Genomic DNA, 115,343 nt, shown 5'->3' with positions numbered 1-115,343 from the left:
AATAAAAATAAAAAAAGCGAACCTTGCAGGAACATTTTCCTGAAAGAATCGCTTTTTTAAGTTAGCTTGATATTTTGTAAGGAATCGAATCATACTTGAGCTGTAAAAATAGACTATATCCCGTCATCAGTGCGGCGTTCAATTGCTTCAGACATCGTTTTATCCGTGAGGTGCGCGTAAATTTCGGTTGTTTCTGTAGAAGCGTGTCCAAGCTGTTCCTTCGTTTTATAGATATCATTTTGCAAATAATAGTCAGTCGCAAAAGAATGGCGCAATTTATGCACAGTTAGATACGGCTTGCCGAATTGTTTGGCATACTTCATGATCATGGCCTGTATGGCCCGTTTGGTCATCCGACTTCCTTCGGAATCTCCATTGCGCAGAGCGATAAACAAGCCTTTTTCCCGTTTGGGTGTGCGGTAACGTGACTGGCGCAGATTGATATAGGTTGCGAGTTCATCCTTGGCTTGTTCTCTAAAATACACGGGCGTCTTAAACGTCTCATCATTATTACCTTTGCGATATACATATAGAAGTTTATTGTTCAGATCCAGATCATCCACGTTAAGGTTCACCACTTCTGATACACGCAAACCCGAATTCAGAATGAGGCTGGCGATGCAGGCATCCCGTTCTTTGTTTAGCTCATGTGAGTAGATTGCCTGTTTGTTCTTTTCCATATCCACGGCATATCCTTCAAGGATGTATCCGATAAACTCCAGCAACTCTTCTTCTTCCAGAAGTTTACCCTTTAGTTTGGCTGCTGTATCTTTGGGTTTATGGGTACGTTTGATCTCAATCTTCGCCATAATGTTTCGTTTCAGCAGTGGATAGAAATCTTCGTCTTCCGCAATCTGACTTAAATAATGAAAGAGCGAACGCAGAGAAGAAAGTTTGCGGGAAACCGTGATTCTGGAGTTGGCTCCTTCACGCTTGGTGGCCAAAAATAATCGATATGATGTCACTGATTCCATTCGAAGGACTTCCAGTTCAAGCAATGTAACTTCCTTATTAGAGCTTGCTTCGGACAATCCTTCTGCGCGTAACCAGCCAAAGAAGGCTTCATAATCCCTTAAATATTCAAGCAAAGTAGAAGGAGATAAATCAGGTAATTTATAGTCAATGAATTGCTGAACGAACCAAGGCATGGAAGGCAGTTTGTCATCCAGCTTGCGTCGGTCAATCTCTTTTTGCACATTGGTCAAGTTCGGCACCCCCATGTTAAAATAATTTCTAAAATATGCTATATCCTAGTTTACCATATTTAGATCGTCACAGCCTGTTCACAGAACCGGAATAACACAGATCTATGCTTCCTTGCCCTTGGCGGTGTAAAGCTTTAAAGTATGAGTTATAAGTAGATCAGAGGAGGTGAACCGGATGAATATAAAAATAGAGCTGGTTCCCCGGGAACGCAGTCAGGTGATTAGGCACTTAATGCAATTTTATCTGTATGATTTTACTAAATATTTGAATATTGATGTGGATAGTAACGGTATTTTCCCGGAGTATCCCGGATTGGACGCTTTTTGGTCAGAGGAAGACCATAAGTTTCCTTTTTTGATTACGAGTGATGAGGCACCAGCAGGGTTTGCATTAGTAGAGCGTTGTGAACCAGGCAGCAAAGATAATGACTACTATTTGACCGAGTTTTTTGTAATGCAGAAATACCGGCGTAGTGGAGTGGGTACTCGGGCAGCTTATGAGCTGTTTGAACGTTTTCCGGGAAGGTGGAAAGTAACCCAGGTGCGCAACAATGTCATTGCTCAGGCGTTCTGGCGAAAAATCATAGGGGAATACACGGGAGGCCGCTTTCGTGAGAAATTTCATCCTGAACTGGGGAACCCGAGTCAGTTCTTCGTAACCTGATTCAACGGATGTATCCGTGTTGGAGGAAATAAAGTAAGATGAACAAGTGGGTGTAATACCCAACATAAGGGTAATACACACCGAAGACTACTTTGTACTATATGAACTTTCATTATCTGTAACCAAATTCACGAAGCTTGGAGGAAATGTCCATGGAACTGCGTAATTACGGAAACACTGGCATGAAAGTAAGTACACTTGGGTTTGGTGGAGCGGAGATCGGCAAAAACGTATCCAAAGCAGATGTAGAAACATTGCTTAACAGTGCGTTGGATGCAGGGTTAAACGTCATTGACACGGCTGAATGTTATGGGGATAGTGAAGAGTTAATTGGAGATGTGCTATCACATCGCAGAGACGATTATTATTTGTTTACCAAATGTGGACATGCCGCTGGGATAGATGGCCCAGATTGGGACGCCAAAGTATTAGAGCAAACGATTGACCGTAGTCTTAGAAGACTAAAAACGGAATACGTTGATGTAATCCATCTTCATAGTTGCTCTGAAGAAGTACTTCGGCAAGGAGCGGTCATTGAAGTGCTGCAACGAGCCAAGGAAGCTGGGAAAACAAGATTTATTGGATATAGTGGCGATACGACAGATGCACTTTATGCGATTCAGACAGGTGTGTTCGACAGCTTGGAAACCTCGCTGAACATTGCCGATCAGGAAGCCATCGATCTGACGTTGCCAGAAGCGAGAAAGAGGAATATGGGGGTTATTGCCAAACGTCCCATTGCCAATGCGGCATGGACGTATGACTCGCTTCCGGAAGAAGCATATCCCTTTGTATACTGGAAGCGCTTGAATGAACTTGGTTATGGATTTCTGGGCGAAGATGCACAAGCAGCCGTTGAAACGGCATTACGTTTTACGCTCAGTACAGAAGGGGTAGACACGGCGATTGTGGGTACAGCCAAACCTAACCGTTGGCAGCAAAATGCCGATCTTGTCGCCAAAGGAGCTCTGAGTAAGGAACTATATGACGAGATTAGAGAACGTTGGAAAGAAATAGCGGGAGCTGACTGGACTGGACGAACTTGATTCTTTCAGCTATAAAAATAGCATGATAATCACAAAGTCGCCTTAAAGGCGGCTTTTTTATTGGCAACAACCTTATATTTTCACTATATGAAAAATTCACAACAACAAAAGCGTACTGGCTATGTCCATAGGAATGGGGTTGCTTTCGCCAGATTTCCATCCAAGAATTAAGTGAGAATTTAAACGTGTAGCTTCAAATGTTAACTCACCTGCATCTTTCTTCACACACTATATTATTATTTCAACATATGAAAAATTCATAATAGTAAGATCAATTTACGCTCCCCAGTTCATATCTGCATCACCACTACATCATCTCACCAGCTTGTTATAACGAACTGCTTTATCCTAAGCTCAATGTCAACACTGATTTGTAATTAATATTGCAAGATTTAGAGGTTAAATGGGATGGCTGAAATAAATGCAAAACAAATCTACGGATAAGCAGAAAGAAATCCTACGCGGGGCTGTGCGCCCTGCGTAGGGATTTGGTAGGCTAATATGCTTAGAGCGATTTATAGTCATGAATAATGACATCTATGACACGCTTTCCCCAATTCGAGGCTTCCGAGCCTTGTTCATTCCAATCGTAGGAGATGAGTGCTTTCCACAAAGCCCAGCCACGAGCACGATCAACCGTATCTTGGTCAACTTTCATGCAGCTGAGGAATATCTCACGACTTACATCATCAAAAAAATTCCATGCCATCACAAGATCACTTGAAGGATCGCCCACGCCCATAGTTCCAAAATCAATGACCCCGCACAGTCGTCCATCTTGCACGAGCAGATTGCCTACTGCAACATCACCATGCAGCCATAACGGTGCCGCTTGATATTTCGATGCAAGGGCAAGCTCCCATATTTCAGTCATGAGTTTTGGATCGTATTGGCCGGATACCTTTTCAATGACGGTCCTTGTTTCTGTATCGTAAACCGCTAAGTTCCCGCCGCGATGAAAATTTTGAATGCCTGCGGGTATGCCGTGACTAGCATCAATGGCTTCTAGTTCTCTCAGAAATTTAGCGAGGTCTTCGGCAAAAACACTTAGATCGAGTACATTGGCAGGCGAGACGGTCTCACCTTTAATCCATCGGTTGATCGACCAGGGAAGGGGATATTCTTCCGAAGGTTCACCTTTTGCAATGGGAGCTGGAACGGGCAATGATAGCAGAGGTTTGAAAACAGGAAGCCACTTCAGTTCTTTTTCTACAGCAGAGGCGTAACGTTCGTGACTCGGTAAACGAATTGTCATTTCGTCTCCCAATCGATAGGTGCGGTTATCGTGCCCGCTTTTTTCTACGGGTGTTATCGTTAAGCCTTTCCACTTCGGAAATTGACTATCGATTAATTGACGAACCAGTTCAATCGTAATTTCAATCATATCCTCGCCTCATTTTCTATAAAATGGATGGATTCTAACGTTAGTACATAAATTTTAACAATTTGTCTTGATCTTATCAAAGGGAGAAAATCGTCTAAAACGAGATGAGGAGGGCCGACCCTGGGGAGCCGCCAAAATAGCGGTTTTTTAGTGGCTAGAAGCCTTGTTGTGAGTAGAATATCATAGGTTTTTATCCCTTGACATAAAATGTCATTATAAAGATAATAATTGTAACTTTGGAAGAGGGAGGAGAAAAACAAAACCCAAACGAGGTTTGTTTTGAATGGCATATGTAAGCGCAATAATTTCGGTTGTACCTCACACAATTATCACTTTAAAGGAGTGTAGTCATGTACGATAAAATCGTAGATATTTTGTGCGCTATTAAAGAAGACCAACCGGAACTACGCCAATCCCTTTCCCCAGCAACGGAACTGAATAACGATATTGGTCTCGATTCTCTGCAAATGATCCAGTTTATGCTCAAAGTCGAGGATCAGTTAAACGTAATCATTGACTATGACGAATTCGATTATGAACATCTCCAGTCGATCGACACATTTATAACATTTCTGAAAAGCTGCCAGTCTCAAGAGCAATCATTGTACGAAGATGTCCAGAAGTGAGGCCGGGGTAATTCCAACGATCGTTATGGGGACGTTTGATCCTGAAACGCGATGGAGGGATCCGGACTTATCCAAGCTACCTGCTATGCCTGATAAGGACAGAGAATCCATTGTCCTATGTATGGACGAGCTGTTATTTCCATTTTGCGGGCCAGACGATATCCTCTACACCCGCTGCAAAATCGATCCAAAGCTGTACGAGTATCTGAACGGGTTAGGTTTTTCCTTTCGTAGCCGTTACCACTTTGATTTGAACGATGTGGAGAGTTCCTTACCCGAACCGGACGTTTTCAAGCAGTGCATGTTCAGTCTTGCTTCAGACGATCAACAGCGTGAAGCGATGTTGACCCACAACGTAAAACATCTCTCTCCTTATGCCATTACGGCTGATACGGAGGAGTACCTGCATGCCGAAGGATCGTTGGGTTCTTTGCCCGACCTTGAGACGGTTAAGCATGTAAATTCCAAATTTTACTCCAACCGACTCCTGACCAGGATCGGAGAGAAGTGTAATGGTACGGAAGTGAACAGTGTAGTAGAAGTGCAGGCTGTCGGAAATACGCTGCTGAAGCGAGGGGCGTATTTACTGAAAGATCCATTCGGTGTTTCCGGCAAGGGCAATATGCTCATTGAAAATGAAGCCATGCAACGAAGAATAGCAGAGCACCTGGACAAGCAGGAGAGAAGAGGATTGCGCTCGCAATTCCTGCTGGAACCACTGCTGAGAAAAGAGATCGATTTCAGCTCACATTGGTTCATTCATAAGAGCGGTGAGAGGGATTTCCTATCGGTTCAGCGTATGCTGAATCAGCAGCAGAATTACGGCGGGTCTATTAGAGCAGATGAGGCTTTGCTCCTTCTGCTGGAGAACGCGGGTTATTTTGATACGATAGAAAGGGCACTTCGGGTATTATTCGAGGACGGATACCATGGCTTCGTGTGCTTCGACTCCATGATTCTGAAGGACGGAGATGTCGTACCCATTGTAGAAATTAACGCGCGCAAGTCCATGGGTCTCATTAATGCATATCTTGATAAAGGCTGGGAAACGTACGGCTATAGTGGACTGCTTACCTTTCTGTCTCTCGGTCTACCTGAAGGCTTTACGTTTGAAAGTTTGCTGGACGCTTTGCATGGATCCGGTCTTCTATTCAGAGGGCAAGGTGAGTACGGAATTATGCCTATTTCATCTAACACCGTAATGGTGAACGAAATTCTGACCTTTCGGCGTATATCCGAGGGAATCCAGAGTCATCGTGGTATGCCGAAGGGACGGTTGTATATATCGGTGGTGGGCCGTGACGACGAACATCGCAGTGAACTGATCGTGAGTCTGAGGCAGGTACTCGCTGACTTGTCCATTAAAGTGTACAACTAAATTCTGGAATGCGGAGGCTGCGCATGAATTCATCTTCGGTTACCCTGCTTGCGTCAGGCAATTCGCTTGGGGCATACATTCCGGCTATGCATCTGAACACGTACCTGCAAGATAGAGGTGTTAGAACGGACGTTCACGTTCTGGAGAACCTGTATCAAGAAGAAATCAGGTGCAAGATTAATTCCACCAAAAAAGCATTTCATGCCGATTTCTCCGTTGCCCTTATGGGGCATAAACTGGCCAAGCCTGTAGACTCTTCCCTGAATGAAGAGGAAGTCCAGTTCCTTTTGGACTCATGGATACGTGATGGGGTGTCTCATTTTGCTGTGTTTACCGGTTTTTGGCTCCCGATCCTGGAGCGCTACAAAGCCATTGCGCACAAGCCTCTGGATATTCAAATAATCCGCTTGGATGCATGCGATACGCCATCGTTTAAAGTACACAAGTCCTTGTATCCGGACTACGATAATGTCTGGCTTTACGAGCCTTCAAGGTTGTCTCCAGACTGCTATATTGCCTCAGATGAAAAGGAACTCCTGCCTTATGCACAGCGTGACGGACGCATTCTGATTCATGGCGGCGGCTGGGGGATAGGAACGTACGCGTCCACGATTGCAGAGCTTCGTCAACTTGGTTACCTGCTGGATGTGATCGTCTACGATCCTTCCGAGGTGGAGGAGGACGATGGGAGCACACGCTACTTCGGAACAGAGGCTTCATGGAATCCATGGAGTCGGGATGCCCAGGGGCGGCATTCATTTCCGCCAATGAACCAATATGTGCGTGAAGAGGGCATTCTTCGGGCAACTCCGCTCCGTGATTACTCTGCTTATACGGACCTGATGCGCAATTGTGCTGCCATTATCAGCAAGCCGGGAGGAGCGACACTGAACGATTCGTTGTCCTATGGAATACCTTTTGTCATGTTAGAGCCGTTTGGTGACCATGAGCTTCAGAATTCAAACTATTGGAAGTCCTGTGGTTTCGGTATACGATTCGCGGAATGGAAAGCCCTAGATTACTCTGAACAACATCTCAAAGAAATGTACAGACGTTTGCTGAAGCAGCGATCAAAAATCAATCATTTGGGGAGGAAAACGCATGCAGCCGAAAACAGCAGTTACGTTTGATAAGCTTACATTCCAAAATATGAAAAGAACCCTCGTTCCGCTCGCGGAAACGGGAAGGAAACGCCGGGAGGACCCGACGTATGCCGCACCCGTGCCTTATGAGATCGGAATCAAGCTTAATAACGGCTGTAACCTGCGCTGCAAGCATTGCTTTGAATGGAATCCAGATGGCTTCCATCACGGCTTTGCCAGTGAAGTGAAGAGAGACGAAATCGAGATTCCTGTCGTGGAGAAACTGTTGGCCGAAACGAGAGAACGCAAATCACGTGTGTTCCTGTGGGGCGGAGAACCGCTATTTTACTCCAAGTTCGATGAACTGGCAGAACTGCTGGCTAAGGAAGATCGGCATACGACCATTTGTACAAACGCGATTCTCATTGAACAAAAGCTGGATTCTATTTTGAAAATGTCTAAGAATTTAGTCATGCTGGTCAGCCTGGAAGGATTCGAGAAGGAGAACGACGCGATCCGGGGCAAAGGCACGTTCAAAAAAGTGATTCACGCCATACAGTTGTTGTTGGATCTGCAAAAGCAGGGCTTGTACAAAGGAAAAGTGTCCGTAGCTCTGACAGTAAATGACCAGATGGTCGATCAGCTTTATAGCTTGATGGAATTCTTTGAAGGGTTGGGCGTTGATTCCGTGTACTTCTGCTTCCCATGGTACATCCCTTCCGATACGGCGGAAAAAATGGACACCTACTTTGATGCGCACTTTCCGCACCTTGCCTCCCGCTTTGCGAGCGACCACAAGAATAGCTGGCACTCTTTCACGTTTCACATCTCACCGGATCGTTTCGACACATTAATCGAGGAATTTAAACGAGTCAATTCACGAGTGTGGAATGTACGTATCCGCTATCAGCCTGCGCTGGAGCCCGAAGAGGTAGAAGGTTTTATTCGGGGTAGCGAAAAGCCGGCCATGAATCGGACCAAGTGTTTCTCGATCTCGAACCGGATGGACGTGATGCCAGACGGTAAGGTCAATCCATGCAAATTTTTTCCGGAATTCAGTGTCGGTAATTTATACGAAGAAAGTGTGGCCGATATTTTCCACGGTGAGGATCTGCGAAAACAACGCGAGATTCTGGCCTGCGGTCTGACACCGATTTGCTCCAAATGCGTGCTTCTGTATAACAACGGAGTTTAATCGCTTTAACTTTAAGCCGCCAATAAGGGAAAACATGCAATTATTCAGGAGGAGCGGGGATGGACTTTATCCGTGTACGGGAACTGCACAAATCGTTCGTATATTACCGGAAAGAAGCAGGACTCAAACATTCACTGAAAAACTTATTTGCTCGCAAATCACTTGTGAAGGAAGCGGTTAAATCCGTTTCCTTTGATATCGGCCCCGGAGAGTGCGTTGGATTTCTGGGTCCGAACGGAGCAGGTAAAACCACAACGCTCAAAATGTTGTCAGGCATTCTATATCCCACAAGCGGAGAAGCCGACGTACTTGGCTATGTGCCTTGGGAACGAAAGAACGAATTCAAACGGCTGTTCTCCATTGTAATGGGTCAGAAAAATCAACTTTGGTGGGACCTTCCCGCCAGCGATTCGATTTATTTGAACAAATGTATATATGACGTCGAGGATGATCTCTATCGTCGAAGTCTTGCCGAACTATCGGAAATGCTTGATGTACAAGATCTCCTGGATGTACAGGTCCGAAGGTTGTCCTTGGGTGAACGTATGAAAATGGAGCTGATCGCCGCTCTGATCCACCGACCAAAGCTGCTGTATCTCGATGAGCCGACGATTGGCCTGGATTTCCCCTCTCAGAAGAGGGTGCGGGAATTTCTGAAATACTATAATGAGCAGTTTGGCGCCACGATCCTGCTGACGAGCCACTACATGAAGGACGTGGAGGACCTGTGCAAGCGAACGATCATCATTAACGAAGGAAGTCTTCTGTATGACGGAGATCTTCATAAGATTAACGATCTTTTTGGCGAGCACAAAATTGTAAAGTTGCAGTTCTCGGAGCCGGTTGCCGAGCAGCGGCTGGCCAAATTCGGAAAAATGATCAGTGCAGACGACTACAGCGTTGTTCTGGAGCTGCCCAAACACCGGCTAAAAGAAGTGTCGCGTGCTATGCTCGATTCGTTTCCGATTGTTGACTGGACGATTGAGGACGTGCCGATCGAGGAGAGTATCTCAATGCTCTACCAAAAGGAATCCGTCGGATGAACGGACGCAAATTGTACACGGCTGTTTTTTCGATGGGTGTGCAGCAATCGATGGAATACCGATTTCACTTCTTTCTCGGTCTTCTCGGAGCCGCGTTTCCGATTCTTGTCCAGTATTTTATATGGACAGCGGTGTACCAACATTCCGGCGAATCGGCGCTATTCTCGTATTCATATAATCAAATTATTTTGTATACGATCTTGGCGGGTTTGGTATCCAAACTAATCGCTACCCAGTTCGAGCACCAGATCGTCGACGATATCAAGAACGGCGGCCTCAACAAGTATTTGATCAAACCGGTTAGTTACTTCGGATATCGGCTAGTATCTTTTTTCGGACAGAAAGCGATCTATTACGGCGTTACAGCTGTGCTGCTTGTCGGGATTATCTGGATCTCATCTGCCGGTGGTGTGCTTGAGTTCCAGGTCATACGGATGATCTTGTTCGTCGTCACGCTGTCGGGGGCGCTATTGCTCAATTTCTTGATCTCTTACTGCATCTGTGCAAGTGCTTTTTATCTGAATGAAATCTCTTATTTTTTCGTCATTACGAGTCTGCTCGTGAATATTCTGAGCGGAGGTATGTTTCCGTTGGAGATTTTCGGGGATTCGATAGTGGAGGCACTTCAGTACACACCGTTTCCGTATACCATTTATTTTCCGGTCAATGTGCTCAGCGGCAAAACGGAAGTGGCGGCGATGTATCAAGGATTGCTCATCCAGTTGGGGTGGATACTCCTGTTCTTATGGCTATCCCGTCTAACGTGGCGCATATCCATGAAGAAATATTCAGCGGTTGGGGGGTAGTGGAGATTCCATATGTTTAGAGTCCTGAGAAAATACGCACATTTGTATGGCATGTTCATCAAAAATTGTCTCATTGCCCAGATGGAGTTTCGGGGCAATTTCTTGATGAGCCTGCTCGTGGAATCCGTCTACCTGCTCGCCAAGCTGTTATATGTACTCGTTGTGTTCCGCACCGATCTTCACGTCGACGGCATACCGCCCGAAGGGCTGCTTCTATTTATAGGCATGCACACCGTGGTGACAGGAATATATGTCGGGCTGTTTTTTACAAATTTCACGAAAATTCCGGAATATATTAAGGACGGCTCGCTTGATCTAATGCTAACGAAGCCGGTTTCTCTTCAATTTATGGCTTCCTTGCGTTATGTCGATCTGGCGCTGCCAATCCCTGATATTTTAGTTGGTTTTGTCATGATTGGTATTGGCTGGCATGCCATGGACATACCCCTGACGTTTCTCCAGCTAGCCGGGTTTATGCTGCTGTTATTCGTGTCCGTTATCTTCACATACTGTCTAATGATTATCCCTGCATTGCTGTCATTTCGGTTCGTTCAGACGGGTTCTGCATCGGAGATCGCCCATTCCGCCTGGGATGCCAACAATTTTCCAATGGCAATATACCCAACTTGGGTCCGGCGCATCGGTACCTTTGTCATTCCGTTGTTCCTGATTACCAATTTCGGGCCGATGTTCCTGCTAGGACAGCTCAGCTGGCTCTATACAGGTCTGGCGCTGGTCGCTTCGCTTATACTCTTCACAGTTATACGATTGCTCTGGAAACAGGCTGTGAAGGGATATAGTAGTGCAAGTAGTTAAGGGGGAGAAAGAATGAATGCTGTTCAGTTGCCCGTGTTAAATCCGCCGCTTAAAGGATTTCTGCGGTGGGCTTACACGCTTTCGATTACCAGTGCACATGAGGAAACGATTCCTTGGTATTACAGCAATTTCATTCAGTTGTCCTGCAAGAAAACCTTTCTGGAGGATGGAAGACAGTTTTATATCGATTTTTTTCGGGGCAAACCCAACGAACTGAATTTCAATAATCCATTTCTACTCACTTGCTCTGTGAATTATACGATTCTGGAACATTTGGCACTGGACGCCTGGCCCCAATTTTTTGCGGATCAGATTCGCAACGGCTATTATTGTGTCGTGTTTTTGGACGAAGCTAAGCTACCGCCAGCGGCGGCCTATCAGAAAGAACCGTTTCCGCATCATCTTTTTCTATACGGTTTCCATTGGGAGAGACGTGTTTTTGATGCTTCCATGTTCGACCATACGGGAGTTTACCGCAATGTACAGATTCCGTTCAGGGAGTTCCTGGATGCTATCCATTCCATGAGACATCTGCTCAGAGAGGGACTCACCGCGGATCATCACACTTATTTTTACAAATACGAGCCGCATTCTCCTTATCCTTTCGATAGAATCGTAGCACTCGACCAACTGTATGATTACCTGAACGGAGAGACCCATCTGAACCGCATTAATTACAATCCTGACGATGAACAGGCTTTCGGAATTAATGTCTACGACTATCTGCAAATGTACTATGATGCCGTAGAGAGCAACGATCCTCGCCTTGGTGACCGCAACGATGTGAGGCATCTTCATGTGCTCTGGGAGCACAAAAAAATGATGAGTGAACGGATTGCCTACTTGATAGATGAGAGGACGATCCCATACGACGAAGAACTCGTGAATGGTTATCAGGATATAACCACCAGGGCAATGAAGCTAAGGGATCAATACATCCGTCATGAAATTCGTGAAGACAAGGCAGTGTTTGCGAAGGTAAGGCTCCGGTTGGAGCAATTCCGAAAGGAAGAGCCTGCTCTGCTGCAAAGACTGATTTCATTGCTCGAAAAGTAAATAAAGAAGGCTATTCCTCTAGGAGGAACAGCCTTCTTTATTTATATTCATAGGCTACACGTTAGCCTTATTATGACTCTTAATAACTTACTCAAACTTGAAATCATCATCAGTCAGGGGTTCTACATTCAGAGTACGAATATACCCATTGCCTTTTTTAGAGAAAAAGTCATGCTGTTTGGTATGTGTACTGATTCCATTTAACACAATCGGGTTGACTTCCTCGTCATCAAATAATGGCTCAAAACCGAGGTTCATCATAGCTTTGTTAGCGTTATAACGAAGGAAGGCTTCTACTTCTTCGGTCAAATGAATAGGGGTATATAATTCCTCCGTATATTTCAACTCATTTTCATGAAGAAGCTGTACTAGATCAACCAAACCTTGATACACATCGTTCCGCTGCGTTTCATCAAAGCTCGCGTATATTTCCTGGGCCAACACGCCCACATATACACCGTGAATACTTTCATCCCGCAGAATCAGATCAATGATCTCACCACTGCATGTGAGTTTGCCTTGTCCGGCTAAATAGAGTGGATAGAAAAATCCGCTGTAAAACAAATAACTTTCCAAAAGAACGGAGGCAGCCATCGCCATATACAGATCTTTTGAAGTTTCAATGTTCATGTAATACTGACGTATAACCGTCGCTTTGGTTTGCAGATATGGATTTTCTTCCACCCATTTAAATACACTGTCAATTTCTTCGGTTGATGCCAACGTGGTAAAAATACTACTGTATGATTTCGCATGAATTTGTTCCATCATTGCCATAAAACTAAGTACGGCCTTGCGTTGCAGTCCATCCACATGTTCCATAATCTGTGGCATACCTACACCGCCCTGGATCGTATCCAGAAGGGTTAAGCCTCCCAAAACTTTCATATAAGCGTCTTTTTCTATCTCACTGAGCATGCCCCAGGTCATTTTATCATCGGATAAAGGAATCTCGTCATCGGTCCAAAATTGCATAATATTCTGATTCCAGAACATCAGTGTGAAATCATCATCCGCCCGATTCCAGTTCACAGCTTGAATTGCCGGCATGGTATATCAAACTCCAATCGTAATACCCTAAAGGGAAATTATTTATATTGAACAAGCAATGCATTCTTCCATCGTCAGCTTGTTGGTTCTTGTATAATACAGAGATTTCAACCCTTTATGAGCAGCATACAGGTAGCAGCGAGCCAACTCCCGCGTGGATACATCACTGTTTACATGAAGAATGGTTGAGATGCCTTGGTCCACATGCGGCTGAATCTCCGAAATCAAATCAATCACCTTGAATTGATCCATTTGATACGCTGATTTGTAATAGAAGACGTTATCCTTTTGCAAATAGGGCATCGGATAATACGTGGTTGAATTGGCATAGGTCCGTGTCTCAATTTGTTCCACGATGGGCATTACACTGGATGTTGCGTTTTGGATATAAGAGATGCTGGCCGTTGGAGCAATAGCCATGCGATAGGCATGATAGAGACCATTTGTCATCACTTTAGACTTAAGTAGGTTCCAATCTTCGGGAGACGGAACAGCAATTCCGTTGAACAATTCTTGTACTTTCGATGTGGTGGGACGGTAATCCGTAGTCACATAACGATCAAAATATACCCCAGACGCATAATCCGATTGCTCAAATCCATAGAACCGTTGACCCGTTTGCTCTGCAAACTCCATACTTTTCTCAAGAGAATGATAATTCATGGTCATAAAAAAGGTACGTACAAAATCCTTGGCTTCCGAGCTTTCATAAGCAATCCTGTTTTTGGCTAAGTAACCGTGCAGATTCATGGCACCCAAGCCAACGGAATGCATTTCGGAATTGGCTTTTGCCACACCGGGAGCATTGGCAACATGCGTCATGTCGCTGACGGAGGTTAGTGCGATCATGCCCTCATGAACGGATTCCTTGATCTTGCCACTCTCCATAACATTAACAATATTGAGGGAGGCCAGGTTGCAGCTGATATCTTTGCGGATAATATCCGGTTGACCATAGTCTGTAATTTCAGAAGTTTCTTGGAGCTGGAAGATCTCTGTGCAGAGGTTCGACATTTTGACTTGTCCTACGTTTTTCAAGGCATGTGCTTGATTGGCATTGGTTTTATTAATGATGTAAGGATAGCCGGATTCAAGTTGAGTCATCGCTATCTTGGTCAGCATATCCCGTGCGCTGAGCGATTTTTTCTTCTTCACACGATCGTCAGCTAGCAAGGTATCATACATTACGTCCAGATCCATATCATCCAAATGTGTTCCATACGCCTTATAAACACTATAAGGTGCGAAGAGGTACAGGGGCTCATTATCTTGAGCCAGCTTATAAAAACGATTGGGAACAATAAGTCCGATAGAGAGAGTTTTCAACCGGATTTTCTCATCCGCATTAATCTTTTTGCTATCCAGCAGTTCCATAACGTCCCAACCGAAAATATTATAGTATGCTGCGCCAGAACCTTTACGTTGACCCATCTGATCGGCGTAGGAGAAGCCGTCTTCCATCAGCTTAAGAACAGGCGTGATGCCTTTAGCAGCACCTTCAACCCCTTTAATGACTTCACCACGAGCACGTAACTTCGAAAGGTTGACAGCCACTCCACCACCGATTTTGGATAACTGCATACAAGTGTTTAGTACATAGTTTATGGAGTTCAGTGAATCATCCATTTCAAGCAGGAAGCAGGAAACCAATTCACCGCGCCGACTTTTTCCCGCATTCAGGAAAGTGGGGGTTGCGGGTTGAAGACGCTGCTCCATCATCGAACGAGACAGCAAACAAGCCGTATCAAAGTGTCCTTGACCCAAGTGAAGAGCTACGGCTGCTACCCGATCTGCATATTGCTCGAGGTATGTTTTGCGGTCATATGTTCTCAATGCATAATCAGTATAGAATTTAGACGCTGCCATATAGGAAGGAAAGTTATACTGATAGCCACGCGTAATTTCAAATACTGTTCTAACTTCATCGGTTGTATAGGAAGCATAGAAATCCTCGTAATAATCATGATCAATCATGAATTTGACTTGATCATCAATGTTGGCAAAAGCCATACTTTTATCTTTGATTTCTTTCATAAACTCCTCTACAGCCTCTTTATCCTTATGTAACTGGAAAAAGCCATCAGAGTCGCGCTTTAACAACATGTTATTTAATTCAATATGACGCAATGCGGCTCACCTCCTGTTCAAAATACTCCACATCTCTTTTGGAACCCGATAATTCAAATTTACTAATAACAGGGACATTATAAGATGCAGATATCAAATCAGCACTTTTGGCAAAACGCTCACCCCAGTTTCGGTTACCGCTGGCGGCCACGCCAATCAGGTATTCAGAGTTTTTTTGCAAAAAAGAAGACACCTTATCAGGTATCTGTCCAAAACCTGTTGTATATGTCACAAGTACGTACGGTTCATCAATCGTCATTTGATTCTGAATCTGAACTGTCGGCAGTTGAAGCTTGGAAATAAACCTCTTAACATTCCCGGTTATAGAATCATACACAATTAGCACTATCATATCCTCCTTGACAAATGAAAGGTGATCAAAAACAAACACTATATATAGACCTATTTCTTAATTTTATATCAATATATAGCTTTGTCAAATGCTTATCGGTATCAATTTTGTGAAAAACCGGATGAATGGGCTCTATTACTAGGTTTAAAAAATTTGTGGCTTAGTAGATATCCATATTCGAAGACACGATATTTGGTGCATGAGAGAATTATGATTGACATTGAGAATTGTTATCATTTAGGATTTTGAAGAAGATTCGAAAAGAGGGATGCGCTATGATGACACAATTACAACAAAATCACCCGCAGGGTGAAGGACAGACAGTAGCAGATCTCGCATGGTATGGATTAAAGAACGTATTCAAGGATTCGGTCGACAAGGCCTACCGTTTGATATACGAAGAAACACCAGATCATGTCATTCTTGTTGCTGCAAATCGTCACGGCAAAATCGTCATTGATGGCATACCTCATCCGTTCGTTCCAAATAGTGCCCATTTAGTATTACCAGGCCAACGGGTCGAGACCGTTTATTTAACGGATGGAGAGCAGATCGTATACCGGATTCATATCGGCATCATTCCATATGATGGACAGAAGGTGTCCTCTGAGTGTTTGTTAACGGAGCTTGGTGGGTCAATCACGGTTCCAGATGCACAGGTGCAGCAACTTTGCGAAAAAATCGTCGGTTACTGGCATACGGGGGATTCAACAGATCGTTTCGCAAGTCAAGCAGGTTTCCAGGACCTGCTGCATCTGTTGTTCAAGAAGCAGAACCAACACGAGAACGCACTTGAGAGAGCACGGGAATACATGCTGCATCACTATCAGGATACAATCACAGTCGAGGACCTGGCCGATGAGGCGGGCATGAGCCGCTATTATTTCATGAGATCATTCAAAGAGAAATTCGGTCAGAGTTCGATGGACTATCTGGCAGAGATTCGTACTAACGAAGCCAAACGTCTGATGGAAGCAGGACAACCACTGAAAGACATTGCTCTATTGGCGGGTTTCAAGGACCAACACTATTTCAGCAGCCAGTTTAAAAAGCAGGTCGGATTACCGCCTCGTACATATATGGCAAACAGGAAATGCAAAACAGCTGCGTACAGCTGGCCCAATATTGGGCATTTGCTGACCCTGCAAATCATCCCTTTCGCAGCGCCCATTGATCAGTTTTGGACAGATGATTACCGTCGGAAATATCGTTATGATGTCAAGGTAGCACTCAGCCACGACTATGATTTCAACCTCAAAGCATTGATGCGGGCCAGGCCAGACCGGATTGTTGCATTGGACGAGATGATCCCCGAAGAGGAGAAAGAGAAGCTGCGGCACATCGCACCGGTGTTGTTTCTAAGTTGGCACGGAGAGGATTGGCGGCAACATCTGCGGCGAACGGCCCGTTTTTTGGATCGGGAGAATGAAAGTGAAAGATGGCTTCTTCGATATGAGGAAAAGGTGGAAACGGTTCTTCATCATATTCCTGATTCGTTTCAACAAGGTAAGCTAATCGCATTAAGTGTGTCTCCCCGGGGCATTCAGATCTGGGGCAGAAGAGCAGGAACTGTATTTTATGACGATTTGAAGATTGCCGCGGCTTCAGGTGTGGATCAGATCGAATTTACCAGATACGTGGAAGCCGAACAGCTTGCTGCATTCGATGCGGACGTCATCATCGTTAGTGTTATGAAGGACCATCATTCCCAGATGGTGTGGGAGAGACTTCAACATGCGGAAAGCTGGAAGCAGCTGCATGCCGTACGAAACCGGCACGTCTATCTGACACAGGGAGGCCATTGGTTAAGCGAACCGATCCTGGAACATACAGCCAATCGGCATGAACTTCTGCTTCAGGAAGTAAACTTGCTATTTAGTGCCCGGTAATGGGCGAAAGTAGACATCTTCTTCTATTTTCTTCGCTGAGGAACATCTGTATAATCATCATGTGATAATCATTCTCAATACAGAAATGCGGAGGGGAACTCATGTCTCACACAGAAAATAATGATCTCTTTAGACGAGGTCGTTCAAAAAAGGCTACACTTGGAAGGAAACGCGGATTTGCAGGATTGATGCTCCTGCTGTTGGTTCTTTCACTTATGGTCGTAGCCTGCGGAAATAGAACAAATACAGCAGGGGAGCAAGCCACAACAGAAACGACCAAGACAAACGCAAGCGCAGCGACTCAAACTGCCGAAGAGCCTCAGACGCAGGTCATCGAACATGCCATGGGCAAAACGGAAGTTCCGCTGCATCCAAAACGTGTTGCCGTATTTGGTCTTGAGGATCTTACATTGTCCCTGGGCGTACCGATGGTCTATGCATACGACTTTGATGGCTACTACTTGGATGACCAACTCAAAGCACTGAACATTCCGCTCTCTGGAAATGCAGATTTCAATCCGAATCTGGAAGCCATCCTGGCAACCCAGCCGGATCTTATCGTGGTTCAGCGAAACGCCATTGACGACAAAGCTTATGAGGAACTGAGCAAGATTGCGCCAACCATTGCTTATTCACCGGATGATTGGGAGACAACCATTGTGGAACTTGGCAAGGCAACGGGTCTGGAAGATAAAGCACAAGAGGTGCTTCAGGCGAACACTGACAAACTGAAACAGGCCAAGGAAGATATCATTTCGGCTGTGGGCCCGGACAAAACAGTTGTCTTCATGCGTCCATCGGACAAGGATCTGCAGGTGTTCTTCCCGAGCTTTGCACCACTCATCTACACTGAATTGGGGTTGAATCCAGACGAAAGCGTTACAGCATTCCAGAAGGATACTACGGACGATTGGGGAGTCACGACATCTCTAGAGAAGCTGCCCTCCATTGGAGCTGATTATGTGTTTGCCATCTACGGAGGATCGATTAGCACGGAAGAAGAGTTCAATGAGAACAGTGTCGTTGCAACGGAAGTCGAGAAACTTCATGTATGGAAAACGATGCCTGCTGTGAAGGACAACCATGTGTTCAAAGTGTCAGCCAGACATTGGATGATGTCCGGCCCAATTGCAGACGGCAAGGTGGCCGACGATGTCGTAGCAGCCGTCACCGGCAAGAAATAAGCATGGACATAATCGTTCATACATTGTCTACAATTCAGAGATAGATTATTAAAGGCATGGCTCTATGGAGTCATGCCTTTTGTGTACGTTGAAGGTATGCTGATTACATCAAGCTCACTCACTGGCTTGAGGATTTACAATGAGAAACTAAGAAAATGACCCGAATATTGCAAAGATTTGGAGGTATGACATGAACGGGACCCTGCAGCAAAATAGAATATTGATTGTAGATGATGATGAACGGGTCCGAAGACTTCTTCGCATGTATTTGGAGAAAGAACAATTTATCGTTGAGGAGGCTTCGCTAGGCTGGCAAGCCCTTGGGCAGCTTCATCACGGTTCTTATGCCTTGATCATTCTCGATTGGATTCTCCCTGATATTAAGGGGATTGAAATATGCCATTATCTTAGGACCAACTTAAGCATACCCATCATGTTTCTGACAGCCAAGTCAGAAGAGACTGATCGGCTTGAAGCTTTCAAAGCAGGGGCGGATGACTTTGTGATGAAACCATTCAGTCCGAGGGAAGTTGTGCTCCGCATTAAAACTATGATGGCTCGTTATAACGGATTAATCGAACCTGCGCCAAAAGATCATTCAGCGAGCGAGGTGTTGATTTCCTCCATTCTAATCAATCCAACTTCCCGAAGAGTTACAGTAGAACAAGAGGAGATTCATATGACCCCCAAAGAATTTGATTTGCTTTATCATCTGGCGACACACTCGGAAATAGCATTCTCCAGGCAGGATTTGCTGAGAATTGTTTGGAAAGTGGAGCATGAGGAAGATCTGGATTATCGGACTGTAGATACCCATGTGAAACGGTTGCGTGACAAACTATCCGAGTATGTGCCAAATCGGGAGGATCTGATTCAAACCCTGTGGGGGTTCGGTTATATTCTTCGTTTGCCTCACTGATTCTTATCTTGCAGTTCAGGAGGAGAATATGTCTTACAAACAAATCAAGTGGATGATCTTGCTCATTCCCACCTTGACCGTTGGACTGTGGGAGTATGTACGACATCAGTTTCTGCTCCCCTATATATCGATGGATTTGGGCAACTGGCTTACGCCTGTCATTGTATATGTAGTGAGTATAACGTTGTTAACTCGCCTGTTTCTCATGTTGGAACGTATTCAGGAAGAGCTGGAGCAATGTACGTCAGGCCATTGCAGATTTGCGTTATGATCCTAACGCTAATTATGCCTTGGCTATGAACGAATCGGCCACACTACTTGGTCAAGTTCGAAGAATTGCCAAAGATATCCCTGTCCGAATCGAATTGGATTGGAGCATCCCGGAAGATGCTTTTACTGACAAAGAGAAAGTAGAACTGCTCGCTTGTATTCGGGAAGCTCTTTTTAATATTCAAAAGCACGCATCTGCTTCCCAAGGATGGATTCAGGGAAATGGGCACAAGAAGTGCTGGAATATCACGATTCGAGATAATGGAATAGGGTTCGAGATGAATCCTTTTGAACGGAAGGATCGATATGGACTAAAAATCATGAGAGAGCGGATGAATGAACTGAACTTTAACATGCAATTCCGAAGGGAACAGCAGCTTACTGTTGTCGAATTTTCAAAGGATGGTGAGATGTTATGAGCCATACTCGCGTACTTGTTGTAGACGATCACGCTCATGCGAGAGAAGCCATATGTGAAATTTTATCCATGGATCCCGGCTTCGAAGTGATTGGCGTCGTATCGGACGGTCAACAGGCGATTGATTATACAGAACAGTGGCTTCCCGACCTAATCCTCATGGACATTCAGATGCCGATTATGAACGGTCTTGAAGCAACACAGCGGATCAAATTGGCCTTTCCATATGTGAAAATTGTCATGATTACCGTCTCTGATGATGTGCTCCACCTTCTGGAAGCGTTAAAGCGGGGAGCTCAGGGGTACCTGCTCAAAAACCTTGAACCGTCCATGTGGCTGGAATATCTTCATTCCATCGTTACAGAAGAAGCTCCATTGAGCCGCGAGGTGGCTTACCAAATCCTGAAGGATGTCTCACTCACGGAGAAAAAAGAACCTGACGTTCCACTAACCACAAGAGAAAAGGATATTCTGTATGGCGTGGCTGCAGGATGGACGAACAAAGAAATAGCTGTAAATTATACGATTTCAGAGTATACCGTCAAGAATCATTTGAAAAACATTTTGCAAAAACTACAGGTTCAAAATCGTGTTCAACTGACACGTTACGCATTGGAGCAAGGGCTTATTACAGACCATAATCGTCTGTAATAAGCTTTTTCACTATATCCGAGTGTTCTTTCTGTTTTTCTGTTTAGGGGATGTCATTTTTTCTACTTTTACCACAATGACCTCACAAATTGGACACAAAACTTCCAACTCTATAGCCAGATTGAGCTATATGGTAAAAATTTGTTTTTATGTACACTATGAGCAGTGTGCTTCATGAAGGAGGTTATGATGTTAAGCGAACGGATTGTCCTAGGCATGTTGCTGCTTGTGGGTATACTGGCGATCCCGCTATCTTACTCACTTGACTCTGCAAACGCTGCTCTTGAAACCAAAGATGCTATTCCGCTCCAGCCAATCATTGATGGTTCTAGACCTGGAGAGGTGCTTGTGCTTGAGCCGGGTATATATTCTGGTCCCGTAAGTATAGACAAGAATATATCCATTCGAGGGGACTCATCCGTAATGGTATTGAATACGGAAGCTGAATCCACGATTACCATTCGTTCAGATGGAGTGACATTGCAGGGTTTCACGGTACGACACTTAACAAACGAACCCACTGCAGCGATTCAGGTTGAAGGAGATCGAGTAGAGATCACGGGCCTGGATATTCAGAGTCAAAGTTTTGGAATCGTGCTGCGGGGTTCCGTCGACGGGCTCATACATAACAATACCATTTCATGGGTTGGACCGGAGTCTGCTTCCAGTGGTCAAAAGGGGAACGGCATTGATCTGTACAATTCCCATCGTACCCACATCGAAGACAACAAAATTACGGGTATGCGGGACGGTATCTACCTGGAGAATAGTCGCAATCTTACGGTTAAGGCTAACACGCTCTTACATACCAGGTATGGCATTCATTGTATGTATATCGATGGTTCTTCTGTTGTGGACAATGTGGGGGAGAACAACAGTACCGGAGCCATGGTCATGGGCGTCAAGAATACAGCTGTATCGGGAAATTCCTTTCGCAAACAGAGCGAAAATGTGCATTCACAAGGGATTTTGTTGTATGACGTACAGCAATCCTCGATTCATAACAATGTCGTGGAAGGTAATCGTGTGGGCATGAACATTGCTGAATCCTCAGGAAATGAAATTCGCGGCAATGCGGTGCTCCGGAATTTCATCGGGATTCAGCTCGTTCTTGCAGAGGATAATCAGTTTACTAGAAACCAATTTGTTTCGAATGTGATTGAAGCTTCAGCGATGGACAGCCCTAACAATGAGATGAAGGAAAATTATTGGGATTCCTTTCAGGGTCTTGACCTGAACGATGATGGAGTTAGTGAACTCTCCTATGGGATTAACCCTTTTTATGAGCAAGTGGTCAACCGAAATTCGGCCTATCAGCTTTTCTTTCAATCTCCAGGCATGATCTTTATGAGCAACTTGTTTACGGAAGGCAAGGCAGAGTGGACAAGCGACAGATCGCCATTAATGAGTATGAAAGCGGAATCACTGACGACGAAGACAGGTACACAAGCGGTCAAAGAGACAACTGGGGTTTGGATCATCGGATGCATTCTGCTGGGCATGGCCACTTTTATTATGATCAATATGGGGGTATTACGAAAATGAGAATGAAAACACATTGGAAAACAGTCATGGTGCTTCTCTTTGGGGTGCTGTTATTAACAGCTTGCGGAAAAAAATACGAGGCATTGCCCATCAATGAAGAAGTGGATATCTGTGCCATTTGCAAAATGCAGGTGAAAGATGATGCCTATGCCACGCAGCTTACCACGAAAGACGGTAAAAATTATAAATTTGATGACATTGGTTGTATGCACCAGTGGAAAGAAGAGAACGGAACAGATAACATCGGGATGGATTTTGTTCGTGATTATAATGACAAGGAATGGATTGAGTACAGCAAAGCCACTTATGTATATGATGCTTCACTGCGTACACCGATGGCTTATGGCATCCTCAATTTCAAGGATAAACCATCTGCCGAAGCATTTGTTGCCGAGCAGGGTGTGGGAACGATCATGACCGCTGAAGACCTCGCATCCCACGATTGGAAACAAAACACAGAGACGATGGATATGATGGGTGAGCATGGGCATTCCGAAGAGGGTATGGGTGAAGGCATGCATGAAGAAACACATGGGGAAAGCGAATCAACGGAAGAATCAGGCCACAAGTAATGACCAATGAAGATGGTGATGCATGATGGGAGATATGGTACAAGTCGTTCGACGAGAAATGAAAATGGGATTTCGCAACCCATGGTCATATTCATTTTTGATTCTTTTCTGCGTGTTTAGTCTGAGTTTGTTAATCATCAATTCTCAGAATTTTGTAGCAGGATACTCTGGCACTACAGGTTCCATGTTAAATCTTATTCTTTATCTGTTGCCGCTGATGACCCTCTTTCTGGGCTCGTTCTCGTTGACTTCTGAAAAGGAAGAGGGCAGCTGGCAGCTGTTGTCCACTTACCCCATCGGCACGATGTCTTTTATTGTTGGCAAATATCTGGGGCTGTCGGTTGTATTAATGACGATAGTTACATTCGGATATGGCCTGATGGGACTTCTTAGCGGATGGGTGGGTAGCCCTTTAGATGTTAAGACATACCTTTTGTTTCTGATATTCTCCTGCGGACTGGTGTTGCTATTTCTGACTATTGCACTGTTCATCGGTTCGTTATCCAAAAATCGGTGGCAAGCGTTAACGATATCGGTATCCGTTTGGTTTTTTGCTGTGATCGGGTGGCCCACGCTTCTAATTTCCGTGCTGGGACTCATGCCGTATCAGTGGGTAAAACCCTTACTCACCGTTCTAACCTTCATCAATCCGGCTGAGTTGGTACGTTTGTTTGTGGTGATCAAACTTGGCGGGGGCTCGATACTGGGACCTGAATATTATCAGTGGGTAGATTGGGTACATCCATCGAGCGGGAGCTGGATCTTTATGGGGATATGTCTGCTGTGGATTACATGTTCTATCGTGGCAGTATACGGGATATGGGAAAGGGGACGTTCCCATGGATAACGTGGAAACAGAGATTGTTGGACTGTGTAAATCCATAAAAAAACAACAGATTGTTGAAGATATATCCTTTCGCGTTTCTTCCGGTCATGTGCTTGCCTTATGCGGCGGAAATGGTGCCGGAAAAAGCACCGTTCTGCGTATGCTTGCAGGTATTCTTCAACCTACCTCGGGTGAAATCATTGTAAACAAGATGCGCTGGTCCAAAGAACGAAAGCGATATTCGGAACAGATCGGATATATGCCGGATGATTATCATTTCAACCAGGGTTTGACGGCAGAGGAAGTGCTCCAGTTCTGGGCAGCACTTAGGAAAGTGCCCAAAGAGCGAGTAACGGAAGTGCTGACTATGGTAGGCTTGGACGATCAAAAAAAGAAACGGGTCACGACCTTTTCCAAAGGTATGCGGCAGCGTGTTTTATTTGCCCAGGCTCTGCTGTCCAAGCCTCCGCTGCTGATCATGGATGAGCCAACGAATGGACTGGACCCCTTTTGGATGCAGGAGTTTGCAAATCTGATAAAACAGATCAAGGAAGAGGGGCATATGGTCGTGTTCTCCACCCACCAGCTTGAGATCGCAGATGATGTTGCCGATCAGATTGTTTTTATGAACCAAGGACGTAATGTGGGAAATGGCTCTACTGAAGACTTTCGTCAACAGTTCGGGTCGCTTCATGCTGCTTTTCATCATAGTCTTGGCTTAAAATGAAGGTGAATCGATTGGAAATAAAGAGTAAAAAAATGAGTACGAAAATGAGACGTTTGATTACTTTCCTGATTGGAATGGCTGCTTTACTGGCCGCTGCGTGGGCAATTTACCAGGGGACTTCATCATCCGAGCCCAAAAGAACCGGTGCCATTGAAGCCGGTGCAACTGCTCCTGAATTCACTGCGATTAATTCAGCAGGAGAACAGGTGAAGCTGTCCGATTATCGGGGCAAAGTCGTCATGATTAACTTCTGGGCTTCATGGTGCACGCCCTGTGTGAGGGAAATGCCAATGATTAATCAGATCGCTCAGACATATCAAAACGATGTAGAGACCTTGTTTGTCAACGTGGGGGAAGCGAAGGGCACCATTCGTGAATTTATGGAGAAACAGCAATTCGATTTCCCTGTTATCATTGATGTGACCGGAAAGATTTCCAGCAAGTATCGCATCACCGGGTTGCCAGCGACCATGATCATAGATCAGGAAGGCATATTCAGTCACATTCTGCTCGGTGAGTTGACCAAAGATATTCCCTTGCAGCAATGGCTGGTGGAGACCGTACAGCAAAAGAATTAAAGCTTTGCAAGACTTAAGAACAAAAGAAGTCGCTATATAAGCGGCTTCTTTTGTTTTATTTTTTCACGAACACCTTGCACGCATAGTGGAATTGAAATCGTAATACCACGGTTGTACCTAATGAATCAATAGCCCCTTTGGGTGCTTTTTACGCTTTTCACCGAGTTGTCAGAAAGAGTTGATCCTTTCTTGAACATTTAGGGACGAAGACGTGTCAGTGATTGTATTGCTAATTCACAAAGATATAATAATTTTAACTATTAGGTCCTGTTAAGTACTTTGGCCCTTCAGTATCAGGTAAAACATAGCTCGCCAACCCATGCTCAGCCCAGTGACTATGTGTAGCAATACACAATGATGGTGTGGTAAAGCTCCTTCGTCTCTTACTTTGTGAAAAAATTCTCTTTGTACATACAACGATGGAGGAACGGTTTGTAGATAAACTCTGAACCAGTCTCGTGGGGCTCCTATCAACCTGATAAAGAACGCAGTCCAAGGGCTGACTGACCTAATAATTTAAAGATTCAAACATTACGAAAATCGAACAGAGTTTGAAAGGAGGCAGTAAAGAATGGCAATCGATACGGTGATGTGGAGCAAGCTGGTGACAGGTATGACGCTGGGCTTCCACGCTATTTTTGCGACACTTGGCGTAGGTATACCTCTAATGATCGCAATTGCAGAATTCATGGGGATTCGCAAGAAGGACCCCCATTACACACTGATGGCGAAGAGGTGGTCAAGAGGTTTTGTCATTTCTGTGGCGGTTGGTGTGGTGACCGGTACAGCGATTTCACTTCAACTGGCCCTGGTATGGCCGAATTTTATGAAACTGGCAGGCAATGTCATCGCACTTCCGTTATTCATGGAAGTGTTTGCGTTCTTTTTTGAAGCGATCTTCCTGGGCATTTATTTGTATACGTGGGGTCGATTCAAAAATCCGTACATTCACTGGCTGCTGACGATTCCAATCGTCACGGGAGCAGGCATGTCGGCTGTGTTTATTACGACGGTGAACGGCTTCATGAACCAGCCTGGAGGCTTTGTCATGGAAGCAGGCCAATTCACAGCGGTTGACCCGGTGCAGGCGATGCTGAATACGGCGACGTTCTCCAAGGTGTTTCATGTATTAAGCTCGGCCTATTTGACAGGAGCTGCCCTGTTAGCCGGAATTGCAGCCTTTGCACTGCTGAGAAAAGGGGCATCTGCATACCACAAAAAAGCCTTGAACCTCATGATGGCGGTGGTTCTGCTGTTCGGCTTACTGAACACGTTAGCGGGAGATGTGTCCGCCAAGTTTTTGGCCGAGCATCAGCCGGAGAAACTTGCAGCAGCAGAATGGCATTTTGAGACGGAGAGCGGCGCAGATTTGATTTTATTGGGATGGCTGAATGCAGAGCATGAAATTATAGGTGCCCTTCACCTGCCGAAACTGCTCAGCTTCCTGGCCTTTAGTGACTTTAATGCAGAGGTAACCGGACTGGAGGAGTTTCCGAAGGACGAATGGCCGCCGCTGCTCGTTCACTACCTGTTTGATTTAATGGCCGGAATTGGATTTACACTGCTGGTTATCTCAGTCCTGTATTTCCTGTTTGTGTTCTGGAAAAAACGCAATGAGCTGAACAAGTGGCTGCTTGGGATCATAGCGCTAGGCGCACCGATGGCTTTTCTCGGAGTTGAGCTGGGCTGGTTCTATGCTGAACTGGGACGACAGCCGTGGATTATCCGAGGATATATGCGTGTGGAGGAAGCAGCCACTTCATCACCCAACATAAGAATGATCTTTTTCTTCTTCCTGCTTCTCTACATCGTTCTGGGAGTTATGTGTGTTCTTGTCTTAAGACGTTTGTTCAACAATAATCCGGCAGAAGTCGAGATGGAGAAATGGATGAAAGAGAAGCACAATCAGTCTACAGAAAAGGGTGAGCGTGCATGAGTTACGAACTGATTGGCATTTCGGTACTCTGGCTGTTCTTGTATGGCTATTTAATTGTTGCCTCCATTGATTTCGGGGCGGGTTTCTTTGCTTTTTATGCACGCTTGACGAAACAGGATCACCTGATTAATCGTCTGATCTCCCGTTATTTATCACCGGTATGGGAGATTACGAATGTATTTTTTGTCTTTTTCTATATTGGCATCGTTGGATTCTTTCCGGATACGGCGTATTATTACGGATCAGCACTGCTCGTACCAGGGAGTATTGCCGTCATTTTGCTCGCCATTCGTGGGTCGTTTTATGCCTTTGAGAACTATGGTTCCAAAAATAACATCGTGTATCTGTTTCTATATGGAGCTTCGGGGTTGCTTATTCCCGCTTCGCTATCAGTGGCGTTAACCCTGTCTGAAGGTGGCTTTATCGTGAAGCAGGGTTCGACGGTTTCGCTGGATTACTGGACGCTGTTTACCAATCCGTTATCATGGAGCATTGTTGGACTGGCGATTGTGTCCGTATTGTTCATTAGCAGCTCATTTCTAGCCTTTTATGCATCGCGGGCAGAGGATCACTCTGCATTGAAGCTAGTACGGACCTATGTCCTGTTCTGGAGCACACCGACGATTATCATCGCACTGACTGCATTTATTTATTTGGGACAGCACAATGAGCGACATTTTCAAAATATGATGGATTTATGGTGGCTGCTTGCACTTTCCGTTGCATTCTTCATGATTGCGATGTGGCTGATCTATAACGGACGCCGCTACGGATTAGCGTTTATATGTATCATGCTGCAATTTTTCTGTGCCTTTTTCGCTTACGGAATTGGTCAATATCCTTATATCCTTGATCCGTTCATTACAATTCAAAACAGTGTAACCTCACCAGCGATGGGCTTCGCACTGGTTGTTGTGTTTATCGGTGGCATGTGTATGTTGATTCCTTCCTTGATTCTGGTTTTCAAACTGTTTCTGTTTGATGCGGATTATGTAAAAGGAAAAAAATAAATTGAATTCATTATGCGATGTAAGGGAGTAATCTCACAGGTTCATAGAAAGGAGGAGAGCTTACATGAAGAAAAAAACAAGCCTGATCTCTCAACAAATGTCTGGCCAGCGAAAACGTCTTGTGCTCCTTGCAGTCATTTCACTTGCGCTGGGTGCAGCGATTGTAAGTCAGGCTGCGTTGCTTGCTGAAGCTGTGCAACGCATTTTCGTGGAGAAGGCTTCCCTTTCGTCGGTCGTCATGCTGCTGGGGATACTCCTGGCTGTCATGGTCGTACGTACAGGGTTGTCTTATGGGAACGGAAAAGTTGGTTTGCATATGGCTTCCAGTGCGAAGACGAATATGCGGGCAGCCGTGCTGCAACATTTGACCCATGCGTCGATGCCATCAACCCTTCGTGGACAAACAGGCGGTAAGGTCAGTGTTGCTCTGGATGCTGTGGATGAGGCTGACAGTTATTTCAGTCTGTATATGCCGCGTATGATGGAGGCTGCCATCATTCCGATTCTGATTTTGGTGGTAACGTTTATGCAGCATGCCAATTCAGGCTTCATTATGCTGTTTACGGCCCCGTTTATCCCCTTGTTCATGATTTTGGTGGGACTGAAGACGAAGAACAAATCAGAGGAGAAATATGCGCAGCTGGCCGAGTTTTCCGGTACGTTCCTGGACTCTCTTCAAGGGCTGGTTTCGTTGAAAATATTTGGACGGGCTCACCGTCAGCAGCAGGAGATTGAACGCACCAGCCTGGGTTACCGCGATGCCACGATGGGCATTTTGCGGATTGCGTTTACCAATACGTTCATGCTGGAATCGATTGTAATGCTTAGCATCGGTATCGTCGCTCTTGAACTTGCAATCCAGCTGCTTGTATTCAAATCGATGTCGTTCCACACCGCGTTTCTCGTGCTGCTGCTCGTTCCCGAGTTTTACAGTCTGTTGAAAAATACGGGAACGGCTTTTCACAGCGGAAGAACAAGTATGGGAGCGGTTCGTAAGGTAGAGCAGATGCTTGAGGAAACGGCTGGTGGGAGCACGTCGGTAGATGGAAAAGAAGGATTAGGTACATCCGATGGGATTGACGAGGTCGATAACATGGATCGGATGGAAAGGGAGAACAGGATAGGGACATTGCAAATGGACCGTTCCAATGACAGTTCCATGCCGCCATCCATGATATTAAACCATCTCCGATTTCGATACGCGCCTGAATCATTCGAACTTGAGACTGGCCGGGTCCAGCTTGATCCGGGAGAACATATTGCCATTGTCGGCAAAAGTGGCTCAGGGAAAACGACGTTGCTCCATCTCATTGCGGGTTTGCTGAAGCCAGCATCAGGAGAAGTTATGGTAAATGGACAACCGCTATCCAAATATGATGAGGCTTCATGGTTCGAACAGGTTAGCTACATTACACAGCATCCGTATATTTTTGCAGGTACACTTGCTGAGAACATTGCGATTGGTGCGGGTCGGAACGTGTCCAGGACTGAAATTGAGCAGGCGGCAGAGGATGCCGGGCTTGCCGAAGTTGCTGCCCAATTGGAGCATGGCTTCGATACCTTGGTTGGCGAAGGAGGACGGGGGCTGTCTGGTGGGGAAAAGCAACGACTTGCCTTGGCACGCGCTTTTTTGAAGCGGCCTTCCATCATATTATTTGATGAACCTACGGTGGGACTGGATTTGCACACGGAGCAGATACTGCAACATTCCATTGCCACATTGGCAGATACCGCGACGATGATTACAGTGGCTCACCGATTATATACCATTCAACATGCCGACCGCATATTGTTTATGGACCAAGGTGTGTTAGTGGATACGGGACGCCATGAAGAGCTTATGGCGCGCCTACCCCAGTATGCCGAGATGATTGATGTTCAACGAAAGGGGGGCTTGGCATGAATGAGCTAGCGATTTTGTCCAAAGCCATGATTCAGGAGCGCAAGGATATCATCCTTTCCATTCTAGGTGGGTTTATTGCCGGGATAGCTGGAGTGGCCCTCTTCTCGGCGAGCGGCTATCTGATTTCGCAAACGGTCTTTGCGCCCCCGCTGTACACCTTAATTGTACTCACCTCGCTGGTCAAGCTGCTTGGACTGCTTCGGGCGGCGAGCCGATACGGAGAGCGCTTGTATTCCCACCGGGCGACGTTTTCCATGCTTAGCCGTTTGCGTACATCCTTTTTTGCACGACTCATTCCTTTGACGCCGGGAATATTGAACAAAAAGCGAAGTGGAGACCTGCTAGCCCGCATTGTTGGGGACGTGGAGAGCCTGCAACATTATTTTTTGCGCGTCGCTTACCCACCGATCATTGTTGTTATGGTCTTTTTGGCGACAGTGTTGTTTACTTCTGCTTTTTCATTCTGGATTGCGGGGCTGTTTGTATTAGGTATGCTCATAACGGCGTTGGTTGTACCCGGACTGGTTTTGCTTGGGCAGCGGAAAATACATGGACACGTTCGCGAGCAACGGGCGCTGCTTTCCACGGAAGTTACCGAAGTATTGTATGGATTCCGGGATTTGAAAGTGTACGGGCAACTGGATCAGCGGGAGCAGCAGCTGCAGCTGGCTTCTGCTGCGTTGACGACCCAGCAGAAACGGGCTGCCGGACATTTACTGCGCGGGCAATCCATGCATGCTTTGGTTACGTTCCTTATTTCATGGGGCGTGCTGACACTTGGTGCTTATCTAATTATCGATGGAGCGCTTGCTGGCGTGTTTCTTGCTATGCTGGTCATGGCCTCACTAACCGTATTCGAAGAAGCTGCGGCAATGGCGACATTACCCTTGTATAAGCAGGATAGCGAACACGCAGCCAAGCGACTGACGGATTCCATACAGACCTCCGATAGGCAGTCTGTGTCTACGCAGCCCAAAGGCGCGTTATCTGGCAATCAGGCTGTTTCGCTTGATCTCTCCAATGTTACGTTTCAATATGAAGGGGAGTGGAGACCGGCGTTAAAGGACATTTCGCTGCATATTTTACCCCGCTCCAAAACGGCGATTGTCGGACCGAGCGGATCAGGAAAATCAACAATTATTGAACTGCTGCTTAAACTGCGAACACCTACGACTGGGGAGATTCGACTAAATGACATTTCGGTGAAGGAACTGGATGAGGCGAGCATTTGGCAAACGGCCAATGTTGTCCTGCAGCAAAGTCATTTCTTCCGGGGAACGATCCGGGATAACCTTTTGTTGAATGATGAAGAACATTCGGACGATCAACTATTGAATGTGCTGGCAAAAGTACAGCTGCCGAATATATCTTTGACCGATGTAGTATATGAAAAAGGGGAAAACCTGTCGGACGGCGAGAAGCAGAGGCTGGCTCTGGCACGGGCCATGCTTCGCAAGGGACGGTTATGGCTTCTCGACGAACCTACTTCCTCACTGGATTACGTTACTGAAGAACGTGTGATGAAACATCTCTATGCACAAGCAGCCGAGAATACGCTTCTACTGATCTGTCATCGGCTTACTGGCCTGGAAGAGATGGATCGCATTGTGGTGATGGAACAGGGAAGGGTAGTGGAAGCAGGCTCCTATACGGAGTTAATGGAGCAAAAAGGTTATTTTTATGAGATGAAGAAGATCGAGCGGCAAATGATCGGAGAAGTTGGAGAGTAAGAGGATAAGATATACGTGAATTGCTCATTCGGAGACAAAAATATTCAAACAACAAACAGAGCTCATTAATTCTGAGCTCTGTTTGTTGTGGTTAGTGCAAGAATTTCAGTACATATTATCCTTTAATTCGCATTTTAGATGCGTTTTTTTATCTAATTAAACTTGGGATCTTACCCATTTCCGTTCCAGAGAAATAATTCATCTCTGCAACGGAAATGGGTTGTATGTTCGTTTTCTCGTCGCGTTCTTCTAGAACGTTGTCTAAACTTTGATCGGAGCAGTCTGGCTGTGGCCTACCTTCCTCCAACTTGATATCAATAAAATCAACGATTTGCTGAAGGGATGAGATTTGCCCGAGAATATTATTCCTTTGGCTCCTTAATTCCTCGACCAACTCATCGTATTCTTTGGGGTCAGCATTAGTGGAGAGCTTCAAGAATGGCTTCATGGCCTCCAGAGAAATACCCGTTTTTTTAAGGCAGCCTATCAATTTGATCGTATGGATGTCCTGCTGGTGGTAGACGCGATGCCCATTGTCCTTCCTGTCCGCCTGACGAAGCAATTGAATCTTTTCGTAATAACGAATCGTGTCCTCGGAAAATCCAGTTAGCTCCGCGGTTTGTTTTATCGTGAACGTTTGCTCGGTTATCATTCCGCACCTCCGGAAATTGAGACTTGGGGGTATTGTACATCTTGGAGTCGGCTCCAAGTCAAGTCTTTAACCTTAGTAAAACGACATTTGAATTCATGTCTTGACTTTGAGCTGACTTCAACAAATAACATATGTCCTACAAGGGAAGGAGGAGACAGCAGCAAACACGAACGAATGTGAAATTATAAAACTAACTAAGGAGTGGAACTATGAACTCAAAATATCAACCGATAATGGAGTCGTTTCTTTTCAAGAATGGAGTCGAAGTAAAGAACCGTGTCGTTCTTGCACCAATGACGATTTCTTACTCTCAGCAAGACGGTACGCTGTCTGAGGCGATGCTCGCGTATTACGAAAGTCGTTCGAATGGTGTTGGCATGGCTGTCACCGGGAGTACATTAGTCGCACCTAATGGCACGGTATTTGGTGGGGAACTGGCGGCAGATCGTGATGAGATGATCCCAAGCCTACGACGCCTGGCAACAGCAATTAAGAAGGGCGGAGCAAAAGCTATTCTGCAAATCTTTCATGGGGGGCGTGAAAGTCTGCCTGAAGTGGTCGCGAATGGTGAGATCGTAAGTGCGAGCGCCGTTGCTAAAGAAGGGTTGAGTGTGATGCCCAGAGCACTTGAGGAGCAGGAGATTTTAGAGATGATTCATGCGTTTGGGGCTAGCACACGCAGAGCAATCGAGGCTGGTTATGACGGGGTAGAGATTCACGGGGCCAATCGATTTCTTATTCAACAATTTTTTTCACCATACACGAACCGACGTGATGATCGTTGGGGAGGAAGTGTGGACAAACGAATGGCGTTTCCGATCGCTATTGTAGATGAAGTAAAAAAAGTGGTGAATCAACACGCCAAACGGCCGTTTCTTGTCGGATATCGCTGTTCACCAGAAGAAGAAATGACACCTGGTATTACGATGGACGATACACTAAAATTGGTGGATGCACTCGCCAATAAAAATTTGGATTATTTGCATGTTTCTTTAATGGACTTTTGGTCAAAGCCCAGACGGGGAGTAGAGGACAATCGCTCCAGAATGGAAATCATTTATGAGCTCGTGGGCCAAAGAGTGCCTGTGATCGGTGTAGGTGGAATCAAAACACCGGACGAGGCCCTTAGAGCGTTACAATCTGGTGCCCCATTTATAGCACTTGGCCGAGAACTCATTATCGATCCGAATTGGGTTAGAAAAATAGCACAAGGCAGGGAAAGTGAAATTCGTACGGAGATAACTTTAAATGATCAGGGCCAATTAGGGATTTCTGATCATTTGTGGAAAAAAATAATCAGTACTCCAGGATGGTTTCCGATCAAAAATTAAATTTGTAATGAACGATTTGGACTATGAAACCTTTAGATTTAGGCGTTTCAACATGGTATTCTGAGGCGAAAGATTCGCCACAATAATCAAGTATGTTTATGAGCGAAATGTGTGTTCCAATATGATGAAATAATTATTTTTTAGTGATTGCTTGATTTTTTTCAATGTATCTGATATTGTAAGACCTGTGATTTTGGAAAGCAGATATATCAACTTAAATCAGGCCTTTCCAGCAGATAATTTTTGACCACTTCTCTTAAGGAAGTTAAGGCCATACGGACAGCCGGGTCAAACGCCGATTGGCAACTTATGTTGCCTTATTGATTGAGTTAAAAGCTCAAATTTTATAAGTTGGTTACTTTACAACCAGTGCATCTGCACATCAACTTGTGAAACGGTCAATAAGAGTGGTAAAGGCGAATTATTTGCTATATAGACTCTGATCTGATATTGATATACATGAAGAAGCTTTCCGCTAGAGGAGTTCTTTTGAACTTTTTTAGTTATGGGAACTTTGCGTCTTTTTAATGATGTATATCGACAAGCAAGTGTGATGATGCGCGTTTGGGGCATTTTTCACCTTGCTTTTTTTGTTGGTTCAAAACGGGCGAAAAGTTGAAAAATGAGAAAAATAATGAAGTTAATTTAAAAAAATTCATATTGGGTTAGGAGAATGGAAAATGGGAAAAGCACTAATCATCGGCGCCGGCGGCGTAGCTTCAGTAGCAGTTCATAAATGCGTTCAAAACAGCGAAGTATTCGAGGAAATCTGCATCGCAAGTCGTACGAAATCTAAATGTGACGATCTTAAAGCCAAGCTGGACGGCGGCAAAACAAAAATTACGACAGCCCAAGTGGATGCCGACAACGTTGACGAACTGATCGCCCTCATCAACGAAGTTAAACCGGATCTTGTCATGAACCTGGCATTGCCTTACCAAGACCTGACAATCATGGATGCTTGCCTTGCAACTAAAACTAATTACATGGATACAGCCAACTATGAGCCGGAAGATACGGCAAAATTCGAATACAAATGGCAATGGGATTACAAAGAGCGTTTTGAAAAAGCGGGAATTACAGCTCTGCTTGGCAGTGGATTTGACCCAGGTGTTACTGGTGTATTCTCTGCTTATGCCCTGAAACATTACTTTGACGAGATTGAATATATTGACATTCTGGACTGCAACGGTGGGGATCACGGCTATCCGTTCGCAACCAACTTCAACCCTGAAATCAACATCCGCGAAGTTTCGGCTAACGGAAGATATTGGGAAAAAGGCAAATGGATCGAAACGAAACCAATGGAAATCAAACGTGTCTATGACTTCAAAGAAGTTGGCGAGAAAGACATGTACCTGCTTTATCATGAGGAGCTGGAGTCCCTGGCTAAAAACATGCCTGGTCTGAAACGCATCCGTTTCTTCATGACATTTGGTCAAAGCTACCTTACGCACTTGAAAGCACTTGAAAATGTGGGCATGACTTCGATCGAACCTATTGAATACGAAGGAAAACAAATCATTCCGCTGCAATTCCTGAAGGCGGTACTGCCAGATCCGGCGTCCCTTGGACCACGTACTGTGGGCAAAACGAACATCGGCTGCATTTTCAAAGGTAAAAAAGACGGCAAAGACAAAACGTACTACGTTTATAACATTTGCGATCACCAAGAATGCTACAAAGAAGTGGGTTCCCAAGCCATCTCTTACACAACAGGCGTTCCAGCCATGATTGGTGCAGCAATGGTGATGACTGGTAAATGGAACAAACCAGGCGTATACAACGTTGAAGAGTTCAACCCAGATCCATTCATGGAAGAGTTGAACAAATGGGGTCTCCCGTGGGTTGAAGATTTCAATCCAGTACTCGTTGACGAACTGCCAGAAGAAGTCAAAGAATCGGAGCTTGTTCGTTAAGATGCGGTTTGAGCAATTACCGACACCATGTTTTGTTGTTGACGAAGGACTTATCGAAAGAAATCTCAAAATCCTGAACGGTGTCATGCAACGTACAGGAGCCAAAATCGTGCTGGCTCAGAAAGCATTTTCTATGACCACGATGTATCCGCTCATTGGAGAATATCTGAGCGGTGCGACGGCAAGCGGGCTGTATGAAGCCCGCCTCGGTCATGAGGAGATGGGCAAAGAGAACCATGTCTTTGCCCCGGCCTATCGCGAAGATGAGATTGATGAAATCCTTTCGATTTCCGATCATATTATCTTCAATTCATTCTCCCAACTGGAGAAATTCAAGGGCAAAGCGCTTCAGGCTGGCCGCAAAGTGGGCCTGCGTATTAACCCTGAATGCTCGACTCAGGAGGGTCATGAGATTTACGATCCATGTGCTCCTGGTTCCCGTTTTGGTGCCAAACAAGAGGATTTCCGTGCGGAGCTCTTGGAAGGAGTCTCCGGACTGCATTTTCATACCTTGTGCCAGCAAAATTCAGACGATCTGGAGACGACGCTGAATGCGGTAGAAGAGAAGTTTGGCCAATGGCTGCCACAAATGGAATGGATCAACTTCGGCGGTGGACACCACATTACACGCGAGGATTACGACATTCCAAGACTGGAAGCTTGCATCAAACGCATGCAGGAGAAATATGGCCTGGAAGTATATCTGGAGCCGGGCGAAGCGGTTGCGCTGAACGCGGGCTTCCTGGTGACTTCTGTACTCGATTTCCACAAGAACGGTATGGACATTGCCATTCTGGATACCTCGGCTACATGCCACATGCCGGACGTGCTGGAAATGCCGTATCGCCCACCGCTTATCGGTTCGGGAGAAGCGGGAGAAAAACCTCACCTGTATCGTTTGGGTGGACAAACTTGCCTGTCGGGTGATGTGATCGGCGATTATTCGTTTGACCAACCGCTTAAAACGGATGACAGATTGGTATTTGAGGACATGGCGATCTATTCCATGGTCAAAACCAATACATTTAACGGCATGCCGCTGCCAGCCATTGCAGTGAAAAGAAAAGATGGCGATTGCGAAGTGGTTCGCGAGTTCGGCTATCAGGACTTCAAAATGAGATTGGCTTAACTTAATCATTTCTTACTTTATACTTCGTTTTCAGACAGAGTGGTCTATTTTATAATAAATCCGTTTCTGTTAGGAAATGATCGAATATAAGACGCTTCCTGTACCAATCCAATTTGGTACTAGGAGCGTCTTTTTTATATTTGACTTGATGTATATTTTTCCTGACTGAAAGGGACAACTGTTACATTTTTCTTTACATAAAATAGGTTTTGTGGACTAACTTTGATGTAGATTTCAGTGGAATGCATATCGTCTCCAATAATCATCATAATAAGGAAAAGTTGCTGGAAGAAGGGAGGCTAGGGTAGTGGATGAACAATCTGCCATGAACAGGAAAGAAGAAAGCATCACCAAAAGTTTGGACGAATCCATCCGTAGAATTGAAGAAATCTTTACGGATACTCCCGATCTGATCATTCGAAAGCTATGCATAAAACAAACCGGAGAACAAGCTACCATCATCTATATGGAAGAATTGACAGACAAAACGTCGCTTAATCATGATGTTCTTGCTCCGCTTCAGCTCGAAACCGGAAACCCCTCCGGAGACTTCATAACAACGGTTGGATATATGAAGCCGTATTCCAAGTGGGATGATCTCAAACTTTCCATTATCCTCGGCTATAGCGTGCTGTTTATCGAAGGAAGAAGTGTTGCCTATGCACTAGATACAAAAGGTTTTCCGCAGCGAGCGATTGAGGATCCTCAGCAGGAGCCATCACTGAAAGGGGCCCATCAAGGATTTATTGAAACCGGTTCTCAAAATATAGCCATGATCCGCCGTTATATCGCGGACAAAGAGTTAAAGCTCAAGCGGTATATCGTTGGGAAGCGAGGCCAAACGGAAGTATCCTTGCTTTATTTGGAAGATGTGGCGAAACCGGAGATGATTAAAGTACTCGAAGAACGGATTCAATCCATAGATGTGGATGCCATTATTAACACTGGGGAATTAGCTGAATTTATTGAAGACCAACCGCTTGCCTTGCTACCCCAAATCATTACGACAGAGAGGCCGGATACGGCCGCTTCTCAAATACTGCAAGGCCGATGTGTCGTTGTGGTCGACGGTTCGCCCAGTGTGTTGGTAGCACCTGTTACCTTCATGTCCTTTTTTCAGACGGTTGATGATTACAGTTCCAGATGGTCCATTTCGTCATTTCTTAGAATTTTACGTATCTTTGCCTTTTTCATCGCGATTTTTTTGCCTGGATTTTTTATATCAGTCATTTCATTTCATTTTGAGATTATACCGATGAAGCTGTTATTAACGCTTGGTGAATCAAGGGGGCAAGTTCCATTCCCCCCATTCGTTGAGGCAATCATTATGGAAATCACGCTTGAGATGCTAAGGGAAGCGGGGGTTCGGCTTCCAGCTCCGGTAGGGCAGACCGTAGGGATTGTCGGAGGTATTGTCATTGGGCAGGCGATTGTTCAGGCTGGGCTGATCAGCAATGTAATGGTTATCGTCGTTGCTTTTACAGCTATCTCATCTTTTATTATTCCCAATCAAGACATGATGGCAGCTGTACGCATCATGCGGTTCATGATGATGGTACTCGCTACCTGGTTTGGGTTCATCGGACTGGTCGTGGGCATGATGACCATCGTCGGCCGATTAATAACATTAAACTCCCTCAATACCTCCTATAGCACACCTATAGCTCCATTTAGGGCCGCGGATTGGAAGGATACCTTATTAAGGGTACCGTTGTGGATGATGAACAACCGTCCCGTAAGCACGCAATCACGTCAGTCAAGACGCCAGGGGAAAAGCAGAGGATGGAAGGAGAAAAACTAGCACATGAAGATTTTTCGTCCGGTAACTATGCTTCAATTCATTCTTATTATTTCTACTTTCCAAATCAGCGTTGCTTTTTTGTCTCTTCCAAGAGAGCTCGCAAGGCATGCGGGGACGGATGGTTGGCTGGTGATTATCTTGGGCTGGGGACTGGCGACGTTGGCCTCCGTACCGATCGTCAAGGTAATGAAATATAATCCCAACAGCTCAATACTCGAATTGATTCAGCGTTATATCGGCGTGTGGGCAGCAAAAGTGGCTGCTTTTATATTTTTGGCCTATTATTTGCTTCTGGCATATGACGGTTATATGATTGCCTCACTTGTCATTAAATTATGGTTATTGCCAAGCACATATATCTATATTCTAGTCCTGCTGCTGCTCATCCCCACGTTTCAGATTGCGCAGCATGGCTTTCAGGCGATTGGGCGGTACAGTGAAATTGTCACGATGCTCTCCATATGGATTCCGTTCATTTATGTATCTACGTTGAGTCATGCCCATTGGCTCTATTTACTGCCCATCTTTAAAGAGGGATGGTTTCCAGTTCTTTCATCCATAAAATTTATGATCTATCCAATGCTCGGCATCGGTTTAGTTTTGTTTCTCTATCCCCATCTAGTTAACAAAGAAAAGGCATTGCCTGCCATGGTGATATCAAACACGCTCACTTGCATGGTTTACTTGGGAATCACCCTGATTTGTTACGTGTATTTTAGCCCTGATGAGATCGGGGAGTATAACGACCCGGTGATTAGCATTATGAAGTCCATTGAATTCCAGTTTATTGAGCGGGTGGAAGTGCTATTCATTGCATTTTATCTGTTTGTGTTCTCATGCATATGGATTCCCTCCATGTATCTTGTATCGAGGTGCTCAGCGTCGCTGGTAGGAAAAGGTCAGGAAAGATACCACCTTGCAGTGTGGTGTATTGTCATTGAAATTAGCTTTTTCCTCTATCGTCCTAGCTTTATCGAATCTGCCCAAATAAACTACGCACTCAATTACATTGGATTTATGATGGAGTTTGCTCTGCCTGCGGGCGTTCTTCTGTATGTAGCGATCCGCAAAAAGATGGGAGGGGGGCTACGCACATGAGATGGGGTGGGAAATTCATTATCTCGAGTGTGTCCTGCATTTTATTGGCAGCGCTCGCAGGTTGCGCCAATGACAAAACCAATTTAGAAGATGCAACGGTTCCTTTGGCTCTTGGTTTGGATGTCATAGATAAAAAGCTCCATTATTATATATCTGCACCTGTATTCAGTAAAGACATTCAAAAGAAAAGCCGCGAGGGGGGAGGAATAGCAGAAGGTTTAAGACAGTCGAGGAATCAGCAGGATGCCCAATTTCCGGGTTCGCTTGCGGGACGTAATTTTCAAGTCATTATTGTAGGAAAACAATTGCTTCAATATAAGGATTGGTTTAAAGTGCTTGATGTCACGTTCCGCGATCCTCGCAATACGATTACCGATCGCATCGTTGCTTTTGATGGTTCTATTGCGGATATTTTTCAGTTTCAACCAAAAGATCAACCGCCGTTACCTTTATTTGTAAAAGCGATTGTCGATTCAGGCAGTAGAAGTTCATCTACTGTAAAAACAACCGCGCAGGAGCTACATAGACAATTGTATGACCGAGCGATGACGCCATCCATCTCGGAAATCAAGATCGAAAATAACAAGATCATGCTAAAAGGGACGACTCTTTTATCTCAAAAAGGGCAATACAGAACTTCTCTGAGCTATCAGGAAACGACACTTCTTCACATTTTGAAAAATGAAGCTGAGCCAGGGGTCAGTCTCACTTTTCAGGTTGATGATCTACAACAATCATTGCCATTTAACATCGACAAAGTGAGTTTTTCTTTAGGTGACATTTCCGTAAAAACTAAATCCTTTCATGAAAATGGCAGATTTCAATACAAAATTAAAGTGAAGTCGATCGTCAGTATAACTGAAAAATTTCTTGAGTTTGAACTTTTGGGAAATTCCGAGGAAATGGAAAATAAATTGAGTAAGGAAATGAAAAAAAGCATTGAGGCGCTCATCAAAAAGTGCCAGGACTATGATATCGATCCTTTCGGGTTTGGGTTTTATGCCAGGGCATATCACTACCCCTTATACAAGGAAGCACAGGCAAACTGGGGGGAAGAACTATCCCAAGCCCATTTTGATGTAGAAGTTGATCTTCGAATCGGCGCCACTGGAGCTGTGGAGTAATTGATACAATCAACAGAAGCAGTCTTGCTAATAAAGATTATTAATTTGCCAAAATAGTGATATTTATTATAGACTATTTTTTATCGGTTAATTGTCCAAGGGGGAAAAGGAATGAATCAAAGGAACGTGCAAAAATCTAACAAACTGAAAATCATCTCCAAAGTATTATTGATTATGATCGGGGCTTTTATCACCTCATATGGTCTGGAAGCCATATTAATTCCAAACAATGTCTCAGACGGTGGTGTGACAGGTCTTAGTATCGTTGGCTCACAACTGTTTGGTTTACCGTTAGGGATGCTGATTGGTATCATCAACATTCCATTTGTATGGTTAGGCTACAAACAAATAGGTAAAAGCTTTGCTATTTACTCCATTATCGGTATTGCCTCGCTAGCTGTCGGTACAAGCCTTATGCACCATGTGCCAACAATTATTCAAGGGGATACATTGTTAATTACCGTTGTGGGCGGGATTATCATCGGTTTTGGTATGGGTTTGGCGCTGCGTAATGGTGGGGCATTGGATGGAATTGATATGTTGGCTGTCCTGCTTTCACGAAAATTACCTTTTGGAACCAGTGATCTAATCTTATTCTTGAACATGTTTGTCTTTATTGTCGTATCCACTGTATTTGGTCTTCAAGGGGCGATCCTATCTGCACTTGCTTATTACATCGCTTCCAAAGTGATACATATCGTTGAAGAAGGTTTGAGCGGCTCCAAAACCTTTAAAATTATCACCAATCAACCTGAGATCATGGTCGAAACCATTCGTGACCGGTTAGGTCGTGGAGCAACCTATACCGATGCTTACGGTGGTTATTCCAATGAACAATTCAAAGAGATTACCTGCGTAATCAACCGTATGGAAGAAAGCAAAATCAAGGATATCATTCACGAAATTGATCCCAATGCTTTTATTGTAGTTTACGATGTAGCCGAAGTTAAGGGCGGCAATTTCAAAAAGAAAGATATTCACTAATTACTACAGTGAGCAGGAGTTTTACTGTCGGGGAGAAAAGGATTTAACATACAAAAAGTCGCTAATATAGCGGCTTTTTGTATGTTAAGGGTAGAAGTTATGGTATCAAGTCGTATCCAATAACTTCTACCTTTAGGAGTTTATCATTCTTTGCAAATCCGCAACTGTATTTCGGTCAGAAATTGCTCGGTAATGATTGTATCACGATTATCAATTTCATAAATTTCAAAAGGATCACCCATTACACGGACCCCTTTTTCACTCGCATAAGCAACGACCTCAAGCATTTTTTCATGACTTTGACGGTAGTTACCCCGATAAAAGAGCGACAGATAATCACCAGCTGGCAGGCTGTAATCATAATCGATCCTCTCGGCATCGCCAGGATTAAAGATAAAGAAGACAGAGTTAAAAACATCTCTCACGCCATGTTTTAATTCCTCTAGCGACACAGATGCACCATACAATTGGTTACCGAAGTCCGGAATGTGACTTTTATGCTTTTGGTGCAGCTTCTTAATGGCATAATCCATCTCCTCATCCCTAGTTATGCGTGTATTGAGCTGCAGACACAGCCGGTCAGGATATGTTTTGATGGAGAAAACCCCAGTCTGAATTTTACTTGCGTCAGTCAATACCTTGATTCTGCCCTGAATAATACGCTGCGTAATTTCGAGCTTTGCAATTTGTTCCTTAATTAGTTCCTGTTCAGTCAATAACAATTCAAGCGTATTTTCGACACTTTGCTGATCCAAATAAGCTTTGATCTGTTGCATGGTAAAATCCAACTGGCGCAGGTCCCGGATGATATTCAGCTTATACATATCCTGGAGGCTATACAGACGATACCCGTTTCCGTCTCGCCGGGGCTCCAGCAACCCTAATTTTTCGTAATAACGCAGTGCATCAACACCTATTCCGTAAAGCTTCGAGATTTCATTGATTTTATAATCATTTTTCATTGGTTTTCTTCCTCATTTGCACTTAGCTATTATATGCGTGCGCGTATGCTGAAGTCGCGCCATACACTTCCTTATACAGCAATTTTCTCACCATTTCAAATTGTGTCGGGGTCAACTTTTCCGGATAACTCATGATCTGTAAAGATAAGGTTTGCTGCCTTACAGCACGAAGGGGCGGCTGAACATAAGAATGGTCCCCCAGGCAGAATCCCAGGCGCTCATAAAATCCGATCCTTCTCCGCTTCAGCTCATCTTCTGGTAATTCAACTTCCAATATAACCGGCTTGGTGGACTGCTTCATGAAACGCTCCATTAACCGCTTGCCTATGCCGCCTCCACGAATGTTCGGGGAAACAGCCAAATGCTCAACATATCTGAACGACTCGAACTCCCAGCCTGCGAGAAAGCCAATCAATTCATTCTGCTCATTCTCCTCTGTAAGAAGGCGATAGCATGAATGGGACAGCAGCTTCTTCTGTTCTGAATATTCCCGATATTCAGCTTCGGGAAACGACTGCCTCATGATTTCAAACACTTGGTCAAACTGTTTTTGCAACATCATCTTCATCCACTCCTGATTCGTAAAGCCATATTTGTTATACATCACGATAAACCCTGGTACGATACCAGAGTCAAGCAATATGGCGGAAAAGGTGGGGCAGACCGAAGTGGAGAGGAGCATTGTGAGTGGATAAAGGGGGCGATTCACAATATCTAAAAGTTTACTTATCGCAACTTTTTTTGGCCGAGGTCAAACTCTTTCGTTGTGCAGACATTGTTTTACTTGGTTCAAAACGTTTCTCTAGACCCACACAACATCGTGATGATACCATCGTACAAGTGCTAGAAAACAGGTGGAATCAGGGGGATTACGTTAGTGGAGCAAATAAAGTACGACAACTTAAAATTGGGTGAAAAGGGAGCAATCATCAGTATTATTGCTTATATTTGTTTGACTGCAATCAAAATGATTATCGGTTATATGTCTAACTCCGAAGCTTTGAAAGCCGACGGGTTAAACAATGCTACCGATATTATAGCTTCGATCACGGTTCTTATCGGTCTGAGACTTGCTCAACGACCTGCTGATAAAGATCATACATACGGACATTGGAAAGCAGAGACCGTTGCCTCACTGGTTGCGTCTTTCATAATGATGGTAGTTGGGCTACAAGTGCTTTACGGAGCGATTACATCCGTATTCCAGGGGAAAAGCGAATCTCCGGACATCATCGCAGCATGGACAGGCATTTTCTGTGCCGCTGTGATGTATCTGGTTTACCGATATAACAAAAGACTTGCTTTGAAGATCAAGAGCCAGGCAGTTATGGCAGCTGCAAAAGACAATATCTCTGATGCTTGGGTTAGTATAGGGACAGTTATAGGGATTATTGGTTCCCAATTCGGCCTACCATGGCTCGACCCATTAACAGCTGTAGCGGTGGGCTTTCTAATATGTAAAACCGCTTGGGACATTTTTCGTGAAGCAACACACCATCTTACAGATGGATTTGACGAAGAGCTAATCAAGGAGTACAGGAGTACAATTGCCAACGTAGATGGCGTAGAGGCGGTTAAAGATTTAAGAGCCCGGAATTACGGTAATAATGCCGTTGTCGATGTGGTAATTCTTGTACGATCGGATTTGGATCTTCAGAAAGCTCATGATATTTCAACAAATGTAGAAGACGAATTGTTAAAGGAACATGAGGTATACACTGTTCATGTCCATGTTGAACCAGACTCGGATGAAGCCCCTAATGAAGCACTTCAATTATAAAACATGAGTGGCAAATATAAGGACTTGCCAGTAAAAAAGGACATACTCTTATTGACGTATGACAAAACAGGTAGCCGGAGGGCTACCTGTTTTTTAGTTGGAAGGGTCACCGAACATGTCCTTCTGATTTCTTTTGCGGAAACTTCTCGGAGATTCACCGACTGTTTTGGTAAATAGAATCGTAAAGTAGTTTGGGTTCTCGTACCCAACCAACTTGGAGATTTCCCATACTTTTTTCTTGGTCGAAACCAACAATCGGGTCGCTTCTCCCATTCTTCGCTGAATGAGGTAATGATAGGGGGAGGTACCGTAGCAATTTTTATACATATGGATCAAGTAGTAGAAGTCGATATGGAATTGGTCCGCCAAGTCCTTCAGCTTAATATTTTGACGATAGTTCGTATCCAAATAGTCTTTGATGCTTTCAGCGAGGGTATTACTCCGAACGATCTCATTTGCTGTGCGCTGATGGTGAGACATGCGATCGATAATCAGCAGAACGGCATTCAGTAGATGATGGGAAATAGAGTTGTATCCTTCTTCCCGGATTGAAAATTCATTGAACATGGTCTGCATTAACGAACGGATCTCTTCCGAATAACGATTGGCACGAACGACTGGCTCGCTACCGGGAGGAACAACCCAATCATTGTTGGCACGGGTACCCTCTTTGAAACGAAAGCCGCAATAAAAGGTGGATAAAGGGAACTCGGGGTCCGATTTTTCCTCGTGAAGTGTTCCTTTGTTATAAATAAGAAGATCTCCCGTTTGAGCTGAGTGCTTTGTCCCATCAATCGTGAACGAACCCTGACCCTCATTAACGTAAATAATCTCATGCAAATCGTCATGCTTGTGGGTCGGAAAACTCCAATGTGGATTGTCTGCCAACTTCCCTACATAAATAATAATGCAATCTTGATCTTCATGCAGTCGGTCGGGCTCATGGCGTGTATTCATTAATGTCTTCCCTTCAAGATTCTGTGGTGAAATGACAATATACATAATGTTTTGGATGAAGATCACAACAACCTTGATTGTCGCTTAGCATGTCTGACAGTACAATTTCACTATTCAATAATATGTACTATATATCGAATTGAAGGGATGTGAAAGCAAAATTTGTTAAGAATGGAATCCATTTAAGAAAATGAAACGCTTGCAACATTAGAGAGAATTGTGAGGGCTTATTATTGACTAGAAAAAGAGAAAATTTACTTATTTTAACACTTACGTTGGTTAGCTTTGTATTGGGAACAACCGAATACGTAATCGTGGGCGTATTGAAGGAAATCGAAACCTATATGAAAGTATCGCTGGCTGCTGCAGGCGCGCTCGTATCCGGCTTCGCCATTGCCTATGCGATCGGAACACCGTTTGCCGTTGCTTTCTTGGCCAAAATTCCCCGAAGAAACTCCATTTTAATCGGGTTTGCAGTCGTGCTTGCCTTGAACGTACTTACCATTTTCTCAACGACGTTCTATTCCTTGATGGTTATTCGGATCGTTTCAGCCGTAGCATGCGGACTTACGATATCGCTTTCGATCTCGATTGCAAGTGATGCAGTTAACCGGGAAAGGAGAGGGGAAGCGATCGCCTGGATACTGGGCGGCTTTTCCATTGCCAATGTGCTTGGCGTCCCGCTTGGAACCTTCATCGGACAGCATCTGAACTGGTCCATGACGTTTGTTGTTACAGCATGCATCGGGGTTGTGCCATTCATATTCATGTTCCGGATTCTTCCGCGACAAACTACGATCATTGCCGGTTCATTCAGTGATCAAATGGCGCTATTTATGAAGCCGCGCATATTGCTGGCCTGCTTGATTCCGGTTCTTGGAAACAGTTGTGTTTTTGTAATTTTTACTTATATTACTCCTTTGCTGGGGAACTCCATGGGTGTATCTGCAAGTTGGATTAGCGCTGTACTCCTCATCTACGGTGCCTGCAGCATACTGAGCAACTGGATCGGTGCCAAAATAGCCAAAGGAGATTTCTTACCCAAGCTTAAATGGCTTTTCGTCATTCAAGCTGCAATCTTTCTGGGACTCAGCTTCACCGTGTCTCACCTGTGGCTGGGCTTGGCGTTCCTGTTCCTGATCGGTTGCCTGTCATCATCCATGAGCGCGGCGTCCCAGCTCTATCTGTTCGACGTCTCCGGAGCGATCGTGCCGAATTCCAGACCATTTGCGTCCACATTGCTGCCTGTGGCAGCAAACGTGGGGATAGCACTTGGCTCCGGAATTGGCGGGCTTGCTGTCAATTTAGGTGGTGTAAACTGGGTGCCACCAGTAGCTGTGATACTAGCTCTGATGGCTTTTGTAATCACAGCGATCTGCCAGCGGTCCATTCAATTGAAGCCGGAGGGAGCCACCGCTCCTAAAGTAGACTATTCGATTCCAAGTCCCAATTAGTTGCCCTGAAGTCTGCTACTCTGGTCCACAAGTGTGACTTCATTGAGTGTGAGCAACTTGAAACGACATTATCATACATGTTCGAGCAACGGAAAGCCGCTAATTTAGCGGCTTTTTTTGTTTTTTTGGATAGATTTCTAGCACAAAAATTATTGTGAAAATAAGCTGAACAGCACCTTTTTCCCATGGATCACTTTTTGTTCAAAAGCGGAATTGAAAAGGAAGCATTCAAAAAAACGGTTGACGAAGGAAGATATCCTGTATAGAATAAAGCCGTTATTTAGTAAATTAGTAAATTAGTAATTTAGTAAATTACTAAATAAAAAGTTGGGGGATAGGAGGGGGAAAATGAAAGAAGCCGTTGCTTTATGATGGAATGAATAGTGAACGGATGCGCACGTTAGCAAAAAACTTAAAGGATATGGGGTATTAACATGTTTGCCAATCCATATGTTCGAACAATTATCCTCTCCCGGGTGCTCTTGCAACTCGGAATTTGGATCCGGAATTATGCCGTTCTTCTTTATGTTTCCGAATTGACGCATAATAATCCGGTTGATATATCACTGATTTCGGTAGCGGAATTTTCACCGATCTTTATATTTGGCCTGATTGGCGGTACCTTTGCCGATCGATGGCGGCCGAAAAAAACAATGGTATGGAGCGATTTGTTATCAGGTTTGTCCGTGGGCGTTGTGTTGCTTGCGGTCATGAATGGTGGATGGATTGCACTTCTGATTGGATCTTTCGTTTCTGCCAGCTTGTCACAGTTTTCTCAACCTTCCGCGATGAAACTGTACAAACGGCATGTACCAGCCGAACAATTGCAGGGCGTTATGGCAATGTCCCAAACGCTTGTTGCTGTCTTTATGGTTTTGGGGCCGGTCATCGGCACGTTTATTTTCATTAAGTTTGGCATTAGCGTATCGCTCATCCTGACAGCAGTTATGTTTCTGGGCTCTTCGCTCGTATTATCATGGCTTCCCCGGGATGTAGATGAAGCAAGATCAGGGAATACCGGTGGCTTCGTCAAAGAACTGACGGATGGCCTGCGTTATATCAGGGCGAATAAATCCTTGAGAACACTTGGATTAACCTTCTCGGCAGTTGGTTTGGCATCAGGACTGACTCAGCCGCTTCAGCTCTTTCTTGTCATTGAAAATTTAGGTCAGGATAAAGAATTCTTACAATGGCTCGTAATGGCAAATGGGGCGGCCATGTTGGTCGGAGGTGCTGTAATTATTGCGATCGCTAAAAAAGTAAAGCCACAGTTATTGCTTTTAGTCGGCTTACTTGTTAATGCCATCTGTACGGTTGGAATGGGCGCATCAACACAAATTTGGTTAACCATTATTTTCCTCGTAATCAGCGGTTTGTTCTTCCCTTGTATCCAAGGTGGAATTCAGACGCTTCTTGTGCGGAATACGGAAGGGGCATTTATTGGCCGGGTATCCGGAACGATCATGCCGATTTTTATGGGAATGATGGTGATTGGCATGCTTACCTCCGGATATCTTAAGGATACGTTTTCCCTGCTTAGTGTATTTATAGCGAGTGGTGTTTTTGTGATGATCGGTGCGCTATTATTGCTCCCTATTGTCATTGAAAGAAGAAATAAGTTCATTAGCAACAATAAGGAGTGAGAGACACATGGATATGAATAAGCGCAGGGAGCTGCTGGAGGAATATAAGCAGATCAAGACGTATATGGGCGTAGCCCAAATTAAAAACAAAGTAAACGGTAAAATCTATATCGATAGCTATCCCAACTTGAAAAACAAATGGTTTACTCTGCAGATGCAACTAGATCAAGGACGATTTGCAAATGCCGAGTTGCAAAAAGAATGGAGAGAATTCGGAGAAGAGGCATTCACTTATGAGGTTCTGGAACAGAAGGAAATCGATAAGGTGACGGATATACGTTGGGAACAAAAACAAATCCTGAAGCTGTGGCTTCAGAAGTTACAACCCTACGGAGACAAGGGCTATAATAGACCTCCAAAGAATTAAATAATGTCACAGGAAACGAATTTGACTAACAGTGAAAATCAAGATAAGATGAAACCGTCGTTTAGTAAATTAGTAAAAAGGTAAACGGAATGAGGGAATGTAATTGAAAATACCTACAACGTTAAAACATAAACCTGTTATCGTATCAGATAATTATGAAAAGGTTGACGGCCGAATGGCCGGAAACACGGACGCAAAAGGTCTTTCCCTGGGATTGGCCCAGTGGAACGATAGAGGAAAAGTTGATATTTCAGCGAAAGTATGGAGATACACTGGAGAAAAGTGGTCCAGACAATCTGAGGAACTGCCTCTCCATCGTGTGCTGGATTTGTCCATTCTGATCTGTCGGTCTTTGGAACATTTTCGCGAGGCCTATAGATATGAGAATTTATATGACCCAGAGCAGCCTGTCATCGATCGTGTTGGCCTACAAGGGGATGCAATGTCCGTGGAGATCTGTACGGATAATGAGAGAATTAATGAAGATATTAAACTTTTCAGCCAAGCTCTGAGTGATGACGATGAAATGATTGGTGAGCGTTTGCGTACATTATCCAAAATATTAAAGGATATGGGTTATTAACAATATAACGTCACGCAAAAGTGGATTGAGCAAAAAGAGCCTAAACGTCTATAGACGTTTAGGCTCTTTGTTGTGAGTTAAATATAACGCTTTTAGTTAGCAATGAAGTTCCCCATTCGATTGCTTTTATGAATCTCTTCCGTTCCAGCATCGAGAGCAGTCCTGTAATATGCACGTTTATGTTCAATAACTTCCATGGTCTTTCTAAGTTCTTCCATTTGCGTTTCTACACTCGCCTTGCGTTCCGTGAACATGTCATATCGCTCCTGCAAGGTGGAGTCACCCTCGGAACACCATGCAATAAAATCTTTGATATCCTTGATCGGCATCCCGGTAGATTTCAGACATTGAATGATCTTCAAAAAATCGATGTCTGATTCTTTGAAGTTTCGAGCTCCGCCAGGGGTACGTTCTACAAAGGGCATGAGTCCTTCCTTGTCGTAGTAACGCAATGTATATACGGTTAGTTTCAATTCTTTAGCAACTTCGCTAATTGAATATGTCATTTATTTTCCCCTTTTCGTACTAATATAGACTTCGAGCTAACTCTAGTTTATTTTGGGATTCTACCACGCATATTGTAGGATGTCAAAATTTCAAAAGACATTTGACCTAGAGTTAACTAGAGGGATTAAGATAATTTTGCAAGGGAAAAGGAAGAATGACAATCTTAGGAGGTTTTATTATGATAACTGCTAAAGCACGAGCTGTTGACGGTCCGGACCAATCGTTCCGGGCGGCTGAGATTAAACGACGCGATCTGGATTTGCACGATGTCCTGATCGAGATTAAATATGCTGGCATATGCCACTCTGATATCCATACTGCTCACGGCGAATGGGGCCCCGTAAACTATCCGCTCGTACCTGGACATGAGATCGCAGGAATTGTCACCGATGTAGGATCCGAAGTTTCAAAGTACAAAGTTGGTGACCGAGTAGGGGTCGGATGCATGGTTGACTCCTGTGGCGAATGTGAAAACTGCCGCCAAGGAGAAGAGCAGTACTGTCTCAAAGGAAATGTTCCTACCTACGCGGGTGTTGATAAGTACGGCGAACCTACACAAGGCGGGTACTCCACCCACATTGTCGTAACCGAGGAGTTCATCGTTCGTATTCCCGATAACATCGAGCTGGATGTCGCTGCACCTCTACTATGTGCAGGTATTACAACATACTCGCCGTTAAATCATTGGGGAGCGGGACCAGGTAAAAAAGTAGCGGTTGTAGGTCTGGGTGGACTGGGTCATATGGCTGTCAAAATTGCACATGCCATGGGCGCAGAAGTAACTGTTCTATCACAATCATTGAAGAAAAAAGAGGATGGTTTGCAATTCGGGGCAGATCATTATTATGCCACAAGTGAACCTGATACGTTCGCAAAACTCGCCGGGTCTTTTGATCTGATTATTAACACGGTAAGTGCAAATATCGACATCAATGCTTACTTCTCACTGCTCACTCTGGATGGCACGCTGGTTAATGTGGGTGCTCCTGGGGAGCCGTTGGCAGTAAACGTGATGTCCCTCATCGGTCACCGTCGTTCGTTTGCAGGTTCAATGATCGGGGGCATCCGTGAGACTCAGGAAATGCTTGAATTCTGTGCAAAACATAGTATCGTCCCTATGATCGAAGTCATTTCAGCTGACCAAATTGACGAAGCATACAAACGCGTATTAGCTTCAGATGTGAAGTATAGATTCGTAATTGACACTAGCACAATTTAAGTCACAAAGTAATCGGTAAAGATTTTCACCATTTGATCTATAAATAGAAATTAGAAAATCCAATCGCTCATAACATTGCGATTGGATTTTCTTCTTTTATGATGAAGGAGACTGAAAGAAAGAACTAGAAAGACGAGCTGTTGTATTAATCTGAAACGATGAGTCCATCAAAGTTCTCAGGACCTACACGGATTGTACCCAGCAAGTTGGAGCTTACGAATGCAGTGTATGTCAATTGAGGGGTAATTGGCGGATTGAAATCATCCGCAGAGAACGTAATAATTTGAGGTGCCAAAACACTCAAATTAAAAGTGGAAGTTGCTGAGTATATTACAGGGTCAGTGGACAGTGTTCCTCTTACAATGGTAATCGTTATTCCAGCAAGAGCTAACGGTACTTGAACAGAAATCGTTCCTTTAAATTGAACTCTGGGGTTAGTACCTGCACCTACTGTCTGAAGACCAAGTTGTCCAAACAATTGCGGTGTGTTGATTACCAGGATCGGAATAGCAATCGAGTTAGCCAAACTTGCGTTTTGCGATGTTCTCGCATCAATAAACGTTGTCATTGAATCTACCTCCTAATCAGTGGAATAGAATAGTATATTCAAAGGTTACTAGTATGCTTGGACTTCTTGATATAATTTTTAAAAAGGCATCTTACTTGAACTAACGGGCAGAATCGTTTTAGTATCATAAAACATGACGAATTGAGGGGGATTGGAAATGAAAGATTCCGTTCTAGAGCATTGTTGCGAGAAGATATTAACAACGTATTAAGTTCGACTGGTTTCACAGATATGGAATGGCATTTCCCCGTGGACACAGGTTATTACCAGCCTATCGTGACAGCTCGGAAATTTTAAGCTTATCTATGTACAAAGGAACGAAGCAGCCTCGATAAGAAGCTCGCATTCGTTCCTTTTTTTCGTGAATCAATACAATTAACCCACTTGAACCGTTGGGCGAATGATCATTTCGTTAATAGCAACATCCGATGGTTGCTCAATTGCAAATGCGATTGCACGTGCGATGTTATCGGCATCGATAGCCGTTTTGTAGAAATCATCTAAACCTGCTTTGGACTCAGGATCACTTGTCGTTTCCAGTAACTCGCTGCTGACAGCGCCTGGAGAAATATTAGTAACTCTGATATTGGTGCCGCTCATGGCTTCTTCCTGACGCAACCCTTCGGAGATTGCTGTAACGGCATGCTTTGTTCCACAGTATACAGTTCCACCCGGATATATGTTATGTCCAGCAACAGAGGAAAGGTTCAAAATATGACCTGATTTCTGTTCTCTCATGGACGGAAGAACCGCTGCAATAGCATAGAGGACACCCTTAATGTTTACATCGATCATATTGTCCCATTCATCAACTTTTTTCTTGAAAAGAAAGGCTTGAGGCATGATGCCTGCATTGTTGATTAGAACATCAATTTTTTCAAATTCGCTTAGTGCATATTCAGCCAAATCTTCCATTTGAGTATGCGAAGTCACATCTGTTGGTTTGATAATAGCGTGACCGCCATTGTTCTGAATTTCTCTTTGCAATTGTACTAAACGTTCTTCCCGGCGAGCTGCCAATACCAGCTTGGCTCCTTTCGAAGCAAGAACTTTCGCGGTAGCTTCTCCAATCCCACTGGATGCTCCCGTAAGAATTACAACTTTACCCGCAATATTAGACATATTCAATTTCATTCCTTTCATTTAGATACAGATTCTTTCGCCTTAGAGCGCGTTGTACCACTCATCATTCACAGGTTCTAACCATTCCGTTTGTCCTGGTGTCATAGCCAGATGCACAAACCAGCTTTCGGCTGTTGCCCCATGCCAGTGCTTAACGTTCGGAGCAATATTTACAACATCTCCGGTTTTAAGTAATTGTGCAGGTTTACCCTCTTCCTGGTACCAGCCTTCACCACCTGTAACGAGTAGCACTTGGCCTACCACATGTGAGTGCCAATTATTGCGTGCTCCTGGCGCGAAAGTGACATTTCCAATGCTTGTATTAAGTGGAGTTTCATCTGTAAAGACCATTTCCAGATATGCGTCTCCAATAAAATTGGCTTCTACTTTCTTTCCCAGTGGGAAGATGGTGCTGTTACTCAAATGTTCGTTTGTCATAATGAATCCCTGCTTTCTTTTTTATTTATAAATATCTTTTGCAATATTGAACGCAGACCATGCCTTCGGCCAGCCCACATAGAAGGAAAGGTGAGTAATCATTTCAGCCACTTCATTACGAGTTACTCCATTTTCCTTTGCTTTGTGAAGGTGTGGGGTTAATTGTTCGAAATTCCCACCGGCAATAAGTGCAGAGACGGTAATCATACTGCGATCACGACTAGATAATTCTTCTACTCTTGACCATACCTCGCCAAACAGAATATCATCATTCAACTCTGCAAATTTGGGGGCGAAGTCACCCAATATATCTCTTCCAGCAGTTTGTTTTTTTTCCATAGCTATGTGATCCTCCATTCGTTGTACATTTAAGAATTATTTAGAATTTCCTTCTACTCGATAAGTCATCCACAATCCGTTATGTTCCATCTGTTCGACTCTTATCAATTCAAAATGAACGGGGAAGGTTTCTTTGGAACTCGAACCATTCTCAAAGATGGTCAAAGCCGGAGAGCTTGCCTCTGCAAAAGGAACGAATACGAGACTTAACTCATCGATCAAACCTTCATTCAGGAAAGAGCCGTTTAAGACACCGCCGCCTTCAAGCAATAATCGATCAATGGAGAACAATGCTTTCAGTTTTTTTACAACCGTCACAACGTTAAGCTCTTTCGTTCCACCAAAGATATAAGAGATGCCCAATTCCTGTAGATATGCGAGATAAGCATCGGGTACTTCTTCAGTCAGTACCTCAATGATGTGATCCTTAGTTCTGTTGCCATTCTCTTCGGATATATAGTTATGGGTCCAAGCCAATTTGCCGTGTGGATCTACGGCGATGGCATAAGTTTCAACGTCTTTCTGCGCAATATAATCCGTTCGAGGAATCGGGGACTGCTTGTCTTGATTGGATGGAGGAATATATTCATGTGCAAAATGTTCTTGCATCGTGACTCGTCCGCACATCCAAGCATCACATCCGTAGCGGTCATGAATATGTTCATACTCATTAATGAAGTAGGTTGACCGATCATCTTCCAAAAAATCCCCGATAATTTTGCCATCTATTGAACTAAGCATATGACAAATCATATAGGGTCTGTCCATCGTAGCATCTCCTTTCTATATGAATGGATTGCAGGGGGAAAGTAACATCATCCATTACTGTAGGATGTAATTTAAATTTACATACATACAATAATGAACATCTATCTATTATTATATAAGAGAGTATCGTATAATCAATTGTTAGATTCATTGAATTTGTTCATTAATAAACATAGATGTGTGTATTGTAAATAAACGTCAAGAGGGCATGAACAAAAAACGCTTTCGAGAGTTGCCTCCCAAAAGCGTCCTAATTTTATTTCTATTTAAATACTAATGGTCACCCTTTGACTGCTCCCGCAGTAAGTCCGCTAACGATATATTTCTGTCCAAACAAGTAGAGAATAAACACAGGAAGTGAAGTCAGTACAAGATTAGCAAAAATCAAATTCCAGTCTCGGCTGTATTTGCCGTAAAAATTATAGATCGAAAGCGGCATCGTCCATGTTGAACTATTCGTTAGGAAGTATACCGGAATCGTGATATCGTTCCATACCGACATAAACACCATGATCGCTACCGTTGCGTTAACGGGCAGGATGAGCGGTGTAACAATACGGAAAAACACACCGAATACGCTGGCACCTTCCAGAAATGCAACTTCGTCCAGTGCTTTCGGAATGGTTTTGATAAATCCGCTGTATAAAAATACGCTAAAAGCGGTATTAAGCGCAGCGTAAATCAGGATGACGCTTGATATGCTGCCGTAAAAACCCAACCCCTGCACGACCCGGATCGTCGTAATGATCGACATCGGTGCAATCAGTCCCATGAAAAAATACATATATATTGTGTTTGAAAGTTTTGTGTCCCGGCGTGCCAGAATGAAGGACGCTGCTGAGGAAGCCACAATGTTGATGATTGACGAGATCCCCGTAATCCAGATGCTGTTCAGGAATGCTCGGGACAGACCGCCTTCTTCAAATACCCGGACATAGTTTGAAAATTGCCATTTATCCGGCAGACTTAAGGAAAAGCTGAGCACTTCAGCGCTCGTTTTGAACGAACCCAGAATTAGAATCACCAGAGGCAACAGTATGAGTAGAGAGGCGAGGAGCAAAAATCCTTCAACAACATAGTTGCGAATAGCGAGTTTGCGTGTATATCCCATGTTATTCCGTAACCTCCTTGCGCCGCATGAAAATCAATAGCGGTATAGCAATAATCGTGACAACCACAAACAGAAGCGTGTTGACTGCGGTACCAAGTCCCCAGTTTCCTTCGCCGAAGGAGCGGAGAATGATTGTACCCACAACTTGTGAAGCGTTGCCTGGACCTCCGCCGGTCATGACATACACTTCCGAGAATACTTTAAGCCCGCCAATCAGCGTCAACATCAGATTAATATTGATGGCTGGCAACAAAAGGGGCAGAGTAATTTTGAAAAAACTTTTCCAGGAGCTTGCTCCGTCAATCGTAGCGGCTTCATAATATTCTTGAGAAATGGATTGTAAACCAGCCAGATAGATGGCCATTTGGAATCCCGCGCTTTGCCAGATGGATACTATGGCAATCGTCCAGATGACAAGGGAAGGATTGGTCAACCAAGCCTGACTCAATGAATGTAATCCGACTGCTTCCAATACGTGATTAATCGTACCCTCCGTACGCAGCATTGGTGTGAACAGGATGCTAATGACCAGAATGCTCAGTATGGAAGGGGAGTAGAAAATAGCGCGCAACAGGTTCTTCGTTTTTAATCTCATATTTAGGGCCACGGCTAATAGCAGACCAATAATATTTTTGCCAGCAACCGTAACAACGGCAAAAATCGCCGTATTTTTAAGCGCCAAAATAAGCGTTTTGTCTGAGAAAATTTTCTCGAAATTGTCCCATCCGATAAACTTCAGATCAATACGATCCAGACGCCAATCCGTGAAGGAGTAGTAGAAAGCAGCAAGTGCCGGAATAACAAAAAAGATAGAGTAGATGAGTAGTGCCGGAAATACCATGTAATATGAATATAAATTTTTAGCCCTTTTCATGTCTCACACTCCGTTATGGCTAGGCAGCACATCATTCAGGAATGACATGGTGCCCTGTATTTCATTTCTTAGAAACCGGAAACGCCTTTATCTTGCATCAATTGACTGAACTTCTCATCCCAAGATTTCAGCACTTCCTCCGGAGTCAAACCACCAGCGAATTGATCCTGTAACAGTCTGTATAGCTCACTGCGATCTACCAGCATGTAAGCATCCGTTGTCAACACAGTTTTCTTGGGCAGGATGTAATTGTCGACGATATCCTGTTTGTAAGCAGGCAACTCTGGTGTAGTAACATCGCTAAAATTGGATACATAGCCCTTGGAATCGACGATCTGTTGTGCAATTTCCTTGGAGGCGATAAAGTCCAGGAACTGTTTGGCTTCGTCCAAATGCTTAGCCTTTTTCGGAATGAACAGCTGTCCTCCAAGCGGACTTGCACCCAGTTTGGCATCATCGGAAGACGGAATTGGGAATACGCCGAGTTCCATGCTTGGATCCTGTTCTGCTACGCCTTCGATTAACCAATCTCCCATAAACATCATGGCGACTTCTTTGTTCAGGAATTTGCCAACCGCCATGTCATAGCTATCGCTCAGCACATCCGTATTGGTATACCCCTTGGTGTAGACTTCGTATTGCTGCTGCAAAAATGTTTTGAACTCGGGAATATCGGACCATTTTTTCTTGTTGCTGTTGAGCTCATCGAAAAAAGAAGGATCGTTTTTGGCTACAAAATCGGCAAATGCTGCCGCAGGCCAGATGTTCGCAGCCCATGCATCTTTATAGGGCATGAATACCGGAGTAATGCCGCCAGCTTTAATTTTTTCACAAATAGCCAAAAATTGTTCGTAACTTGTAGGGATGGACAGACCCAGGTCAGCAAAAATCTGTTTGTTGTACACGACGCCTTGCATGCCCGTGTCCTGGCTGACATGGAAGCTGTAGATATGGCCGGCAGCGGAGAGTACGTCTTTGTTTACAATTCTGCTGGCCCAGGACTCGTTATCCAGAATTTCGAAATTGCGTTCAAGATTCAAATCCGTAACCGCACTGGCCAAATTGTATTGAATGATGTCGGGCGTTTCGTCTACAGCCAGCTTGGTTTGCAGTACGGTCGTTGTTTGCTCAGCCGGAATGAGCTGCAGATTAACAGAAATATGGGTCTGTTTTTCAAATTCATCGAGAATATCCTGCTGGATAAAGGCAGAATCCTGTGAACTCTTCGAAATGGCCAATTCCAGTGTGACCTTGCTGTTCTTATTTCCACTGCTTGCAGACGTATTAGAATCAGTGCCACCTGATCCGCAAGCGGTCAGTGAGATGGACAACAAGCTCGCCAGTACAATGGATGCTGCTTTTTTTCTTTTATGCATATTCAACGCAAATCCCCCTCTGAAACATGTAATGAATCCGTTTACAAATTCAATTATAAAATCCACTTCTTCTCCGGTACATGTCTGTGCTTGAATATTTATGTGTAAAATCCTGAACTTGAAATCGCTATCATTTCATTCAAACCCATGCTACATTAAGACATGATCCAGACGAGTTTCACAGCATGACAGGACAGGAGGCTTCGCGAAGCATGGCTAAATTTATACATAGAGCCACACAATTCAGCTTGCAGACAAAAGTACTTTTGACATTTCTGGCCCTTCTTTTGTTCGTGCTGGGTTGCTTTATCGTTTATGTGAACCTTGTCGTTATCCGCCCGCTCACACAAAAAACGGAGGAGGATACGCTGGTCACTGCCACAAAGGTACGAGAACAAGTTGACCTATATGTAGAGCAGCAAAACCAGATGTCCCAGCGCATATTGTCCAATAAGGACATCTTTGCAACGATGGACAAGAGTTCTTTAGCCCCAAGCAATTATGAAAGACTAAAGCAGATTCGGAAACTAAAAGATATCATGTTTCAGGCTATTGGCCCCAGCATGAACATCAAGGACATGTCCATTTATGATAATCAAGGTGTGCTGCTCACATCGTATCTGGGTTCAGGGCATCCTCCAACAATCCTAAGTACCCTAACGGAAAAAAGCAGGAGTGGACGAGAGTGGACCGGGAACGGTTTTATTCTGCTTCGAGAGGCTGACACCATCTCATTTGTCCGTACGGTCAACGATCAGAATGGCAAGCTATACGGATATCTTAGTATTCAAATGGATCAAGCATACATTCAAAACCTTACGGAAGGAATTACAGCAGGAGATGTATTCATTTTGAACAAGCAAGGTGAGCAAATGACTGGCTCGGAAGCGAGAAAGAACGCATTGGTGTGGAAAGAGCCATTATCCGACGAAGGACTGGCAGTTGATGAACAAAATAATTACGTTACGCATTCTACATCTCACCATACGGGTTGGATTACTTTTATAATAACGCCGAAAAATTCGGTTTTAGGCTCGATCCGTTCTGTACAAAGCATGTCCGTTCTACTGATTACTGTCTTAATGCTCATTTCTTTCGTGTATATTTTCTTCTCCACACGCAACCTGTTGCTTCCCATTCGTAAGCTTCGCAGCCAGATTTGGCGCATCAACTACAGCAATATGAAGCTGAAAGTCGATGATCGACCCAAAAATAACGACCTGATTCTGCTGAATGAAGCTTTTCAGGACTTGATGGAACGATTACAGCAGTCCATTGACCGTGAGAAGAAGGCATTACATGAAGAAGTCACTGCGCGGAATTCCGCATTGCAAGCCCAGATTGCTCCCCATTTCCTTCATAACGTCCTTTATTTGATCAGCATTGCTGCTCAAGAGGGGAGAACCCAAGTCGTGTCCGATATGTGCAAACATCTGTCAGACAGTTTACGTTATATTGTTTCATCTCCTTATGCACATGTGACGATGACGGATGAGCTTGAGCATACAAGACATTATTTGTCGTTGGTACAACAAAAGTATGAAGAAGATTTGGAGTGGAACATCGATGCTGATGAACTGACGAGTGAAATCCGGCTGCCGCGGCTGGTCATTCAGCCTTTCGTTGAAAACTGTATTGAGCACGCTTTCTTTAATACCACACCTCCCTGGCGTATCCAAATTACCGTGAAGCAGTATAACGGATTATGGGCGTTGGAGATCAAAGATAACGGAGAAGGCTTCCAACCAAACAAAATAGAAGAGATTTTGTCCAATATTCAGAAGTCCGGCTCCGGAATGAATCAAACCCCCGATCGCCAGACAGCTCTTGGCAACATGGGGATCGTCAATAGCGTCAATCGGCTTAAACTGATGTATAGCAATCGGCTTTTATTTAACATTTACAACAATCATTCAGACAATGAAAAAGGAGCAACCATTCAAATCATCGGATCGATGACGAGGGATTTTTACTGAACACAGGAGGGATAGACCATGTACAATATCATGATCGTTGAGGATAGCAAACCTATATTGCGCAATATTAAAATGCTGATGGATAAGCTGGATTTTCCCATTCACGTGGCAGTTACGGCCACAAATGGGGAAGAGGCGTTAATAGCACTTCAGAAGCAGCCAATTGATCTCCTGTTGACAGACATACGGATGCCCAAGATGGATGGCTTATCACTAATTGAGCAGGCGAAATTAGCCCAGCCTGAGTTGAAGGTCATTCTAATTAGCGGGTATAGTGATTTTGAATATACACGAAAAGCATTGAATTTGCAGGTGTTCGACTATTTGCTGAAGCCCGTCGAACCTGAGGCGCTGGAGGAAGTCATGGGCAGAGTTATTAAACAGCTCGATCAATCGAGGTCTAGGAACTTCCATGAGTTGCAGGAGATCGTTGATCCCCATAGTTATGCTGAACTTAAGCCAGGAGAACATGCTGCTTTTTTGGCCCAAATGATGATCATTCTGCGCAGACAGCCTTTCACCTCGGAACGGGAACGCTGGGGACAAAAGACGTTACAGGCTTCTTTAGAAGATTTTTTTGCTCCTCGTCCATGTAAAGTTTTTCTAAGTCAAACTCCGCAGCAATTCATCGTTTTTGTAAACAGGGGGATTCTTGATTTGTATTCTTCTGTACATGAATGTCTCGAATCGTTGCGGCGTCATTTAGTTGTACAAGGTATGGACACTACAATCGCTGGGCAGCTAGTATGGTCGGAATCCGCTAATCTGTCGGAGCTTTATCACCAAATATCGTCCATTTTATCGATGCATCAGCGATTGAACAATGGATTGGTGCTGGATAGCGGAAATCCCGTCTCCATAACAAGAACTGAAGCAGGTTGTCTGGATTCCACATTGGAATCTGCTTTTGTCCACATGATACAAGCTCGTCAGAAGGAGCATCTTACCCTTAAGCTGTCCGAGTTGATGAATCGATGGACGGAGGATAACGTACATGTAAAGGAATTGGAACGATTTATCAATTTAGTGGTGGATACATTCGCACATTTGGTTGAAGAGCAAGGGGCGGGAATTAGGCTTGGTCTGGAGCTTAGAGCAAAAAAACTATTTGATAAAGAAACATATGGTGATTTCTGCAGTGAATTAACGGAATGGATTGGACAATGTTTTGAAATGCTTCAATCCCATGGTCGGAAAAGCAGAGAAGATCTGTTTGTGCAAATGGATGAGTACATCAAACGGAACAAGTATACCCAAATATCGATCAATGACATTGCAATGAAGTTTCACGTCAGCCCCTCTTACGTTAGCAGAGTCATTAAAAACGTAACGCAAGTCACGTTTGTGCAGTATTATACAAAGCTTAGGATTAAGGAAGCATGCAGACTGATGGAATGTCAACCGGATATGAAGTTTAAGGAGTTATCGGATCTGTTATCGTTCAGTGATCAGCATTATTTCTCCAAGGTGTTTAAGGAATATACGGGACTCAGTCCGACAGAATATAAAGAAATACTGCTTAAATAGTCTGACCGAGGAAAACATATTAAAAATTCCGAAAACGTTTGCTATGTATTTTAATCTGCCTGGTCTCATTATTTTATGTTGCAAACTATACAAATTTAGAGTAGATTAAGAGTGTGATTAATGTTGTATTTGCAACAAAAAACCGAACTGTTTTAAACAAGTAATTGATTTATAGAAGGAGAGATTCATCAGAATGACAGTGGAAATTAGAGCATGCAGTCACGAGGATTTAAAAATACTACAAGAAATAAGTATAGAAACATTCAACGATACATTTAAAGATCAGAATTCCCCTGATAATATGAGAGCCTATCTGGAAAGAGCATTTAACGCTAAACAGTTGGAAGCTGAACTGTCCAATAGCTGTTCATACATCTTTTTCGTCTACTACAATGATGAACTTGCCGGATATCTAAAAGTGAACAGAGATGGCGCCCAATCCGAACAAATGAGTGATGTTTCACTTGAAATTGAGAGAATTTATATTAGGAAAAAATTCCAAAAGCATGGACTAGGTAAATATCTGCTAAATAAATCCATGGAGACCGCATTGGAACACAAAAAGAAGGAAATCTGGCTCGGAGTATGGGAAAAGAATGACAATGCCATTGCTTTTTACAAGAAGATGGGGTTTGTGCAAACTGGCTCACACTCATTTTATATGGGGGACGAGGAACAAATCGATTTTATTATGGTCAAGACACTCTAGTAATCTTATCGCTCCTAAAAAATTGTACAGATTGTTTAAAAGTTGCTTTCTATTAGATATGGTCAACGCACGTGAATGGTCGTATATTAATACTATGTGGGTCTGGGTATGATACAGATCCACATTGTGTTACGATAAACGATTCTACATAGAAGGACGGGGAAATATGGACTTTAAACCGCTTGCTTCATTTATTGACCGTATTACATCATGGAGAATTCCGTGGGCAGAGGTCCTTGTGATGCATCAAAATGATACCGTTTTCCGTTACCGGAATGGTTATGCTAATCTGGAGGAACAAACGCCCATCGGCGATGGGGCGATCTTTAATCTCTACTCCATGACGAAAATCATGAGCTGTGTGGCAGCGCTTCAACTTGTAGAGAGAGGGCAAATGCTGCTGAGCGATCCGGTATCCGACTATCTGCCTGAATATGCCGAGATGACGGTGAAGAAAACATTATCGAGCGGCGAGGTCAGATTGGAAAAAGCGACAAAGGCGATTACAGTACGTGACTTGTTTACGATGACTGCCGGGTTCTCCTATGATATTGGCTCGCCAAGCATTCAGGAAGCTGTGCAGAGCACCAACGGAACATTATCGACACGAGACTTCGCGAAAGCGCTCGCCAAGGAACCGCTTCTGTTTGAGCCAGGTACGCATTGGAACTATAGCATGTGTCACGATGTGCTCGGAGCTTTGGTGGAGGTTGTGAGTGGTAGACGTTTTGGTAAATATCTGCAAGAAGAAATTATCGGACCGCTAGGTATGAACGATACGACATTCGACCTGAACGAGGAACAGCAGACCCGCCTGATTCCGCAGTATGCTTACAATGATGAGCTTGAAAAACCCGTCCGAATGGACGGAAACGGATTCCGGGTAGGCACGGATTTGGAGAGCGGCGGTGCCGGACTATTGTCCACCGTTAGCGACTATGCACTGTTCCTTAGCGCGCTGACGGGAAAAGGAACAAGTCCAAAAGGCGTTCGCATTCTGTCACAGGCTTCAGTTGAACTGATGCGCACAGACCATCTGAACGATCTGACCCGTGGTGATTACTCCTGGGATCATATGGGAGGGTATGGTTATGGGCTGGGTGTACGTACGCATATCTCCAAAGCCGGCAGCGGTTCGTTAAGCCCACTTGGTGAATTTGGATGGAGTGGTGCTGCCGGCTGCATGGCCATCATTGATCCAGATTCTGAACTCACGGTCATGTATGCGCAGCATCTGTTGAACAATCAGGAGCCTTATGTTCATCGCCGCTTGCGTAATGTTGTTTATTCCTGTTTGTAAAGCGGGAGTGGAATCTGACGAGGCATTTTGCTTAATTCAACGACTTGATGTTGAGTATTCGTACAATTGGAAACAAACAGGGACGCGAGCAATGTCGCGCCCCTGTTATTATTTTTTCCTTTTCTTTTTGAACTAAGGTTCGAGGGTATTTGAGAACTTTCGAGAGGTTACGCGATTAACCATATAAATACCGATGGACACGAACAGCAATGCGATTAGGTTTTTGAATTCCATAATCGTTTCTCCCAAAAACAACGCCGATAGCAATGCACCAAATACAGGGATAAGGAAGTTATACACAGATACTTTCCCCACTTTGTTGTATTTCAGAAGTAGATTCCACAAGCAGAATGCGGCTGATGAAAGTAAAACTAAATAAATCAGGATACCCGTTGATTCAAGTGTAAAATGTGTAACCCGGCCGCCAAGCAGGAGTCCCAGTATGGTGAGTGCCAGTCCGCCGACAAACAGGCTAACTCCGGTAATAACCAGCACGTCGATGGAGCCTGTTAAGTGCTTTGCATAGATGGCCGTAATGGAAAAAATAAGAGCCGCCATAATAACGAAACCTTCACCTGTGAGAGAGAAGGAGAATTCCAGCAGATTGGAGTGGAAATTAACAATAATTACGCCAATAAATCCTAGTAAACAGCCGACTATTTTATTTTTGCTCAGTTTATCATTTTTATATAAAAAATGAGCTAGAACAACACTGAAAAAGGTCGTTGTCGCATTCATAATCGAACCTTTGACACCTGTTGTATTGGCTACACCCACATAAAAAAACATATACTGCAGCCCCGTTTGGAACATGCCAAGCAATATTAAACTTGAAAATTGTCGTCCAGACAGTTCAAATTTCCGTTTACTAATGACACGAAACAGGAATAGAAGCAGTAATCCTGCTAAAATAAATCGATAACCCGCAAATACAAATTTGGATGGAATATCTTCTGCCAGGATGTCAAAAGCACTATATCCTAGCTTAATAAACGGGTAGGCACTCCCCCATAACAAGCAACATAAACTTGCAACTAGTGTCACAAATAAAGGATCACTAAACTTATTCGGGTTCTCCAATGCTTTTATTTCATTCACTTTCAATCTTCTCCTCGCATGATATGTAAATGTGTACGGGCTGATCGCACCTCACTGACCATATCACAAACTGCTAGTAGCTGTAACAAAAAAATGAAATTCCGTTTCATAACAAGACTAAGAGGCTATAATTAACGTTGTGAAAAATGATTGAGGGGATGAAGGCATGTTTAAATCTAAAGAACTAATAGATAGTATACTTGCTAACTTTAATAATATAGAGATTACGAACATCATTGAAGAAAAGCATAATAGAGAATACGAAGGAATGATTATCTATATTGGAGATTATAAATATCGAAGTCGCCTCGCCAAATTAACTCCAAAGAAAAAAGGATTTTTTGTTGTGTTTTGGAAAAAAGACGAAAAAAATCAAAATCAACCGTATTCCTTTTTCGAAAGTCCAGACAAACTAATAATCTCAATTATAAATGGAAATATGAAGGGACAGTTTGTTTTTCCAAAATCTAAATTACTCGAAAAAGGAATTTTGAAAAACGAGGACACTAAAGGGAAGATGGCTATTAGAGTTTACCCCTCTGGGGAAAAAGAGTTAAATAAATCAGCTGCGCAAACACAAAAGTGGCAACAAGAATATTTTATTGATTTATCTGATGAAATAGATGACCAAAAATTAATAGACTTATATTTTGGTTAGGTTTTTATACACTATGAATTTATGTATAGTCGCTTTTGGCGCAGAGCCAACCTGAAAGGTTAGCTCCGCCGTGTTATGAACAATGATCCTATAAGTACTACTTTCTTTCCAGGTTGAAGCCCTCTTTATCCAGCAATGGAACCACGCCCTGATCTCCAAGCATATGCAGCATTCCAACGACCACCATATACGTTTCTTTTTTATCGCTGTTCAGATAGCCTTTAATCTTCTCAGCCATTTCTACATTGCGGTCAGTGAGCAGGGCTTTGTGATATTCAGCATCCCAATCAGAAGAATTAGTATATGCATTCAAGGCATTATCATCGCCCTCTGTCCACATTTTAGAAAGATCATCGAGTCCACCACTTGGAGCAAGGGTGACCGGAGCAGATGGGTCCACGGTTTGCAGCAACAGCTTTTCCTGCAGAGCGTCGGAGTAGTTGTTGTTCGTTTGGAACTGGGAATCAAGAGTTTCCAGCGAAATAACCGGTTTGTTTGCTTGATTGGCTTTATCGATCAGGTACTGGTCTATCCCTATCTCTGACTGATAACCTTCATTTCCAACGATAATGCCCAGAATATTTTGTTGAGCAAACCATGGTTTGAAGCTATCAAAGCTGTTTTCCGGCAGCCCATTGGCTTTCAATAATGTGGTAACCTTGGTATACGTATCAGCGGATATATGATCTTTCAGTGTGGTTCCGTCTTTATAAACCCCAAGGTCCAATATATGTTTTTGCAATTCTTCGGGAGCGATCTTGGACAAGTCAACCTCCACGCCCAAGTAATCCGCAGCTTTTAACGCATTTTCAATCTCTGGACGAAGAGGGTACATGCCTTCCTGTACATAATGAATTGAACCGAGAAGATATACCGTGTTGCCTTTATGCTCTACTTTCCACAGAAAGCCTCGGCTTTCATCGGATTGATGCTTAGAAGTAAGGGAAACTTGGCGCAGCGATTGATCCCAGGCCACTTGATAACCTGCAGTTTCAGCGACAAAGCGGAGCGGCACATACGTTACATTCCGAATTTGCTTTGGTGCTGCATCCAACGTGACTGTTTTGCCGTTTGCAATGGCATTTGTGCTGCCAACCTTCAGGGATAAAGAGAGGCCATCTTTGACACCCGTGACAGTATGGTTCAATTTATTCCATTTCACATGGACACCCATTTTCTCCAATAGGAGACGTACTGGAACCAGAGTTATCCCTTTTTCTACGATCGCTGAGGTTTGGTTGAACTGGATTGGCTCGTCATTCAGCGATACGGATATAGCTTTTTCTGCTGCATGAACGGAGGAAAGTCCAGAGGTAAGTAAACATAAGGACAGAATTGAAGCCGTGATTTTTTTCATTTGCATGTAAGCTCCTTATTGTGAATTGATAAAGCATGAGGATTATTTCAGGACAGCGCGATAATACCGTTGAAGTTTAGATAATAACTGCCGTTCCGCTGACAGCAACCATGAGCATACCTTGACGAACAACTTCGTAATTCAGATCGACACCGATTAAGGCATTGGCTCCCATCTGTGAGGCTTGCTGGGTCATCTCTTCAAAGGCAGCGTCTCTTGCTTCCTTTAGCTTGTTCTCATAGGTACGAGAACGCCCACCTACAAGATCTCTGAATGAAGCGAGAAAGTCCCTCCCGACATCGGCAGCGATAATGACTTCACCGGTTGCAACGCCGATATACTGTCTGACGGGGGAACCTTCAACAATTGCTGTTGTTGTAATAATCAAATGTTTTCCTCCTAAAATAAAATAGATTTGTCGGAATCAGGTTCTCATTTCCTATGCTAACAGTGTTATTGAAACAGAGCCTTAACGAGTTGATGAACAATTGTTTAAGTTTGCACAGGCCGTTTAGGTTCTGTTAATGTGAGTATGCTACTATGAAATGGGTGAAAATGATGACCAATCAAACGGATATTAAAATCGCAATCGTCGACGACGAACCCTCAATAGTCACCATGCTGCAAATGGTGCTTCGCAGGGCAGGGTTTCATCAGCTGTACGATGCTTCCACCTGTGCGGAAGCTCTCAATCTGGTACAGCGGGTTTCCCCGGATATCGTCCTGCTCGACATCACGCTCCCAGACGGGAGTGGTCTGGAGCTCTGCTCCAAGCTTCGTGAATACGGAAATCCGCATGTTTTGTTTCTGACGGCTAAGGCATCCGATCTCGATGTGCTGAGGGGATTCGCCATGGGCGGGGACGATTATATTACCAAGCCCTTCAATCCTTTGGAGGTAGCTGCAAGAATTCAGGCACGCATACGCCGTTTGGAGCCGGAAACTCCAACTGTGAGTCAGGTGAAACGTCCTGAACCAGGGATTTACCAATTCGGCCGCTTCACCGTGAATGAGGCGGAGGGCGAGTTAATCGTGGAGGGACAGCCCGTCCCTTGCCCTGCACAGGTTTTCCATCTGCTGCTGCACTTCTGCAAGTTTCCGGGGATCGTATTTTCCAAAACACAGCTCTACGATCAGGTGTGGGGGATCAATGGACAGGGAGATGACTCGACGGTAATGGTGCATATTCGGCGCATACGAGAGAAGATCGAGATCGATCCAGGAAATCCAAAGCTGCTGCTGACCGTACGTGGGCTCGGCTACAAGCTGTCAAAGGAGTTTCAGGAGCAATGAAGATACAACAGCGCATGTCATTCCACTTCACGTATCAATTGATCTTTTATGCCCTGATCATTCTGGCCATTACCCTCATTGCTTGCATTATATTCTTTCAAAACACGACAAATAGTGAGTTGCGCCGGAACTTTCCGGTGGGAGCCTTGCAACTGATTGCTCAAGAAGCTTCTTCAAAGGACGGGACGATTCAGATCTCCCCTAAGTGGGATAAGCTCATTGAGGAAAAAGGAATGTGGATGCAGGTTGTAAATGCCGAAGGTGAGGTCATCTACGAAGTAAATACAAATTCGCATGATGGGCTGTCGCCATCGTACTCTATCACCAAGTTACTTGATATTCAGGAGACGCGGACACTTGGGACGTATGCCGTTCAAACTCATCTGAACTTTGCTTTTAATGTGCCGGTTCTGTACATCCTTGGCTACCAAAGTTCTGACCTTGACCAGCTCATGGCCTGGTTTGACGAATACGGGCAGCAGGGCATGGTATCTAGCGAAAAGGTATCCTTTCTGGATCAACGACTGCGTGAAACAGGCAGTTATCTGCAGGTAATCAACTCCACGGGTCATATCGAACAAGCCATCGGCGATGGAACGTATTTACAGAAGGGGTACCGTCCACTGGACATTCTGGCAATCCAGCAATCGCCCAGCAACTACGATACGAATATTGTCGCCCATCGGGACCAGCTCAGTGGAATGACCTGGATCCTTTATACGCCCAATCCAACGGGAGGTCCTTTGAAACATCCGGCGATGGATACGGCAACGCGCGGACTTATGTGGTTTGCAGGTCTAGCTCTGCTCTTGGCAATACCCATATCGATCTGGCATGGCTACCGTTACGGTCAGCCGCTGATTTTGTTCGCAGGCTGGTTCGAACGTATGGGGCGTGGGCAGTATGATCAGATACTTACCTCCAAGGACAAACGCAAGATATTCCGCTCCAATGGCACGATGCGAAACCGTTACAGGCTCTATAAGGAAGTCATTGAATCCTTCTATCAAATGGCTGATCAATTGGCCCAAACCGAGAAGGAGCGCGAGCGGCTGGAGAAAGATCAAAGAGAGTGGATGTCAGGAATTTCACATGATCTGCGTACGCCGCTGTCCACAATTCAAGGTTATGGATATATGCTGGAGAGTTTACCGGAACAATGGAGCCAAGAAGAGATGCGTACCATGGGGGCGACGATCCGGGAAAAGGGGGATTATATGCTCGAGCTGATCTCTGACTTTTCCATGATCCATCAGCTCAAGCAAGGCGATTCGATTATGGAGCTTCAGAAAATCGATTTGGTTGAGCTGGTGCGCTGCTCCGTGCTGAAGTATGTCAATGACGCTACGTTGTCTGAATACCAGTTTCACTATATTGGGGAGGAGCATCCCTTGTGGGTACAGGCTGATGAAACCTGGATGCTGCGGTTAATGGATAACTTGCTGTCCAACGCCGTGAAGCATAACCCGCCAGGCGTGAACGTCACCGTCTCCATCGGCAGAATGAACAATAAGGCATGTATTCGCGTATTCGATAATGGGAAAGGGATGGACGAGGAAACGCTGCAGCATTTGTTCAATCGTTATTATCGGGGAACAAATACAGAGGAATCGACGGCTGGCTCTGGACTCGGGATGAGCATTGCCAAAACGATCGTGGAAGCACACGGCGGAGAAATTCATGTACAATCCAAAGTGCGACAAGGTACGAAGATTGAGATTTTTTTACCTTGTTGAAATGTTTACTGTCTTGGGAAAATGTCTTTACTGGAAAAAGCAACCAACCTCATTTGAGGGCAGGTTGCTTTTTTTGTTGGCTTCTACATCTGTAATACAGAACATGCTGCACGACTGTAATCTGGTTGAGGAGAGGCATGTTTTTATAGGATTAATATTATTTAAAATCAAAAAAAGAACCTGGGTGATTATCCCCGGTTCTTCAATATTGTATATAAACAAACACAATGATATAATCAGATTACAGTTTCCTGAGATAATTAGACATAAATATCTTATCTTATATTTAAATCTTATCATGGCGGTAAACTCTTTGTCAAATGTTTTTTTCTCAATTTATTGGTTAGGGGAGATACGGAATGAGTTCTTTGGTTATCAGGTTTCAGGAAATGGAAAAATTGCAGCTTGCGCTCGTTGGTGGAAAAGGATTAAATCTAGCGAAGTTATCAAAGGTTGAAGGAGTACAGGTCCCCGATGGATTTTGTGTTACAACCGTCGGATATCAAAAAGCCATTGAACAAAATGAAACGTATCATGCTTTGCTGGATCAATTAACCTTGTTGAAAGTAGAAGAACGAGAGCAAATTGGTGAAATCAGCAGGAAGATAAGGGAACTTATTATAGGCGTAGAAATCCCTTCCGATGTTGAAAAAGAAGTTACTCACCATCTCTCCAAGTTTGGAGAGGAGCATGCGTATGCAGTGCGTTCCAGTGCGACCGCTGAAGATTTACCACATGCCTCTTTTGCGGGTCAACAAGACACCTACTTAAATATCATTGGGAAAGAAGCAATCATGCAGCATATCAGCAAATGTTGGGCTTCCCTGTTTACGGATCGCGCAGTAATCTACCGTATTCAAAATGGATTTGACCATGTTCAAGTTCATTTGTCCGTTATCGTTCAAAAGATGGTTTCCCCAACGGCCTCAGGGATTTTATTTACGGCTGATCCGATTACATCCAACCGGAAACTGCTTTCCATCGACGCCAGTTTTGGACTTGGTGAGGCGCTGGTGTCCGGCTTGGTATCTGCCGATTGTTATAAAGTACGGGAAGGTGAAATTGTCGATAAGAGGATAGCTGCCAAAACGTTGGCTATCTATGGACGCAAAGATGGTGGAACGTATACTCATCAGATCGATCCCATTCTGCAAAAGACGCAAACACTTACTGATCAACAAATTTTAGAACTGGCACGTATAGGAAGACAGATCGAAGCTCATTTTGGTTTTCCGCAAGATATCGAATGGTGTTTGGCGGATGATACGTTTTATATAGTCCAAAGTCGGCCAATCACAACGTTATACCCGATTCCTGAAGCGAGTGACCAAGAAAATCATGTGTACCTATCTGTGGGTCATCAACAAATGATGACTGATCCCATGAAACCGCTGGGCTTATCTTTCTTTCTATTAACGACTCCGGCACCCATGCGTATAGCTGGTGGAAGATTGTTTGTTGATATTACGCCTAGGCTGGCTTCGCCTGTCATGAGAGAAAACTTCATAAATACCATGGGACAATCCGATCCGCTCCTTAAGGACGCACTTACAACTGTAATCGAGCGCGGGAATTTCATAAAATCGTTACCTATTGATCAGCCAGCACCAACTCCACGTACTAACAATCTACAGAGCACGTCTGAGGGTTTTCAAGCACATATTGAAAATGAATCGACCATCGTCTCTGATTTGATTAAGAGCAATCAAGCCTCAGTAGAGATGTTAAAAAGGAGTATCCAAAACAAATCTGGATTGGATTTGTTTGAATTTATCCTTGAAGATCTGCAAGAATTGAAGAAATTTCTATCTGACCCACAAAGCTCAAATGTATTTATGACTGCCATGAATGCTTCAGCATGGATCAATGAAAACATGAAAGAGTGGTTGGGTGAGAAAAATGCAGCAGATACGCTGTCTCAATCTGTACCTAACAATATCACTTCGGAAATGGGTCTGGCATTACTGGATGTTGCAGATGTAATTCGTCCCTATCCTGAAGTCATTGCTTATTTACAGCATGTGAAAGAGGATGACTTTATGGATGAACTGGTTAAGGTTGAGGGTGGACAGGAAACAAGGGACGCAATCCAAGATTATCTGGACAAATACGGAATGCGATGTGCCGGAGAAATCGACCTGACCAGAACCCGTTGGATGGAAAAACCCATTACACTTGTACCGTTGATTCTGGGTAACATCAAAAACTTTGAGCCTAATGCAAGCAAACGGAAATTTGAGCAGGGACGACAGGAAGCGTTGAAGAAAGAACAGGAAATATTGGATCGATTGAAGCTATTGCCTGATGGTGAACAAAAAGCCAAGGAAACGAAACGAATGATTGACCTGGTTCGCAACTTCATCGGTTATCGGGAATATCCCAAATACGGCATGATCAATCGTTACTTCGTATATAAACAGGCTTTATTGAAAGAAGCCGAACGACTTGCACAAGCGGGCGTTATTGCCGAAAAAGAAGATATATACCTTCTCACTTTTGAAGAACTTCGTGAAGTTGTACGCACCAATAAACTGGATGGGAAGATCATTACCCAACGGAAAGACGATTACAAAATCTATGAAAAGCTAACTCCACCTCGCGTGCTCACGTCTGATGGTGAAATCATTACAGGTCAGTATAAACGTGAAAATATGTCAGCCGAAGCCATTGTCGGCCTGCCTGTTTCTTCCGGAGTGATAGAGGGCCGTGCACGTGTTATCTTCAATATTGAAGATGCTGATCTGGAAGATGGAGATATACTAGTGACTCCCTATACTGATCCGAGCTGGACACCATTATTTGTTTCTATAAAAGGCCTAGTTACCGAAGTGGGTGGACTGATGACCCATGGAGCTGTGATTGCGCGTGAATATGGATTGCCAGCCATTGTCGGAGTGGAGAATGCTACCCAACGAATAAAAGATGGGCAGCGAATTCGGGTACATGGGACAGAAGGATATATCGAAATATTGTAAATGATATACGAATTGAGATTGTACAGTAGTGATCGCGCATCAGACCTGATGTGCGATCGTTTTTGTTTTCAAAGTCAACAACGGAAACGAATCGTACAAATTCAATTACTAATCAGAGCACTTAATTCTGCCTGAAAGACCTTCTCATTATTTTGGTTAAAAGTAGTAAGCAGCACGGTGACAATTCCACCACTGCTCCTTCTTGGAGCCAATTCAATCACTTCTGATAGAACACTGATTTCATCATCTGGAAACACAGGTTTGATGAACTTTATGTTATTCATACCGGTTCCTGCGACAACATCTTCTCCATATATCCCGAGTTCCACCCAAAGTTTGAAAGATGTGCTCATCGTCTGCATACCCGAAGCAATGAGGCTGCCGAAGCGGCCTTCTTTGGCTTTGGCTTCATCTATATGCATATATTGAGGGTCATAAATTTTTGCAAAATCAATAATATCCTTCTTTGACAATTGAATAGACTCTGTTCTATAGGTCTCGCCTATAACATACTCGTTAAATTTCAATGATGTACACCTCCAATAGCTACTCTAAAGGATAAGTCGAATTTAAGGCAAGTAGGATCACCTAGAACATGGATCTTAGGTTCTATTATACCCATGTAGAGGTTGCACAAAAACTATTGAATTCTTTAGTGCCCAAAATGAGTACTAAGCAAATTTAAACATGGATCAACTAGGCAAACATTTGATTATACTTCATATATCCTCTTGTTGAAATTTTAGGACTTTCACGGAAGATTTAAATCCTATAGCTATGTATTAATGTCAGTAATCAACATAGCCCGTACAGGTAGTATACTTCTATACCCATTGCTAAGTCTCCCTGTATTTTTGCGTTAATGAAAACATTTTCAAGCATGATTTAGATAATTATACATATCGCATTCGGGATTTGTGTATTTTCATTTGTAGGAGTAATTGCTACACTGTGTATATCGATAATGAGAATCATTATTAGTGGACTGGAAGCAACATTATTTTATGGAGAAGGGTGGGTAGAGGAGATACATAACAGAACTAAAGGAGTGTAAATAATGCAAGCTTCTACAGCCACATCTGGAGCTGGATTTAAAGCAGCCAAGAAAGACATTAAAGTATTTCCCATCGTTCTTGCTTTTTTGATGAGTGGGTTCATCGGTCTGTTCGGTGAAACGGCGTTAAACGTCGCGCTTACCGATTTGATGCAGATATTCAACATTGGATCGGCCACCATTCAATGGCTGACAACAGGCTATTTGCTGACCATGGGGGTTCTAGTTCCGTTATCAGGCCTATTAATTCAGCGTTTTACAACAAGGCAGCTGTTTGTGACATCACTTTTATTTTCATGTCTCGGTGCTTTGATTGGAGCAGTTGCTTCAAGCTTCGGGGTGTTGATGGTTTCGCGCATTATTCAAGCAGTAGGAACTGCGCTTTTACTACCGCTTATGTTCAATACGATACTGCTCATTTTCCCGATCGAAAAGCGCGGTGCAGCAATGGGCCTAGTTGGGCTCGTTATCATGTTCGCCCCTGCGGTCGGACCGACAATTGCCGGACTGCTCATTGAAGCCCTGAACTGGCATTATATCTTTTGGCTTTCATTCGTTTTTCTTGCTATCGCCCTGATCATTGGGATTATCACGATGCAAAATGTTTCCGAAACGACCAGGCCGCGCATTGATTTACTATCCATGTTACTGTCGACCCTCGGCTTTGGAGGTATCGTCTATGGTTTCAGTAGCGCTGGTGAAGGAGATGGGGGATGGACCAGTTCTACTGTCGTAATATCTCTTGCAATCGGTCTTGTTGCTCTTATTCTTTTCACAATTCGCCAGTTGAAAATATCCAATCCATTGCTTGACCTGCGCGCATTTAAGTACCCGATGTTTGCAATCGGCGCTCTTATGGTGGCACTTTGCATGATGGTCATATTATCTTCGATGCTCGTGCTGCCAATGTACCTGCAAGTAGGGCTTGCCTTCTCCACGCTTAGCGCAGGTCTGATCCTGCTGCCCGCGAGTGCATTGAACGGACTTTTGGCTCCAATTATGGGCAAGCTGTTCGACAAATATGGACCCAAATGGATCGTCCTTCCAGGGATTGTCTTAGTAGCTGTGGCACTTTGGTTATTCTCTGGAGTTACGCTGGCTTCCTCGGTCGCCTTTATTATCACGGTTCATGCTATTATGATGATTGGCGTTTCAATGATCATGATGCCTGCCCAAACGAATGGTCTCAACCAGCTTCCACCGCAGCTTTATCCGCACGGAACGGCAATTATTAACACGATGCAGCAGGTATTTGGTGCGATTGGTACAGCTGTTGCGGTCAGCGTAATGAGTAATGGGCAAGCGAAATATATGAGTCAAGCCACGAATCCAAACGACCCTTCACTTATCCCGTTTTCCTTGACTGCCGGTGTACAGGATGCGTTCATATTCGGCATGATCGTTGCCCTCGTTGGGTTTGTACTCTCCCTTTTCATCAAAAGAGTAGTGGTCAATCGCCTGAACTAACATGGACAAAACAATGACCCTTTAAAAAAAGTCGCTAAGTTAGCGGCTTTTTTTTAGTTCATGTCTAGAGTTGAAAAGATTAGCTCATTTCAGTTCGATTTCCGAAAACACCGATCCCCTAGAAGGAGAATCCCCTATAATCGGTTTGCTTATTCCAGATCCGCAACTTCTCAGCCATGAGATGGTGTACCCCAAGACAACTGAGTCAGTCCCCCCGGATTAGGCGATAATCTAGCCAATAACCTGAGTTGCAACGGATGGAACTTGTTTAATTTGCTTGAATATATTGATCTGTTCATGATGATGCTATGGCATAATGTTACAGCTGTAATCAGGTCTCTATCAGATAACTTGGATAAATTTCCAGTAACAAAAGGATTGTCAAACTAAAAAAAATATGATATTTTCATATCTGTAACCGGTTACACATAGGAGTGAACGTTCATGACAACAATAAAAGATGTAGCTAATTTGGCTGGCGTTTCAGTAGCCACCGTATCAAGGGTCATTAATGAAAGAGGTTATGTTCATGCGGACACTCGCAAGAAAGTGGAGGAAGCGGTCAAGCAACTTAACTTCTCTCCCAATGAAGTGGCCCGCTCTTTATACAAGCGTAAGTCCAAATTGATTGGCCTGCTGCTACCGGATATTGCAAACCCTTACTTTCCGCAGCTTGCACGCGGCGTAGAGGACCGGATGCAGGAGCAGGATTTCAGATTGATTTTCGGAAATAGTGATGAGGATGAACAGAAGGAAAAGGATTATATCCAGACTTTTATCCAGAATAATGTAGTCGGCGTAATCTCTTCAACGAATTACCCTCATTCTTCAATATATGAGAACTTGAAAATTCCCGTGGTGTTTCTTGACAGAACACCTCTGGACAGTCCTTCCGTATATGCGGATGGCAGAGAGGGTGGACGTCTGGCTGCACGGGAGATCATCAAGCGCGGAAGCCGCCGAATTACAGTTATGCAGGGACCGGCACATATCAAACCTGCACAGGACCGTTTTGAAGGTGCAATCGAGAGCATACGTCAGGCGGGTCTGGATTACCGCGTAATCCAAACGACATCATTTTCCTTTAACGATGTTGGGTTATGGGCCGATGAGCTTTTCAGCAAGTATGGCGATACGGACGGAGTCATTGCAAGTAATGACATCGCAGCTATGGCAGTACTGCACGAGGCACTGCGAATTGGAAAAAAAGTTCCTGAGGATATGCAGATTATCGGCTTCGACGATATCCCGATGAGCAGCTTGCTATCTCCTGCATTGTCGACCATTCGCCAACCGGCATACGAGATGGGAAGGGAAGCTGCCGGTTTGCTTATCAAACTGGTGGAACAAGCTCCAATCGAAAACAAACACATACAGCTTCCGGTCAGTTTCATTGAACGGGGCACAACAAGAAAGGTGAATTCAGATGGCTAAAATATGCGTAATTGGCAGCAGCTCCATGGATTTAGTTGTTACTTCTGCAAGGCGGCCGGGGGCGGGTGAAACCGTTCTTGGCGACAGTTTCAAAACAGTTCCGGGCGGCAAAGGAGCAAATCAGGCAGTCGCTGCCGCAAGGCTGGGGGCCGACGTTTCCATGATCGGCCGGGTGGGCGATGACGCTTTCGGTACGGCTATTTTAAATAATTTCAAAGCAAACGCTGTAAATATGCAGAATGTGAAACCGGTTACACATATGGGGAGCGGTACGGCTCATATCGTGCTGGCTGAAGGTGATAATAGTATCGTGGTGGTTGAAGCGGCAAATCGCGAAGTTACACCAGCCTATGTCGATGAAGCGGCAGAAGTGATCCAACGTGCCGATATTGTGTTGATTCAGCAGGAAATTCCGGAGGAAACCGTTGTTCGTGTCAGCGAGATTTGCGCCCAAAGCGGAACTCCCCTGTTGTTGAATCCAGCGCCGGCTAGAAAAGTACCGGATGATGTCATCGACAAAGCTGCTTATATCACACCGAATGAGCATGAGGCCGAGATATTGTTTCAGGGCATGACTCCGGCAGAGGCGCTGCGCAAATATCCAAACAAGTTGTTTATTACGGAGGGCAGCAACGGAGTTCGATACTTTGACGGGGAGCAGGAAATTGTTGTACCTACTTACAAGGTGGAACCAGTGGATACAACCGGAGCGGGTGATACGTTTAACGGCGCATTTGCGGTTGCTCTGGCGGAAGGCAAACCGCTACAAGACAGCATTAGATTCGCCAACCGGGCTGCATCGCTATCTGTGACCAAGTTCGGGGCGCAAGGAGGCATGCCGACACGGGATGAAGTGGAGGAAAGCCTGAAATGAAGAAGCAGGGAATATTGAACAGTCATATCTCCAAGGTGCTGTCTGATCTGGGTCATACGGACACGATTGTCATCGCGGATGCTGGCCTTCCGGTTCCGGAAGGGGTACCCAAAATCGATTTGTCCCTGAAACTGGGGACACCGAGTTTTCAAGAGGTCGTGGAGCTTATAGCGGACGATATGGTCGTAGAGAGAGTGATTTTGGCAACAGAGATCAAGGCAGGGAATCCAGAGGCTTTGCAATTCATTTCTGAGAAATTTGGCGATGAAGCCATTGACGTTTCCATCAGTCATGAACAATTTAAGGCATTGACCCGGAATGCCAAAGTAGTCATTCGTACGGGAGAAGCTACGCCGTATGCCAATTGCATCTTACAATCGGGCGTCATTTTCGGTTAAAAGGGGGACGGTATCATGCATATTCAGATGCAAGACATATATAAAGCGTTTGGTACAAACCAAGTGCTAAGCGGGGTGAATTTCGATCTGAAAGAAGGCGAGGTTCATGCCCTGATGGGAGAGAACGGGGCTGGCAAATCCACGTTAATGAACATTTTGATTGGTCTTCATGGGCGGGATCAGGGAACCATCTCCATTGACGGCAAAGAAACCTATTTTGCCAATCCGAAGGAAGCTGAGAAGATGGGGCTTGCTTTTATTCATCAAGAGTTAAACGTTTGGCCAGAAATGACAGTGCTTGATAATCTCTTCATAGGTAAGGAAATAACTTCGTCTTTTGGATTGCTGAACACAAGACAAATGAAAGCGCTTGCCACTGAGCAGTTTGCCAAGCTTTCCGTGCAGATCCCGCTGGACCGTCCTGCCGGGGAATGTTCTGTCGGTCAGCAGCAAATGATTGAAATTGCCAAGGCACTGATGACCGATGCCAAAGTCATCATTATGGATGAGCCAACCGCAGCGCTTACGGAGCGGGAGATCCAGAAGTTGTTCGGCGTGATCGCTTCTCTTAAGAAAAACGGTGTCTCCATCGTATATATCTCGCACCGGATGGAGGAGATTTTCACAATTTGCGACCGGATTACGATCATGCGTGACGGCAAAACGGTAGACACCAAGGCGATCCCGGAGACGAGTTTTGACGAAGTGGTGCGGAAGATGGTCGGGCGGGAGCTAACGGAACGTTATCCGGCACGAAATCCTTCGTACGGTGAAGTGGTCCTGGAAGTACGGGACGCAAGCAGCAAAGAATTGTTCCAGAATATCAGCTTTACGGTAAGAGCAGGCGAGATCCTCGGATTCTCCGGGCTGATGGGCTCGGGACGGACAGAGATCATGCGGGCAATCTTCGGTTTGGAACCTTTGGACGGTGGCGAAATTATGATTCGAGGCAAAAAGGCTCATATTCGGAAGCCTGCCGACGCGGTTAGACATGGAATTGGATTTATTACCGAAGACCGGAAGGATGAAGGTTTGGTATTAGATTTCTCCATTCGTGAGAATATGGCCTTACCCAATCTGTTCAGCTTCTCAAGTAAGGGGTTCATCTCGACTCAGAAAGAACAGGAATTCGTCGATACGCTCATCAAACGTTTGCAAATCAAGACGCAATCATCCGAAACGGCGGTACGAAACCTGTCAGGGGGCAACCAACAGAAGGTGGTTATCGCCAAATGGGTCGGCATTGGACCGAGTGTGCTCATCCTGGATGAGCCGACACGTGGCGTGGATGTTGGAGCCAAGAGAGAGATTTATCAGTTGATGAACGAGCTGACAGACCGCGGAGTTGCCATCATTATGGTATCTTCCGAGCTGCCCGAAGTGCTCGGCATGAGCGATCGAATCGCGGTTGTGCATGAGGGCCGTATTAGCGGTGAACTGGCAAAAGAAGAGGCAACACAGGAAAACATTATGACATTGGCTACAGGGGGACAATGATATGACAACTTTGCAGGAAAACCAACCCGCCAAAAGCGGTTTCCGCTTGACGAATCTAACACAGAAATTAGGTCCGTTGCTCGGACTGATCATTCTGATTATCATCGTATCGGTATTGAATCCAAGCTTTTTGGAACCGCTTAACATATTGAATCTATTGCGCCAGGTTTCGATTAACGCGCTGATTGCCTTTGGTATGACATTTGTCATTCTGACAGGCGGCATCGACTTGTCGGTGGGCTCCATTCTGGCTTTATCTAGCGCCTTTGTAGCCAATATGATGCTGTCTGGCCTGGACCCGATTCTGTCGATCATTATTGGGGTTGCGCTCGGCGGTGTCATGGGTATGGTGAACGGGCTGATGATTACGAAGGGCAAGATGGCTCCGTTTATTGCTACATTGGCGACGATGACGGTGTTCCGGGGATTGACTCTGGTGTATACGAACGGTAATCCGATTACTGGATTGGGCGACAGCTTGTTGTTCCAACTGTTCGGTCGTGGTTATCTGCTTGGTATACCGGTGCCAGCGATCACAATGCTGATTACTTTTGCGATTCTGTGGATGATTTTGCACAAAACGGCTTTCGGCCGTAAAACGTACGCGCTTGGTGGCAATGAGAAAGCGTCCATTATCTCAGGTATTAAAGTGCATCGCGTGAAAATCATGATTTACTCTCTGGTAGGTATGCTGTCAGCGCTGGCAGGCGCGATTCTGACCTCCCGTCTGAATTCTGCGCAGCCAACAGCAGGTACTTCATATGAACTGGACGCTATTGCTGCTGTTGTTCTGGGCGGAACAAGCCTGTCAGGCGGTAGAGGACGGATCGTCGGTACATTGATTGGGGTCCTGATTATCGGCGTGTTGAACAATGGTTTGAACCTGCTCGGAGTGAACTCGTTTTATCAAATGGTTGTGAAAGGCGTCGTTATTGCCATCGCTGTCCTGCTGGACCGCAAGAAAACGGCTTAAGGAGAGAAGCGAACATGAAAAAACTAACCCTATTGCTTGTAAGCGTAATGATGATCGTTCTGGCAGGATGCTCTCTGGAGCCTCCGGGTTGGGCCAAGCCCGACTCTGCCGGAAGTAATGGACAGAAAAAAATCGGCCTGTCGGTTTCCACGTTGAATAATCCCTTCTTTGTTTCCCTCAAAGACGGGGTAGTTGCAGAAGCTAAAAAACAAGGAATTCAGGTCATCGTGGTTGATGCACAAAATGATTCAGCCAAACAAACCAATGATGTAGATGACCTTATTCAACAGGGGGTAGAAGCCCTGCTGATTAACCCTGCGGATTCAGCGGCGATCTCCACGGCCGTTCAATCTGCCAATAGTGTGGGTATTCCTGTGATTACACTTGACCGTTCGGCCGACAAAGGCGACGTGGCAGCGTTGGTCGCATCGGATAACGTCAAAGGTGGACAAATGGCGGCGGAATATTTCGTAGAACATCTTGGCGAGGGAGCAAAGGTGATTGAACTTGAGGGTGTACCCGGAGCTTCCGCAACAAGAGAGCGGGGGAAAGGTTTCCATGAGGTTGCCGACCAAAAACTCAATGTGGTTGCCAAACAGTCTGCCGATTTCGATCGCTCCAAAGGTTTGAATGTGATGGAGAATCTGCTGCAAGGGAATCCTGACGTGCAGGCGGTATTTGCCCATAACGACGAGATGGCACTGGGCGCGATCGAAGCGATCCAAAGCTCCGGTAAAGACATTCCTGTGATTGGATTTGACGGCAACGATGATGCGATCAAATCCATTCAGGATGGAAAGTTAACGGCAACGGTCGCTCAGCAGCCAGTACTGATTGGCCAGCTGGCGGTGCAAGCTGCTCTGGACGTGCTGGACGGCAAGCAGGTAGAGAAATCGATTCCGGCTGAATTGAAGCTGGTGACCAAGGAAAACGCAAACAACTAAATATCCTTGTAAATCCCGTTCTGGACAAAACTCCAGAGCGGGATTTTCGCTTTGTATTCACCCGCTTCGGACGGGACCACAGTTACAGAATTACAACTTTACATTGCTGACTTTCACACCTATTATGTAACAGAGCGAAAGAGTGAGCGGAATAAGAATCTCAGATATAAAGAGAGGTCTGCAATACATGGAAAACGTATCAACTGAAGTTAAAATGGAATCATTTCAAGCCTTTCAATCGACAATCCGCAAATCGGAAAACGCCCTGGCTAATATGTCTCAGAAAGGTAGTAACACTACCTTATTAGATAAACGCCTCAACGCTTTGTACATCGGCTTAGCTATGTTGGAAACTGCTTGGAATCTAAAACCTCATCACTACACCGAGGAAGATTTAACTGAAGCTCGCAATGTTTTGGCTGGTTTATTACCATTACTTGATAACATGTATGATAAGTCAAAAACCGGTAGCCCTCAAAAAACGCTTATAGAAAGAAGAATTAAAGCATTTGAACTGGCTGTTCAGGCCATGGATGACGTTGTGGAAAAATAAATTGCTCTTGAAGCTTGATTATGAACAAAATTTGGTTTCATTGGAAATCGCTAAAGTTATATTGATAGCAATAATTGAATGTAAGCTTAAGTGAAAGCTGAAGGATCAGGTTTTATTGAAAGAGTGCAATTGTGGACCATGGGTATACTACTCGCTGAGTGTGGAGAAATCAAATTAAAAAGATCCCAAAAAACCATCTCAATAATTGAGATGGTTTAATTTATTTTCATAATATGGTTCAAACATATTGACTCAATCATCAGAATAAACGGTTGTATTGAAACTTTCAGGCCCCAAGCGTACGTTACTCACATTGTAAATTGGATTATAGGAGAATGTGGCGTACGCTGAGTAGACGAGCTGTCCATTGCCAGGGGGTGGGACATTGTACTCCGAACCGGTAAAGCTTAAAATGCAAGGACTGAAAAAAGGGTTGGCCAATACAGTTGTAGTGGCCCGATATACAAGCTGTTGCGAACCGCCTAACCCCCTGTATACTTCTATGACAAGATTCCCGTTAACAGGCAACTGACTTGCCGTAACTTCGACTATCCCCGAAAAAAAAGTCCGGATCCACATACCCGGGTTGCTGATCTGCAATCCAACCTGGGCAAACAATAGCGGGACACCATTCGTGAAGCTGGGAGTTAAAACATGCTGCCCATTGGAGCCTTGGGAAGTCCGTGCATCTAACGTTTTAACCATGAAAATTCCTCCTTCCGTATTTTCATAGAGTCCTATTAGCAATGAGTTAATCGTCGCTGTATGCAACCGCATTGAAACATTCTGGTCCAACGCGGCTGGCTTGCTCTGATGGGGATGCCGGAACAAATGTCACAAAACAAGAATAGATAAGCTGCCCGGAAGGAGGAGGAGGCACATTGTAATCAGAACCATCGAAGCTTGCCAGTATGCTTCCCACAGAAGGAAATATGGGTTGGGAAACGACATAAATTGGCGTGCCTGTATAGGTCGAGCCTCTGAAAATTTCAAATCGAATTGAAGAAGGTTGTGAGGACAAATTTGCTACCGAAATCCGATAGGTTCCGTTAAACTGAGTGCGAATAACTAATCCTGGATTGACAATGTTTAGCCCAAGGACACCCACCAAAGTAGGCGTATTTGGAGCGAGTGGGACATTAAATGGAGCAACACCGTTAGACCCGAGCGAAGTACGGGCGTCATGCGTACGAACCATAGCAATTCCTCCAATCTATAATTTTGTTATATCTTATGTAGCTAGTTTCAAAGAGTTGTCAGCTAAATGGTAATGATTTTCTATGATTTTGAAAACAACCCAACTATTATGGCTATTGGAAAAATACGAATCGAGGGACATGATGCTATTGTTCCTTCGAAATTAACCTTATAGCTCTGCAACAAGGCGAGTTTCCCAATCGTGCACTTAAATGTATAATAATTATTCGAGGTGATGATGATGGCAAGATCAAAAGAGTTTGAAGTTAATGAAGTATTAGATAAAGCAATACACTTGTTTTGGACCCAAGGATATGAGAAAACCTCAATGCAAGATTTGGTTGAATTTATGGGCATTCACCGCAGAAGTATCTATGATACGTTTGGGGATAAGCACGCTCTATTTATGAAAGCTCTTGAACGATATGAAACGAAGCAGACCAACAAAATGAGCTTTTTAGTTGATACACAAAAACCAATCAAAGAGATCATTCGGGCTTTGTTTGATTCAACAATAAGAAATGAAGGACAACCTTTAGGATGTTTTCTTGTAAACTCAGGCGTGGAACTGGGCGTATTGGATCCTGAAGTTGCATCCTTGGTTAATGAGAGTTATTTGCGAACGGAGGAATTGTTGAGAAACCTTGTTTTGGAAGGCCAACAAACGGGTGAAATCAAGGCTGACGTTGACCCTGTAGTTATTTCACATTATTTAATGAATGCTTGGGTGGGGATACGAACGTTGGTTAAGACCACAACGGATCAGCAAAAATTAAAAAATATTATGGAAATGACACTATCCGTTTTAGATTGAAAGTGGAGTTATAATATGGCAGGCAAAGAGGGAGTTGTCTCCATGAAGGCTGGTTTGTTTTAGTGATACAGGTTCTTATCCTGTTAACATTATAAAGAACTTGTATCGCATGTCTGGCAAAACTCATAGTTCCCTGTTCCAACATCATTATAGAGTAGTCAGAAAATAATTCTTTACTGTTCGTTCTAGAAATGATATTCTAAATAGCAAGTTAGATCTAACTGTTTTTTTTACACAATTAAGAATGATCGTTCTAAATTAATATTGAAAGCTTATCTATACTAAAATACATGTTGAGAAGGAGAAAATATGCTGAAATATACAGTTATCACGGGTGCAAGTTCAGGGATTGGATATGAGACAGCATTGGCGTTTGCTGCACGAGGCAAAAACTTAATCTTGGTAGCTAGAAGATTGGACAAATTAGAAGAACTCAAATCAGCAATTCAGAATATTGATCCTGCTGTACATGTTATTGCTCATACAAGTGATCTATCGGATACAAGTCAGGTATACACACTTTATAACACTCTTAAGGAATACCAAATTGAGACTTGGATTAACAATGCGGGGCTCGGTGAAGGTTCTTTTGTAGCAGAACAGAATCTGGAGAAAGTTGAAACCATGCTGCGTGTGAACATTGAGTCCCTAACGATCCTTTCCACACTCTATGTGCGAGATTATGCAGATGTAGAGGGAGCTCAGTTAATTAACGTCGCATCTGCACTTGGATATGCCATTGCTGTTGGAAGTGTTGCGTATTCAGCAACGAAATTTTACGTTAGTGCCTTCACAGAAGGGCTTGCCAAAGAACTTGAAATAAAAGGTGCAAATCTAAAAGCAAAGGTCCTAGCTCCAGCTATAACGGAAACGGAATTCGTGAAGAAATCATTAGATACAGAAGATTTTGATTACAAAGCAAACATGTCTAAATACCACACTGCCAAAGAAATGGCAGGTTTCATGTTAGATCTATATGATAACAGCGAAGTAGTAGGGATTGTAGACCTGAACTACAATTTCAATCTGAGAAGCCCAATCTATCCAATCATAGGAGCACTGCATTAATATTTCATTAAACATGGCGTACAACTAAACATTGTGCGCCATGTTTTTAATCTGATCCTAGAGGTTGGCTTCCTTAATAGAAAAGAAATTCCCGCACTCTCCCTGGAAAGGAATATACCTGCTCAGATCCAAACGATGTTTCAATTTTTAGATAACCCACAGAAAACAACGATTATTGATTGATTTTTCCCAGCGATGTGTACCAGTCGTTCACCTCTTCAGTTATCTCATCGCCACCTAGCTCGTGCCATCTAACGACGACGAGATCGAAGCTTGACAGCGGCTCCTGCCCATATACGATTTTGAGCATCGCGTCATGCAGTAACTCGTCAAGGGCGTCACCGATCTTTTCCATCGTAGGCGTCGGAGCTCCTGTGAAGGCATCTGTCTTATAGACGGAGGGATTGCTTTCTACGATTTGCCAGCCCCTCAGCTCCTGAGGTGTACGGAGCAGCTTATTTTTGATGTCATATGACGTCTGATCGGATGCACCACTGTTGATGCGAGCAATCGATTCACTGAGCAAGTTAGGGACCGAGGGGAGAGACAGGCTTAAGAGATACTTCTGGGGGTCTGCAAAGCCACCCGGAACCTGGCTTTCCAGGAATGTCACCTTGCCATCCTCATAGCCGTAGTCGTAGCCTTCAGCGATTCCCCAGCGATACGGTGAGCCAGCAGGAGGATCAATGAAGTTGTCATAAACAAAGTTCATATAGTTGAAAAAAATCTCGGGATTCGCCATATCTGCGTTGATAGCAATTGCGCCATATTCTGGCGGCGTGCCACGCGTACCGGATAAGCCGCTCGGCCCGAGGGGGATCGGGTACGCCTCGAACCGGGCGTCCGGCTCGTTCGCAGTCACGTTCCCTAACGGCCATCCGGCCGCCCACAGCGGCGCCACAATCATGCCTGCCTTGCCAAGCTTCCATGATTCCGTCGCTTGAACCTCATCGAGAATCTCAGCATCTTTCGGTATGTAGCCTCGCTCCATCCAGCGTTTTAACGTCGTTAGACCTTGCCGAACACTTGGTTGGACCGAGCCGTAAGACAGCATCCCGTCCGCGTCTGTGCTCCAGACGTCCGGCATTTCCCCGTAAGCCCCAAACACGAAGCCCGCATCCGACATCCAGGTGAAAAACGAATTTTTCAAGCTGATGCTAAGTCCATAGGTGTCGTCTTTACCATTGCCGTCCGGGTCAAGATGAACGAACGCATCCATGACGGACTCCATCTCTTCCAGGGTGGTGGGCGCCTTCAAACCAAGCTTATCAAGCCAATCCTGACGGATGTACAATACCTCATTCGAATTCATCTTGCCGTCGAGGATCGGTATTGCCATTTTTTTGCCGTTGATTATGTACCGGTCCCACGACTCGGGTGCCTGCGCCATGGCTGCTTTCCACTTGGGTGAGGCATACTGCTCGAACAACTCTCCTACGTCGCGGAAGGCACCGGAGCGCAGCAACGGATACATATTTTGTCCACCCTTGAATGTGACGATGTCGGGAAGGGACTGACCGGTCGCGATCAAGGTGTTCAGTTTATTGATGTAGACGTCCTCATCACCAGTCGTCGTCCAGAGGTAGCTCACCTTGATGCCGAGCTTGTCCTCAAACAGTCGGCTCAGTACGTTGTTTTGCAGATCCTCACCGTTTTTGAACTCGATGTCCGGGTACAAATGCCCAACGGTCGTCAAGACCACAGGAGACTCATATTTTCCATCGATGAACGAAGGGGCAGGTCCTACAGACGTGTTCTCTTTCTCCTCTAGTTGGGAGGGTCCCGTTGGATCTTCCCAAAAGATGAACGAAAAAATCATGACGACGAGGAACAAGATGATTGCGAGGCCAAATAGCCCTGTCTGCTTCAACCATTTCCAGCTTCTCATATCTCTGTTGCCTCCTGTTCACGGACGACTTTCCAGCGCAACGTCACCTGAAGTCCGCCCAGTTCTCCGTTAGCCAGCTCCATATCGGCCTCCGAGCCGAGCAACGCTCTCATCCGCTCATATACATTGTGAAGCGCCCACGCAGTATTGGCGTCCGTGCCGTAGTAGATTGCATTACGAAGCGTGTCGAGTTGACCGGGCTCGACACCACAGCCGTTATCCGCCACAATCAGCTCACAATATTCTCCGTTGGAATAGCCACTAATTCGGATGTCCCCAACCATGCGCAGCGACTCAATGCCGTGCAGAATGGCATTTTCCGCGAGAGGTTGTAGAAGCAGCCGCGGCACCTGTATATCGAGGAGCTGCTCCTCGACATCAATGGTGAAAACGAAGCGGTCCATCTGAAGGCTCTGGATCGTCAGGTATAACCGGACGAGCTCAAGCTCGTCCCGTACCGTTGTATATGTGTTCTCGAACTTGATCGTTTGCCGGAAATAACGGCTTAAGCTTATGGACATGTCAATGACGGCCTGCTTCTCGTCTAATTCGGTCATACTCTTGATAAACGCAAGCGAGTTGTACAGGAAGTGCGGCTGGATCTGGGAGTGGAGCTGCCGCAGTTTTGCCTCCTTGGAGCGGATCTGTTCCATGTAAACCCTTTCAATTAATTCTTTGATTTCCTTGGACATTTCGTTGAAGCGCTCAAACAAATACATGAATTCGTCATTACTTTCCTGGTGGAGCGTGATGGAATATTGGCCGGATGTGATCTTCCTGACGCCCCAGAGCAGTTTACGTATCGGAATCTGCACGTCCCGGTATAACAGCAGGGCGAGCAGGATGCTGAACAGAAGCAGGAAAACGCTAGAGAAGTAGTAGAGACGCTGATTGGCATAGATCGGATTGAGTACCTCACTTATCGGGGTATAGTCCGCAATGTACCAATCTTTAAAGTTACTCAGAGCAGTGAAATTAACGAGGTATTGCTCACCGTTCAGTTTAATAAGTCGGTTACCACTCACTTCTTTACCAACCTCAAGTTGGCTTGTCAATTCACGGATGAAAGGAAGCTTCTCTGTGTCGCTTGCCAGCACATCCCCGGCCGCAGACAACAAGATTGCGCTGTTGTCGTTCGTTCCCTTGGCACGGTCCAAGTAGGCGAGTACATTTTTGGTGTCGATCTTGGCCCTGACGACATAAGACACTTCCTCCGGATCAAAGCGGAAGGTGTACGGATGCGCCAAATAATACGTTAAATACGTGCCATCGCCCGTCTGCTCATACTGCCAGAACGGACGGAAGTGCGTCTCCAGGTACAGTTCGCTTAATTTTGACGAAGAGGACGTTGAGGAGAAAGATGAACTATCCTCATCGTAAATCACCATGAATTCGGCGTTCCAGTTGTTCAGGGCATGCAAAAGGTTCAACTTGTCCGATACCCTCAGCTTCAACTTGTTCAGCTCAAAATCTCCTTCCAGAAAGGAAGGAGTCGCAAGCAGTCGCACATCTTTGTCCAGTACGAGAAAATCGCTAAAGGACGATACTTTGGACAGATTGTTGTCGATGTCTCCGGCCAGGAAAGTAAGCTCATTCAACTTCACTCTTTGAATTTCCTGCTTAATGAGCCGCACGCTGGAGCGATTGGTCAGGTAGTACAGAAGCAGGGTAGAGACGAGCAGTAGAAAGATGACAAGCACAATTTTTGTGAAAATGGTTAGTTTCATTATAATGTCCCCGTTCGGTCAGGAGGATTGATGACGGAAGTCTTGCGGTGTCAGTCCAAAATGCTCTTTGAACAACTTGATGAAGTACTGCGGCTTATGGTAGCCGATTGCCGTCGCAACGTCGCTAACCTTGAGTTCTGGTTGCTCGATAAGGATTTCCCGCGCGCGCTGCATGCGCACTTTGTACAAATATTCGCTAATATTCTCGCTTGCCTTACTTTTGAACAGAGCGGACAGGTACGCGGGATGCAGGCCGACGTGATCCGCTGCCGTCTGCAGCGTGGCGTCCGCGAGATGCGCGGTGATGAACTGCTGGACCTTACGGATGAGCGCTACTTGCTCATTGTTCCATTCGCTTTTGGTCATCTCCCGCAATCGGTCGAGCGTGAGTACTATCCAATCCTGAAGCTGGTACATATGGCGGAAACGGTTGGCTTCAGTGGCCTTGTCCAGCTCTGGAGGGATGATCTTAAGCAGGCTGAGTCCGTTTTTGTGGGCAAAAAAGCTGAAGGCTCCCATCGCGTGATAATAGAGCTCAAGTAGCGTTTCCCGTGAATCCATTCGTTTGTTTGTCACCTCAAGGAAAATGGCGTCCCACTTGGTAGAGATCGCCTCCCATTGGTAAATTTCAAACAACTGGATCATCGTGGGAGACTCGTAAAGGCTGTGGACGCGGTAGGGCTTTTCGGGCACTAAGGCGTCCTGTAGGCGGATTAAGAGGTCTGTCTCACCGCCAAGATGGCGGGTGAGTATAGCCAGTGAGTCCTGGTAAGTCTCACGCAGGCCGTGAGCCATGACCTGCCAGTGGCTCACGACGATTGAAATGCTGCTTTTGAGAAAGTGCCTGACGTGCTGCTGCAGTCTGGCCGCCAAATGTTCGAGGGACCGCTGTCGATTAAGCTCCGGTTCCTTCTCCCGCGCTAGCCACGACTCTTCCCGTACCTTGAGAACAAAGACTTCATGCTCGTACGCATCACGCCCGTGCCAGACATGGAACAATTCCGAGAAGGTTTCCTCAGCGATATTTGCGACGGCCGAGGAGAGCAGGGACTGGTCCTTCCAGTTCAACTCCTCAGCAGACGATTCAATGCGGAGGAGGCATATTGCAGTTTCGTCGCTCGGACAGAACGGCAGCCGATAATAAGCCATTTTTTCTTCGAGCAGTTTGGGAGGAAGCTTTCTACCTTGAAGCAGATCCATAAGCAGCTTTTCTCGAAACAATGGCATATGTTCGCTGAGCATGCTCATTGCCTTCACCTGTTTTCCCCGTTCGTCCCATTCCAGATGAAGCGCTTCCGTAAGTTGGCGCAGCATGTCGGCCAGCTCTCTTTGGTCGACTGGCTTGAGCAGATAACCATCCACCTGTTGTCTGATCGCCTCCTGTGCGTAGTCCCATTCGCCGTAGCCGGATAGCAGGATGCTTTTGAAGTGTTTGTCGTATTTTTTTATATGCTCGATCAGCTCCAGGCCGGAGATTCCGGGCATTCGAATATCGGTGATGATAATATCGACGGGATAGCTCTTGCAATGTTCGAGTGCCTCTTCGCCAGAGAAAGCCTTGTGAACCTTGCCAATGCCGAGAGCTTCCCACGGCATGGTGCGTTCGAGACTGTCCACGAGATGAGCATGATCATCAACAATTAGTAGCTCATACATGCTTAAATCCCCCAGTCAGTTTTCGCTTGTTACGGTTGAGGTATCTTCAACCTTTTTATTATCTGAGCAGAACTGTTCCTTTGTCAATTGCAGGCTGAAGACGCCAGAATCGTTGCCTTGAATTCGCTCATCTCGACGACTAATCCCTGCCTCAGCCTTGACGCCTCGGCAGCGAATGCCATCAGATGGCTGTCCAGCGAGGCCTGAGCGGAGGTGAGTGTGCCACTATGATTTCCCTCGCGCAGATCGGCCAGGAACCGACTCATAATACCCTCGTCACCGCCTTGGTGTCCAGCTGCACCAGCGGACGTGGTGATGATACTGCGCTTCCCACTGGAGAATTCAAACAGATCGATCTCCTCCTTCAGCAGATCGCCGCGAATCTCTCCCCCAGTGCCCATAATTTGGACAATGCGGTTGATGTCGCGCGTGAAGCCACACATACTGAACATCACCGTGGAACCACCTGCGAACTCCATGTTAACGATCTGATGATCAACGACGTTGTTGTCCGTCCGGTACACACATCTCCCATAGGGCCCGTGAAGAATAGCGTTCATTCGATTCGTCTCTGTGGGAGGAGTCGCGATGAGTGCTGCGAAGCCATTGTCTTCGAGCGGCTGCATGTAGAAACGGGGGGCGGAGTAAGGACAGCTGGCTTCCACCGCGCAGCCGTCCGTGCACCGTTCCGTCGATCCTTCAGGTGCCTCGCTGATCTGAAAGTGTTTCAGCGAACCGAATGAGCTGAGGCGTACACACTCGTCGTCAATCAGCCACCGGATCAGATCCATATCGTGACAGGATTTCGCCAATATCATTGGGCTGGCCAACTGATCGTTGCGCCAGTTGCCTCTGACGAAGCTGTGTGCGTAGTGGAGGTAGCCTACGTTCTCATTGTGCTGAATCGACACGATCTCGCCAATTGCACCGCCTGCCAATAAATGTTTGAGTCTCTGCCAGAAGGAAGCATAACGAGAGACATGGCAGATGGTGAGTAGAAGTCCCGCTTGATCGGCCGCCTCCGCCATCTTTAAGCATTCCAGAGGATCATTTGACATTGGTTTTTCAAGGAGTACATGATAGCCCCGGTCCAGTGCCGCCATGGTTGGCCCGTAGTGCATACGATCCTGCGTGCAGATGAGGACGGCATCGCAGAGTTTTGGCTGTGCCAGCAGATGCTCCCATGACTCGTAAAGTTGAGACGATGCCAAGCCGAATTGCTTCGCAGCTTCGTTCCGCCTGGCCGCGTCCGGCTCGGCGACCGCTACGAATTCGGCCTCGTCCGAATGGGCGAGTACATAGGGAGCATAGCTAAGCAGCCCTCGGGCGCCTGCTCCAATCAGGGCAAGCTTTATTTTTTTCATGGAGATATACCTCCTATTGGATTTTGCGATACCAAGGCAGACGTGAGAGGGGCGCATCAACTTGAAGTTCGGTTGGCCCGTTGATGATATTCCCATCCTCGTCCTGCCATTGACCTTCAGGAAAAACCACGTTTCTGGATGTCAGTCCCTTGACGACGACTGGCGCAACGAGCAGATTCTGTCCGAGGAGAAACTGGTCATTTACGAGCTCGTAGCCGCAGTCGGGATATTTGAACTCCAGGCTTCGCAGTATCGGTAAACCGTCTGCAGCGGCCTGGCGAGCAAGCGTGAGCAGCTCGGGGCCGAGCTCGGATCTTAACCTTACGGCGTCAAGGCACCAGGTTAGCTCCTCACCTTTCAGCACGCGCCAGGGTGCCATGGAAAACTGCATCACAGGGAACAGCGCGGCACATTGGGTGTACCTTACGAACAACTCGCTGTCAAAGTGAAATTCCGGGGAGTTGATATCGCCGTCCATACCGCCGCCGATCATATCGGGGCAGTTAAATGCGTAGCCAAGCAGTCCCTGAGCAATCGCGTTGGGTATGAGTCCGCTGAGCCCAGTGGCGTCCCACGTATGTGTCTTGTCCCGCTGGCGCTGGATGAGTCCCTGGCCACCGAGCTTCCAACACATCCGCAGCTCAACCAGCGAATAGCCAACTCCGAGGTTGGCGTAAGCTTCGCAGTCTTCAAGCTGACGCAGGGGACGAGTCCATGCAATGGGCTGGGTCGTGTCCGCTCCGCCCGGCAAGAACGGCTCGCCGGCGTCAAGCTTAAAACCATCAACACCGTAATCAGTGATCAGACGATCCATCTGCCGCTTGAACCAGGCCGCACCTTCCTCCTTCGTATAATCCACAACTGCGCTGTAACCATTCCACCAATGTCGGATGATTGGCGCCTTGTCCACGCCTGTCAGAAGCAGATCACCCGCCCGCAATTCCTTAAACATCGTGCAGTCCGCACTTACGTATGGGCACATCCAGAGCATCACCTTGAACCCCATGCCGTGAAGCGTATCAATCATCTCCCGCGGATTCGGGAACCTGTACTTGTCAAAGTCCCACATGCCATAATCCATCATCCAATTGTCGTCGATAATGAGGACGCCGGGCGGTAGCCCGTTCGCTAGAATCGATTCTGCATAACGGATAATTCTGTCCTGCGTGGGGTTATAGAACATCTCGACCCAGGTACAGTACTGCGGGGCTGTGAAGACGAGGGCGTCGGGCATTTGCTTGGAAGGAGGGAAGTGTGTGCCGGCAGCATGACGGTATGCGCCCTGCAGTGAGCTATGTTCATCTTCCACGACGACTTCACCAGCGTTATCAAAGACGGAAAGTCCATTCTCGTCCACATGGAAAGCAAACGGCTCCTCGCTCCAAATATATCTGCCCTTATTGGAGAGCAGCAAAGGCGAGGCCTGATTGTCATCCGTCACACGCAAATCCCTTGTATATGCTGTCTGGCCAAATGGCATGGAGCTGCCATCGTTGATTACACCGCCCCACCAGTATTCGCCAGGCAGCCGGGCGATTGAGATATTATTCATGGGAGAATTCTCCTTTGGAATTGCGGACAAAATCTTGTGGATGATTTGTCCCAATCGTTTGAATTTTGATACGGGTTTTATTATGCAGAGATCATCCGCAATTGGGAAGGGGATCTTAAAAATGTGGTTTGAATCTTAAAATTTGGGCATTTAAACCGGATTTTTCCTGATTTATGATGAGAACGTCAAGAGCTCACGACGATCGACTGGCGGAAAAAACGCGCATTTTTTCCGTTCTCCAGCTTTTGGAGTATGACTGCTGGACGTAAGGGTACAATCTTCATTTTTAAGAAAAGTCGAGGGGAGTTTGACGATGAATATAAGAAAAAAAATGGCGGCAGGGATCGCCAGCTTACTGCTTGTCTCGTTGATGGCGGGCTGTAATAGTTCTAATGACGGGGGCGGGGCTACCGACAGTGGTGCCCAGAAGAGCGTTACGATTTCTTATACGATCTGGGACAAAAACCAGCAGCCGGCGATGGAGGCGATCGCCGATGCGTTCACTGAGCAGCATCCGAATATCAAGGTAAAAGTTGATGCTATTCCTTGGGGCGAATATTGGACGAAGATGTCCGCTGCAGCGCCAGCGGGAATGCTGCCCGATGTATTCTGGATGCATGGTGGTCAGTTTATGAAGTACGCAGAAGGGCAGTTCCTCGAGCCGATCACAGACAAGGTGCAGGCCAATGAAATCGATCTGAACAACTACGCGTCCAACCTCGTCTCCATCTATACGCTGGACGGGCAAAACTACGGTATTCCAAAGGACTTCGATACCATTGGTCTGGCCTACAACAAGGAGCTGTTCGATCAGGCGAACATTCCTTATCCAGACGATACATGGGATTATGCCAAGCTTGCTGAAGTCGCCAAACAGCTAAGTCAGCCAGACAAGGGCATTTACGGTTTTGGCGCAAAGCTGGACACCCAAGCGGGCTACTGGAACGACATGTTAGCGAACGGTGGTTTTATTTTAAATGACGACATGACCAAATCCGGCTACGACGAATTGGCTTCGATTGAGGCACTAAAGGCCCGTTACCAGATGATTCTTGACAAGGCTTCGCCGACGCACCAGCAGATGACCGACACGGATTCGGTCGAAATGTTCAAGTCTGGCAAGCTCGCGATGATTTTCGATGGATCTTGGGACAACGGCAATCTGGCGAGTAGTGAAATTATCAAAGGAAAGTACGATTGGGCACCCCTGCCGAAGGGGAAGGTCAAGCGTGGCAATATCATTAATGGCATCGGCAACGTCATGTCCACTAAGGGTAAGCACAAGGATGAAGCATGGCAGTTCCTGAAATTCCTCGGCTCCAAGGAGGCCGCTGAGATCACGGCAGAGATGGGTGCCGCGATTCCGGCGTTCAATAATACGCAAGACGCATGGGTGAAGAACAATCCCGATTTGAACCTGCAGGTATTCATTGATCAGGCGGCGGACGCGACTCCGTACCCGAGTGGTTCAAAATCATACCCTGTCTGGTTCTCGAAAGAGGCAGAGATCATGTCACAGGCATGGGGCGGCGCGATTTCAATCGAAGAAGGCGCCAAGAAAGTGGCTGAAATGATGAATCAGGCGATTGAGGACGCAAAGTAAGCGCCCTACGCCAGGCAAAATTGTCGATGGTATTCCGGTTAACGGAATACCTATGGCACAAATGAGGTGAAGGCAATGCATTCGAAAAGCAGATATATATGGGCTTATATGATGATCGCTCCGACGTTGATCGGAACGCTCGTTTTCTGGAGCTGGCCAGCCGTGTATTCCATCTATCTGAGCTTCCTGAAGTCCGAAAACTTCGGCCTTGTCAACCACTGGGTCGGTTGGGCCAACTACGAGAGATTATTTATGGACGAGGAGTTCTGGCAAAATCTACGTAATACGATACTTTATGTCGTGCTGTTTGTACCTACGACGATTATACTGTCGACGTTCTTCGCCGTACTGCTGAACGCGAAGATCAAGGGCCAGTCTGTCTATCGGGTCATTTATTTTCTACCGCAGGTTACGATGGCGGCCGCGGCTGCTATGGTGTGGGTCATTATTTTCGCTCAGGATTACGGACTACTAAACTCTGTACTCGGCACACACATCGCGTGGATCTCTGACAAGCGTTTCGCCATGTATGCTCTTGTCATGGTCGGTGTTTGGGGAGCGATTGGCTTTAACATGTTGCTGATCCTAGCTGGGCTTCAAGGCATTCCACGTACTCTGTATGAGGCGGCTGAGATTGATGGTGCTGTCGGTTTTCGCAAGTTTCGTTCTATCACGCTTCCGCTATTAACACCAACACTATTTTTTACGTCGATCGTGCTGGTGATCGGTGCCACACAAATTTTTGACAGTATCTATCTGATTATCGGTAAAACGAACGTTGCGCTACCGGCCGTGCGTTCTCTTGTATACGCTTATTACCAAAATTCATTTATCTATTACGATCAGAACTATGGAGCAGCGATCGTCAACATTCTGCTGGTGATCAACCTGGTTTTGACGGGTATCCAATTCATGCTGCAAAAAAAATGGGTGATTTACGATTGAGGAGGTACAAAAGTGAGCAGAGTTGTCTCTTCGAAGCATAGAAGCAACCTTATTATTCATTTGGTTCTGATCGCTGGGGCAGCCGTCATGGTGCTTCCATTTCTCTGGATGATTCTTACGTCTCTCAAGACGACAACGGAGGCGACCCAGATTCCGATTACGATATTACCTGCCGAGCCGAGCTTGCGAGGTTATGTAGACGCCCTTAGGCAATCGGCCTTCTTGCATTATTATGCGAATACGCTGATGGCTGCGTTCATGAAGACGTTATTCCCTGTCGTCTTCAGCGCGATGGCTGCCTTTGCATTCGCTCGCATTAGCTTTCCGGGTAGAGGGCTGTGTTTTTTTCTGATCATTTCGGTCATGATGATTCCCAACCCGGTGTTCTATACGCCTCAATATTTGATGATGAGCAAACTCGGATTGGTGAATACGACGACCGCACTTTGGATCACGTCGCTCGTCAGCCCATTTGCGACCTTTTTGCTGCGCCAGTTTTTCCTCGGCATCTCCAAAGAGTTGGAGGAGGCAGCAGTGCTCGACGGATGCAATCCGTTCCAAATCTTTCGCTATATCATGCTGCCGCTTGTCAAGTCAGCACTGGTTGCAGTCGTCATTATCCAATTGCTCTGGTCATGGAATGAACTACAGTGGCCACTTATCATCAACAGTTCACCTGAAAAATTGACGCTGTCGGCAGGCCTTGCCACACTTGTCTCCATGTTCGGTACGGATTATCCTGTATTGATGGCTGGTGCGTTCATGGCCGTCATTCCAATGCTCATACTGTTTTTCATTTTCCAACGGCGGTTCATTGAGGGTGTCGCCTTTAGTGCCAGTAAGGGATGATCTTTTGAATTACCCCGATGTAATCTGTGAAAATGGACTGAGCGTACCACCACGTTTACTAAGCTTTCTACATCAAGTAGTGACGAGGTGTGTTCTCATTAATGCGTAGAGTTCAGAGCTGGAGAGGAGGTGAGTAAGGCTGGCGAGCAAGTTCGTTGCCATATTTAATAGTTAATCTCATGCGAACAGGAGTGAACGATGCAATGTCGAATGCAAGATTTGCAAGGCTAGGATTGATGATGGTCGTCTTTTGTCTACTTGGCTCGGTAATGTTTATGAACTTCAAGCCCAACCATGCCTATGCGTCAGGGGAGTGGCAAGCCCAAACCTATGACCCGAACAAAGCGGGGCTGGAGTTAAACCCGCTGAAGGGCTTTTTACCCTTTTCCAAGCTTCCTTCGGACAGTGTTGATCCGAACAACAGTTTTCCGCACAGCATGGAATGGTTCTACGTTTCGCTTCGTGACCTGATGACGGATTGGAACACATACAACTGGGCCCCGCTGGATGCCTATCTAAATGATATCGCTAGTCGGGGCAACCAGGCGGCTTTCCGTGTCTACGTTGACTACCCGGGGCGTACAAGCGGTATTCCGCAGTTTCTAATTAATGGCGGGCTTATGACCCGAGATTATGATCAGAACGGCAATCATGATACATCCACCCACAGTCTGGCCCCCGACTGGAACGACGCAAATCTGAATCAGGCTTTGCGACAGTTCGTCACCGCACTTGGGGCCCGCTATGATGGCGATCCTCGGATTGGCTTCCTGACAACAGGATTATACGGATTTTGGGGAGAGTGGCATACATGGCCCTACAATACGGACCCAACGAATTGGGAGATGAACCAGAGTAACCGTGACGGGTTGCTTTCGGCATTCAAGGGTGCGTTCCAGAAGACCCAGGTTCTTGCCAGGTACCCTTATTCAGCGAGTACAGCAGATTTGAAAAACGCTTTCGGCTACCATGATGATTCTTTTTCATACGAAACGTTGTTCGAGAATGACTGGGGGTTCTGGAATTTGATTACGCAGAACGGCCTGCAGAACATCTGGAAGACTCATCCGATTGGTGGCGAATTATACCCACCCCTCCAGCAGGATACGAGTTTTTGGCAGCACTGGCCCAACCAAAACGGTGAAGACTTCCAGACCTCGGTCGAAACGACACACGCCTCTTGGTTAATGTACGATCGTGTGTACAAAAATTCTTTGCCTGACGAGACGGCTAAGCTTAATGCGCTGCGAGCTCATAAAATGCTTGGTTATACGCTGTACAATTCATCGGTGCAGCTGAGTGATTCATCGGCGTCCTCACTGCAAGTCAACGTCAAACTCCAGAACAAGGGCGTTGCTCCGTTTTACTACAATTGGGAGGTCGAGTTCGGCGTACTGAATTCCTCCGATACATGGGTTAAGTCGCTTGGCACGAAATCATGGAATCTGAAAAGCATCTTGCCTGAAGACTCGGACTATTCCTTCTCATATAGTGCGAATCACAACCTTCCCGCAGGGGATTACAGGTTAGTCATGCGAATTGTCAATCCACTCACCGGCGGCAAGACCATTCGTTTTGCGAATACGCGTCAGGACGCGAACCGAGATGGCTGGCTAACACTGTCTGGTTTCCACGTTTCTGCGAGTGCTACGACTTCTACTTTACTGGCTGACCCGCCCGTGACGCCAGTCACACCTCCGAATTCAGGTGTTAGCGCCTATGAGGCAGAGGCAGCAGGAAACACGTTAGCAGGTTCAGCGGTCATTGCGAACTGCACGACTTGCTCAGGTGGGGCAAAGGTGGGTTATCTAGGCAACGGTAGCGGAACGCTGAAGTTCAATAGTGTGACAGTGCCGTCAGCAGGTAACTACAAATTGACGATCCAGTACTTGAATGGTGAAGCGATCCGCTCCGCCGTATTAAGTGTGAATGGAGCGGCTGGTATATCGCTCAACTTCCCAAGTTCCGGCAGTTGGACAACAGTTGCTTCTCAGGAGACGACAGTACATCTGCAGGCGGGATCTAATACGCTGCTATTCTCACAGCCGACGGGTTATGCCCCAGATATCGACCGCATTTTAGTGAGTGTGAATCCTACCGGTTCGGGAGGGTGAAAAAGGTCAGCCATCCCCTTCCAGTTAGACAGTTAAGAGAATGACTCTTACTGTTGAGTGAAGTGCACCCCTTAGAATAGACATTGGAAAAACCCCTGGGTTTAGCCGATGAAATTCTAGGGGGTGCATTTTTGTGTGGCTAAAAAAGAGGCAATTCGTCTACATATTGTTGAGGGGTGGACTTACCGTTTGTATGGACGTATTAAGATGTAAGCGTGTACACTATGTAAATATATATCATTCCGTTAAAAACATTGGGGGCTGGATATGAGGAAAACGTTATTTAATCGATTGCTGTTTTCTTATATGCCGATTTTTATTGTCGTGATCACGTTTACGTTTTTTGTTTTTTTTCAGATATTAAGCGAACAAAGCCGTAAGGAGGCGCTTAACGCCAACAAAATGCTGTCATTACAGGCGATGCGTCTGATCGATACTTCCCTGAAGGCGATAGACAATATGATAATGTCGGAAACCATAAATAATAAGCAGTTGATTGATTTCTTCAATAATGAAGAGAAGAATAACATTTTCATCAACATAAGCGCAGTTAAAAGAATGCAGGATATGATATCCTATTACCCCATGATTGATTCGATCTATTTTGTGCGTTATGAAGACAATTTCGTGCTCAGTAATGCGACAAGTGATCAACTTAGCAACTACAGGGATGAGCCATTTATTAAAAAGGCTATGGATCCGCTCGCATCCAAGCAATGGTCGGACGTAAGAAGCTTCGAGCAGTTTTCTACAAAAGGGAGTAAGCCTGTCGTTAGTTTGGTACGGGGAGCGCCATTTATTACAGGCGAGAAAGGCATGATCGTCGTCAATGTGGCAACTGATTCGTTGCAGAACAGTATCGCAGACCTATACGATTCAAAAACAAGCTTTATCGGAATTCGGGACGCCGCGGGAAACGATTTGTTTAGTGACTTGCATTCTAAAGAACAATCAAAGATTTTCTCCAATTATGTATCGAGCTATACCGGATGGTCCTACCAAAGCGGACTTATAAATGGAAAGTTGTTCCATGTGATCTCTTCATTATATAATGTCTGGTTTATCATCGGTATCGTGACGATCGGGGGTGGTTTTGTATGGCTACTCTATGTTACCAGACGCAATTCAAGACCGCTGGAACAGATTGTGGCGCGAATCCGCGGTTACCGTCTCCCTTTGTCCAAGGAGTTGGGAGATGAATTTTCCTTCATCGAATCGGCCTTGTCCAATATTATTGAGCAATCGAATCAGTATCAGCAAAAGCACGATGAAGATCTGCATCTGCGAAAAAGGTACTTGTTCCACCAACTCATTGAAGGTGACATGGGTTTAACCCATGAGGAATGGATAGGAGAAACAAACAGTCTTCAGCTTCCATACACGTTTAATAAACAAGTCGTACTTGTGATCGAAATGGATAAATACAGTGATTTTTGCTGCCAATACTCCCGCAGAGACCAAAACCTCCTTAAATTCGCGCTACGCAGTGTTATTCAGGAGCTTGCTCCAAAATATGGGCTCGCGCTTTGGTCCGAGTGGACTTCGGCATTTCAGCTAAGCGTCATGGTATTTGTGGATAGCGAGGAGGAAGCAAGTACTTCCATAACACTCAAACTTTTCGAGAGCGTTCGTGTGTGGGTACAGGAAAATCTGAAGTTTACGGTAACGGTAGGCATCGGTGAACAGGTCGCAGAGCTTTCCAGCGTCGCAAATTCTTATAAAGAGGCACTTAGGGCGCTTAAATATAAAATAGTGTTAGGAGAAAACAGGCTCATTACTAGCGAACACATCGCAAATCACGGCCAGGTTGAGGTGTTCTCACAATTAAACGTAATTCGATCCATCATCCAGTCGTTCAGACTTCTTGAGGACGAATGGAAGACGAAGTACGACAAGCTCATGAATGAAATGAAGCTAGGGTTGTTAACGAAAGATGAAATTACAAATCTGATGAACTATTTAATTTACTATTTGGGATTGGAAATCTCCGGGATGACAAAAGAGGTCCAAGAAATATGGATGCGAGATGGATTACCGAGGCTCAGTAAAATCATAGATGAGTGCCATTCACTCGAGCAAATGCGGGAAGAATCTTTGAGCGTGTTGAACAGCTTTTTCACAGATTTGAAGGAAGCGCAAAACAGGCGTCTGCATGCAGCTACCATTCGAGATATGCGGAAAATGATCGAAGAGGAGTATGCCAATCCGAACATGTCGCTTGAATATCTCAGTTCAATCTTTAACATTAATGGAAAATATGTAAGCAAGCTGTTCAGGGAAGAGACCGGACAGAAATTCGTCGACTTCTTGATTGACATCCGCCTGCAGGCCGCAAAGCGCTTGCTCACGGAAACACAAGGTTCCATGCAGGAGGTAGCTGAGAAGGTAGGTTATACAAGCGCGATCTCATTCAGCCGTGTGTTTAAGAAAGTGGTAGGCTACTCCCCAAGCGAATTCCGCGAAGAAGCAGCGCGCAGACATATCGGTTGAATTTGGTTAACTGGTTGAAAATGGTTTGCTACGCCTGCTTACCCAGCAGTTTCATAATGTATTTCATGCAGCAGCTCCGGCTAAACACCGGAGCTGCTGCGCATTTTCAGGCCATGCGAAGACGGTTAAGTTAACGATTATTGTTTCTTGCTGCACCTCGTTATCCTACTTTATTATGTAGAATGTAAGCGCAAACAATTAGATCGAACGAAAGGAGAAGGAGCATATGTCAAGCATGCAAAAGAGAATCAGGAAACCCGAAACTTCAATGCAAGTCCAGCCACATGAACCTGCATTGCCTGACAGCAAATCATCATTACGCTTCATTGGGAAAAAAATGAAGCGTCACTGGCAGTTATACTTGGTCGTATTTCTGCCGTTGCTGTATTTGGTCATTTTCAAGTATATACCTATGTCTGGCGTTGTCATTGCTTTCAAAGAGTACAACGTTATCCAAGGTATTTGGGGTAGCCCATGGGTCGGACTGAAATATTTCGAACAATTTTTTGAATCACCAAACTTTTGGCTGTATTTGAAGAACACGCTTGGCATTAATATGTACGGTTTGCTTGTTGGTTTTCCTGCTCCGATTCTATTGGCACTTGCATTAAATGAAATTCGTAACGGTTTTTTCAAAAGCAGTGTACAAATGATCACCTACGCGCCTTACTTTATTTCAACGGTTATCATGGTCTCCATTCTCATCGTAACTTTGTCGCCAAGTGTTGGGATTATTAGTAAGTTCACACAACTACTCGGGATTGAAAATACAAATTTCATGGGAATTCCCAGCTTGTTCAAATCGATTTATGTCTGGTCGGATGTATGGCAATTTTCAGGTTATGGTGCGATTATCTACATTGCAGCTTTGGCAGGAGTCAACCCTGAACTATATGAATCGGCAAAAGTGGATGGTGCGTCTCGGATGCAGAAAATTATTAATATTGACTTGCCGAGCCTTATCCCTGTATCCGTCATTCTGCTCATATTGAATTTAGGGAATTTCATGAAGGTTGGCTTCGAAAAAGTATATTTGATGCAAAATCCCCTAAACATCAGCACTTCTGAAGTCATTTCTACCTATGTGTATAAGGTGGGACTGCTCAGCTCCAGCTTCAGCTTTTCGACTGCAATCGGTTTCTTCAACTCGATCATCAATCTGATTCTTCTTGTGAGCGTTAACTACATTGCCAAGAAGTTATCCAATTCGAGTTTATGGTAACAGCAAATCAGCAGAAAGGAGGAACAAATATGTTCAAGGCGTCAAAGATTCGGGAATCGTATGGTGACCGTTTGTTTCTGCTCAGTGTCTATGCTTTTTTGATCGTAGTGACGATTGTCGTCCTTTTTCCTCTCATCTTTATCGTTTCATCATCGTTTAGCTCACCGCAAGCCGTCGTATCCGGCAAGGTGTGGCTGTTGCCCGTCGACTTTACGCTGGAAGGCTATAAAGCGGTGTTTCGAAATCCACAAATCGTTTTCGGGTACTTGAACTCGCTCTATTATACAGTCATAGGTACAGCAGTCAACGTTGCTTTGACTGTTATGCTTGCTTATCCGCTTGCCAGAAAAACGTTCTACGGCCGTAATTTCATCATGGTACTTCTAGTCATCACGATGATGTTCGAAGGAGGGCTTATCCCCTTATATCTCGTAGTAAAAAACCTTCATATCCTCGATACACGTTGGGCGATGATTTTGCCAGGAGCCATGGCGGTGTTTCAAGTGATTGTCGCTCGGACCTTTTTTCAGACCACGATTCCCGAGGAAATTGCGGAAGCTGCCGAACTCGATGGCTGTAGTGACGTCCGGTTCATTACCAGTATGGTAATTCCGCTCTCCAAACCCATTTTGGCTGTGCTCACGCTGATGTATGCTGTGGGCCACTGGAACGCTTACTTCGATGCATTAATTTTCCTGAAATCTCCAGATTTGTTCCCGTTACAGATCGTGTTGCGTAACATTCTTATTCTGAACTCGATCGATCCGACCATGGTGACCAATGTTGATCAGATGTTGGCGCAGCAAGGATTGAAGGACTTGCTAAAATATTCGCTTATCGTTGTCGCAAGCGCACCTGTCCTGATCATTTATCCGTTCGTGCAGAAGCACTTTGTTAAAGGTGTCATGATCGGTTCATTAAAAGGATAGTGACGGGGAGGTAGCTCAACCAGCATTTAAGGAGGTGAGGGGTTGAAGACCAGATAGAATGCTTCCGTAATTGAAATTTTATGTTCGATAAATGGGAGGGGTCATAACTATGAAAACATGGAGAAAATCATTCTCTTGCGTCCTCGGAGCTGCACTCTGTTTATCACTCGTCTTGAGCGCCTGTAACGGGGATTCGAGCACAACTACGAATACACCTTCTGCCAGTGCACCAGAAGCAAGCGACGTGTTTACGCCCGTTGGAGAATATCCGATTGTCAATACGCCCATGACGATCAAAATGTTTGCTCCGCAGTACGCTGTCATAGAGAATATGGAAACCAATACATTCACGAAATACCTCCAGGACAAGACGAATATTCAAATAAAATGGGATCTCGTACCTGAAAAAGCGCTAAACGACCGTAAACAATTGATGCTGGCAAGCGGTGATTATCCTGAAGTAATTTTGCATGGGAGCTTAACCAAAGAAGAGCAGATGAAGTACGGCAAAGAGGGTGTGTTTATTCCACTGAACGACTTGATTGATAAATATGCGCCTAACTTCAAAAAAGCAATGGCTGAACTGCCATACCTGGAAAGCTCTATCACTTCACCGGACGGCAACATATATGCACTTCCGCAAGTGAACGAGTGCTATCACTGCAACTATGCACAGAAGCTATGGATCAATCAGTCTTGGCTGGATAAGCTTGGGTTGAAAATGCCGTCAACAACGGACGAGTTTTATGAAGTGCTAAAAGCTTTTAAAGAAAATGATCCGAACGGTAATGGTATAAAAGACGAAATTCCGCTTACTGGCGCTGACGACATGTGGGCAGGGAACGTCGCTTCCTTCTTGATGAATTCGTTCATCATCGACGATCAGGTGGACAAAGACAACGGGACTTTTCTCCAGGTGAAGGACGGCAAAGTGGATTTCGTCGCCAATAAGGAAGAATGGAAGCAAGGATTATTGTACCTGAAAAAGCTCTACACGGAAGGCCTGATCGATCCAGCATCATTCACACAAAACTCCGATGCCATCCAGCAGTTGGGCAACCGTCAAGACGCGAATGTGATTGGCGGCATTACAACTGCTCTAATCAGTTACGCCCACAGCCCAGATGACAAACACCCACGTCATAAAGAGTATGTCACCGTGCCTCCCCTTAAAGGACCGAACGGTGTGCAGCAAGCTGGGTACTTTGCGGGAGTAAGTGTATCGCAGATGGCCATTACGAACAAAGCGACCGATGAACAGAAAATCGCCGCAATCCGTTTGGCTGACTACTTGTACACAGAAGAAGCCATTGTGAACCAAGAGCATGGTCCAGAAGGCGAAGGATGGCGTAAAGCAGAGGAAGGCGAGCTGGGTATGGACGGCAAACCGGCAACTTATGCAATTATTTCTGATGGTGAAACTAAAATTACGTATAACGACCGTTGGGATCAGCTTGGACCGTCGCTCCGCACATACCAATATCGCGACTCATGGGCGGCTCTGCAGGATCCCCTTGCTGAAGGCGCGTACGAGGTTCGTCTGAAGCGTGAATCAGCAAAATATGAGCCGTTCCAATCGAAGGAGAATTATCCGTCCAGCGTATTCATCGCTTTGGAAGACACACAGGTTGCGGCTCAACTGAAAACATCAATCCGAGATTACGTCAAGTCGAATATGGCTCAGTTCATTACGGGCAGCAAGGACATCGAGAAAGAATGGGATTCTTATGTAAAAGGTCTGGATGGCCTGCAGCTTGGCCAGTATATAGAAATTTACCAGAAGGCCATTGATACGAAATAATTCGAAATTCCCTAACTAATTCTACCTTCGAGTCTGATCTGGAGGTTGGAGATGGTGGATTTCAGAACAGACTCGGAGGTGCAGTTTTAAAGTGAACTGTGGTTTGCAGAACTTGTTCTATAAGTATGTGTGGTCGTCCAATTGGTGGAATCAGGGACGTGAAGACACGCAGGTGAAACACTTGGAACTTCGCTGCTGTAAAAATGACAGCGCCGCCTTCCAGGCATTGGTCAGCTCAGATCAAGAGGATATGCTGGTTACGATTAACCGGGATGCATTGTTATGGAAGGGCGGGCCGATCAAAATCGTGCGCTGCGAGGTGGAAACGGATGCTCCCTGCAAGATCGATCTTCAGCTTATCGGGTTGATAGAGGACGATAATCGTGTTATGACTTCAGATGTTCTGCTGGATGAACCCTATCAATGGCTTAGGAAGCGTCAGATTCAACCTTTGTGGGTGGAGCTTCATGCCGATGATTCCGTTGTAAGCGGTCAATATGAAGGCAAGCTGAAATTCTACACGCATACGATGTTCGAGGATGAGGTTTTGGAGAAAGAACTGACGTTTCGTTTAACGATCAGTGAACAAGTGCTGCCAGAGCCTCAAAATTATACGTTCGTTTTGGACTTGTGGCAGCATAACTGTAATATTGCAAGAAAATATGATGTTTCCTATTGGTCCGATGAACATTTCTTGCTTCTTGATTCGTATCTTCACAGCTTGTCTCAGCTCGGACAAAAGGCGTTGACGCTTGTTGTTTCAGAGGAGCCATGGAGCGGACAACGATCATTTATCGATGCTGAGCCATCCGACTTGAATGAATATAGTATCGTTCAAATCGTGAGACGGAGCGACGGTCGATTTGACTATGATTTTACGAACTTGGATCGGTATGTTGAGATAGGAGAGAAGCACGGAATATGCAAAGAAATAGAAGTATTCGGCTTGATCAATATTTGGAAGCATGAGGATGAAGGGTTCGGGGGAGTTGTGGATGATTATCCCGATGCCATTCGCGTCCGCTATTATGATGAAGAAACCGGGAGCTATATGTTTATCCGAAATAAATCAGATCTTAGTGCTTATATTGTGGCATTAGAGCAGCATTTTATCTCGAAAAAGTGGATGGACCGCGTTCGCGTTGTTGCGGATGAACCGGCTGATATCAGCTTATTTGAGGAAAGTTTAGCATGCTTACGCGAGATGGCGCCATCATTCCGCTATAAAGCAGCAATCAATCATACCGAGTTTATTCGTAAACATATCGAAGGAATCGTTGATTATGTGCCTGTCCTTGACTGTGCTGCAGAGGAATTTGAACAGCTAGAGCAATTAAGAAAGGACGTGAAGGGGACATTTACGTTTTACGTTTGCTGCTCGCCAGATAAACCCAATACGTTCCTCAGTTCGCCGTCGATTGAGTCTCGGGTGATCCCTTGGCTCGCAGAAAAGCTGAAATTGGATGGCTTTCTACGGTGGAATTATACCGTGTGGCCCGACAAGCCACTGGAGAGGCTTTCCTATCGTCCTATGATATGGAAGGCTGGGGATACGAATTTCGTTTACCCGGGAAAAAGGGGCAAACCGCTGCTTTCACTGCGTTATAAGTGGCTGCAGCGAGGCATCCGCGATTACGAATATATGCAGATAGCAAAGCAGAATGGACAGGAAGAGCAGGTTGAAAAGATTCTCCAGCAAGTATTCCGATTCGATCATCCGAGAGAGCTTGCTCCTTCCTCTGGCAAAACGGCCATGCAGTTATACAGTTTTAATATTGAGGACTACGATCGATTATATGAGGTTTAGAACGGACAAACAGAATGAACAGCTGTATTAAACAATGGGAAGAGAAAGGTGTGATCATATGAATCTTGTTCAAAAATTAACGCCATCAGCCAAACAACTTGCTTTTCAAAATTGGGAGTTTGGGTTGTTTCTTCATTTCGGACTGCGCACCTTTTATGAAGGATATGTCGATTTCGATGAAAGGCAAATGGACCCGGCTGCTTTCAATCCTGTTGACTTAGACTGTGAGCAGTGGATCCGATCGGCCAAAGAAGCCGGAATGAACTATGCTGTGTTAACTGCGAAGCACCATGACGGCTTTTCTAATTGGCCTTCCAACTACAGTCGATTTAGTGTGGCGGCTTCTCAGTGGAAGGATGGGCAAGGAGATATTATAAGCGAATTTGTTGATGCTTGTCGAAAATATGATGTGAAACCAGGCTTGTACTATTCCCCGTATGATGGTTCAGCTGACTTTTACACCCAAGATGCGAAGGCGTACGACGATTATTTCGTCAATCAAATAACAGAATTGCTCACACAATATGGTGACATCGATATCCTGTGGTTTGACGGTTGTGGCTCTGAAGGACATTCGTATGATTGGAAACGTATTATTGGTGAAATTCGCCGCTTGCAGCCTCATATTTTAATTTTCAATATGGGTGACCCCGATTTTCGGTGGGTTGGGAACGAGGATGGTATTGCACCTATTCCATGCTGGAATGAAGTGGACTCAACCGAATTTTCAATTTTAACGGAAAAGAAAGAGCAATTGGGTGAACAACTATGGCTGCCAGCGGAATGTGACGTCCAAATGCGGGGAAATTGGTTTTATAGCGATAGCGATGAACATACCCTGAAAAGCACGGAAGAACTTATGGGCATTTATTATCATTCCGTTGGCCGGGGTGCAAACTTGCTCCTGAATATTGGACCGGATCGCAACGGTCTGCTTCCGTAGAAAGATGTAGAGAGACTGTTGGAATTCGGTTCGGAAATTCGCCGTTTCGAACGTCCATTTGCAACAATTGAGCAATGTAGAAGAATTGAAAAATCGTGGGTTTACGAGACAGAGGTGCCCCAGTTGCTCGACCACGTTATCATCCAAGAGGATCTTACATCTGGTGAAAATATACGAAGCTTCAAGATTGACATCATTACTCAAAAGTCAAGACGACCTGTGACCATTTATGCAGGGCAGCATATAGGTCATAAGGCAATTATTCGTATCCCTGCGATCAAAATCCGGGGTGTTATTGTTGAAATCACCGAAAGTGACCAAGAGGCAGTACTTCAGGAACTAAGCTTCCATCATGTTGGTAGCGGGAAACGTGAATGAAATCATTAAAGACGATAGGATCACGGTGATAAGGACGGATGCTACTATTAAACTGGAGGTTAATGTATCCGGATCGCTCGGCAAAACGCATAAAATCAAGTTTGATGTACAACCTGCCGAAACGTACACTCCGATTTCTGGGGGCACTGAAATGAACTAATGTCAAACATAAACCAGAAACGACATTTCACTTGTTGTTTCTGGTTGTTTATTTTTAAGTAGTATAATCATCCCATACAACAAATATCATTGATATCACTTTGTGGAAATGGTAAAAGAAGTTCAAATTTAGAATCAAGATTTTAATGGGTTAGTTGCAATTAAGTTGTAATTAGATAGGGTTGATAACTAATGAAACGAGGTGTGGTTAATGGAGTACGTTAGGGATTACGCTATGTATGCATCCGTATTTGGCATGTTTAGTTTCATTTGGTTCGGTTGGGCACAAGAAAGTCCCAGACCAAGTTGGCGATTATATATTGGCATAGCATCCTGTATTGCTCTTTTAGTATGCTTAATGGGTGTCTATTTAAGTGTAACGAACTGGGGTGCACCATCGGCTTTGAGGGAAGCGTCCACCTTCCGAAATTATTTGATTTCCTTTTATGCCGAATTTATTTTGGCTGGTGCTGGTGCATTTGTACTAATCAGATTGAAGCGCAAAGATTATATCGCCCCTTGGATCGCTTTTATCGTTGGTATTCATTTTATTAGCCTCAAAAGCGTATTTAATGATCCTAGCTTATGGATTCTAGCAGCGCTTATGGTCGCCATCTCAATTATTGCCGTATATTTATCCACCAAGCTTCAAGTAGCGAACAGTGCGATTACGGGTATTGGCGCTGGCACGGTTTTATTTGGTTTTGCCCTGTTAGGATTGATACGTTTTATCACAGTTTAGTGACGATGGTGGGTTAGCTCAATACCATTTAAAACGCGACATAGGTGGAGGTTTGCTATGAAAAATATGATTACCATTGGAGAGAAAAGAACGGGTCCCATTGAACTGTTACCAGGGAACAATATGCAGGAAAACAGCAGCATTGTTGGTTTGAAATAAACTGAGCACTGTTTACAATGACGCACATTCCTTCTTGGAATTCCAGACCCATTAAGCTAAAGAAAAGAAATATGACAAAAGACAAGAAACAGCAGTCAGTAAGTAGCTGCTGTTTCTTGTCTTTATATCCAAACGAAAAGTCAAATTATAATAATATGCTACATCAAGACTTGTGATGTTCGTTATCTTTAGCATTGAGTGAAGCAATCAGTTTCTCGCCTTCGACATCAAGGTTCGGCAGAATACGGTCCAGCCATTTCGGAAGCGCCCACGCTTTATTACCGAAAATAGCCATGATGGCTGGGACCAATCCCATTCGAATAATAAAGGCATCGATCAAGATTCCTACAGCTAATGTAAAACCAATTTGTTTGATCATGACATCATCCGTGAAAATAAACCCTGCAAAAACAGAAACCATAATTACAGCGGCTCCTACTACGACACGACTCACCTGTTTGTACCCATGAACGACGGATTCAGTCCCCCGATGACCATGAACATACGATTCCCGCATGGAGCTGACAAGGAAAACCTGATAATCCATTGCGAGCCCATAAAGGATACCCGTGACAATGATCGGCATAAAGCTTAGCAGCGGACCACCTGTATCGAAGCCGAAGAGAGAGTGGAGCCATCCCCACTGAAACACAGCTGTCGTGATTCCGAACGTAGCAAGAATACTAAGAAGAAAGCCGATGGTTGCTTTGATTGGCACGATGATTGAACGAAATACCAAGAGTAGAATGATAAGGGACAGCAGAATAATAATTCCTACATATATAGGGAACACCTCAGCCAGCTTGGTCGACATATCGATATTTACGGCCGTGAATCCGGTAACTCCAAGTTTAACGTCATACGTCTGTGCAATACTCGACTCAGAAGAACGTAAATCATTTACCAGATTTTTGGTGGTTTTATCGTTAGGGCCAGTTTCAGGAATCAGACTAAAAATAGCCATATCCTCAGTCATGCCTAAAGGTGAAACCTGCGCAACATTCTTTTGACTTTGAAGTTCTTTCACAAGATTGCCTAAGAGTTCTGGAGAGACCTGCGTTGAAGAATCCTTGGGCTCAGCGACCAGAATAAGTGGTCCGTTAAAGCCTTCTCCAAAGCCTTCGGAAATTGCTTCATAACTTTGTCTTGCCGTTGTGTCCAGATTCGCTGAGGCAGCTCCAGGAATGCCCATCTCCATTTTCGTAATCGGAATTGCTGCAACACCAAGAAGTACGATGATGGCGACAATTGTGGCCCAACGATATTTGATAACGAATTTAACCCATCTGTCAGCTACGCCACGACCACCCGCTTTGTTAGACTTGGCGCTTTTCTCACGAGCTTTAGGCGAACAGATACGCTCACCCACCAACCCGAGCAGCGCCGGTAAAAGGGTTAAGGCAACGAATACGTTGATGAGCACGGTTGCAGCAGCTACCAACGCCATCGTTGATAAGAACGTAAGACCGATTACTAACATACCGCATAGAGCTACGATAACCGTCAAACCTGCAAAAAATACAGCACTGCCCGATGTACCAATTGCTCTGGCAGCAGCTTCTTGTGCACTCAGACGTTGATCGATAATCATTCGGCGTTGACGATTTACAATGAATAGAGCGTAATCGATTCCAACTGCTAGTCCAACCATAAGAGCCAAAACCGAAGTGACACTAGGCATTTCAATGAATTTGGAAATGGAAAATGCTCCGCCCACTCCGATGCCGACACCAAGAAGTGCAGTTACAAGAGGCAGTCCTGCCGCTACAACGGATCCAAGTGTGGCCAGCAAAACAAGCGCGGCAATGACAAGTCCAACGATTTCGGCTGATCCTACACCGATGGATACGGTTTTTAGTGTTTCGCCTGGTAGGACAGTAATATTGGTTCCTTTCTCAACAGTCATGACGGAATCTATCACGGAGTCAAAAACATCCTGCGTGATAGCAGACTGCTCAATGGTAAACTGAAATTGGAACAAAGCAATTCTGCCGTCTGGAGAGAGAAGAACACCAGGCACTGGAACACCATCCACCATCAGAGGACCATAGGAGGGGGCAGCCACTGTTGCAGACTGATCCGGATTGGCAGCCTGAGCCATCTCAGCAGTTGCGCCGCTGGCTTCAGCAGCATAATCTGCAGGGTTAATCACATCTTTTATCCCGTAAACATCATTAACACCCTTTGTGATTGCTGCCAATCGTTCTGGCGTATCTAGACGCTCGTTTGGAGGTGCTTCAAACACAACACTCCCTTGACCGCCTGAGGCCGCAGGTAATTCTTTGGCTAACTGATCCAGAACTTTTTGAGATTCTGTGCCTTCAATCTTCATTTCGGAACTGATATGCACACCATTCACACCGATCATCGAGACGACAATTCCTAAAATTAAAATCCATCCGAGTATAAAGTACCCCGGTTTGCGAAAAGCGGTTTTCCCCACTCTATATAATAATGTAGACATATCTATGTTTTACACTCCCTCTATGGTGAATATGGATTGCTACTGTATTAGAATCCTTTGCGCAAATGACCAAACATGTTTTCTAAAAACTCATCGAACGATACAGCCCCAGTTCTTTGGTGGTCACTTATGTTTTGTCCTGGCAACAGCACATTAAGTCTTCCGTCAATTAATGGAAGAATGGTTCCGTAGGCCGCGTTTATAAGTAGATAAGTATATACCTCGTCATCATTCCCGTTTGATAAGTCTAATAAGGTCTCTTGAGCAGTCGTCTGCATTTGGTGTACTACTCCAAGGAAATGCGGTTCGAGAACAGGATATTTTTGGGAAAGTAACAGAAGTTCACGCAATCTTCCAATAAGATCTGTTGTAAGTTGCATCTGGATAAGTTGATACAGAACGTCAAGCAAGGAGGAATTTGGTGGGATTTTGGTGAGCAAATTTTCAAACTCACTAGTGTTATTAACTGATGTGGCTCCCCTTGCTACTGCTTCTTCCTTGCATGTGAAGTAGTTTGCGAAAGTTCTTCTGGAATAACCGGCTTTTTGCACGATATCTTCGACAACAAAACCATCTAAACCATGTTCAAGTGCAAGTTCAAATGCTGCGCTCGCTAGCGCTTTTTCAGTGGCTTCTTTTTTTAAATGTCGCAGGGTCTGCTTGGCTATCAAATGCGTACACCTCCACATGCATGCTTTTGGAGAAAATATCTTTCTATCTCAATAGTACATTGTTTTCATTCGGTATTCGCTCAACTCCTTTTCTGCTGCTTACATTTGTCTTTCCGTAATATTGAAAACTAAAATTGTTAACTTTTTGAGCAAGCATTTACTCAGAATTATCATAACTTCAATTTGCCCATTGTGCAAATTTACTCAAGAGGCAAATTTATTGATATGGTAGATTGAGAAAGTAAATACCAAATAAATTCGATAAGCAAAAGAGAAAAAAAGACAAAGAATGGAGGATAAGATTCCCCTTCTTTGTCTCTAAATGAAATTTAACTAATCTACTGGTATAACTAACAATAAATCAATTGCTGACCTTTAATGAAAATAATCCATAAATGACATCATAAAGAAGTAGTATAACTCTAATTTTCCAGAGGAGGAGATCTTTTATGGCTCGCCAGAAGAAAAGGCAGGAAGCTGCTTGGAAGTCACGAAAGCAAGAACAGCATCCTCATGGTAAAATCAAATCGCTTAAACAATTATCAAGCGAATATGATGAGAAGCATACTACGATTTAAATTAATGACTGCCTGTGATATTTGCGGGCAGTCGTCACCACAATTGCCGCACATATTACCATATAAAGTCGCTACTTTAGCGGCTATTTTTGTTTTAATTTATCCGAATACCCTTAAATTTAAAAGTTCATCGGTGTTATCAATCCAACTTGTTCCCTACATAATGAAAAGAATGAATATGCGTTTTTGACAGTTCGATCACGTTCTTGATAAACACCTCGCGTGATTCGCGAAAACCGCTTAATATCCAATTGTTCAATATTCCAAAAAAGCCGTAAGCTGTGTAGTACTTGAAATACTCCATGTTAACAGGGGAATCGTTGATCGTCTCGAAGATAAACTGCTCCTCATAGATTTTCAGGATTGTCTGAGGAAAACCTGTATGCAGACCAGGTAACGTATCATCATATCGAATCAGTTCGAAGAAGTCTCGGTTTTCATAGATATAATCGATGATTTGAAAGGATTCAAAATTAAGCTTGTTGGTGTAGACCTTTTGGCCATGCGAATATGGCTTGCCTACGGCGAGTCTCAAACTTTCGAGCTTCGTATTCAACAATTCTTCGGCGAGCACGAATTTATCTTGGTAGTGTAAGTAAAAAGTACTGCGATTATAACCTGCCTGATCAACGATGTCTTTGACAGAGATGGCATGATAGCCTTTTTTCTTAATGAGTTGGATCAGAGCGCTTTTAAGATGCTCTTCTGTTCGATTGCGCTGTTGAGATTTCAAAATTTGTTCATCATTCATACATAAAAACTCCTATAAAAATAGACATTGTTTCACCAAGTGTCTATGTAGTAGACATATCATCGTATCTTAATGATTGGATTGTTACAATTTTAAGCATACAATTATGTTTGTAAACGTCATATAGCACATATGCAAATAGGTGCTATTCAAAATAGTATACTGGAGGATTCAATCATGGGCAAACTTCAAGACAAAGTGGCAATTATTACGGGAGGGGCATCCGGAATCGGCGCAGCGACAGCACGCTTATTCGTTTCAGAAGGAGCCAAAGTGGTCTTGGTGGACCTGAATGAAGAAAAAGGTAAGGTGTTTGAGCAAGAACTGAAAGCGCTTAAAGCTGACGCTCTTTTTATTAAAGCGAACATCACGAGTGAACAAGAGGTTGCTGAGATTTTCAAAAAAACCGTAGAGGTTTTCGGTAAAGTGGATATCGTATTTAACAATGCAGGAATCGGGCGTGTTCATCCTTCGCATGAGCTTGAATATGCTGAATGGCGCAATACGGTGAATGTAGATCTGGACGGCGTATTCTTGGTCGCGCGTGAAGCGATCCGAGAAATGCTCAAAATTGGCGGTGGGACTATCGTCAACACGGCTTCCATGTACGGATGGGTTGGTTCACCTGGTTCTGCAGCCTACAATGCAGCAAAAGGTGGCGTTGTGAATCTGACTCGTTCGCTCGCGCTGGAGTATGCTGAGAAAAATATTCGGGTGAACGCACTTTGCCCAGGCTTCATCGATACACCGATTATTCCAGAAGAGAGCAAACAGGTTCTTTCTTCGGCAACACCAATGAAGCGGCTCGGTCAAGCAGATGAAATGGCCAAAGCCGTACTGTTCCTAGCTAGCGACGATTCATCCTATATGACAGGAAATAGTCTAATCGTGGATGGTGGATACACCGCCCAATAAGAGGACTTAAATTTGCCGAAAATGAATGGATGACATATTGAAAGCCGCAAATTGCGGCTTTTTTTGTCCATATATTTGCAAAAATTGATACATATGCTATGTTTACAATGAAAGCGCCATCATGAGTGAACAGAGGGATTATTCTTTATCATATTTTAAAATGGGAAGGAAGATGATGATGAAGATTTTGCTCAAAAAGACAGGCGTATTAATGCTGGCATTGACTCTGCTTCTTGGATTGATGACAGTACCCGTTCATGCAGATTCACCACTTTTCACGATCGAAAGCGAAAACGCTTTACTTTCCTCCGATCTTCAAGTGACGACAGAAATTTACGGACAACCCAAGCCTGGATTTTCTGGAAGTGGATTTGTCTGGATGCAGAATTCTGGCACGATAACCTTCACTGTGACTGTCCCGGAAACGGGCATGTATGCAATCTCCACCCGATACATGCAGGAGCTTAGTGCTGATGGCAGACTTCAATATCTATCCGTTAATGGTGTTACCAAGGGCTCGTATATGCTGCCATACACAACAACATGGTCTGATTTCAATTTTGGTTTTCAGAAGCTGAATCAGGGAAGTAACACGATTCAATTGAAGGCTGGTTGGGGATTCGCTTATTTCGACACCTTC

At 44.9% G+C, this 115,343-nt stretch carries 102 protein-coding genes and 1 pseudogene (1 of these 103 only partly in view); 71 read left to right on the top strand and 32 right to left on the bottom strand.

All coding sequences use genetic code 11. The features are described 5' to 3' along the window. Window positions 1-113: 113 nt before the first annotated feature. Window positions 114-1,220, bottom strand: coding sequence for a tyrosine recombinase XerS (gene xerS / locus AC3ITG_RS19255; RefSeq protein WP_076289150.1), 1,107 nt, complete (start codon window positions 1,218-1,220; stop codon window positions 114-116). A 160-nt stretch (window positions 1,221-1,380) separates the two neighbouring features. Between xerS and AC3ITG_RS19250 the strand changes: the two genes are divergently transcribed. Together AC3ITG_RS19250 and AC3ITG_RS19245 are read left to right on the top strand one after the other, a co-directional pair. Further along, complete coding sequence (locus AC3ITG_RS19250; RefSeq protein ID WP_489251062.1) at window positions 1,381-1,869, top strand: GNAT family N-acetyltransferase; 489 nt, start codon at window positions 1,381-1,383, stop codon at window positions 1,867-1,869. A gap of 152 nt (window positions 1,870-2,021) precedes the next feature. Then, complete coding sequence (locus AC3ITG_RS19245; RefSeq protein WP_489251061.1) at window positions 2,022-2,915, top strand: aldo/keto reductase; 894 nt, start codon at window positions 2,022-2,024, stop codon at window positions 2,913-2,915. Window positions 2,916-3,420: 505 nt separating this feature from the next. Here AC3ITG_RS19245 and AC3ITG_RS19240 read toward each other — a convergent pair. Beyond that, the gene (locus AC3ITG_RS19240) at window positions 3,421-4,299 is read right to left on the bottom strand and encodes an aminoglycoside phosphotransferase family protein (protein ID WP_489251060.1); all 879 of its coding nucleotides are present in this window, start codon (window positions 4,297-4,299) and stop codon (window positions 3,421-3,423) included. 350 nt (window positions 4,300-4,649) lie between these two features. Between AC3ITG_RS19240 and AC3ITG_RS19235 the strand changes: the two genes are divergently transcribed. From AC3ITG_RS19235 to AC3ITG_RS19200, 8 genes are read left to right on the top strand one after another with little or no spacing between them, the layout of a single operon-like run. Next, window positions 4,650-4,925 carry an acyl carrier protein gene (locus AC3ITG_RS19235; protein WP_064637210.1) on the top strand — a complete coding sequence of 92 codons (276 nt, stop codon included), beginning with the start codon at window positions 4,650-4,652 and terminating at the stop codon, window positions 4,923-4,925. Then, window positions 4,912-6,303 (top strand): hypothetical protein, encoded by a 1,392-nt coding sequence (locus tag AC3ITG_RS19230; RefSeq protein WP_489251059.1) that lies wholly within the window; start codon window positions 4,912-4,914, stop codon window positions 6,301-6,303. Before AC3ITG_RS19235 ends, AC3ITG_RS19230 begins: the two co-directional genes overlap by 14 nt. Before the next feature lie 23 nt (window positions 6,304-6,326). Then, a complete protein-coding gene (locus AC3ITG_RS19225; RefSeq protein ID WP_489251058.1) occupies window positions 6,327-7,433 on the top strand; it encodes a hypothetical protein in 1,107 nt (368 codons plus the stop codon). Beyond that, a complete protein-coding gene (locus tag AC3ITG_RS19220; RefSeq protein WP_413372096.1) occupies window positions 7,405-8,580 on the top strand; it encodes a radical SAM protein in 1,176 nt (391 codons plus the stop codon). The genes AC3ITG_RS19225 and AC3ITG_RS19220 overlap by 29 nt, the downstream gene beginning before the upstream one ends. 59 nt (window positions 8,581-8,639) lie before the next feature. Continuing rightward, window positions 8,640-9,623: an ABC transporter ATP-binding protein gene (locus AC3ITG_RS19215; protein WP_072733265.1), complete on the top strand. Its 984-nt coding sequence runs from the start codon at window positions 8,640-8,642 to the stop codon at window positions 9,621-9,623. After that, entirely contained in the window at window positions 9,620-10,429 is an 810-nt protein-coding gene (locus AC3ITG_RS19210; protein ID WP_489251057.1) for an ABC transporter permease, read from the top strand. The genes AC3ITG_RS19215 and AC3ITG_RS19210 overlap by 4 nt, the downstream gene beginning before the upstream one ends. 12 nt (window positions 10,430-10,441) lie before the next feature. Beyond that, window positions 10,442-11,245: an ABC transporter permease gene (locus AC3ITG_RS19205; RefSeq protein ID WP_489251056.1), complete on the top strand. Its 804-nt coding sequence runs from the start codon at window positions 10,442-10,444 to the stop codon at window positions 11,243-11,245. A gap of 12 nt (window positions 11,246-11,257) precedes the next feature. Then, window positions 11,258-12,301 (top strand): hypothetical protein, encoded by a 1,044-nt coding sequence (locus tag AC3ITG_RS19200; protein ID WP_489251055.1) that lies wholly within the window; start codon window positions 11,258-11,260, stop codon window positions 12,299-12,301. 87 nt (window positions 12,302-12,388) lie between these two features. On the opposite strand, the gene nrdF is transcribed toward AC3ITG_RS19200, so the two are convergent. The 3 genes from nrdF to nrdI are packed head-to-tail and all read right to left on the bottom strand — an operon-like array spanning window position 12,389 to window position 15,824. After that, window positions 12,389-13,351, bottom strand: coding sequence for a class 1b ribonucleoside-diphosphate reductase subunit beta (gene nrdF, locus AC3ITG_RS19195; protein WP_413372092.1), 963 nt, complete (start codon window positions 13,349-13,351; stop codon window positions 12,389-12,391). A gap of 42 nt (window positions 13,352-13,393) precedes the next feature. Continuing rightward, window positions 13,394-15,478 (bottom strand): class 1b ribonucleoside-diphosphate reductase subunit alpha, encoded by a 2,085-nt coding sequence (gene nrdE / locus AC3ITG_RS19190; RefSeq protein ID WP_489251054.1) that lies wholly within the window; start codon window positions 15,476-15,478, stop codon window positions 13,394-13,396. Continuing rightward, on the bottom strand, window positions 15,465-15,824 hold the full coding sequence (gene nrdI / locus AC3ITG_RS19185) for a class Ib ribonucleoside-diphosphate reductase assembly flavoprotein NrdI (RefSeq protein ID WP_413372090.1): 360 nt from the start codon (window positions 15,822-15,824) through the stop codon (window positions 15,465-15,467). The genes nrdE and nrdI overlap by 14 nt, the downstream gene beginning before the upstream one ends. A gap of 281 nt (window positions 15,825-16,105) precedes the next feature. Here nrdI and AC3ITG_RS19180 point away from each other — a divergent pair, with 281 nt between their 5' ends. The 15 genes from AC3ITG_RS19180 (at window position 16,106) to cydC (ending at window position 31,988) form a co-directional block, all read left to right on the top strand. Beyond that, window positions 16,106-17,719, top strand: a complete 1,614-nt coding sequence (locus tag AC3ITG_RS19180; protein ID WP_489251053.1) for a helix-turn-helix domain-containing protein — start codon at window positions 16,106-16,108, stop codon at window positions 17,717-17,719. Window positions 17,720-17,820: 101 nt separating this feature from the next. After that, the gene (locus tag AC3ITG_RS19175) at window positions 17,821-18,903 is read left to right on the top strand and encodes an ABC transporter substrate-binding protein (RefSeq protein ID WP_413372088.1); all 1,083 of its coding nucleotides are present in this window, start codon (window positions 17,821-17,823) and stop codon (window positions 18,901-18,903) included. Between the two features lie 190 nt (window positions 18,904-19,093). Continuing rightward, window positions 19,094-19,822, top strand: coding sequence for a response regulator transcription factor (locus AC3ITG_RS19170; protein WP_413372087.1), 729 nt, complete (start codon window positions 19,094-19,096; stop codon window positions 19,820-19,822). 28 nt (window positions 19,823-19,850) lie between these two features. Continuing rightward, entirely contained in the window at window positions 19,851-20,093 is a 243-nt protein-coding gene (locus AC3ITG_RS19165; protein ID WP_489251052.1) for a hypothetical protein, read from the top strand. Continuing rightward, on the top strand, window positions 20,083-20,511 hold the full coding sequence (locus AC3ITG_RS19160; protein WP_489251051.1) for a sensor histidine kinase: 429 nt from the start codon (window positions 20,083-20,085) through the stop codon (window positions 20,509-20,511). Before AC3ITG_RS19165 ends, AC3ITG_RS19160 begins: the two co-directional genes overlap by 11 nt. Next, a complete protein-coding gene (locus AC3ITG_RS19155) occupies window positions 20,508-21,161 on the top strand; it encodes a response regulator (protein WP_064637236.1) in 654 nt (217 codons plus the stop codon). The genes AC3ITG_RS19160 and AC3ITG_RS19155 overlap by 4 nt, the downstream gene beginning before the upstream one ends. A 186-nt stretch (window positions 21,162-21,347) precedes the next feature. Continuing rightward, a complete protein-coding gene (locus AC3ITG_RS19150) occupies window positions 21,348-22,706 on the top strand; it encodes a right-handed parallel beta-helix repeat-containing protein (RefSeq protein WP_489251050.1) in 1,359 nt (452 codons plus the stop codon). Further along, on the top strand, window positions 22,703-23,278 hold the full coding sequence (locus AC3ITG_RS19145; protein WP_489251049.1) for a nitrous oxide reductase accessory protein NosL: 576 nt from the start codon (window positions 22,703-22,705) through the stop codon (window positions 23,276-23,278). The genes AC3ITG_RS19150 and AC3ITG_RS19145 overlap by 4 nt, the downstream gene beginning before the upstream one ends. A 25-nt stretch (window positions 23,279-23,303) precedes the next feature. Next, a complete protein-coding gene (locus AC3ITG_RS19140) occupies window positions 23,304-24,125 on the top strand; it encodes an ABC transporter permease (RefSeq protein WP_489254499.1) in 822 nt (273 codons plus the stop codon). Next, window positions 24,118-24,831 carry a heme ABC exporter ATP-binding protein CcmA gene (gene ccmA, locus AC3ITG_RS19135; protein WP_489251048.1) on the top strand — a complete coding sequence of 238 codons (714 nt, stop codon included), beginning with the start codon at window positions 24,118-24,120 and terminating at the stop codon, window positions 24,829-24,831. The genes AC3ITG_RS19140 and ccmA overlap by 8 nt, the downstream gene beginning before the upstream one ends. A gap of 32 nt (window positions 24,832-24,863) precedes the next feature. Continuing rightward, the gene (locus AC3ITG_RS19130; protein WP_489251047.1) at window positions 24,864-25,409 is read left to right on the top strand and encodes a TlpA family protein disulfide reductase; all 546 of its coding nucleotides are present in this window, start codon (window positions 24,864-24,866) and stop codon (window positions 25,407-25,409) included. A gap of 571 nt (window positions 25,410-25,980) precedes the next feature. Then, entirely contained in the window at window positions 25,981-27,345 is a 1,365-nt protein-coding gene (locus AC3ITG_RS19125) for a cytochrome ubiquinol oxidase subunit I (protein WP_489251046.1), read from the top strand. Continuing rightward, window positions 27,342-28,355, top strand: a complete 1,014-nt coding sequence (locus AC3ITG_RS19120) for a cytochrome d ubiquinol oxidase subunit II (protein ID WP_489251045.1) — start codon at window positions 27,342-27,344, stop codon at window positions 28,353-28,355. Before AC3ITG_RS19125 ends, AC3ITG_RS19120 begins: the two co-directional genes overlap by 4 nt. A 64-nt stretch (window positions 28,356-28,419) precedes the next feature. After that, window positions 28,420-30,258, top strand: a complete 1,839-nt coding sequence (gene cydD / locus AC3ITG_RS19115; RefSeq protein ID WP_489251044.1) for a thiol reductant ABC exporter subunit CydD — start codon at window positions 28,420-28,422, stop codon at window positions 30,256-30,258. Continuing rightward, the gene (gene cydC, locus AC3ITG_RS19110; protein ID WP_489251043.1) at window positions 30,255-31,988 is read left to right on the top strand and encodes a thiol reductant ABC exporter subunit CydC; all 1,734 of its coding nucleotides are present in this window, start codon (window positions 30,255-30,257) and stop codon (window positions 31,986-31,988) included. The genes cydD and cydC overlap by 4 nt, the downstream gene beginning before the upstream one ends. Window positions 31,989-32,136: 148 nt before the next feature. On the opposite strand, the gene AC3ITG_RS19105 is transcribed toward cydC, so the two are convergent. Continuing rightward, the gene (locus AC3ITG_RS19105; protein WP_489251042.1) at window positions 32,137-32,640 is read right to left on the bottom strand and encodes a MerR family transcriptional regulator; all 504 of its coding nucleotides are present in this window, start codon (window positions 32,638-32,640) and stop codon (window positions 32,137-32,139) included. Between the two features lie 209 nt (window positions 32,641-32,849). On the opposite strand from AC3ITG_RS19105, the gene AC3ITG_RS19100 reads away from it, so the two are divergent. From AC3ITG_RS19100 to AC3ITG_RS19070, 7 genes are all read left to right on the top strand, one after another. After that, on the top strand, window positions 32,850-33,971 hold the full coding sequence (locus AC3ITG_RS19100; RefSeq protein WP_489251041.1) for an NADH-dependent flavin oxidoreductase: 1,122 nt from the start codon (window positions 32,850-32,852) through the stop codon (window positions 33,969-33,971). Between the two features lie 680 nt (window positions 33,972-34,651). Then, entirely contained in the window at window positions 34,652-35,890 is a 1,239-nt protein-coding gene (locus tag AC3ITG_RS19095) for a saccharopine dehydrogenase family protein (RefSeq protein ID WP_489251040.1), read from the top strand. A 1-nt stretch (window position 35,891) separates the two neighbouring features. After that, window positions 35,892-37,019 (top strand): carboxynorspermidine decarboxylase, encoded by a 1,128-nt coding sequence (gene nspC / locus AC3ITG_RS19090; RefSeq protein WP_489251039.1) that lies wholly within the window; start codon window positions 35,892-35,894, stop codon window positions 37,017-37,019. A 325-nt stretch (window positions 37,020-37,344) separates the two neighbouring features. Continuing rightward, window positions 37,345-38,820: a spore germination protein gene (locus tag AC3ITG_RS19085; RefSeq protein ID WP_413379711.1), complete on the top strand. Its 1,476-nt coding sequence runs from the start codon at window positions 37,345-37,347 to the stop codon at window positions 38,818-38,820. A 3-nt stretch (window positions 38,821-38,823) separates the two neighbouring features. After that, window positions 38,824-39,918, top strand: coding sequence for a GerAB/ArcD/ProY family transporter (locus AC3ITG_RS19080; RefSeq protein WP_489251038.1), 1,095 nt, complete (start codon window positions 38,824-38,826; stop codon window positions 39,916-39,918). After that, window positions 39,915-41,042 (top strand): Ger(x)C family spore germination protein, encoded by a 1,128-nt coding sequence (locus AC3ITG_RS19075; RefSeq protein WP_489251037.1) that lies wholly within the window; start codon window positions 39,915-39,917, stop codon window positions 41,040-41,042. Before AC3ITG_RS19080 ends, AC3ITG_RS19075 begins: the two co-directional genes overlap by 4 nt. A 111-nt stretch (window positions 41,043-41,153) precedes the next feature. Then, a complete protein-coding gene (locus AC3ITG_RS19070; protein WP_024634073.1) occupies window positions 41,154-42,026 on the top strand; it encodes a YitT family protein in 873 nt (290 codons plus the stop codon). Window positions 42,027-42,169: 143 nt separating this feature from the next. Here the strand turns inward: AC3ITG_RS19070 and AC3ITG_RS19065 are convergent, their stop codons facing one another. Together AC3ITG_RS19065 and AC3ITG_RS19060 are read right to left on the bottom strand one after the other, a co-directional pair. Continuing rightward, window positions 42,170-42,988 (bottom strand): MerR family transcriptional regulator, encoded by an 819-nt coding sequence (locus tag AC3ITG_RS19065; RefSeq protein WP_489251036.1) that lies wholly within the window; start codon window positions 42,986-42,988, stop codon window positions 42,170-42,172. 22 nt (window positions 42,989-43,010) lie between these two features. Continuing rightward, window positions 43,011-43,550 (bottom strand): GNAT family N-acetyltransferase, encoded by a 540-nt coding sequence (locus AC3ITG_RS19060; RefSeq protein WP_489251035.1) that lies wholly within the window; start codon window positions 43,548-43,550, stop codon window positions 43,011-43,013. Between the two features lie 315 nt (window positions 43,551-43,865). On the opposite strand from AC3ITG_RS19060, the gene AC3ITG_RS19055 reads away from it, so the two are divergent. Beyond that, window positions 43,866-44,768, top strand: coding sequence for a cation diffusion facilitator family transporter (locus AC3ITG_RS19055; protein WP_413372066.1), 903 nt, complete (start codon window positions 43,866-43,868; stop codon window positions 44,766-44,768). Between the two features lie 93 nt (window positions 44,769-44,861). Here AC3ITG_RS19055 and AC3ITG_RS19050 read toward each other — a convergent pair whose 3' ends face one another. Beyond that, window positions 44,862-45,725 (bottom strand): AraC family transcriptional regulator, encoded by an 864-nt coding sequence (locus tag AC3ITG_RS19050; protein ID WP_413372064.1) that lies wholly within the window; start codon window positions 45,723-45,725, stop codon window positions 44,862-44,864. Window positions 45,726-45,958: 233 nt separating this feature from the next. On the opposite strand from AC3ITG_RS19050, the gene AC3ITG_RS19045 reads away from it, so the two are divergent. The 4 genes from AC3ITG_RS19045 to AC3ITG_RS19030 all read left to right on the top strand — a co-directional run bounded on the left by AC3ITG_RS19045 (window position 45,959) and on the right by AC3ITG_RS19030 (window position 49,772). Next, window positions 45,959-47,179: an MFS transporter gene (locus tag AC3ITG_RS19045; protein WP_489251034.1), complete on the top strand. Its 1,221-nt coding sequence runs from the start codon at window positions 45,959-45,961 to the stop codon at window positions 47,177-47,179. A 434-nt stretch (window positions 47,180-47,613) separates the two neighbouring features. After that, window positions 47,614-48,822, top strand: coding sequence for an MFS transporter (locus tag AC3ITG_RS19040; RefSeq protein ID WP_489251033.1), 1,209 nt, complete (start codon window positions 47,614-47,616; stop codon window positions 48,820-48,822). A 7-nt stretch (window positions 48,823-48,829) separates the two neighbouring features. Next, on the top strand, window positions 48,830-49,189 hold the full coding sequence (locus AC3ITG_RS19035) for a GIY-YIG nuclease family protein (protein ID WP_489251032.1): 360 nt from the start codon (window positions 48,830-48,832) through the stop codon (window positions 49,187-49,189). Window positions 49,190-49,292: 103 nt separating this feature from the next. Continuing rightward, the gene (locus tag AC3ITG_RS19030; protein ID WP_063562767.1) at window positions 49,293-49,772 is read left to right on the top strand and encodes a DUF6530 family protein; all 480 of its coding nucleotides are present in this window, start codon (window positions 49,293-49,295) and stop codon (window positions 49,770-49,772) included. Window positions 49,773-49,864: 92 nt separating this feature from the next. Here AC3ITG_RS19030 and AC3ITG_RS19025 read toward each other — a convergent pair whose 3' ends face one another. After that, the gene (locus tag AC3ITG_RS19025) at window positions 49,865-50,278 is read right to left on the bottom strand and encodes a MerR family transcriptional regulator (protein ID WP_489251031.1); all 414 of its coding nucleotides are present in this window, start codon (window positions 50,276-50,278) and stop codon (window positions 49,865-49,867) included. 179 nt (window positions 50,279-50,457) lie between these two features. Here AC3ITG_RS19025 and AC3ITG_RS19020 point away from each other — a divergent pair, with 179 nt between their 5' ends. After that, entirely contained in the window at window positions 50,458-51,498 is a 1,041-nt protein-coding gene (locus AC3ITG_RS19020; RefSeq protein ID WP_489251030.1) for an NAD(P)-dependent alcohol dehydrogenase, read from the top strand. Window positions 51,499-51,643: 145 nt separating this feature from the next. Here the strand turns inward: AC3ITG_RS19020 and AC3ITG_RS19015 are convergent, their stop codons facing one another. The 8 genes from AC3ITG_RS19015 to AC3ITG_RS18980 form a co-directional block, all read right to left on the bottom strand. Continuing rightward, window positions 51,644-52,066 (bottom strand): hypothetical protein, encoded by a 423-nt coding sequence (locus AC3ITG_RS19015; RefSeq protein ID WP_489251029.1) that lies wholly within the window; start codon window positions 52,064-52,066, stop codon window positions 51,644-51,646. 375 nt (window positions 52,067-52,441) lie between these two features. After that, window positions 52,442-53,188: an SDR family oxidoreductase gene (locus AC3ITG_RS19010; protein WP_489251028.1), complete on the bottom strand. Its 747-nt coding sequence runs from the start codon at window positions 53,186-53,188 to the stop codon at window positions 52,442-52,444. Window positions 53,189-53,230: 42 nt separating this feature from the next. Beyond that, entirely contained in the window at window positions 53,231-53,626 is a 396-nt protein-coding gene (locus AC3ITG_RS19005) for a cupin domain-containing protein (RefSeq protein ID WP_489251027.1), read from the bottom strand. Window positions 53,627-53,647: 21 nt separating this feature from the next. After that, window positions 53,648-53,965 (bottom strand): carboxymuconolactone decarboxylase family protein, encoded by a 318-nt coding sequence (locus AC3ITG_RS19000; protein ID WP_413372054.1) that lies wholly within the window; start codon window positions 53,963-53,965, stop codon window positions 53,648-53,650. A gap of 36 nt (window positions 53,966-54,001) precedes the next feature. Then, complete coding sequence (locus tag AC3ITG_RS18995; protein WP_489251026.1) at window positions 54,002-54,733, bottom strand: dihydrofolate reductase family protein; 732 nt, start codon at window positions 54,731-54,733, stop codon at window positions 54,002-54,004. A 280-nt stretch (window positions 54,734-55,013) separates the two neighbouring features. After that, on the bottom strand, window positions 55,014-55,844 hold the full coding sequence (locus AC3ITG_RS18990) for a carbohydrate ABC transporter permease (RefSeq protein WP_076289194.1): 831 nt from the start codon (window positions 55,842-55,844) through the stop codon (window positions 55,014-55,016). A gap of 1 nt (window position 55,845) precedes the next feature. After that, entirely contained in the window at window positions 55,846-56,718 is an 873-nt protein-coding gene (locus tag AC3ITG_RS18985; RefSeq protein WP_413372052.1) for a carbohydrate ABC transporter permease, read from the bottom strand. A gap of 68 nt (window positions 56,719-56,786) precedes the next feature. After that, entirely contained in the window at window positions 56,787-58,094 is a 1,308-nt protein-coding gene (locus AC3ITG_RS18980; RefSeq protein WP_489254498.1) for an ABC transporter substrate-binding protein, read from the bottom strand. Window positions 58,095-58,306: 212 nt separating this feature from the next. Here AC3ITG_RS18980 and AC3ITG_RS18975 point away from each other — a divergent pair, with 212 nt between their 5' ends. From AC3ITG_RS18975 to AC3ITG_RS18960, 4 genes are all read left to right on the top strand, one after another. Next, window positions 58,307-60,070 (top strand): cache domain-containing sensor histidine kinase, encoded by a 1,764-nt coding sequence (locus tag AC3ITG_RS18975; protein WP_489251025.1) that lies wholly within the window; start codon window positions 58,307-58,309, stop codon window positions 60,068-60,070. An 18-nt stretch (window positions 60,071-60,088) separates the two neighbouring features. Further along, complete coding sequence (locus tag AC3ITG_RS18970; RefSeq protein ID WP_489251024.1) at window positions 60,089-61,597, top strand: response regulator transcription factor; 1,509 nt, start codon at window positions 60,089-60,091, stop codon at window positions 61,595-61,597. 193 nt (window positions 61,598-61,790) lie between these two features. Then, window positions 61,791-62,306 carry a spermidine/spermine N(1)-acetyltransferase gene (gene paiA, locus AC3ITG_RS18965; protein ID WP_413372048.1) on the top strand — a complete coding sequence of 172 codons (516 nt, stop codon included), beginning with the start codon at window positions 61,791-61,793 and terminating at the stop codon, window positions 62,304-62,306. A 166-nt stretch (window positions 62,307-62,472) separates the two neighbouring features. After that, a complete protein-coding gene (locus AC3ITG_RS18960; protein ID WP_413372047.1) occupies window positions 62,473-63,606 on the top strand; it encodes a serine hydrolase domain-containing protein in 1,134 nt (377 codons plus the stop codon). 132 nt (window positions 63,607-63,738) lie between these two features. Here the strand turns inward: AC3ITG_RS18960 and AC3ITG_RS18955 are convergent, their stop codons facing one another. Then, window positions 63,739-64,704 carry a DMT family transporter gene (locus AC3ITG_RS18955; RefSeq protein WP_489251023.1) on the bottom strand — a complete coding sequence of 322 codons (966 nt, stop codon included), beginning with the start codon at window positions 64,702-64,704 and terminating at the stop codon, window positions 63,739-63,741. Between the two features lie 166 nt (window positions 64,705-64,870). Here AC3ITG_RS18955 and AC3ITG_RS18950 point away from each other — a divergent pair, with 166 nt between their 5' ends. Continuing rightward, on the top strand, window positions 64,871-65,362 hold the full coding sequence (locus AC3ITG_RS18950) for a MepB family protein (protein ID WP_489251022.1): 492 nt from the start codon (window positions 64,871-64,873) through the stop codon (window positions 65,360-65,362). Between the two features lie 97 nt (window positions 65,363-65,459). Here AC3ITG_RS18950 and AC3ITG_RS18945 read toward each other — a convergent pair whose 3' ends face one another. Together AC3ITG_RS18945 and AC3ITG_RS18940 are read right to left on the bottom strand one after the other, a co-directional pair. Then, window positions 65,460-66,719 carry a TraB/GumN family protein gene (locus tag AC3ITG_RS18945; RefSeq protein WP_489251021.1) on the bottom strand — a complete coding sequence of 420 codons (1,260 nt, stop codon included), beginning with the start codon at window positions 66,717-66,719 and terminating at the stop codon, window positions 65,460-65,462. Window positions 66,720-66,795: 76 nt separating this feature from the next. After that, complete coding sequence (locus tag AC3ITG_RS18940) at window positions 66,796-67,107, bottom strand: YbjQ family protein (protein ID WP_489251020.1); 312 nt, start codon at window positions 67,105-67,107, stop codon at window positions 66,796-66,798. A gap of 152 nt (window positions 67,108-67,259) precedes the next feature. Here AC3ITG_RS18940 and AC3ITG_RS18935 point away from each other — a divergent pair, with 152 nt between their 5' ends. From AC3ITG_RS18935 to ppsA, 3 genes are all read left to right on the top strand, one after another. Beyond that, entirely contained in the window at window positions 67,260-68,012 is a 753-nt protein-coding gene (locus AC3ITG_RS18935) for a response regulator transcription factor (RefSeq protein WP_489251019.1), read from the top strand. Then, window positions 68,009-69,748, top strand: a complete 1,740-nt coding sequence (locus tag AC3ITG_RS18930; protein WP_489251018.1) for a sensor histidine kinase — start codon at window positions 68,009-68,011, stop codon at window positions 69,746-69,748. Before AC3ITG_RS18935 ends, AC3ITG_RS18930 begins: the two co-directional genes overlap by 4 nt. A gap of 359 nt (window positions 69,749-70,107) precedes the next feature. Beyond that, window positions 70,108-72,723 (top strand): phosphoenolpyruvate synthase, encoded by a 2,616-nt coding sequence (gene ppsA, locus AC3ITG_RS18925; protein ID WP_489251017.1) that lies wholly within the window; start codon window positions 70,108-70,110, stop codon window positions 72,721-72,723. Between the two features lie 101 nt (window positions 72,724-72,824). Here the strand turns inward: ppsA and AC3ITG_RS18920 are convergent, their stop codons facing one another. Continuing rightward, a complete protein-coding gene (locus tag AC3ITG_RS18920) occupies window positions 72,825-73,250 on the bottom strand; it encodes a MaoC family dehydratase (protein WP_413372038.1) in 426 nt (141 codons plus the stop codon). A 530-nt stretch (window positions 73,251-73,780) separates the two neighbouring features. Here AC3ITG_RS18920 and AC3ITG_RS18915 point away from each other — a divergent pair. The 8 genes from AC3ITG_RS18915 to AC3ITG_RS18880 all read left to right on the top strand — a co-directional run bounded on the left by AC3ITG_RS18915 (window position 73,781) and on the right by AC3ITG_RS18880 (window position 81,917). After that, window positions 73,781-75,244 carry a DHA2 family efflux MFS transporter permease subunit gene (locus tag AC3ITG_RS18915; RefSeq protein ID WP_489251016.1) on the top strand — a complete coding sequence of 488 codons (1,464 nt, stop codon included), beginning with the start codon at window positions 73,781-73,783 and terminating at the stop codon, window positions 75,242-75,244. Window positions 75,245-75,688: 444 nt separating this feature from the next. Further along, window positions 75,689-76,678: a LacI family DNA-binding transcriptional regulator gene (locus tag AC3ITG_RS18910; RefSeq protein ID WP_413372036.1), complete on the top strand. Its 990-nt coding sequence runs from the start codon at window positions 75,689-75,691 to the stop codon at window positions 76,676-76,678. Then, entirely contained in the window at window positions 76,671-77,552 is an 882-nt protein-coding gene (rbsK, locus tag AC3ITG_RS18905; RefSeq protein WP_489251015.1) for a ribokinase, read from the top strand. The genes AC3ITG_RS18910 and rbsK overlap by 8 nt, the downstream gene beginning before the upstream one ends. Further along, window positions 77,549-77,950, top strand: coding sequence for a D-ribose pyranase (gene rbsD, locus AC3ITG_RS18900; RefSeq protein ID WP_489251014.1), 402 nt, complete (start codon window positions 77,549-77,551; stop codon window positions 77,948-77,950). Before rbsK ends, rbsD begins: the two co-directional genes overlap by 4 nt. 15 nt (window positions 77,951-77,965) lie before the next feature. Next, a complete protein-coding gene (locus AC3ITG_RS18895; protein WP_489251013.1) occupies window positions 77,966-79,447 on the top strand; it encodes a sugar ABC transporter ATP-binding protein in 1,482 nt (493 codons plus the stop codon). Between the two features lies 1 nt (window position 79,448). Next, entirely contained in the window at window positions 79,449-80,420 is a 972-nt protein-coding gene (locus AC3ITG_RS18890) for an ABC transporter permease subunit (protein WP_413372032.1), read from the top strand. A gap of 14 nt (window positions 80,421-80,434) precedes the next feature. Then, entirely contained in the window at window positions 80,435-81,364 is a 930-nt protein-coding gene (gene rbsB / locus AC3ITG_RS18885; RefSeq protein ID WP_413372031.1) for a ribose ABC transporter substrate-binding protein RbsB, read from the top strand. Between the two features lie 187 nt (window positions 81,365-81,551). Beyond that, window positions 81,552-81,917 carry a hypothetical protein gene (locus AC3ITG_RS18880; protein WP_413372029.1) on the top strand — a complete coding sequence of 122 codons (366 nt, stop codon included), beginning with the start codon at window positions 81,552-81,554 and terminating at the stop codon, window positions 81,915-81,917. Window positions 81,918-82,169: 252 nt separating this feature from the next. Here AC3ITG_RS18880 and AC3ITG_RS18875 read toward each other — a convergent pair whose 3' ends face one another. Beyond that, window positions 82,170-82,622 carry a hypothetical protein gene (locus tag AC3ITG_RS18875; RefSeq protein WP_489251012.1) on the bottom strand — a complete coding sequence of 151 codons (453 nt, stop codon included), beginning with the start codon at window positions 82,620-82,622 and terminating at the stop codon, window positions 82,170-82,172. Between the two features lie 46 nt (window positions 82,623-82,668). Beyond that, a complete protein-coding gene (locus tag AC3ITG_RS18870; protein ID WP_413372027.1) occupies window positions 82,669-83,115 on the bottom strand; it encodes a hypothetical protein in 447 nt (148 codons plus the stop codon). Window positions 83,116-83,355: 240 nt separating this feature from the next. Between AC3ITG_RS18870 and AC3ITG_RS18865 the strand changes: the two genes are divergently transcribed. Together AC3ITG_RS18865 and AC3ITG_RS18860 are read left to right on the top strand one after the other, a co-directional pair. Then, window positions 83,356-83,928 (top strand): TetR/AcrR family transcriptional regulator, encoded by a 573-nt coding sequence (locus tag AC3ITG_RS18865; protein ID WP_489254497.1) that lies wholly within the window; start codon window positions 83,356-83,358, stop codon window positions 83,926-83,928. 312 nt (window positions 83,929-84,240) lie between these two features. Beyond that, window positions 84,241-84,996 (top strand): SDR family NAD(P)-dependent oxidoreductase, encoded by a 756-nt coding sequence (locus AC3ITG_RS18860; protein ID WP_489254496.1) that lies wholly within the window; start codon window positions 84,241-84,243, stop codon window positions 84,994-84,996. A gap of 172 nt (window positions 84,997-85,168) precedes the next feature. Here the strand turns inward: AC3ITG_RS18860 and AC3ITG_RS18855 are convergent, their stop codons facing one another. The 5 genes from AC3ITG_RS18855 to AC3ITG_RS18835 all read right to left on the bottom strand — a co-directional run bounded on the left by AC3ITG_RS18855 (window position 85,169) and on the right by AC3ITG_RS18835 (window position 93,183). After that, window positions 85,169-86,884, bottom strand: a complete 1,716-nt coding sequence (locus tag AC3ITG_RS18855) for an extracellular solute-binding protein (RefSeq protein WP_489251011.1) — start codon at window positions 86,882-86,884, stop codon at window positions 85,169-85,171. Next, the gene (locus tag AC3ITG_RS18850) at window positions 86,881-88,611 is read right to left on the bottom strand and encodes a sensor histidine kinase (RefSeq protein WP_489251010.1); all 1,731 of its coding nucleotides are present in this window, start codon (window positions 88,609-88,611) and stop codon (window positions 86,881-86,883) included. The genes AC3ITG_RS18855 and AC3ITG_RS18850 overlap by 4 nt, the downstream gene beginning before the upstream one ends. 18 nt (window positions 88,612-88,629) lie before the next feature. After that, entirely contained in the window at window positions 88,630-90,267 is a 1,638-nt protein-coding gene (locus AC3ITG_RS18845; RefSeq protein WP_489251009.1) for a response regulator, read from the bottom strand. Between the two features lie 83 nt (window positions 90,268-90,350). Then, window positions 90,351-91,631: a Gfo/Idh/MocA family protein gene (locus AC3ITG_RS18840; RefSeq protein ID WP_489251008.1), complete on the bottom strand. Its 1,281-nt coding sequence runs from the start codon at window positions 91,629-91,631 to the stop codon at window positions 90,351-90,353. 13 nt (window positions 91,632-91,644) lie between these two features. Further along, window positions 91,645-93,183: a glycoside hydrolase family 31 protein gene (locus AC3ITG_RS18835; RefSeq protein WP_489251007.1), complete on the bottom strand. Its 1,539-nt coding sequence runs from the start codon at window positions 93,181-93,183 to the stop codon at window positions 91,645-91,647. Between the two features lie 313 nt (window positions 93,184-93,496). Here AC3ITG_RS18835 and AC3ITG_RS18830 point away from each other — a divergent pair, with 313 nt between their 5' ends. The 12 genes from AC3ITG_RS18830 (at window position 93,497) to AC3ITG_RS18775 (ending at window position 109,165) form a co-directional block, all read left to right on the top strand. Continuing rightward, entirely contained in the window at window positions 93,497-94,786 is a 1,290-nt protein-coding gene (locus AC3ITG_RS18830) for an ABC transporter substrate-binding protein (RefSeq protein WP_489251006.1), read from the top strand. 75 nt (window positions 94,787-94,861) lie between these two features. Continuing rightward, on the top strand, window positions 94,862-95,731 hold the full coding sequence (locus AC3ITG_RS18825) for a carbohydrate ABC transporter permease (protein ID WP_113054398.1): 870 nt from the start codon (window positions 94,862-94,864) through the stop codon (window positions 95,729-95,731). A 12-nt stretch (window positions 95,732-95,743) separates the two neighbouring features. Continuing rightward, a complete protein-coding gene (locus tag AC3ITG_RS18820; protein WP_489251005.1) occupies window positions 95,744-96,580 on the top strand; it encodes a carbohydrate ABC transporter permease in 837 nt (278 codons plus the stop codon). Window positions 96,581-96,783: 203 nt separating this feature from the next. Further along, the gene (locus AC3ITG_RS18815) at window positions 96,784-98,694 is read left to right on the top strand and encodes a DUF4832 domain-containing protein (protein WP_489251004.1); all 1,911 of its coding nucleotides are present in this window, start codon (window positions 96,784-96,786) and stop codon (window positions 98,692-98,694) included. 267 nt (window positions 98,695-98,961) lie between these two features. After that, window positions 98,962-101,184 (top strand): helix-turn-helix domain-containing protein, encoded by a 2,223-nt coding sequence (locus tag AC3ITG_RS18810; protein WP_489251003.1) that lies wholly within the window; start codon window positions 98,962-98,964, stop codon window positions 101,182-101,184. Between the two features lie 235 nt (window positions 101,185-101,419). Then, window positions 101,420-102,406, top strand: coding sequence for an ABC transporter permease (locus AC3ITG_RS18805; RefSeq protein ID WP_489254495.1), 987 nt, complete (start codon window positions 101,420-101,422; stop codon window positions 102,404-102,406). Window positions 102,407-102,435: 29 nt separating this feature from the next. Further along, a complete protein-coding gene (locus AC3ITG_RS18800) occupies window positions 102,436-103,335 on the top strand; it encodes a carbohydrate ABC transporter permease (protein ID WP_489251002.1) in 900 nt (299 codons plus the stop codon). 109 nt (window positions 103,336-103,444) lie between these two features. Further along, entirely contained in the window at window positions 103,445-105,136 is a 1,692-nt protein-coding gene (locus tag AC3ITG_RS18795) for an ABC transporter substrate-binding protein (RefSeq protein ID WP_489251001.1), read from the top strand. A gap of 91 nt (window positions 105,137-105,227) precedes the next feature. Next, on the top strand, window positions 105,228-106,943 hold the full coding sequence (locus AC3ITG_RS18790; protein WP_489251000.1) for a DUF4091 domain-containing protein: 1,716 nt from the start codon (window positions 105,228-105,230) through the stop codon (window positions 106,941-106,943). 58 nt (window positions 106,944-107,001) lie between these two features. Next, a complete protein-coding gene (locus tag AC3ITG_RS18785; protein ID WP_489250999.1) occupies window positions 107,002-107,886 on the top strand; it encodes an alpha-L-fucosidase in 885 nt (294 codons plus the stop codon). Window positions 107,887-107,904: 18 nt separating this feature from the next. Then, complete coding sequence (locus AC3ITG_RS18780; protein ID WP_489250998.1) at window positions 107,905-108,264, top strand: hypothetical protein; 360 nt, start codon at window positions 107,905-107,907, stop codon at window positions 108,262-108,264. Between the two features lie 370 nt (window positions 108,265-108,634). Further along, window positions 108,635-109,165 carry a hypothetical protein gene (locus tag AC3ITG_RS18775; protein WP_489250997.1) on the top strand — a complete coding sequence of 177 codons (531 nt, stop codon included), beginning with the start codon at window positions 108,635-108,637 and terminating at the stop codon, window positions 109,163-109,165. Window positions 109,166-109,487: 322 nt separating this feature from the next. On the opposite strand, the gene AC3ITG_RS18770 is transcribed toward AC3ITG_RS18775, so the two are convergent. Together AC3ITG_RS18770 and AC3ITG_RS18765 are read right to left on the bottom strand one after the other, a co-directional pair. Next, window positions 109,488-111,788, bottom strand: coding sequence for an MMPL family transporter (locus AC3ITG_RS18770; RefSeq protein WP_489250996.1), 2,301 nt, complete (start codon window positions 111,786-111,788; stop codon window positions 109,488-109,490). 47 nt (window positions 111,789-111,835) lie between these two features. Next, window positions 111,836-112,459, bottom strand: coding sequence for a TetR/AcrR family transcriptional regulator (locus tag AC3ITG_RS18765; RefSeq protein WP_489250995.1), 624 nt, complete (start codon window positions 112,457-112,459; stop codon window positions 111,836-111,838). 449 nt (window positions 112,460-112,908) lie between these two features. On the opposite strand from AC3ITG_RS18765, the gene AC3ITG_RS18760 reads away from it, so the two are divergent. Beyond that, window positions 112,909-113,037 carry a DUF6254 family protein gene (locus tag AC3ITG_RS18760; RefSeq protein WP_240343196.1) on the top strand — a complete coding sequence of 43 codons (129 nt, stop codon included), beginning with the start codon at window positions 112,909-112,911 and terminating at the stop codon, window positions 113,035-113,037. Between the two features lie 139 nt (window positions 113,038-113,176). Here AC3ITG_RS18760 and AC3ITG_RS18755 read toward each other — a convergent pair whose 3' ends face one another. Beyond that, on the bottom strand, window positions 113,177-113,788 hold the full coding sequence (locus AC3ITG_RS18755) for a TetR/AcrR family transcriptional regulator (RefSeq protein ID WP_489250994.1): 612 nt from the start codon (window positions 113,786-113,788) through the stop codon (window positions 113,177-113,179). A gap of 177 nt (window positions 113,789-113,965) precedes the next feature. Between AC3ITG_RS18755 and AC3ITG_RS18750 the strand changes: the two genes are divergently transcribed. Continuing rightward, window positions 113,966-114,703, top strand: a complete 738-nt coding sequence (locus AC3ITG_RS18750; RefSeq protein WP_489250993.1) for an SDR family NAD(P)-dependent oxidoreductase — start codon at window positions 113,966-113,968, stop codon at window positions 114,701-114,703. Window positions 114,704-114,881: 178 nt separating this feature from the next. Continuing rightward, window positions 114,882-115,343, top strand: a pseudogene (locus AC3ITG_RS18745) (glycosyl hydrolase) (it continues 2,118 nt past the right edge of the window).

This window comes from Paenibacillus sp. GL_099_B, assembly GCF_057835695.1.
The sequence above is the reverse complement of the archived record's forward strand: the minus strand, read 5'-3'. Positions and strand labels throughout refer to the sequence as shown.

Excerpts from the sequence above, each read along its gene's own strand:
- AC3ITG_RS19170 (WP_413372087.1), top strand. The coding sequence starts at position 19,094 with ATGAACGGGACCCTGCAGCAAAATAGAATATTGATTGTAGATGATGAT.
- AC3ITG_RS19085 (WP_413379711.1), top strand. The coding sequence starts at position 37,345 with ATGAACAGGAAAGAAGAAAGCATCACCAAAAGTTTGGACGAATCCATC.
- AC3ITG_RS18890 (WP_413372032.1), top strand. The coding sequence starts at position 79,449 with ATGACAACTTTGCAGGAAAACCAACCCGCCAAAAGCGGTTTCCGCTTG.
- AC3ITG_RS18795 (WP_489251001.1), top strand. The coding sequence starts at position 103,445 with ATGAAAACATGGAGAAAATCATTCTCTTGCGTCCTCGGAGCTGCACTC.
- AC3ITG_RS18785 (WP_489250999.1), top strand. The coding sequence starts at position 107,002 with ATGAATCTTGTTCAAAAATTAACGCCATCAGCCAAACAACTTGCTTTT.
- AC3ITG_RS19175 (WP_413372088.1), top strand. The coding sequence starts at position 17,821 with ATGTCTCACACAGAAAATAATGATCTCTTTAGACGAGGTCGTTCAAAA.
- AC3ITG_RS18770 (WP_489250996.1), bottom strand. The coding sequence starts at position 111,788 with ATGTCTACATTATTATATAGAGTGGGGAAAACCGCTTTTCGCAAACCG.
- AC3ITG_RS18810 (WP_489251003.1), top strand. The coding sequence starts at position 98,962 with ATGAGGAAAACGTTATTTAATCGATTGCTGTTTTCTTATATGCCGATT.
- AC3ITG_RS18830 (WP_489251006.1), top strand. The coding sequence starts at position 93,497 with ATGAATATAAGAAAAAAAATGGCGGCAGGGATCGCCAGCTTACTGCTT.
- AC3ITG_RS19005 (WP_489251027.1), bottom strand. The coding sequence starts at position 53,626 with ATGACAAACGAACATTTGAGTAACAGCACCATCTTCCCACTGGGAAAG.
- AC3ITG_RS19140 (WP_489254499.1), top strand. The coding sequence starts at position 23,304 with ATGGGAGATATGGTACAAGTCGTTCGACGAGAAATGAAAATGGGATTT.
- AC3ITG_RS18755 (WP_489250994.1), bottom strand. The coding sequence starts at position 113,788 with ATGAATGATGAACAAATTTTGAAATCTCAACAGCGCAATCGAACAGAA.
- rbsD (WP_489251014.1), top strand. The coding sequence starts at position 77,549 with ATGAAGAAGCAGGGAATATTGAACAGTCATATCTCCAAGGTGCTGTCT.
- AC3ITG_RS19180 (WP_489251053.1), top strand. The coding sequence starts at position 16,106 with ATGATGACACAATTACAACAAAATCACCCGCAGGGTGAAGGACAGACA.
- AC3ITG_RS18995 (WP_489251026.1), bottom strand. The coding sequence starts at position 54,733 with ATGGACAGACCCTATATGATTTGTCATATGCTTAGTTCAATAGATGGC.
- AC3ITG_RS19095 (WP_489251040.1), top strand. The coding sequence starts at position 34,652 with ATGGGAAAAGCACTAATCATCGGCGCCGGCGGCGTAGCTTCAGTAGCA.
- AC3ITG_RS18960 (WP_413372047.1), top strand. The coding sequence starts at position 62,473 with ATGGACTTTAAACCGCTTGCTTCATTTATTGACCGTATTACATCATGG.
- AC3ITG_RS19215 (WP_072733265.1), top strand. The coding sequence starts at position 8,640 with ATGGACTTTATCCGTGTACGGGAACTGCACAAATCGTTCGTATATTAC.
- AC3ITG_RS18825 (WP_113054398.1), top strand. The coding sequence starts at position 94,862 with ATGCATTCGAAAAGCAGATATATATGGGCTTATATGATGATCGCTCCG.
- AC3ITG_RS18800 (WP_489251002.1), top strand. The coding sequence starts at position 102,436 with ATGTTCAAGGCGTCAAAGATTCGGGAATCGTATGGTGACCGTTTGTTT.
- AC3ITG_RS19080 (WP_489251038.1), top strand. The coding sequence starts at position 38,824 with ATGAAGATTTTTCGTCCGGTAACTATGCTTCAATTCATTCTTATTATT.
- AC3ITG_RS18990 (WP_076289194.1), bottom strand. The coding sequence starts at position 55,844 with ATGGGATATACACGCAAACTCGCTATTCGCAACTATGTTGTTGAAGGA.
- AC3ITG_RS18805 (WP_489254495.1), top strand. The coding sequence starts at position 101,420 with ATGCAAAAGAGAATCAGGAAACCCGAAACTTCAATGCAAGTCCAGCCA.
- AC3ITG_RS19015 (WP_489251029.1), bottom strand. The coding sequence starts at position 52,066 with ATGACAACGTTTATTGATGCGAGAACATCGCAAAACGCAAGTTTGGCT.
- rbsB (WP_413372031.1), top strand. The coding sequence starts at position 80,435 with ATGAAAAAACTAACCCTATTGCTTGTAAGCGTAATGATGATCGTTCTG.
- xerS (WP_076289150.1), bottom strand. The coding sequence starts at position 1,220 with ATGGGGGTGCCGAACTTGACCAATGTGCAAAAAGAGATTGACCGACGC.
- AC3ITG_RS19200 (WP_489251055.1), top strand. The coding sequence starts at position 11,258 with ATGAATGCTGTTCAGTTGCCCGTGTTAAATCCGCCGCTTAAAGGATTT.
- AC3ITG_RS19065 (WP_489251036.1), bottom strand. The coding sequence starts at position 42,988 with ATGAAAAATGATTATAAAATCAATGAAATCTCGAAGCTTTACGGAATA.
- AC3ITG_RS18865 (WP_489254497.1), top strand. The coding sequence starts at position 83,356 with ATGGCAAGATCAAAAGAGTTTGAAGTTAATGAAGTATTAGATAAAGCA.
- AC3ITG_RS18835 (WP_489251007.1), bottom strand. The coding sequence starts at position 93,183 with ATGAATAATATCTCAATCGCCCGGCTGCCTGGCGAATACTGGTGGGGC.
- AC3ITG_RS18975 (WP_489251025.1), top strand. The coding sequence starts at position 58,307 with ATGGCTAAATTTATACATAGAGCCACACAATTCAGCTTGCAGACAAAA.
- AC3ITG_RS19150 (WP_489251050.1), top strand. The coding sequence starts at position 21,348 with ATGATGTTAAGCGAACGGATTGTCCTAGGCATGTTGCTGCTTGTGGGT.
- nspC (WP_489251039.1), top strand. The coding sequence starts at position 35,892 with ATGCGGTTTGAGCAATTACCGACACCATGTTTTGTTGTTGACGAAGGA.
- AC3ITG_RS19145 (WP_489251049.1), top strand. The coding sequence starts at position 22,703 with ATGAGAATGAAAACACATTGGAAAACAGTCATGGTGCTTCTCTTTGGG.
- cydC (WP_489251043.1), top strand. The coding sequence starts at position 30,255 with ATGAATGAGCTAGCGATTTTGTCCAAAGCCATGATTCAGGAGCGCAAG.
- AC3ITG_RS18870 (WP_413372027.1), bottom strand. The coding sequence starts at position 83,115 with ATGGTTCGTACGCATGACGCCCGTACTTCGCTCGGGTCTAACGGTGTT.
- AC3ITG_RS19155 (WP_064637236.1), top strand. The coding sequence starts at position 20,508 with ATGAGCCATACTCGCGTACTTGTTGTAGACGATCACGCTCATGCGAGA.
- AC3ITG_RS19100 (WP_489251041.1), top strand. The coding sequence starts at position 32,850 with ATGAACTCAAAATATCAACCGATAATGGAGTCGTTTCTTTTCAAGAAT.
- AC3ITG_RS18980 (WP_489254498.1), bottom strand. The coding sequence starts at position 58,094 with ATGCATAAAAGAAAAAAAGCAGCATCCATTGTACTGGCGAGCTTGTTG.
- AC3ITG_RS18915 (WP_489251016.1), top strand. The coding sequence starts at position 73,781 with ATGCAAGCTTCTACAGCCACATCTGGAGCTGGATTTAAAGCAGCCAAG.
- AC3ITG_RS18855 (WP_489251011.1), bottom strand. The coding sequence starts at position 86,884 with ATGAGAAGCTGGAAATGGTTGAAGCAGACAGGGCTATTTGGCCTCGCA.
- AC3ITG_RS19250 (WP_489251062.1), top strand. The coding sequence starts at position 1,381 with ATGAATATAAAAATAGAGCTGGTTCCCCGGGAACGCAGTCAGGTGATT.
- AC3ITG_RS18935 (WP_489251019.1), top strand. The coding sequence starts at position 67,260 with ATGAAATGGGTGAAAATGATGACCAATCAAACGGATATTAAAATCGCA.
- AC3ITG_RS18970 (WP_489251024.1), top strand. The coding sequence starts at position 60,089 with ATGTACAATATCATGATCGTTGAGGATAGCAAACCTATATTGCGCAAT.
- AC3ITG_RS19040 (WP_489251033.1), top strand. The coding sequence starts at position 47,614 with ATGTTTGCCAATCCATATGTTCGAACAATTATCCTCTCCCGGGTGCTC.
- AC3ITG_RS18910 (WP_413372036.1), top strand. The coding sequence starts at position 75,689 with ATGACAACAATAAAAGATGTAGCTAATTTGGCTGGCGTTTCAGTAGCC.
- AC3ITG_RS18750 (WP_489250993.1), top strand. The coding sequence starts at position 113,966 with ATGGGCAAACTTCAAGACAAAGTGGCAATTATTACGGGAGGGGCATCC.
- nrdF (WP_413372092.1), bottom strand. The coding sequence starts at position 13,351 with ATGCCGGCAATTCAAGCTGTGAACTGGAATCGGGCGGATGATGATTTC.
- AC3ITG_RS19125 (WP_489251046.1), top strand. The coding sequence starts at position 25,981 with ATGGCAATCGATACGGTGATGTGGAGCAAGCTGGTGACAGGTATGACG.
- AC3ITG_RS19230 (WP_489251059.1), top strand. The coding sequence starts at position 4,912 with ATGTCCAGAAGTGAGGCCGGGGTAATTCCAACGATCGTTATGGGGACG.
- AC3ITG_RS18930 (WP_489251018.1), top strand. The coding sequence starts at position 68,009 with ATGAAGATACAACAGCGCATGTCATTCCACTTCACGTATCAATTGATC.
- ccmA (WP_489251048.1), top strand. The coding sequence starts at position 24,118 with ATGGATAACGTGGAAACAGAGATTGTTGGACTGTGTAAATCCATAAAA.
- AC3ITG_RS19120 (WP_489251045.1), top strand. The coding sequence starts at position 27,342 with ATGAGTTACGAACTGATTGGCATTTCGGTACTCTGGCTGTTCTTGTAT.
- AC3ITG_RS19105 (WP_489251042.1), bottom strand. The coding sequence starts at position 32,640 with ATGATAACCGAGCAAACGTTCACGATAAAACAAACCGCGGAGCTAACT.
- AC3ITG_RS19130 (WP_489251047.1), top strand. The coding sequence starts at position 24,864 with ATGAGTACGAAAATGAGACGTTTGATTACTTTCCTGATTGGAATGGCT.
- AC3ITG_RS18985 (WP_413372052.1), bottom strand. The coding sequence starts at position 56,718 with ATGAAAAGGGCTAAAAATTTATATTCATATTACATGGTATTTCCGGCA.
- AC3ITG_RS19235 (WP_064637210.1), top strand. The coding sequence starts at position 4,650 with ATGTACGATAAAATCGTAGATATTTTGTGCGCTATTAAAGAAGACCAA.
- AC3ITG_RS19035 (WP_489251032.1), top strand. The coding sequence starts at position 48,830 with ATGGATATGAATAAGCGCAGGGAGCTGCTGGAGGAATATAAGCAGATC.
- AC3ITG_RS19050 (WP_413372064.1), bottom strand. The coding sequence starts at position 45,725 with ATGAATACACGCCATGAGCCCGACCGACTGCATGAAGATCAAGATTGC.
- AC3ITG_RS18815 (WP_489251004.1), top strand. The coding sequence starts at position 96,784 with ATGTCGAATGCAAGATTTGCAAGGCTAGGATTGATGATGGTCGTCTTT.
- AC3ITG_RS19060 (WP_489251035.1), bottom strand. The coding sequence starts at position 43,550 with ATGATGTTGCAAAAACAGTTTGACCAAGTGTTTGAAATCATGAGGCAG.
- paiA (WP_413372048.1), top strand. The coding sequence starts at position 61,791 with ATGACAGTGGAAATTAGAGCATGCAGTCACGAGGATTTAAAAATACTA.
- AC3ITG_RS18945 (WP_489251021.1), bottom strand. The coding sequence starts at position 66,719 with ATGAAAAAAATCACGGCTTCAATTCTGTCCTTATGTTTACTTACCTCT.
- AC3ITG_RS19210 (WP_489251057.1), top strand. The coding sequence starts at position 9,620 with ATGAACGGACGCAAATTGTACACGGCTGTTTTTTCGATGGGTGTGCAG.
- AC3ITG_RS18875 (WP_489251012.1), bottom strand. The coding sequence starts at position 82,622 with ATGGTTAAAACGTTAGATGCACGGACTTCCCAAGGCTCCAATGGGCAG.
- AC3ITG_RS18845 (WP_489251009.1), bottom strand. The coding sequence starts at position 90,267 with ATGTATGAGCTACTAATTGTTGATGATCATGCTCATCTCGTGGACAGT.
- AC3ITG_RS19240 (WP_489251060.1), bottom strand. The coding sequence starts at position 4,299 with ATGATTGAAATTACGATTGAACTGGTTCGTCAATTAATCGATAGTCAA.
- AC3ITG_RS19205 (WP_489251056.1), top strand. The coding sequence starts at position 10,442 with ATGTTTAGAGTCCTGAGAAAATACGCACATTTGTATGGCATGTTCATC.
- AC3ITG_RS18760 (WP_240343196.1), top strand. The coding sequence starts at position 112,909 with ATGGCTCGCCAGAAGAAAAGGCAGGAAGCTGCTTGGAAGTCACGAAAG.
- AC3ITG_RS19010 (WP_489251028.1), bottom strand. The coding sequence starts at position 53,188 with ATGTCTAATATTGCGGGTAAAGTTGTAATTCTTACGGGAGCATCCAGT.
- AC3ITG_RS19245 (WP_489251061.1), top strand. The coding sequence starts at position 2,022 with ATGGAACTGCGTAATTACGGAAACACTGGCATGAAAGTAAGTACACTT.
- AC3ITG_RS19025 (WP_489251031.1), bottom strand. The coding sequence starts at position 50,278 with ATGACATATTCAATTAGCGAAGTTGCTAAAGAATTGAAACTAACCGTA.
- AC3ITG_RS18895 (WP_489251013.1), top strand. The coding sequence starts at position 77,966 with ATGCATATTCAGATGCAAGACATATATAAAGCGTTTGGTACAAACCAA.
- AC3ITG_RS18775 (WP_489250997.1), top strand. The coding sequence starts at position 108,635 with ATGGAGTACGTTAGGGATTACGCTATGTATGCATCCGTATTTGGCATG.
- AC3ITG_RS19075 (WP_489251037.1), top strand. The coding sequence starts at position 39,915 with ATGAGATGGGGTGGGAAATTCATTATCTCGAGTGTGTCCTGCATTTTA.
- cydD (WP_489251044.1), top strand. The coding sequence starts at position 28,420 with ATGAAGAAAAAAACAAGCCTGATCTCTCAACAAATGTCTGGCCAGCGA.
- AC3ITG_RS19070 (WP_024634073.1), top strand. The coding sequence starts at position 41,154 with ATGAATCAAAGGAACGTGCAAAAATCTAACAAACTGAAAATCATCTCC.
- AC3ITG_RS19000 (WP_413372054.1), bottom strand. The coding sequence starts at position 53,965 with ATGGAAAAAAAACAAACTGCTGGAAGAGATATATTGGGTGACTTCGCC.
- ppsA (WP_489251017.1), top strand. The coding sequence starts at position 70,108 with ATGAGTTCTTTGGTTATCAGGTTTCAGGAAATGGAAAAATTGCAGCTT.
- AC3ITG_RS18850 (WP_489251010.1), bottom strand. The coding sequence starts at position 88,611 with ATGAAACTAACCATTTTCACAAAAATTGTGCTTGTCATCTTTCTACTG.
- rbsK (WP_489251015.1), top strand. The coding sequence starts at position 76,671 with ATGGCTAAAATATGCGTAATTGGCAGCAGCTCCATGGATTTAGTTGTT.
- AC3ITG_RS18880 (WP_413372029.1), top strand. The coding sequence starts at position 81,552 with ATGGAAAACGTATCAACTGAAGTTAAAATGGAATCATTTCAAGCCTTT.
- AC3ITG_RS19225 (WP_489251058.1), top strand. The coding sequence starts at position 6,327 with ATGAATTCATCTTCGGTTACCCTGCTTGCGTCAGGCAATTCGCTTGGG.
- AC3ITG_RS19220 (WP_413372096.1), top strand. The coding sequence starts at position 7,405 with ATGCAGCCGAAAACAGCAGTTACGTTTGATAAGCTTACATTCCAAAAT.
- AC3ITG_RS19165 (WP_489251052.1), top strand. The coding sequence starts at position 19,851 with ATGTCTTACAAACAAATCAAGTGGATGATCTTGCTCATTCCCACCTTG.
- AC3ITG_RS18840 (WP_489251008.1), bottom strand. The coding sequence starts at position 91,631 with ATGAAAAAAATAAAGCTTGCCCTGATTGGAGCAGGCGCCCGAGGGCTG.
- AC3ITG_RS18950 (WP_489251022.1), top strand. The coding sequence starts at position 64,871 with ATGTTTAAATCTAAAGAACTAATAGATAGTATACTTGCTAACTTTAAT.
- AC3ITG_RS19020 (WP_489251030.1), top strand. The coding sequence starts at position 50,458 with ATGATAACTGCTAAAGCACGAGCTGTTGACGGTCCGGACCAATCGTTC.